This is a genomic window from Pseudomonas sp. Tn43 (assembly GCF_014192635.1).
Classification (GTDB): Bacteria; Pseudomonadota; Gammaproteobacteria; order Pseudomonadales; family Pseudomonadaceae; genus Aquipseudomonas.
This window is the reverse complement of the sequence record NZ_JACHYG010000001.1, coordinates 114634-229976: the sequence shown is the minus strand read 5'-3', so window position 1 is coordinate 229976 and position 115343 is coordinate 114634. Positions and strand designations below refer to the sequence as shown.

Genomic DNA, 115343 nt, shown 5'->3' with positions numbered 1-115343 from the left:
GGGGAACGATACCCAGTGCTGCACGCTCTTCGATATGTTTGCGGTAGGCTTCAAGCACAGTTATTACCCTCATCAGTGGTCCCAAATGGGTGTCCGGGACGCTCATCCCGAAATTGCCGTACTCATGCGCTGCGTGGCGTTGTGGGCCGCTTAGCCAGAATTACCGACAATTCCTTACAGAAGCTGCTTTCAAAGTTTTACGCCTGCAGAACGGGGAGCTGATGAGGGTTGGCGTCAGGTTTTTCACCGCTGAAAAACCCTTCGCCAACACCGCTCTGAAGGAACGACTGTGCTCGTGACGCTTTGAAAACAGCTTCTAACGGACATTGGCGCCTTAAAAGGCTGGCTGATTCTACGGCAAAAAAAAATTAAAGGTAAGTCAGGGTTCTATTGAACTTTGGTGGCGAGCCGAGTTGCCGGGCCAACGTGTGCGAGGCAAGGCGCGGGCATCCGTTGCGGTCCTCACCAACGTCCAGTAGACCCTGGGGCCCTGAATTTTGAGGGGTGATGAATGTTGGACAAAGGGCTAACATGCCGATCTGTTCTGCTTTCCCGTGTTTTGCCTACCTATGCCCAATCAGACCATCAAGACCCCCTGCATCGGCCTCTGCTCCACTGTTTACGGTGATCTGGTGTGCCGTGGCTGCAAGCGTTTCCACCATGAAGTGATTCACTGGAATGGTTACAACGAGCAAGAAAAACGCGCGGTGTGGCTGCGTCTTGAGCAACTGTTGTCGCAGGTGATGGCCAGCAAGGTAGAAATTTTCGATCCCGCGTTGCTGCGTTTGCAGCTGGAGCAGCGCAAGATCCGCTTTGTGCCCCATCAGTCGGAATATTGCTGGGCTTATCAGCTGATCGCCCGGGGCGCGCGGGTCATCAACAATCTGGAAGCCTACGGGATGGTGCTGCTGCCGGAGTTCCGCGACTGGAACCTGCCGGAATTGCGCGATGCCATTGATCGGGAATTTTTCCTGCTGTCCGAGGCGCATTACCAGCGCTACATTGCGCCTGGTTTCCTCAAAGACGCTTTCGGCGCCTAAAAGCATCGCGGGCAAGCCCGCTCCCACAGGTTCTTCATCGACCTTGTGGGAGCGGGCTTGCCCGCGATGGCGATCTACTTGACACCACAAATCTCAATGCTGGGTCACGATCTCTTCCAGATGATCCATGATCGTATCCGGCTTGAGCACCAGCACATCGCTCTCCAGCGCATCCAGCACCACTTCCGCCGTATTGCCGATCAACGCCCCGGACAACCCGGTCCGCGCCACGGTGCCGATCACTGTCACCGATGCCCCCAGTTTATGGGCCGTGTACGGAATCAATACATCCGCCGGGCCTTCCTCGATATGCAGGTGTGCATCATCGATATCGAACTCGGCCTGGAACGCCTTGCATTGCTCACGGTAACGGGCCTCGATGGTTTCCTTGAGCTGGAACGTCGGGTCGGCCGCCGACAGCATCGGCGAGGGGTGAGCGCTGATCACGTGTAAATGGGCCTTGGCCAGGCTGGCGATGTCGTAGCCATGATCAATGATGCTGGCGTGCAAGGTGCGATGTTCGCCGTCGATGTTGCCGACGTCGATGGCCGCCAGGATCACGCCGCCGGTCCAGGGTTTGGCGGTTTTCACCAGCAACACGGGAGTAGGGCTGCGGCGCAACAGTTTCCAGTCCGCCGGGGTCAGCAGGGCTTTTTTCAGCGGGCTGTCCGGGAAATGCTGCTTGATCACCAGCCCGCAGCCTTCGGCTTGCTGCACATCGACGATGGTTTCATGCAGGCTTTCGTTCCAGGCCTGTTCGGTGGTGACGCTGTAGCCGTCCGCTATCAGCGCAGCCTTGAGCACGCCAAGCATGCCAGCGTGATCATGCTTTTTATCGCAAATCAGCAGGTGCAGATGGGCCTGGGTCACACCCGCGATCAGCTTGGCCCGTTTAAGCGCCAGGCTTTCCGAGTGTTCGGGTTCGATGACCACCAGGATGCTGCGAATGGCTTGCATGAGCGGATCTCCATGAAGAAAAAAAGCACGGCGTTGGACAACTATAGTTGCTGGCCGGCATTCAGCGACTTGATGCATATCAACGGTTGGCGTCTGGTGGTCTGTCGGCAGGCCGGTATAATCGGCGCCTTTCGTTCTGTACCTTTTATCCGTGAGCCCCATGATCCTTCCCGAAATTCACGAGTTCCTCGGCTGCCGCACGCCGGATGGCTGGATCCAGGCCGCGCTGGCCGATCAGGAAACCTTGCTGATCGACCACAAAAACTGCGAATTCAAGGCGGCCAGCACGGCATTGAGCCTGATCGCCAAATATCACTCCCACGTCGATCTGATCAACCTGATGTCGCGTCTGGCCCGGGAAGAGCTGGTGCACCACGAACAGGTCATGCGCCTGATGAAAAAGCGCAAGATCGAGCTGCGTCAGCTGTCCGCCGGGCGTTACGCCTCGGGGCTGCGCAAAGTGGTGCGCAGCCACGAACCGGTGAAGCTGGTGGACACGCTGGTGGTCGGCGCCTTCATTGAAGCCCGTAGTTGCGAGCGTTTCGAGGCGCTGGTGCCGCATCTGGATGACGAACTGGGCAAGTTCTATTTCGGTCTGTTGAAAAGCGAGGCCCGGCATTTCCAGGGTTACCTGAAACTGGCCTATCAGTACGGTGACGCCAAGGATATTGCCCAGGTGATCGACAAGGTTCGTGACGCCGAGCAGGCGCTGATCGAGTCGCCGGATGTGGAGTTTCGCTTTCACAGTGGCGTGCCAGTCGCGGCATGAGATCAAAAGATCGCAGCCTGCGGCAGCTCCTACAGAACCGGGGTATCTACACGGTCGGCGTAGGAGCTGCCGCAGGCTGCGATCTTTTGATCCGGCGTTAGCGGCTCAAACCCAGGCGCTCATGCCACTGGGCGATGGACTCTTCAGGCCACCTGTCGCATCGTCGATCAGCGGGCTGCATCTGGACTTCTACCCATGATGCTTTCGAACCGAGCATCACGTGCGTGTTCTCAGGTGGCACTGGCAGTGCTGTATCGATGGCCGAGGCGAATGGGTGCACAAGGTCCGGCCATTCAGGACTGAACACCCATAATCCCGAGCCGCAAACGGAACAGAAATGCCGCTCGGCGGTGCTGCGGTGGGCGCGTTTGTCACCTTTTTCCTTGAGCCGCGCATGGTAAATCGAGATGTGTTTGCGACCGCGTACTTTCAGGCTGGCGGCATCGCCAGCGATGTTGATCGCATAACCGCCGCCGCCCTGGGTCTTGCGACAGATCGAGCAATAGCAGCGTTGATAAGGGTAGGGGTGGGCGCTGGTCAGGCTGAACGATACCGCGCCGCAATGGCAAGAGCCTTCGAGTTGCATGGGAACCTCCGACGGGTCTAGACAGCCTGGACTGTCCGTATTCCTGGGCCTGGATTTATGCTGGATGTGCCGGCGCTATCGCGAGCAGGCTCGCGATGAACGACAACCCGGTCTAACGGTTGGGCACCCGCCACAAGTACCAAGCCGCCACTGTCCGATATGGGCTCCACGCCAACCCGATCTCAATCATCTGCTTGCGAGTCGGCTGCACCTCCAGCCCCTTCAACCGCCGATAACCCTCGCGTACGCCAAAGTCGTCCGCCGGCAAGATGTCCGGCCGCTCCAGGCTGTAGATCAGCAGCATTTCCACCGTCCAGCGACCGACTCCGCGCAACGTGGTCAAGCGCTCGATCAAGGCCTCATCGTCCATGGCCAGGGCTGTGGCGTAATCCGGCACCACGCCGTCCAGAGCCGCCTGAGCGATACCCTGAATGGTCGCGATCTTGCTGGCGGAAAACCCGCAACCGCGCATCTGCTCGAAGTCTGTCGCCAGAATCTGCTCAGGCCTTGGGAAGGTGTTCGCCGGAAACAACGCCAGCAGCCGGCCGACAATCGCATCGCCGGCCTTGGCGTGCAGTTGCTGATAGGCGATCGCCCGCACCAGCGATTCGTAAGGATCGCGGGCCGCATGGGGTTGATGCAGGCAGGGGCCGATGGCGCTGATGTGGCGTTGCCAGTCGGCATCGAGGGTTGAGAGAAATTCGCTGGCCAGTGGGTAGGTATCGAGCATGGAGCATCCTGAAGAAATGGCGGCGTGATCAGAACGCGAGTTGTTCGGTGATTTGCACCGCTGCACTTTCCAGCCTGAGCAGAAACGCCTTGCGCGGTTGTCCTCCACCATAGCCGGTCAACGAGCCGTCTGCACCGATCACGCGGTGACAGGGCAGGATAATCGCCAAACGGTTTTGGCCGTTGGCCAGGCCCACGGCGCGACTGGCGCCGGGATTGCCCAGTTGCGCGGCGATGGCGCCATAAGTTGTGGTCTGGCCATACGGAATCTTCATCAGCTCGGCCCACACTTGCCGGGCGAAAGCGCTGCCGGGCAGGTGCAATGGCACATTGAATTCGGTCCGTTTACCAGCGAAGTATTGCACCAGTTCTTCTTCGATTTGTTGCAAATGTCCGTTGTGACCGGGCGCCACGGCGTAGCCGTAACGGTTCTGCAGTTCTTCGATTTCCTTGGTCAGTGCCGGTCGATCAAGAAACTCCAGCAGCACCAGCCCACGCTGTTCGGCCATGGCGATCATCGGCCCCAGTGGCGTGGTCAGTCGGGTGAACAGCAGTGGCTCGCTGTGGGCGGCGCGGCCGGGGGTGATGTGGAACGACTTTTGAAACGCATCGCGAAAACCGCTCAGGGATTCGTAGCCGGAGTCGAAGGCAGCGTTGTCAATGGATTCGCCCTGTTTGATGCCACCGAGGGCGATGCCCAGGCGCCGGCTGCGTAGCCAGGCGTGAAAGGTCATGCCGAAATGCTGCTTGAACCAGCGGCGCAATTTCAGCGGTTCGATGCCCTCGGCCAGCAACTGGGCGTCGGTCCAGCGCAGGTCAGGGTCGGCGTCCACGGACTTGAGCAGTCGCTGCACCCAGTCCGGCGCGATGGCGGCGGCGTCCAGTGGCTTGCAACGCAGACAGGCCCGATAGCCCGCCGACATCGCCTCATCGGCATGGGCGAAAAACTCGACGTTTTCCGGCTTCGGTTTGCGCGCCGTACAGCCGGGGCGGCAGAAAATGCCAGTGGTTTTGACCGCGGTAAAGAACACCCCTTCGTAGGCGGTATCGCGTTCGAGCATGGCGCGAACCATCTCGGCGTGGGGCGGAAGCACAGCGTTTTGTAGGTTCATGGACTGAGCATATGCGGTGTCGCCGGGGGGCTCCACCGGAGAATCGACAATGAATTTTTATGGTTGTGAGCTACAGTCATCGGGTCGGAGGTAATGCTGTAAACGATATTTTCAGGAATCATCCTATGCAACCGTTCACGATCAAACATATCGATCACATCGTCCTGCGCGTCAAGGATCTCGAACGAAGCATCACTTTTTACGGCGAAGTCTTTGGCGCCGAACTGATCAAGCGCCGCGACGATCTGGGCATGGTGCATTTGCGTGCGGGCACTTCGATGATCGACCTCGTCGACATCCAGGGCGAACTCGGCCGCAAGGGCGGTGCCGCCGCCGGCCACGAACGGCGCAATGTCGATCATTTCTGCCTGCGCATCGAACCGTTCGATGAGGAAGCGCTGGTCAGTCACTTGCAGTCCTTCGGCCTGACACCCGAGAAAGCCGCCGTGCGTTTCGGCGCCGAAGGCCACGGGCTGTCGATCTATTGCTTCGATCCGGACGGCAACCAGGTCGAACTGAAAGGGCCGTCCCAAGGGTAATGTTCAGGCCCGTTTCGCCATCAACAACACCGAGGCCGCTGCCGACAACAATCCCGCGCAGCAACGGTTGAATATCCGCTTGCCCCGTGGTTCGGCGAACCAGCGGCGCATGTGCAGGCCCATGTAGGCGTAGGCGCTGATAGCGATCCATTCCAGCAGCAGGAACAATGCGCCGAGCACGACGAATTGCGCGGCAATCGGCCGAGTCGGGTCGACGAATTGCGGCAGGAATGCGGTGAACAGCAAAATCGCCTTGGGATTGCCCGCGGCCACCAGAAACTCCTGCCGCGCCAGAGCGACAATGCCAATTGGCGCGCCGGTCTCAAGCTGTTCGGCCTCGGGATTGGCGCGCCACAATTGCCAGGCCAGGTACAACAAGTAAGCGGCGCCAATGATTTTGATCGCGTAGAACAGCCATTCCGAGGTTTGCAGCACCACCGACAAACCGGCGGCGGCCAGGGCGATCATTCCGGCAAACGCCAACAAGCGACCGACGCCAGCCACACAGGCGCGACGATACCCATAGCGGGTGGCGTTGCTGACCGACAGCAGATTGTTCGGGCCCGGGGCCATGTTCAGGGCGAAGCAGGCCGGGAGAAACAGCGTGAGGGTGGCGAGGTCCATGACGACGGCTCCAGTAACGAGAACCGTATTTTTATCATGAGTGACAAGTGGCCTTGCCCATACAGCGGTGAACGTAAATCGCCATACACTTGTGCCGGCTTGGTTAAGGCATGCGCAATCCATGTAGGCGCCAGGCTTGCCGGCGAAGGCGTCCTTAAGAGCACCTTCGCCAGCAAACCTGGCTCCACCTAACGTAAGATCAACTGGAATGGCGCGCTACTTGATCTGCACAATGACCGGACCTTCCGTCACGATCGGCGGGTTTGCGTTAATGTTCGAGGCATTTTTTTGAATCCAGTCGCGGGCGACTTTCAAGCTCGCATCGCTGCCGGCCTTGTCCGTGCAAACAGTCACCGACGTACCGCCATCACCCGTATTCAGCAAGGTGTAACTTACCAGGCCAGGCACTGTGCGCAGCGTCGCTTCGACGTCGGCCTTGCGCTCCTCTAAAAGCTCGAAAAGCTGCTTTGCTCCAGTACCCAGGTAGGTTCTTATAACCGCATACATGGTCGTCTCCTTTGGGAGTTACCGTCTTGATGCCAATCCAGATCCATTGATGGCTGTCCAATTAACTCAGCTTAGCCAAAGGCTGGCGAGGAGCGAAGCGCAACGACCATCGGCCACTTTTCTGTGGGCTGACGGGGCGGGCAATCTGGACTGAAAAACAGGGACAGACCACGATTTCAAGGCATGCCTTAAAGGGTGGCTTGTCCCTTTCATGCTGTTTTTAAGCGGGACGCGGTGCTTCAACAGGCGGAGTACCGTCGTGAAACATCGTCTTCAGTTGCGCACGCAGTTCTGGTGAGTCGGTGTGTTTGTGAACGCTGACCGCATGCTGGGCGGCGGCCTCGAGCAATTCGTTTTCAGAATCTGCGCACAGGGCAACCGAGCATTTGGAATCGCTTGGAAACTCACGACAGTCGATGTATTTACGGGCCATGATTGTTCTTCCTCCCTACGATAAAGGCAGGTTGTGGCCTGCGTGAACGATCACTCGATGCGATACCCCTACATCAAACACGATTGCAGGTCGCATCGCGTGTGCCAACTCTTAGAGTATAGGCCTCGCTACACGGCGTATCGTGGCAGGCGTGCAATGACGCAGAGGGGAGTTTTCTTCAATACGGCGTTCAGGCTGCTCATTACCTTGAAGCCTGGTTCAACTGAATTGAAGAAGGTATGCAATGAGTCTGATTCTTTCCATGGCCGCGTTTGCGCTGGCAGCTTCGATTACGCCAGGACCGGTGAACATTGTGGCATTGAGTTCCGGAGCGCGGTTCGGTTTCCGGGCCAGTCAGCGCCATGTGGCCGGAGCGACCTTGGGGTTCGTGCTGTTGTTGGTGTTGATGGGGTTGGGTTTGCATGAGGTGCTGAAACTGTGGCCGTTCATGACCCGGATCGTGCAAGGGGCCGGCGTGGCATTCCTGTTATTCATGGCTTACAAACTGGCCACCGACGACGGACGTCTGAATGCGCAAGAGCCGGGGCGGGCCCCGTCGATGCTGTATGGCGCGGTGATGCAATGGCTCAATCCGAAAGCCTGGCTGGCTTGCGTGGCGGGGATGGGGGCGTTTGTCGCCGACGGCGAGGCGCGGCTGGTTTGGCAGTTTGCGGCGGTGTATCTGGTGATCTGCTACTTGTCGGTCGGTTGCTGGGCGTATGCCGGGACGTTTTTGCGCGGCTACCTGAGCAATCCGGCGGGAATGCGCCTGTTCAATCGGGTCATGGCATTGTTGCTGGCGGTGAGTGCGGGGTATTTGCTGTTGCCATAGACACAAACCAGCCCGGTTTTTGTGGCGAGGGGGCTTGCCCCCATTGGGTCGCGAAGCGGCCCTGCTTTTTTCTCAGTTACACCGCATCCAATAGATTACGACGGCTTCGCCGTCGAACGGGGGCAAGCCCCCTCGTCACAGGGGATTTTGTGTTGGCATCAACCGCGATACTGCCCCGGTGTCGCGGCCAGATGCTGTTTGAATGCGCGCTGAAAGTGCGCCTGGTCGGCAAACCCGGCTTCCAGCGCCACATCGGCGATCAACTTGCCGCTGCGCAGTCGATCCCGGGCGAACTGAATGCGCCGATTGACCAGAAACGCATGGGGCGTCATGCCGTAATGCTGCTTGAAGGCGCGGATCAGGTAGGACGGTGACAATTGCGCCGCCTCGCAAATATCCTCGAGCTTGAGCATCTGTGTGCAGTTGTCGCGAATAAAGTCGGCGGCCCGCTCCAGTTTGAAATTGAGGTCGCGCAGCGGTTGCTCGACGGGGTTGAGCCGCTGTTGTACGTCGGTGAAAAACTCCACCGCCGCGCTGTGCTTGCACAGCACGTCTTGCTGCGGATCGACCAACACCTCGTACAAATTGTTCAGGCCGGCGAACAGTTCAATGTCACGATTGTGGGTGATGGAAAACCGGCGAAACATCGAGTCCTGACTGAAGCCGAGTTGATGTTGCAAATCGGTCAGCCAAGGCGTTTCGACGTACAGCATCAGGTATGACCACGGCTGGTCGTCGATCGGATTGCAGGCATGCACATCGCCAGGATTCATCAGCACCACGGTGCCAGCACTGACCTGAAACTCCGATTGCTCGTGAATATAAATGCTCTGCCCGGCGGTGATCGCGCCGATGGAAAAGTGCGCGTGAGAATGCCGGCTGTAGCAGACCTCGCGACCGTCGGCGATGGAGCGGGCTTCGATGAAGGGCAGGGCGTCATCACGCCAGAAGCGCGGGGCTTTGTCTGCATCTTTGGTGACGGTGTGCTTCATCTCGGTGTCCTCGGCAGGCCAGAGCCCGAGTGTATTAGCTCTGGCCGGCAAAGGCTCGTTCCAGTTCAGCAATATCGAGCTTTTTCATCTGCAACATCGCTTGCATGGCACGCTGGGATTTTGCCGTGTCGGGGTCTTGCATCATGTGCATCAGCGCCACCGGAATGATCTGCCACGACACACCGAATTTATCCTTGAGCCAGCCGCATTGCTGCGCTTGCACCGGGCCACCGGCCGACAGGTTGCCCCAGAAGTGGTCGACCTCTTCCTGGTTCTGGCAGTTGACCTGGAACGACACTGCTTCGTTGAAGGTGAACACCGGTCCGCCATTGAGCCCGGTGAAGGTCTGGCCATCGAGCTCGAAACTGACGGTCATCACCGAACCTTCCGGGCGCCCATGGATTTCCTGACCGGCCTTGCCGTAATGAGTGATGGCGGTGATTTTCGAGTGATCGAAGATCGAGCAATAAAACTTCGCCGCCGTTTCAGCCTGATCGTCGAACCACAGGCAGGGGGTGAGTTTGGGAAAGCGTTGCATGGCGGTTGTCCTCGGCAGGTTGAACACGCTGGATTATCAGCGTAGTCAGTCCGCGACCGACCGGTGACGCCGTAGATCGACAAGTCCGTAGCAGCTGCCGAGCTGCGCGAGGCTGCGTTCGGCTGTGAAATCAGCAAATGCGGTGTGTCAGGTGAACTTGCAGGTAGGGTTTGCGACGGCTGCGCCGCCGAACGCAGCCTCGCGCAGCTCGGCAGCTGCTATGGGACGGGAGTGACCGGTGGTCGATGAAGGTGGCTTGCGGAGCAAATTGCGCTTAGCTGTAGGGATAACCCAAGGCGCGCGTAACGCCGACCTTGTAAGAGCGAAGCTTGTGGCGAGGGGGCTTGCCCCCGTTGGACTGCGAAGCTGTCCTGAAACCTGCAATCTCGTTCTGCCAAGCACACCGGTATGCACTGGATTTGCGACTGCTTCGCAGCCGAACGGGGGCAAGCCCCCTCGCCACGAGGCGCCCCTTCAGAGCACCGTGAGTCTGAGGAAATCCGCAATGCTGACTCTTAATATCAATGGCAAGGACCAGGAACTGGATGTCCCCGCGGACATGCCGTTGCTCTGGGTACTGCGTGATGTCGCGCATCTGACGGGCACCAAATTCGGTTGCGGCATGGCCCAGTGTGGCGCATGCACCGTACACGTCGACGGCGCGCCGCTGCGCTCTTGCATTACGCCCGCCACGGCGGTGGCCCACGGGCAGAAAATTCTCACCATCGAAGGCTTGTCCGCTGATGGCTCGCACCCGGTCCAGCAAGCCTGGGCCGAGCTCGACGTGGTTCAGTGCGGTTATTGCCAGTCGGGGCAGATCATGTCGGCGGCAGCGCTGCTGGCGAAGATCCCCAAGCCCTCCGACAGCGACATCGACCAGGCGCTGTCGGGCAATATTTGCCGCTGTGGCACTTACCCAAGAATCCGTGCCGCGGTCAAACGCGCCGCCGAAATCGGTTGATGCCACGTCGAAAGGAGCCTGAGTCATGGACCACCTCAATCCTGTCTCGCGTCGCGGTTTTCTCAAGGGCAGCGCAGTGCTGGGCGGCGGCCTGGTGGTGGCGTTTGTCATCCCGGGTGCCAATCGCTTTGCCCTCGGCGCCGAGAATCAAGGAAACGTCTTCGCGCCCAATGCCTTTTTACGCATTGGCAACGACAACAGCATCACCGTGCTGCTCGGTCATTCGGAAATGGGCCAGGGCATCTGGACCGGCCTGACCATGTTGATCGCCGAAGAACTGGATGCCGACTGGTCGAAAATCCGTGTCGAGCATGCGCCGGCCTCGGCGGCCGATTATGGCCTGCCGGGATTCGGCGGGATGCAGATTACCGGCGGTTCGACGTCGACCTGGATGGAATTCGACCGCTATCGCCAGGCCGGGGCGGCGGCGCGTTTGATGCTGATCGAGGCGGCAGCCAAGCGATTTGACGTGGCGCCTTCGCAGATTCGCACCGAGTCGGGCGTGGTCATGGCCGGCGACAAACGGGCCACTTACGGCGAATTGGCAGATGACGCTGGCAAGTTACCGGTGCCTGACCCGGCCACGATCAAGCTCAAAGAGGCCAAAGACTGGACGATCATCGGCAAACCCACCCAGCGCCTCGACACCCCGGAGAAAATCACCGGTCAGGCAAAGTTCGGTATGGACGTGCAATTTGATGGGCTGATGACCGCGATGGTCGCACGCCCACCGGTGTTCGGTGGCAGCGTCAAATCCTTTGAAGGCGCCGAGGCGCTGGCGGTGCCGGGCGTGCATAAAGTGGTGCAGGTGCCCACGGGAGTCGCAGTAATTGCCGATCATTATTGGGCGGCGAAGCTGGGACGCGATGCGCTGAGGGTCGAATGGGACCTTGGGCCGAACGCCGGGCTCGACAGTCAGCAACTGCTGGAAAGCTTCCGTAAACTCGCCGCCACCCCCGGCGCTTCCGCCAGTCAGGCCGGGGATGCGACGGCGACGCTAGGCAAAGCGGCGAAGACGATTGAAGCAGAATACAGCGTGCCGTACCTGGCCCACGCGCCAATGGAACCACTCAATTGCACGGTGAAACTCTCCAAGGACAAATGCGAAATCTGGACCGGCACGCAGTTCCAGACGCTGGATCAAATGATTGCGGGGAAAATCACCGGGCTTAAACCCGAACAGGTCGAGATCCATACCCAATTCCTCGGCGGCGGCTTCGGGCGTCGAGCCAATCCGACCTCGGATTTTGTCAGCGAAGCCGTGTACGTCGCCAAAGCGGCGGGCGCGCCGGTGAAAACCGTCTGGGCTCGAGAAGATGACATTCGCGGCGGTTATTACCGCTCGGCGTTCCTGCATCAAGCGCGCATCGGCCTGGGTACCGACGGCATGCCAGTGGCCTGGAAGCATGTGCTGGTCGGGCAATCGATTCTGACGGGCACCTCGTTCGCGGCGACCATGGTCAAGAATGGCGTCGACAAAACCTCCGTCGAAGGCGTGGCCGACAGTCCTTATCTTGTGGGACTGGCCAACCATCAGGTCGAACTGCATTCACCGCAAACCGGCATCAGTGTGCTGTGGCTGCGTTCGGTGGGGCATACCCATACGGCCTTCGTCATGGAGTCGTTGATCGATGAGTTGGCAGACGCAGCCGGCAAAGATCCGGTGGAATACCGACGCACCTTGCTCAAGGCGCATCCGCGGCATCTGGGCGTGCTGAATCTGGCGGTGGAAAAAGCCAACTGGAAAGCCCCCTTGCCGGATGGTCACGCATTGGGCGTGGCGGTGCATGAGTCTTTCGGCAGCTACGTCGCCCAAGTGGCGGAGGTGTCGCAGGAGAATCTGGCGATTCGTGTGCATCGGGTGGTGTGCGCGGTGGACTGCGGCATTGCGGTCAACCCGCAGGGTATCGCCGCGCAGATGGAATCGGGCATTACCTTCGGCCTCGGATTTACCTTGCACAGCAAACTGACGTTCAAGCACGGTCAGGTGGAGCAGTCCAATTATCACGATTATCAGGTGTTGCGCCTGAACGAGATGCCGGTGGTCGAGGTGCATATCGTCCCCAGCAGCGACAAACCGGGCGGTATCGGCGAAGTGGGTGTGCCTCCGGTGGCGCCGGCCGTGGCGAACGCGGTGTTTGCCCTGACCGGACAGCGTCTGCGGGAACTGCCGCTGCAACTGTCGGGGGTGTGAGATGAGACGACATGCATTGGTTGGCGCGATCATGCTGATCGGCCTGGCGGGTTATGCCTCAGACCTGTTCGCTGATGATACCGAGGCGGTAAAGGCGTTCGATACGGTGCAGAAAGTGTTTCAGAGCCCCCGTTGTCAGAACTGTCATATTCCGGGCGATTCACCGTTGCAGTTCGACGCCGGTGTTCCTCACGCAATGAATGTGGTTCGCGGCCTGGATGGCAAGGGCGCGGCCGGTTTGCCTTGCGCTACCTGTCATGCCGAAAGCAATCCGCCGGCCAGTTATGGCCCCAACACGCCACCCGGTGCACCGCATTGGAGCCTGCCGCCGGCCGCGCACAAAATGGCCTGGATTGGCCTGCCGGCCGACAAATTGTGCGCGATGATCAAAGACCGTTCCAGCAATGGCGATCGTGATTTTGCGGCGCTGATCAAGCACGTCAGTGACGACAAGCTGGTGCTTTGGGGCTGGAATCCAGGTGAGGGGCGGGCGCCGGTGCCGGTGCCCCACGATACCTTCGTCACCCGGTTCAAACTCTGGGCCGATGCCGGTGGGCCGTGTCCGGTGGCAGGTAGCTGACCAGCGGCACGTTTATTGGGAGTCATACCGGGGGTGAGCGACTCTAACGTTTATACCCCCTCAAAGGAGTGAATGATGTTAACCCCGGGCAAACCGTTCAAAGGCGCTGGCGCAGATGCTTTGCGCACGCCGAATATTCTCGACAGCGCCGCGCAGGATCGCGATGTGTTACGCGACCTGGCGCGACAGGCCGAGCAAGAGCTGACGGGCGTGCAGATGGCGAGCATGGACGAATTGACGCTGCTCTCCAATCGTCATGGCTTCGAGGCTTTGGCCCGGTTAGGGCTGGAGGCCTGCCAGGAATTGGGCATACCCGCGACGCTATTGTTCTTCGACCTTGATGACTTTAAACACATCAATCAGCTCTACGGCCGCGCCGAGGGCGACAACGCCCTGAAAACCTTTGCCGATGTGCTGCGCATAGCCTTTCGTGAAAGCGATGTGATTGGCCGGCTGGGCAGCGATGAATTCGCCGCCTTGTTGACCGGCGCCAGCTCGGTGGAGATTGGCGCGGTCAGAGCGCGACTTGAAGAAATACTCGATGAGCGCAATGCCACGGTGCATCGTGGCTACGACATTCGTTTCAGTGTCGCGCAAATCGAATTCGATCCCGACTATCACAAGACAGTCGATGGCCTGATGCTGGCGCTCGATGAGGTTCGGCATCAAGGCCAGGCCGAATTTTGAGGGCTTCCCTGCAGATCTGCTGCAACCCGGGATGCCGCTCGCAGTAATTCGCCGTCGCGCCTGAACCGCCCGATCATCTGTAGTCCAATCGGTAATTGCGCGTCAGCGCGAGGCAGCGGGATATTCACTTGCGGCCAGCCGAACGCCCCCCAGAATTTGATGAAGTCCGACGGTCCGGTGCTTTCCAGGCCCACCGGCGCGACCATCCCGCAGGAGGCGCCGAGCATGGCGTCGAAGGGTTGGCAACGCTCGTTCAGTTGCGGAGCGAGGACTGCCAGCCGGTGTTTGGCGGCGGACTCCTGTTCCCAGGTTGTCGCCGCCGCTCGTTCAAACATTGCCAATGTCGAAGGGCTCAATTGTGTGCGGTGTTGTTGAAATTCCTTCATCAGCGAGCGGGCTCCTTCGCAATCGTTGATCAATTGATGATCATCGAACACGCCAGAAAACTCATCCGGCAACTGCACTTCGCTGACGTGATGGCCGGTGCTGCGCAACTGATCCAGCGCCTGCTCCAGCGCGTTAGCCACCTCGGGTTCAACCTGATCCCAACGTGAGGTGCGGCACAAACCCAGGTGCAGCGGACGCCGTTCCACGCCAGTGGCCACGAACCCGGGAATCAACACACTTGCCACGAGCTGCAGGTCGCGCACCGATCGTCCATACCAACCCACGGTGTCGAAGCTGGGTGCCAGCGGCTTTACGCCTTCCAGCGACACCAGCCCCAATGACGGCTTGAAGGCGAAGAGACCGCAGTAGGATGCTGGCTTGAGCAGCGAGCCAGCGGTCTGGGTGCCCAGCGCCAAGGCAAAGAAGCCCGCGGCCATGCCGGCCGCTGAGCCTGCACTGGAGCTGCCCGGCGTGCGGGCGAGATTGTGGGGGTTGCGGGTGGGACCGGTGTGCATGTACGCAAACTCGGTGGTGTGAGTCTTGCCCATGATCAGTGCGCCGGCCTGGCGCAGCAGTGTCACCACATGAGCGTCCCGGGACGGCTGATGGCCGGCGTAAATGGGTGAAAAAAACTGGGTGGGATGGTCGGCGCTGTCGAAGATGTCCTTGATGCCTACCGGCACTCCGGCCAGCACGCCTTGGCCGGGGCATTGTGCGGCGGCGGCACGTACTTGGTGGGCATCGAACGAGACGAAGGCCTGGATGTCCGGCTCCAGCGTTTGAATGCACTCAAGAAAGTGTTCGGCGATGGTGGCAGTGCTCGTCTCGCCACTGGCCACCGCCTCGCTGAGTGCGGTGGCGTCAGGGACTCGGCCGATCATTTGGCGAACAACTGGTCGATGTTCTTGAATGCCTTGAACTCCAGCGCATTACCGCAGGGGTCGAAGAGAAACATCGTGGCCTGTTCGCCAACCAGCCCCTGGAAGCGAATCCCCGGTTCGATCACAAATCGCGTGCCCCGAGACTTCAAGCGCTCGGCCAGGTTTTCCCATTCCTCCACTCCCAACACGACGCCAAAGTGCGGAACCGGTACGTCATGCCCATCCACGGCATTGGTGTGGGCAGCTTCCTGAGACGCGTTTTTCGGCGCGAGGTGTATGACCAGTTGATGACCGAAGAAATTGAAGTCCACCCAATGATCGCTGGAGCGACCTTCTGCCAGGCCAAACACTTCACCATAGAAGCGCCGGGCCGCGGTCAAGTCGTAAACCGGGATAGCCAAATGAAAAGGAGATAGTTGCATGGGATGTAACCTCGACGAATTGGGTATTGAGGAGTTTAGCCCTGTGCTTTTTGATTGAAAGACGATAGTTTTTGCAGCGAGATCAAATTATTTCGATCAATTGGGGCGCCAGATGCTGCGGGAACTGAAAACCTTCATTGCCGTGACACGTCACGGCACGTTCGCTGCCGCAGGCATGCACATCGGCCTGACCCAGTCAGCGGTCAGCGCGCAGATCCGCAATCTCGAACAGACGTTGGGCATTCGCTTGTTCGATCGCACCGGACGTCAGGCGATTCTCAACGCGGCGGGGCAGCGGGCGTTGCCGATGGCTCGGGACATTCTTGAGACCTTCAGCCGCATGGCCGTCAGTGAGAGTGTCGGCGAGTTTCGTGGCGAATTGAAGATCGGCGCGGTGGCCACCGTGCAGACCGGGTTATTGCCGCGCGCGCTGTTGCGACTCCGGCAGCAGGCGCCATTGCTGGAGGCGAAACTGGTGCCGGGCGTATCGCTGAATCTCTTGAGTCAGGTGGACACCGGCGAAGTGGACCTGGCGATTCTGATCAAGCCGCCGTTCGAATTACCCAAGGAATTGTCGGTGCAAGTCATTCGCCGCGAGCCGTTTGTGCTGATCGTGCCGGCGGAGCTTGAGGGCGACGACCCGTTGCAAATTCTCGCCAACCATCCCCACGTACGCTACGACCGCAATTCGTTCGGTGGGCGCTTGATCACGCGATTTTTACGCGAGCAGCGGATCGACGTGCAGGTCGCGCTGGAACTGGATGAACTGGAAGCCATCGTGAAAATGGTTGAGTGCGGATTGGGGGTATCGCTGCTGCCCAAGGCCGGACTGTGGCTTGAACACGGCGCCAGGGTGAGGGTGATCGAATTGGGCGAACTGACGTTCTATCGGGAGATCGTGTTGCTGCAGCGTTACAGCCAGCGTATGCAGCCGATCCAGCAGTTGTTTGCGCGGTGCCTCACACAGATCCCTGACTAAACTCAAACCCTGTGGGAGCGGGCTTGCCCGCGATAGCGGTGTATCAGTCAACATCCATTTTGAATGTTAATCCGTCATCGCGGGCAAGCCCGCTCCCACAGGGAATTATGTCTGGCCTTGAATTCCGAGCATTAAAAACCCGCCTGAAGAGGCGGGTTTTTAATGGCTAACCGAGGATCACTCTTCGATGTTGCCCATGGCGGTGGTGTTGAAGCCGCCGTCTACGTACATGATTTCACCGCTGATGCCGGATGCCAAGTCCGAACACAGGAAGGCGCCGGCGTTGCCGACTTCTTCGATGGTGACGTTACGACGCAGCGGAGTTTGCGCTTCGTTGGCCGCCAGCATTTTGCGGAAGTTCTTGATGCCGGAAGCGGCGAGGGTACGGATCGGGCCGGCCGATACGCAGTTGACGCGAGTACCGTCCGGGCCCAGGGAGCCAGCCAGGTAACGTACGCCAGCTTCCAGGGAAGCCTTGGCCATGCCCATCACGTTGTAGTTCGGCATGGTGCGCTCGGCGCCCAGGTACGACAGGGTCAGCAGGCTGCCATTGCGGCCTTTCATCATTTCGCGGCCAGCCTTGGCCAGGGCCACGAAGCTGTAGGCGCTGATGTCGTGAGCGATGCGGAAACCTTCACGGGTGGTGGCTTCGGTGAAGTCGCCGTCCAGTTGGTCGCCCGGGGCGAAGCCGACGGAGTGCACGATGCAATCCAGGCCGTCCCACTTCTTGCTCAACTCTTCGAAGACCTTGGCGATTTCTTCATCGCTGGCCACGTCGCACGGGAAGCACAGCTCAGGGCTCGAGCCCCAGCCTTGTGCGAATTCTTCGACACGACCCTTGAGTTTGTCGTTCTGATAAGTGAAGGCAAGCTCAGCGCCCTCGCGATGCATGGCGGCAGCGATGCCGGATGCGATGGACAGCTTGCTGGCGACACCGACGATCAGTACGCGCTTACCGGCGAGAAAACCCATGTGTTGCTCCTCTTTTCAGGTTTATTGCGCAGTGGCTGGTGCCAGAAAAGCGGCTTCCAGCAACTGCTGTGTATACGGATGTTGGGGGGCGGCAAAGATACTTTGCGCGTCTCCCTGTTCGACCACTTGGCCATGCTTGACCACCATCAGCTGGTGGCTCAGCGCTTTGACGACAGCCAGGTCATGGCTGATAAACAAATACGTCAGGTTGTACCTGGTTTGCAGTGAACGTAGCAGCTCCACCACTTGGCGTTGCACGGTGCGGTCGAGGGCCGAAGTGGGCTCGTCCAGCAAAATCAACGCCGGTTTTAGCACTAATGCCCGGGCAATAGCGATTCTCTGCCGTTGCCCACCGGAAAATTCATGGGGGTAGCGGTGCCGGGATTCCGGGTCCAGGCCTACCTCCTTGAGTGCTGCAATAATCGCTTGTTCCTGTTCTGCCTCGGTGCCCATCTTGTGGATCCGCAGGCCTTCGCCGACGATCTGGCTCACGCACATCCGTGGGCTCAGGCTGCCGAAAGGGTCCTGAAACACCACCTGCATCTGCCGTCGTAGCGGTCGAACTTCGCTCTGCGTCAGGCAGTCTAGCTGCTTGCCTTCAAAACGGATGACGCCTTTGCTACCGATCAGCCGCAAAATCGCCAGGCCGAGCGTCGATTTGCCAGAACCGCTTTCTCCCACAATCCCCAGGGTCTGGCCCTGGGGCAGGCTGAAATTGATGCCGTCGACCGCTTTGATATGGTCCACGGTCTTTTTCAGCAAGCCTTTCTTGATCGGGAACCAGACTTTCAGGTCCTCGACCGCCAGCAATGGCGGGCCAATCACATTGCTCGCCGGTTTGCCGCTGGGCTCCGCTGCCAGCAGTTCCCGTGTGTACGGATGCTGCGGCGCGCGGAACAATTCTTCGCACGATGCCTGTTCGACGATGCAACCGCGCTGCATGACACATACCCGATGCGCAATTCTTCGCACAAGGTTCAAATCGTGACTGATCAGTAACAACGCCATGCCCAGCCGAGCCTGTAATTCCTTGAGCAGTTCGAGGATTTTCAGTTGAACGGTCACGTCCAGGGCCGTGGTCGGTTCGTCGGCAATCAGCAACTCCGGCTCATTGGCCAGGGCCATGGCGATCATCACCCGCTGGCGCTGGCCGCCGGACAATTCGTGGGGCAGGGCCTTGAGACGCTTCTGCGGTTCGGGGATGCCGACCATTTCCAGCAGTTCCAGCGTGCGCTTGGTCGCGACTTTACCGGTCAGGCCTTTGTGGATGCCCAGGATTTCATTGATCTGTTTTTCGATCGAATGCAGCGGATTGAGCGAGGTCATCGGCTCCTGGAAGATCATCGCGATCCGGTTGCCGCGGATGTGACGGATGGTTTTCTCCTGCAGATCCAGCAGATTGCGGTCGGAATAGGTGATGGTGCCGGACGGATGTCGGGCCAGCGGGTAGGGCAGCAGTCGCAGGATCGAGTGAGCGGTCACCGATTTGCCGGAGCCGCTTTCGCCCACCAGCGCCAGGGTTTCGCCGCGCTTGATGTCGAAGCTGACGCCCTCGACCACGCGCTGCACGCGTTCACCGACGACAAATTCGACGGCCAGGTCGCGCACTTCGATCAGATTGTCCTGATTCATTTCACTTCCTCGGGTCGAAGGCATCGCGAGCAGACTCGCCGATGAACACCAGCAGACTCAACATCAGCGCCAGCACCGCAAACGCACTCATGCCCAGCCACGGCGCTTGCAGATTGGATTTGCCCTGGGCCACCAGTTCACCCAGGGACGGCGCACCCGGCGGCAGGCCGAAGCCAAGGAAGTCCAGGGCGGTCAGCGTGCCGATGGCGCCGGTCAGGATGAACGGCATGAAGGTCATGGTCGAGACCATGGCGTTGGGCAGGATATGGCGGAACATAATCGCCCCATTCTGCATGCCCAGCGCACGGGCCGCGCGCACGTACTCCAGATTCCGGCCGCGCAGGAACTCGGCGCGCACCACATCCACCAGGCTCATCCACGAGAACAGCAGCATGATCCCCAGCAGCCACCAGAAATTCGGTTGCACGAAACTGGCGAGAATGATCAGCAGGTACAGCACCGGCAACCCGGACCAGATTTCCAGAAAGCGCTGGCCGGCCAGATCCACCCAGCCGCCATAAAAACCCTGCAAGGCCCCGGCGATCACGCCGATGATCGAGCTGAGAATGGTCAGTGTCAAAGCGAACAGCACCGAAATCCGGAAGCCATAAATCACTCGGGCCAGCACATCGCGGCCCTGATCGTCGGTGCCCAGCAGGTTATCGGCCGAAGGCGGCGCGGGGGCCGGGACTTTCAGGTCGTAGTTGATGCTCTGGTAGCTGTAGGGGATCGGCGCCCACAAGACCCAGGCGTTCTTGGCCTTGAGCAGTTCGCGGATGTAGGGGCTCTTGTAGTTGGCTTCCAGCGGGAACTCGCCGCCGAACGCGGTTTCGGGGTAGCGCTTGAGGGCCGGGAAATACCAGGTATTGTCGTAGTGCACCACCAGTGGTTTGTCGTTGGCGATCAGTTCGGCGCCCAGGCTTGCGCCGAACAGAATCAGGAACAGCCACAGCGACCACCAGCCACGCTTGTTGGCCTTGAACAGCTCGAAACGTCGGCGATTGAGAGGGGACAGGTTCATCTCAATGCTCCCGGCTTTCGAAGTCGATGCGCGGATCGACAAAGGTGTAAGTGAGGTCACCGATCAGCTTCACCACTAACCCCAGCAGGGTAAAGATGAACAGCGTGCCGAAAACCACCGGGTAATCGCGGTTGATTGCTGCTTCAAAACTCATCAAACCGAGGCCGTCGAGGGAGAAAATCACTTCCACCAGCAACGAGCCGGTGAAAAAGATCCCGATGAACGCCGAAGGGAAACCGGCGATCACCAGCAGCATGGCGTTGCGAAACACATGGCCGTACAACACGCGGTGACGGGTCAGGCCCTTGGCCTTGGCGGTGATGACGTATTGCTTGTTGATTTCATCGAGGAAGCTGTTTTTGGTCAGCAGGGTCATGGTCGCGAAGTTGCCGATCACCAAGGCGGTCACCGGCAGCGCCAGGTGCCAGAAGTAATCGAGGATCTTGCCACCTGTACTGAGCTCGTCAAAGTTGTTCGAGGTCAGGCCCCGTAGCGGAAACCAGTCGAAATAGCTGCCGCCGGCGAACACCACAATCAGCAGGATGGCGAACAGGAACGCCGGGATCGCGTAACCGACGATGATCGCCGAACTGGTCCAGACATCGAAATGGCTGCCGTGTCGCGTCGCCTTGGCGATCCCCAGCGGAATCGACACCAGGTACATGATCAGCGTGCTCCACAGCCCCAGTGAGATCGACACCGGCAGCTTTTCCTTGATCAGGTCGATGACCTTGGCGTCACGGAAGAAGCTGTCGCCAAAATCCAGGGTGGCGTAGTTCTTGATCATGATCCACAAACGTTCCGGCGCCGATTTATCGAAGCCGTACATGTGCTCGATTTCCTTGACCAGCGCCGGGTCCAGGCCTTGTGCCCCACGATAGGCCGAACCTGCCACCGACACTTCGGCACCGCCGCCGGCGATGCGGCTGGTGGCACCTTCGAAGCCTTCGAGCTTGGCGATCATCTGTTCCACCGGCCCGCCGGGGGCGGCCTGGATGATCACGAAGTTGATCAGCAAAATGCCGAACAGCGTCGGGATGATCAGCAGCAGTCGCCGAAAAATATACGCCAGCATCTGATTACTCCGTGCCCGCAGGGTCGGCTTGCAGTTTGGTTTCGACTTCTATCGGCAATGTCGCGTCGGGCTTGACCCACCAGGTGTTAATGCCGATGTCATATTTGGGCGAAACCTTCGGGTGACCGATATGGTTCCAGTACGCCACGCGCCAGGTCTTGATGTGCCAGTTGGGGATCACGTAATAACCCCATTGCAGCACCCGGTCCAGGGCCCTGGCGTGAGCCACCAGGCTTTGGCGCGAATCAGCATTGATCAGTTGCTCGACCAGTTGGTCCACCACCGGGTCTTTCAGGCCCATGGAGTTGCGACTGCCGGGTTTGTCGGCGGCGGCCGACATCCAGAACTCACGCTGTTCGTTACCCGGCGAGTTGGACTGCGGGAAGCTGCCGACGATCATGTCGAAGTCCCGGGAGCGCACGCGGTTGATGTATTGCGAGACGTCGACCCGACGGATCACCAGGTCGATGCCCAGGTCGCTGAGGTTGCGCTTGAACGGCAACAGCACCCGCTCGAACTCGGTCTGGGCCAGCAGGAATTCGATGGTCACCGGCTTGCCGGTGGCGTCGACCATTTTGTCGTCGACGATTCGCCAGCCGGCTTCTTGCAGCAGTTGATAGGCTTTGCGCTGCTGGGTGCGGATCATGCCGCTGGCGTCGGTCACCGGGTTCTGGAACGCCTCGCTGAATACCTGTTCGGGGACCTTGCCGCGCAACGGATTCAAAATTTCCAGCTCGTCGGCGTCCGGCAGGCCAGTGGCGGCCATTTCCGAGTTTTCAAAGTAACTGCGGGTGCGCGCGTAGGCGCCGTTGAACAGTTGCTTGTTAGTCCATTCGAAATCCAGTAGCAGTGTCAGCGCCTGACGCACGCGCACATCCTGAAACACCGGGCGGCGCAGGTTGAACACGAAGCCTTGCATGCCAGTGGGGTTGCCGTTGGGGATTTCTTCCTTGATCAGCCGACCTTCGGCCACCGCCGGAATGTTGTAGGCCTTGGCCCAGTTTTTCGCGGCCGATTCCAGCCAGAAGTCGAACTGACCGGCCTTGAGCGCTTCCAGCGCGACGGTGTTGTCGCGGTAGTAGTCAGTGGTCATCACGTCGAAGTTGTAGAACCCGCGATTGACCGGCAGGTCCTTGCCCCAATAATCCTTGACCCGCTCATAACGCACCGAGCGCCCGGCCTTCACTTGGCTGACTTTGTAAGGGCCGCTGCCCAGCGGCAGTTCCAGATTGCCTTTGTTGAAGTCGCGGGTAGCCCACCAATGCTTGGGCAGCACCGGCAGCTGGCCGAGGATCAGCGGCAACTCACGGTTGTTTTTGTGCTTGAACTTGAACAGCACTTTGAGCGGGTCTTCGGCGACCACGTCCTCCACGTCGCTGTAATAACCGCGAAAGAGCGGGGCGCCATCCTTGATCAGCGTCTGGAAGCTGAACACCACGTCTTCGGCACGTACCGGATGACCGTCGTGGAAGCGTGCTTCGGGACGCAGGTAGAAGCGTACCCAGCTGTTGTCCGGGGCTTTTTCGATTTTGCCGGCGATCAGGCCGTATTCGGTAAACGGCTCATCCAGGCCCTGCTTGGCCAGGGTGTCGTAGATCATGCTGATGTCGTCGGCCGGCACGCCTTTGTTGATGAACGGATTGAGGCTGTCGAAGCCACCGAATCCGGCCTGGCGGAAGATCCCGCCCTTGGGGGCGTCGGGGTTCACGTAATCGAAATGTTTGAAATCGGCCGGGTATTTCGGCGGCTCGTTGTACAGGGTCAAGGCATGTTGCGGGGCGGCAAAGGCCAGCCCGGCGACCAACAGACCGCTGGCCTGCAAGAGCAGGGCGCGTAGGGGTTTCATCGATCTTTCTCCGAAGATTTCAGCCACCACGCGCTCAGGCCCAGGGTATAGGGCGGCGTGGTGACGAAGGCGAACCGGTTGCGGTAGGCCAGGCGGTGATAATTGAGGTACCAGTTGGGAATGATGTAGTGCTGCCACAGCAGCACCCGGTCGAGCGCCTTGCCGGCGGCGACTTGTGCATCACGGGTCTGGGCGGCGAGCAGTTGTTCAAGCAAATGGTCGACCACCGGGTTGGCGATACCTGCGTAATTCTTGCTGCCCTTGACCCCGACCTGGCTGGAATGGAAGTACTGCCATTGTTCCAGGCCCGGGCTGAGGGTCTGGTTGAGGGTCATCAGGATCATGTCGAAATCGAACTGATCGAGGCGCTGTTTGTACTGGGCGCGATCGACCGTGCGCAGCCGAGCATCGATGCCGATGCTGGCCAGGTTCTCGACGTAAGGCTGAAGGATGCGTTCCAGGTTCGGGTTGACCAGCAGGATCTCGAAGCGCAACGGTTGGCCGATGCTGTTCTGTAGCCGCTGACCGTGGAGCTTCCAGCCGGCCTCGGCGAGCAGCTCCAGGGCCTTGCGCATGGTTTCTCGCGGAATGCCGCGGCCTTCGGTCTGCGGCAGGCTGAACGGCTCGGTGAGCAGCTTGGCGGGCAGTTGATCGCGATAGGGCTTGAGCAACAGCCACTCATGACCGACCGGTAGCCCGGTGGCGGAAAACTCACTGTTGGGGTAATAACTCAAGGCTCGCGTATAGGCGCCACTGAACAGCGTGCGGTTGGTCCATTCGAAGTCGAACATCAGCCCCAGCGCTTCGCGGACCTTGGCCTCGGCGAAAGTTGGCCGCCGGCTGTTCATGAACAGGCCCTGGCTCTGGGTCGGGATCTGGTGCGGTATCTGTGCCTTGATCACATCGCCACGGCGCACGGCCGGGAAGTTGTAGCCGCTGGCCCAGTTCTTCGCCTGGTGTTCGATATAGATGTCGAACTCACCGGCCTTGAACGCTTCGAAAGCCACATCGCTGTCGCGGTAGAACTCGACTTCCATGCGATCGACGTTGTATTTGCCGCGATTGACCGGCAGGTCCTTGCCCCAGTAATCCTTGACCCGTTCGAAGACGATCTGCCGCCCGGGCGTTACCGAGGTAATGCGATACGGTCCGCTGCCCAATGGCGGCTCGAACGTGGTGGCCTTGAAATCGCGACCTTCCCAGTAATGCTGGGGCAACACCGGCAACTCGCCCAGGCGCAGGATCAGCAGCGGATTGCCGGCGCGCTTGAAGACGAAACGGATACGCCGTGGGTTGAGAATATCCACCCGTGATACTTCCTGAAGGTTGGTGCGGTATTGCGGGTGACCGTCCTTGAGCAGCAAACGGTACGAGAACGCCACGTCGTAAGCGGTGATCGGCGTGCCATCCTGGAAACGCGCTTCGGGGCGCAGGTTGAACACCACCCAGCTGCGGTCCTCGCTGTATTCCACCGATTGGGCAATCAGGCCATAACTGGAGGTCGGCTCATCGCCCGACGGCGCGTATTGGCCGGTGCCGACCATCAGCGGTTCATTGAGTTCGTTGATACCGTATTGCAGGAAGTTGGCGGTGGAAACCGGGCTCGAGCCCTTGAATGTGTAAGGGTTGAGCGTATCGAAGGTGCCAAACGCCATCACCCGCAATGTACCGCCCTTGGGCGCTTGCGGGTTGACCCAGTCGAAGTGGGTAAATCTGGCCGGGTACTTGAGCGTGCCGAACTGCGCATAACCATGGCTTTCGCTGATCGTCGCGCTTGCGGGGGAGCTCAAGGCCAGGCTGATCAGGAGCAGGAGGAGGGGACGCTTCAAGTCAGAGATCCGATCCAGGCGGCTTGGGCTTTGTGGGCCGTACAGTAACAGCTTGTATCGACAGGAAAAAGACGGGGGGTTAATGCGTTGTTAATTGTCGGGGGGATTAGCCTGCAAGCGCAAAATCTGTGGCGAGGGGGCTTGCCTGTGGCGAGGGGGCTTGCCCCCGTTCGGCTGCGCAGCAGTCGTAAATCCTACGAATGCTGTGGACTTGAAAAAATGCTGGGGCCGCTTCGCGACCCAACGGGGGCAAGCCCCCTCGCCACAACAGCCCTCAAACCACAACAGCCCTCTCACCACAAATGCCCCTCGACAGGGCGTGCTGCTTAATGCGGTGAAGCAACCGTCAGCATCTGCCCCGGTTTCAGCGCCTGGCCCACCCGAGGGTTCCAGCGCTTGAGGTGCTGCATTTCAACATTGAAGCGCTTGGCGACCATGTACAGGGAGTCACCTTGCTTGACCTTGTATTGGGTCTGTTGCGTCTTGTTGGTGACCTTGCCGTTGGTCTTGCTGTTCGCCGCGACTACCGTGTCGACGCGTCCGGATTTCCGCTTGGCGGTGTCTTGCATTACCAGGGTCTGGCCGACCTTGAGGTTTTTGCCGGTCAGTTTGTTCCAGCGTTGCAAGTCCTTGACGTCGACCTTGTTGGCCTTGGCGATGGTGCCCAGGTTGTCGCCACGTTTGACTCGATAGGCGCGCTTGAGGCTGGCGATTTCGCTGTCGTCCGCCCCTTCGAATACCGGCTTGAGCGATCGCTGGCTGATCAACTCGTCAGGGCGCATGGTCGACAGGCTGGCGGTCAGCAGTTGTGCCTTGGACGTTGGCACCAGCAGATGCTGGGGGCCGTCGATGGTGGTGCGCTGCTTGAAGGCGGGGTTGAGCTGGAACAGTTCGTCTTCGTCGATATTGGCCACCGCGGCAACCTTGGACAGGTCCATGCGCTGGTTGATTTCGACGACCTGGAAGTACGGTTCGTTGGCGATCGGGTTGAGGTTCACGCCATAGGCGTCGGGCGCCAGGACCACTTGCGACAATGCCAGCAGTTTCGGCACATAGGCCTGGGTTTCCGCTGGCAGCGGCAGGTTCCAGTAGTCGGTCGGCAGGCCGAGTCGTTCGTTGCGCTCGATGGCCCGGCTGACCGTGCCTTCGCCGGCGTTGTAGGCCGCCAGGGCCAGCAACCAGTCACCGTTGAACATATCGTGCAGGCGGGTCAGGTAATCCATGGCCGCGGTGGTCGAAGCGGTGATGTCGCGACGGCCATCGTAGAAGCGGGTCTGACGCAGGTTGAAGTAACGCCCGGTGGATGGAATGAATTGCCAAAGACCCACCGCGTTGGCCCGGGAATAGGCCATCGGGTTGTAGGCACTTTCAATCACCGGCAACAGCGCCAGTTCCAGCGGCATGTTGCGTTCTTCAAGGCGTTCGACGATGTAGTGAATGTAGAGACTGCCGCGTTCGCCGGCGTTTTCGAGGAAGGACGGGTTACTGGCGAACCACAGGCGCTGTTGCTCGATGCGCGGGTTGATGCCCAGGTTGTCCTGTAACTGGAAACCCTGGCGCATGCGTTCCCAGACGTCCTGTGGAATTTGCGGTGTCGGTTTTTCGCTGAGCCAGACAGGTTTTTGCTTGGCTCGAGCGGCGATGTTCGGAGTGTGTGTCGCTTCGGTCTGCGGCACATGGCTGGAACAGCCCGCCAACGTGGCGGACACAGCCACCGCGATGGCTTGAGCCAAGCGGGTCAATGCGTCTGAATTGATGGCTTTACGAATAGGTGACGACATTGGCTGGAAGTAAGTTCCGGGCAAAAATGTCGGGCGATTCTAGAAAGCGCACCCCCTTCGGTCAACCATTCAGAATTTTTGTACCAACGTGATGGCTACTTAGAACTTATCTTTCCAAGCGCGCAGAGCAGCAAAAACCGCACTCGGAGCCCGGTTTTGGGTTCCGTTCCGTTCGTCCACTTTTTCTTTAACGGATGTTTCGTCAACACGCAAAAACGGATTGGTAAGCTTTTCAAGCGCCAGCGTAGAGGGCAGCGTCATGATTCCGGCTTCACGTTGCGCGGTAACTTTTTCCAGACGTGCGGCGGTATCCGGATTGCCCGGTTCCACCGCTGCGGCAAACTTGAGATTACTCAGGGTGTATTCGTGGGTGCAGTACACCAGCGTGTCTGCGGGCAGTGCCGCGAGGCGGCTCAGCGAGTGATGCATTTGCTCCGGCGTGCCTTCGAACAGGCGCCCGCAACCGGCGGCGAACAGGGTGTCGCCGCAAAACAAATGGCCCTGATGATAAAAGGCGATGTGGCCGAGGGTATGGCCTGGCACCTGGATAACATCGAATTCCCAGCCCAGTACGCTGATGCGGTCATGATCCTTGAGCGCCACATCCCGCCCCGGGATGCTTTCGCTGGCCGGGCCATAGACGGTCGCGTCTGTCGCTTTTTTCAGCCGCTCGACGCCGCCGACATGGTCATGATGGTGATGAGTGATCAGAATATCGCTTAATACCCAACCCGGGTGCGCGGCGAGCCAGGCTTGTACTGGCGCGGCATCGCCCGGATCGACCACGGCGCAGCGCTGGGTGCTGTGGTCTTGTAACAACCAGATGTAGTTGTCGGTGAAGGCGGGCAGGGCAGTGATCTGTATCATCGTCGGATTCGCCAAGCGGAAAACATTGGCGCATCTTAGAACTTCCTGGCGCGTTGGAGAATGCAATGACCGATAAAGCGTTCGCTCAGGCCGATCCTGAGTGGCTGACATTGATCAGCGCGGCCCGTGAATGGCTGTCCGGGCCCATCGGGCAATTTCTGCTGGACGAAGAACGACGCATGCTCGAAGACGAGTTGGGGCGCTTCTTCGGCGGCTACCTGGTGCATTACGGCCCTTCGGCGCAAACGCCGCCGTCGGCGCCGCAGGTCCAGCGCAACGTGCGACTCGGCGCGCCGTTGCCGGGCGTGGAGATCGTCTGCGAAGAGCAAGCCTGGCCTTTGAGCGAGCACGCCGCCGATGTGGTGGTGTTGCAGCATGGGCTGGATTTCTGCCTCTCGCCCCACGGTTTGCTGCGCGAAGCGGCGAGCAGTGTCCGGCCTGGCGGGCATCTGCTGATTATCGGGATCAACCCCTGGAGCAGCTGGGGCCTGCGTCATGTGTTCGCCCATGACGCCTTGCGCAAGGCCCGTTGCATTTCGCCGTCGCGGGTTGGCGACTGGCTGAATCTACTGGGCTTCGCGCTGGAGAAACGCCGCTTCGGGTGCTATCGTCCGCCGCTTGCATCGCCTGCCTGGCAAGCCCGCCTGGCCGGTTGGGAGCGCAAGGCCGGTGACTGGCAATTGTCGGGTGGTGGCTTCTATTTATTGGTCGCCCGCAAGATCGTGGTAGGCCTGCGGCCGGTGCGCCAGGAACGGCGCGAACCAATGGGCAAGCTGATTCCGTTACCGATGGCCAAGGTCAACCGTCGTCACCTCGAACCGTAATACACATTTTATTTTGCCGGTCGGATTCATCCGGCCTCGGGCATCGTCGGTCATCGATCGGCGAGCCACCGCATTTTCTGGATAGATTGGCATGAGCGATAGCGTAGAACTCTTCACCGATGGCGCCTGTAAGGGCAACCCTGGCCCGGGCGGCTGGGGTGCATTGCTGGTGTACAAGGGCGTTGAAAAAGAACTCTGGGGCGGCGAAGCCAACACCACCAATAACCGTATGGAGTTGATGGGCGCGATCCGTGGTCTGGAAGAGCTCAAGCGTTCTTGTGACGTGCTGCTGGTGACCGACTCCCAGTACGTGATGAAAGGCATCAATGAATGGATGGCCAACTGGAAAAAACGCGGCTGGAAGACCGCAGCCAAGGAACCGGTAAAAAACGCCGATCTGTGGAAATTGCTCGACGAGCAGGTCAACCGCCACAACGTCACCTGGAAATGGGTGCGCGGTCACGTCGGCCATCACGGCAACGAACGGGCCGACCAATTGGCCAACCGTGGCGTGGATGAAGTGCGTGGGTACAAGCAGGCCTAGACCCTGATCGTTCCCACGCTCCGCGTGGGAATGCAGCCCGGGACGCTCTGCGTCCCATTGGAACGCGGAGCGTCCCTTGAGGCATTCCCACGCAGAGCGTGGGAACGATCAATCGCAGCCTTCGGCAGCTCCTACAGGGGCCGTGTTGCGTGTTAACATCGCCGCTTTTGCACGATTGACCCGTTGAGAGCTGAGCACTGATGGCCACCAGATCCGTTGTACTCGATACCGAAACCACCGGCATGCCGGTGACCGACGGCCACCGGATTATCGAAATCGGTTGTGTCGAGTTGATCGGTCGGCGCCTGACCGGCCGGCATTTCCACGTTTACCTGCAACCGGATCGCGAGAGTGATGAAGGCGCCATCGGCGTTCACGGCATCACGAACGAATTCCTGGTGGGCAAGCCGCGTTTCAATGAAGTGGCCGATGAGTTCTTCGAGTTCATCAAGGGCGCGCAGCTGATCATCCATAACGCGGCGTTCGACGTTGGCTTCATCAACAACGAATTCGCCCTCATGGGGCATCACGATCGGGCGGACATCACGCAACACTGCTCGATCCTCGACACCCTGATGATGGCCCGGGAACGTCACCCGGGGCAGCGCAACAGCCTCGACGCCTTGTGCAAACGCTATGGCGTCGACAACTCTGGCCGCGAGCTGCACGGCGCCTTGCTCGACTCCGAGATTCTCGCCGACGTCTACCTGACCATGACCGGCGGCCAGACCAGTCTCTCGCTGGCCGGTAATGCATCCGATGGCAATGGTTCAGGTGAAGGCGCGGACAACTCCGCCACCGCAATCCGTCGTCTGCCCGCCGATCGTCAGCCGATCCGGATCATCCGTGCGAGTGAAGAAGACCTGGCCCAGCACGTTGCGCGCCTGGAAGCCATCGCCAAATCCGCGGGTGCTCCGTCGCTGTGGCAACAATTGGCGCAGGCCAAGGCTCAGGCCTGATTTCCTTCGAGCTGAAGGGCTTTTGTGGCGAGGGAGCTTGCCTGTGGCGACGGGATTTGCCTGTGGCGAGGGGGCTTGCCCCCGTTGGGCCGCGAAGCGACCCCGGATTTTGTCAGATTCACCGCATTGGAGGTTTTACGACTGCTGCGCAGCCGAACGGGGGCAAGCCCTCTCGCCACAAAAAACCTGCCCTCAAAAAAACTCCATTACGGAAATCCTCCCTCATTCGGGTTGTCAGGCCACTTGCTGGTGCGCCCGCCGACCCACTTCAGGGCAAGCCCCCTCGCCACATGCGCTCCAACCCTCTACCCTGAGGTGATTGGCAGGCTACGGTCTGCCGCCTCAGGACACCGAGCCCCATGTATAAAGATTTGAAATTCCCGGTGTTGATCGTCCACCGCGACATCAAGGCCGACACCGTTGCCGGTGATCGTGTGCGCGGCATCGCCCGGGAACTGGAGCAGGAAGGCTTCAGCATCGTCTCGGCGGTCGATTACAACGAAGGACGTCTGGTCGCCTCGACCCATCATGGCCTCTCTTGCATGTTGATTGCCGCCGAAGACGCCAGCAGCAATGCTCATCTTCTGCATAATATGGCCGAGCTGATCCGCCTGGCACGGGTTCGGGCGCCGGACCTGCCGATCTTTGCCCTGGGCGAGCAGGTGACGCTGGAAAATGCCCCGGCCGATGCCATGGCCGAGCTCAATCAACTGCGCGGCATTCTTTATTTGTTCGAAGACACCGTGCCCTTCCTCGCCCGCCAGGTTGCCCGCGCGGCGCGTAAATATCTCGACGGTCTGTTGCCGCCGTTTTTCAAGGCGCTGGTGCAGCACACCGCCGATTCCAATTATTCCTGGCACACCCCCGGCCATGGCGGCGGCGTGGCGTATCACAAGAGCCCGGTGGGGCAGGCATTCCATCAGTTTTTTGGGGAAAACACCCTGCGTTCGGATTTGTCAGTGTCGGTACCGGAACTCGGTTCGCTGCTCGATCACACCGGCCCACTGGCCGAGGCGGAAGCGAGAGCGGCGCGTAATTTTGGCGCCGATCACACTTTTTTCGTGATCAATGGCACCTCGACCGCCAACAAAATCGTCTGGCATTCCATGGTGGCCCGCGATGACCTGGTGCTGGTGGATCGCAACTGCCACAAGTCGGTGCTGCACTCGATCATCATGACTGGCGCGATTCCGCTGTACCTGTGTCCGGAGCGCAATGAGCTGGGGATTATCGGCCCGATTCCGTTGAGTGAATTCAGCCCTGAATCGATCCAGGCCAAAATCGACGCCAGCCCGCTGACCCAGGGTCGCGAGCCAAAGGTCAAGTTGGCGGTGGTGACCAACTCGACTTACGACGGCCTCTGTTACAACGCCGAGCTGATCAAGCAGAGCCTGGGCAACAGCGTCGAGGTGCTGCATTTCGACGAGGCCTGGTACGCCTACGCGGCGTTTCACGAGTTTTTTGCCGGCCGTTACGGCATGGGCACTTCCCGCAGCGAAGACAGCCCGCTGGTGTTCACTACGCACTCCACGCACAAATTGCTGGCGGCGTTCAGTCAGGCTTCGATGATTCATGTTCAGGACGGTGGGGCGCGGCAGTTGGATCGCGACCGGTTCAACGAAGCGTTCATGATGCACATCTCGACCTCGCCGCAGTACAGCATCATCGCCTCGCTAGACGTGGCATCGGCGATGATGGAGGGGCCGGCCGGACGTTCGCTGTTGCAGGAAATGTTCGACGAGGCCCTGAGTTTTCGCCGGGCCCTGGCCAATTTGCGTCAGCACATCGCCGCCGATGACTGGTGGTTTTCCATCTGGCAACCACCCTCGGCTGAGGGGATCGAACAGGTGGTCACCAAAGACTGGTTGCTGCAACCCGACGCCGATTGGCACGGCTTTGGCGATGTGACCGATGACTATGTGCTGCTCGATCCGATCAAGGTCACGCTGGTGATGCCGGGTTTGACGGCGGGTGGCGCGCTGAGCGCGCGCGGGATTCCGGCGGCGGTGGTCAGTAAATTCCTCTGGGAGCGTGGGCTGGTCGTGGAAAAGACCGGGCTGTATTCGTTCCTGGTGCTGTTCTCCATGGGCATCACCAAGGGCAAATGGAGCACGCTGCTGACGGAATTGCTGGAGTTCAAGCGCAGTTACGACGCCAACATCAGCCTGGCCACTTGCCTGCCGTGTGTGGCGCAACACAATATTGCCCGTTATCAAGGCATGGGCTTGCGCGATCTGTGTGATCAATTGCACGCCTGTTATCGCAGCAACGCCACGGCCAAACACCTCAAACGCATGTACACGGTTTTGCCGGAAGTCGCGATGAAGCCGGCGGACGCCTATGATCAATTGGTGCGCGGAGAAGTTGAGGCTGTTTCGATCGATGCTCTGGACGGGCGGATTGCCGCGGTGATGCTGGTACCCTATCCGCCGGGGATCCCATTGATCATGCCCGGTGAGCGGTTCACAGAATCGACCCGTTCGATCATCGATTACCTGAAGTTTGCCCGTACGTTCGACAGTAGCTTCCCCGGATTTGTCGCCGATGTGCATGGCTTGCAACACGAAGACGAGGGCAATGGACGGCATTACACCGTCGATTGCATCAAGGAATGAGGACCTTTGCGACTATGCAACCCGTCATGAATCCCAAATACCCGGGCCTCTCGGTGCGTGTCGCCGATGAGGGTTTTGCGGCTTATATCTGGGGCAGCGATTTCAGTTTTGAAGTCGCCGCCTATGGTGCCGCACAAATCGGCAAACCGGTGGCGCAGTGGCCGGTGACGCCAATCACCCCCTATCGAAAGTGTTACGGCATCGATCCCGAGGAATTCAGCAGTTTTCGCGATGCCGCCGACAGCGAGATTTTCATGGCCTATCTGGATGACGAGCCGGTGGGGCATTTGGTGGTCAGCACCAACTGGAACGGCTTCGCCCATATCGATGAATTGGCGGTGCATGCGCCGGCGCGCCGTCATGGCGTGGCCAAGGCATTGTTGGATGTGGCGCAGTTCTGGAGTCGCAAGAAAAAATTGCCGGGGATCATGCTGGAAACCCAGAACAACAACCTGGGCGCCTGTCGGCTTTATGAGCGCTGTGGCTATGTGGTCGGCGGTATCGATCACCTGCGTTACCGTGGAATCGATCCGAATACCGCTGAAATGGCGCTGTTCTGGTATCGATTATTCGATAATCCGCTGGAAAACCCGCTTAGCTCGCCAGCATTGCCACGGCTTGTTCCGTGATGATCTCCAGCAGCGTCTGAACGGCCGAAGAGCGTTCGGCGCTCTTCAGGCTCAAGGCATACACGCTGATCGGTACGGCAGGCGCCAGCGGGCAGGCATCGAGCCCGGCGGATTTGGCGCCGAGGGCGGTAAACGGGTCGACAATCGCCAAACCTTCACCGGCCTCGACCATGCTGCGCATCATCTGATGAGTCTGGACCCGGGTCTGAATAACCGGAGCAGGGCGCAGTGCATGCAGCTTGTTGTCCAGCGCCGGGCTTAACGGGTCGTGACCTTCCAGGCCGACCATCGACTGGCCGGCCAGGTCCTGCAGCGAGATGTACTTCTGTTTCGGCTGCAGCCAGCCATGGGGCGCCAGCAGCTGGAGCTTGCCTTGAGCGATGACCTGGCAATGGATATCGGCGTGGTCCGGGTCATGCAGGCTCAGGCCCAGATCGCTTTCACGCAGCAGCAGGCTTCTGATAATCGCGCCGGTCGGCTCGCTCAGGAGGGTGCAAGGGGCATCGGGCAGGCGTCGGCGCAGGGCCGCGATGCTGTGTGGCAACAGCTGTTGCGCCAGCGGTGGGGTGCAGATGATGCGCAGGGGCGGGGCCAGATACTGCTTGAGGCTGCTGGCCAGTCGTTGCACCGGCTCGAGGGCCTCGTAGACGTGGGCGATCCCGACTTTCAGTTCCGCTGCTTCGCGGGTGGCTTGCAGGCGACCACGCACGCTGGCAAACAGCATGAACCCCAACTGGTCCTCGGCATCACGCAGGGTGCGTTCAACCTCGGTCACTGGCAGCTGCAGCCATTCGGCGGCGGTGCCCAGGTGACCGGTCTGCAGGAGCGCCTGGATCACTTCGATATGACGTAAACGCATGCGTGAAGTCCATGTTCAGCAAGTGAGGGAGTCAGTCACTGAATCCTAACCCAAGTGCGCGCCTATGACTTCTGCTCATAACAGCGGGTTATGAGGCCACGTTCGTTTCAGGTTCACGAGTGAGGGTAACGCCCGACTGCACTAGCACAAATTCGTTGTCGTCGAGTTTGTTGAGGCGGTCGCCAATGGCCAGCTTATAAGTGGTGACAGGCACCGAGCCGGCAAGGCCGTCGTGTGACTGGGTGGATTCCTGGAACTCATGCACGGAATAAACGCGGCCTTCCGCGTCTCTTGCATGGAACTGACCGACGAGTACTGCTGCCATCTGCTTAGAACCTCTGGAGATAAATCACTCAATTTGCGGTTCTGTAGACCGTGGTTGGGCGAGGTAAGTTTTCCTACAGGAAAAAAATAGTCAGGGGCGGCGTTTTTCCGTCGTCCGCTGGTTGAATCGTCATTTGATCATCTATAACTAGTAGCTCTTTCCATCGGACAGTCGAGAATTCTCCATGAACAACGTCTACGAGATCGCCGTTCTGGTCGGCAGCCTGAGAAAAGCGTCGATCAACCGCAAGATCGCGCTGGCGCTGGCCGAGCTGGCCCCTGCCAATCTGAAGCTGAACATCGTCGAGATCGGCGATTTGCCGCTCTACAACGAAGACATCGATGGCGAATCCCCGCCGGCAGCCTACAGCACTTTCCGACAACAAGTGAGTTCATCCGACGCGGTGCTGTTCGTGACCCCGGAATATAACCGTTCGGTACCGGCGCCATTGAAGAATGCGATCGACGTGGGGTCGCGCCCTTATGGCAAGAGTGCCTGGAACGGCAAGCCGGGCGCAGTGATCAGCGCTTCACCGGGTGCCGTCGGCGGATTCGGCGCCAACCACAATATTCGCCAGTCCATGGTGTTTCTCAATGTGCCGTGCATGCAGCAGCCGGAAGCCTACCTGGGCGGCGCCGGTTCAGCGTTTGACGAGGCGGGCAAGTTGTCGGAGTCGGTCAGGCCGTTTCTGCAGAAGTTCATCGATGCGTATGCGCTTTGGGTTGAGCAGCATAAAAAGCAGTGACCGTTCCCATCCAGACCGCGTCGGGCCCATTCGCGGGCAAGCCTCGCTCCTACAGATAAGCGTCGTAACCAACACAAAACCTGTAGGAGGCTTGCCCGCGAAGAGGCCAGTCCATTCACCACATAAATTCAACCATTACCCGGCACATTCGGCCAAAGGTCGGACACCAGAAACAGCCGCTCGGCTTCTTCCCAATCGCCTTTGCCATTCTCTGTCAGCCGCACCATCAATTGCGCCGGTGCCAGCGGGTCCAGATCGCTCAGCCAGGCGCTCAGCTGTTCAGTGTTCCAGGTTTGCTCTTCGGGATAGTGCGCCGGCGCCAGCCAGGCATGGCGGGGCAGGGGTTGCCAGCGGCCGAACGGGCGTTGCACGACAAAGTCCGCCCAGTCCTTCTGATGCAACCAGCTACCGCGCAAATGTTGAGGATGCGCGCCGCTCGGTGACGCGGCCTGCCCCGGCCACGGATAGAGCAGATAGCCGCCAAGCCACAGGTGCGCGCTGAACTGCTGGATATCCAGCGACGCCAGCACTGCACGGCTTTCCGCCCGCGCGGAAATCGGTAATTGATGCTGGCTCAGGTGCTTCAGTTTGCGGTCGAGCCGGTCATGACAACCCGGTCCCAGCCACTGGGCGGTGTCGTGGCCGTCACCGTTCTGTGGCCCCAGATATAGCTTGATCGCCAGTTCCAGGTGATGCACGCCATCGCGATCGCGCAGCAGCATGTCCAGCTCACCCAGGGTGTGGCCTTCACGGCGGATCGGCATGTTGGCGGCAATCAGTTCGATGCCAGGCGCGTGCCGTACGGCGTATTGCCACAGCCGCTCATAGTACAGGCCCAGTCGCCGGGTCCTGGCCTGGGCCAGCCAGTGCAACAAGTCGTAACTGTCGCGATCCAGTTGCCGGAGCCAGTGTTCCAGGCGCTCCGGTGCCTGCACCCAGTCGCTGCCGACCAGTGGATGACGTTGCGGCCAAGGCGTGACGGCCAGCATCGGCGGCGTGAGGATGACCCAGGCCAGGTCGCGCACTTCAGGGTGGCGCAACTGGTGAGGTAACTGGAGCAAATCTGGAAATAGGATCATCTTGCGAGCATAGCCCGAAACGTAAGCGCACCGTCGTGGCTGAAAGGGTTTTGTCTACGCCGTGCTTTCGCCCATAATCGGGTTTTTCGCCGTCGCAGGCCCCCGCATCCTAATAGGAGCCCCATGGAGCAATTTCGTAATATCGGCATCATCGGTCGCCTGGGCAGTTCTCAGGTGCTGGATACCGTCCGCCGACTGAAACGGTTTCTGCTCGATCGTCACCTGCACGTGATCCTCGAAGACACCATCGCCGAAGTCCTGCCCGGTCATGGCCTGCAAACTTCGTCGCGCAAGATGCTCGGTGAAGTCTGTGACATGGTGATTGTGGTCGGTGGCGACGGCAGCCTGCTGGGCGCCGCACGGGCGCTGGCCCGACACAATATCCCGGTGCTCGGCATCAACCGTGGCAGCCTGGGGTTCCTCACCGATATCCGCCCCGATGAGCTCGAAGTCAAAGTCGCCGAAGTGCTCGACGGCCACTATCTGGTGGAAAACCGTTTCCTGCTGCAAGCCGAAGTGCGGCGCCACGCCGAGGCCATCGGCCAGGGCGATGCGCTGAACGATGTGGTGCTGCACCCCGGCAAATCGACGCGGATGATCGAGTTCGAGTTGTACATCGACGGCCAGTTCGTGTGCAGCCAGAAGGCCGACGGCCTGATCGTCGCCACGCCGACCGGTTCGACCGCCTACGCACTGTCGGCGGGTGGCCCGATCATGCATCCCAAGCTCGACGCTATTGTGATTGTGCCGATGTACCCCCATACCTTGTCAGGTAGACCGATCGTGGTCGATGGCAACAGTGAGCTGAAAATCGTCGTGTCCAAAGATATGCAGATTTACCCGCAAGTTTCCTGTGACGGGCAGAACCACTTCACCTGCGCGCCCGGTGACACCATTACCGTTAGCAAGAAAGCGCAGAAGCTGCGGCTGATTCACCCGCTCGACCACAACTACTATGAAGTCTGCCGGACGAAGCTCGGCTGGGGCAGCAAGTTGGGTGGCGGAGGCGACTGATGCTCGATCCCGCGCGTAGCTACGACCTGATCGGTGACGTGCACGGTTGCGCTCTGACCCTTGAGCACTTGCTCGACCGGCTCGGTTACCACAAGCAGGCTGGCGTCTGGCGGCATCCGTCGCGCATGGCGGTGTTCCTGGGCGACATCATCGACCGCGGCCCGCGGATTCGCGAGGCGCTGCACATCGTCCGCGACATGGTCGAAGCGGGCCAGGCGCTGTGCATCATGGGCAACCATGAATTCAATGCTCTTGGCTGGAGCACGCCAGCGCCGCCGGGCAGTGGCCAGCAGTTCGTGCGTGAACATACGCCGCGCCACGCGCGCCTGCTCAAGGAAACCCTGACCCAGTTCGAAGATCATCCCGCAGAGTGGCATGACTTTCTGCAATGGTTCTATGAATTGCCTCTGTTCGTCGATGCCGGGCGTTTCCGGGTGGTGCATGCCTGTTGGGATGCCGGCCTGATCGAGCCGTTGCGCGGATTGTTTCCCGACGGTTGCATCGATGAGCATTTCCTCCAGGCCTCCGCGGTGCCGGGCAGTTTTGCCTGCACTGTGTTCGATCGCCTGTTGCGCGGTACTGACATGCGCTTGCCCCACGGGTTGACCATGACCAGCGGCGACGGCCTGACGCGCTCGTTTTTCCGCACCAAGTTCTGGGAAGACGACCCGCAAACCTACGGAGATATCGTGTTTCAGCCTGACGCCTTGCCTGAACCGGTGGCCCGCACGCCGTTGTCATCCACCGAAAAAGACAACTTGCTGCGCTACGGCGTCGATGAGCCGCTGTTGTTCGTCGGCCACTACTGGCGCAGCGGTAAACCGGCACCGATCCGTCCGAACCTGGCGTGCCTGGATTACAGCGCGGTGCTTTACGGCAAACTGGTCGCTTATCGTCTGGATCAGGAAACCCGTCTCGACCCGCACAAATTTGTCTGGGTCGATGTCGAACGGCCGGAGGTGCTGCAATGACGGCGGTGGCGGTATTGCGTCTGCCCCTGGCGGTGGATTTGAGCGGGTTCGTCAAACTGCTGCAGCGCATGCAAGTGCCCCATCGGGTCAGCGAAGAGGCGGGCGAGCAAGTGCTGTGGGTGCCGGCCAGCATCAGCGAAGACGTGCGCTCGTTGTACGAACGCTTTCCGGCGGGCGACCCCGATCAGCAACTGGATATTTCGATGGCTCAGACCCAGCCGCGTCCGGGCTTCGTCGAGCAGTTGCGCCACAGCAAGGCTACCGCGTTCGTGCTGCTGCTGACCCTGATTGTCGCCATGGTGACGTTGCTGGGCGATAACCTCGAAACGATACGCTGGCTGACCTTCCTCGATTTCCGCGTGGTCGGTGAGTACATCCATTTCACGCCACTGGCCGACAGCCTGGCGGCGGGGCAGTGGTGGCGTCTGGTCACGCCGATGCTGATCCACTTCGGCATCCTGCACCTGGCCATGAATGCCATGTGGTACTGGGAATTGGGGCGGCGCATCGAATCGCGGCAGGGCAGCATCAACCTGATCGGCCTGACATTGCTGTTCAGCCTGGTGTCCAATTATGTCCAGTTCCTTTTCAGCGGCCCGAGCCTGTTTGGCGGGTTGTCCGGGGTGCTGTACGGTCTGCTCGGGCATTGCTGGATCTTCCAGCTTCTGGCGCCAAACCCGACGTATCGCCTGCCCCGAGGGGTGTTGGTGATGATGCTGGTGTGGTTGCTGGTGTGCCTGTCCGGGCTGATCTCGATGATCGGCTTCGGCCAGATTGCCAACGCGGCCCACGTCAGCGGGTTACTCATCGGATGCTTCACCGGATTGTTGGGCGGTTTGTACAACCGCCGTAAACTGACTTCCAGATAAATTATGTGAATTAAAGAGCGCGGAGCCCTTGATGTCCTCTTTTAATGAAATGATCAAAAACATAACCCCGGATATCTACCAGAGCCTGAAACTGGCGGTGGAAATCGGCAAATGGTCCGACGGTGGCAAACTCACCGCTGAGCAGCGCGAACTGTCCCTGCAAGCGATGATCGCCTGGGAAATCCAGAACCTGCCCGAAGAAGAGCGCACCGGCTACATGGGCCCGCAGGAATGCCAGTCGAAGTCGATTGAAGTGCCAAACATTCTGTTCAAATCGGATGCCGTCCATTGATCGAGATTGGCCGCGGTGCAATCAGCAAAATGTCGGCGCGCCTTGACGGGCCGAACGTTCAGTACGCTTTTCGTCTGGGCGACGCCGAGGTACCGGTCAATCCGTTGATCGGCACCACGGTGCGCCTGGAATACCTGGGGGCGATCCACTGCACCCATTGCGGACGCAAGACCAAAACCAGTTTCAGCCAGGGTTATTGCTACCCGTGCATGACCAAACTGGCCCAGTGCGATATTTGCATCATGAGCCCGGAACGCTGCCACTACGACGCCGGCACCTGCCGTGAGCCTGCGTGGGGCGAAAAGTTCTGCATGACCGATCATGTGGTGTATCTGGCCAATTCGTCGGGGATCAAGGTCGGCATAACCCGCGCCACGCAGTTGCCTACCCGTTGGCTCGATCAGGGCGCCAGCCAGGCCCTGCCGATCATGCGCGTCGCAACCCGTCAGCAGTCAGGTTTCGTCGAAGACCTGTTCCGCAGTCAGGTAGCCGACAAGACCAACTGGCGTGCTTTACTCAAGGGCGATGCGGTATCGGTGGACCTGGCACAGGTTCGCGATCAGCTGTTTGAAAGTTGTGCGCCAGGTTTGCAAGGTTTGCAGGAACGATTTGGCCTGCAAGCAATCCAGACCATTACCGATGTCGAGCCGCTCGAAATCCGCTACCCGGTCGAGCAATACCCGGCCAAGATTGTCAGCTTCAACCTGGACAAGAATCCGGTTGCCGAAGGCACGCTGTTGGGGATCAAGGGTCAGTACCTGATTTTCGACACCGGCGTGATCAATATTCGTAAATACACGGCTTACCAGCTCGCCGTGCATCAGTAAGGATTCCAGTATGCGCACCGAACAACCGAAGATGATTTACCTGAAGGACTATCAGGCACCTGAGTACCTGATCGACGAGACGCACCTGACCTTCGAGTTGTTCGAGGACCACAGCCTGGTCCATGCGCAACTGGTGATGCGCCGTAATCCTGAGCGTGGCCCGGGCCTGCCGCCGCTGGTGCTGGACGGCCAGCAACTCGAGCTGCTGTCGGTGACATTGGCCGATCGTGAGCTGAGCGCTGCCGATTACCAACTGACCGAGAACCATCTGACCCTGCAACCGACCGAGACACGCTTCACGGTCGACACCAGCGTGCGGATCCACCCGGAAACCAACACCGCCCTGGAAGGCCTGTACAAATCCGGCACCCTGTTCTGCACCCAGTGTGAAGCCGAAGGTTTCCGCAAAATCACCTATTACCTCGACCGCCCGGACGTGATGAGCACGTTCACCACCACGGTGGTCGCCGAACAGCATAGCTACCCGGTGCTGCTGTCCAACGGCAACCCGATTGCCTCGGGGCCCGGCGAAGACGGCCGGCACTGGGCGACCTGGGAAGACCCGTTCAAGAAGCCTGCCTACCTGTTCGCGCTGGTGGCCGGTGACCTGTGGTGCGTCGAAGATACGTTCACCACCATGACCGAGCGCTCCGTGGCACTGCGCATTTACGTCGAGCCAGAAAACATCGACAAGTGCCAGCACGCCATGAACAGCTTGAAAAAGTCCATGCGCTGGGACGAAGAGGTTTACGGTCGCGAGTACGACCTGGACATCTTCATGATCGTCGCGGTCAACGACTTCAACATGGGCGCCATGGAAAACAAGGGCCTCAACATCTTCAACTCCAGCGCCGTGCTTGCCCGCGCCGAAACCGCTACCGACGCCGCGCACCAGCGTGTAGAAGCAATCGTTGCCCACGAATACTTCCACAACTGGTCGGGCAACCGTGTGACCTGCCGTGACTGGTTCCAGCTGTCGCTCAAGGAAGGCTTCACCGTGTTCCGGGATTCGGAATTCTCCGCCGACATGAACTCGGCCACGGTCAAGCGCATCCAGGACGTGGCGTACCTGCGCACCCACCAGTTCGCCGAAGACGCCGGCCCCATGGCCCACGCCGTGCGCCCGGACAGCTTCATCGAGATTTCCAACTTCTACACCCTGACCGTGTACGAAAAAGGTTCGGAAGTGGTTGGCATGATCCACACCTTGCTGGGCGCCGAAGGGTTCCGCAAAGGCAGTGACCTTTACTTCGAACGCCATGACGGCCAGGCCGTGACCTGCGACGACTTCATCAAGGCCATGGAAGATGCCAACGGTGTTGACCTGACCCAATTCAAACGCTGGTACAGCCAGGCCGGCACACCGCGTCTGGTGGTGAGCGAGTCCTACGACGGCGCAGCAAAAACCTACAGCCTGACCTTCCGCCAGAGCTGCCCGCAAACCCCGGACAAGGTGGAAAAGCTGCCGTTCGTGATTCCGGTGGAACTGGGCCTGCTGGACAGCAAGGGCGCCGAGATTGCCCTGCGTCTTGCTGGCGAAGCCAGTGCTCAAGGCACATCGCGGGTCATTTCGGTTACGGAAGCCGAGCAGACCTTCACCTTCGTCGACATTGCGCAAAAACCGTTGCCTTCGTTGCTGCGCGGCTTCTCGGCGCCAGTGAAGCTGAGCTTCCCGTACGATCGCGATCAGCTGATGTTCCTGATGCAGCATGACAGCGACGGTTTCAACCGCTGGGATGCCGGCCAGCAATTGTCGGTGCAGGTGCTGCAAGAGTTGATCGAACAGCAGCAGAAGGGTGAAGCGCTGGTGCTGGATCAGCGTCTGGTTTCAGCACTGCGTACTGTGCTGTCCGATGAGACGCTGGATCAGGCGATGGTCGCCGAAATGCTTTCGCTGCCGGGCGAGGCGTATCTGACCGAGATCAGTGAAGTGGCTGACGTAGACGCCATCCACACAGCTCGCGAGTTTGCCCGCAAGCAATTGGCTGAAGGTTTGTTCGAAGCATTGTGGCTGCGTTATCAGGCCAATCGCGATCTCTCGAAGAAAACACCGTATGTGGCCGAAGCCGAGCATTTCGCCCGCCGCGCACTGCAAAACATTGCGCTGTCGTACCTGATGCTCAGTGGCAAGCCGGAAGTCTTGGCGGCAACCCTTGAACAGTTCGACACCAGTGACAATATGACTGAGCGTCTGACGGCGTTGGCGGTGTTGGTCAACTCGCCGTTCGAAGAGCAGAAAGCCACGGCGCTGGCGACCTTCGCCGAACACTTCAAGGACAATCCGCTGGTGATGGATCAGTGGTTCAGCGTTCAGGCCGGCAGCCCGTTGCCGGGCGGGCTGGAGCGGGTCAAAGCCCTGATGCAACACCCGGCGTTCACCATCAAGAACCCGAACAAAGTGCGGGCACTGATCGGTGCGTTTGCCGGACAGAACCTGATCAACTTCCACGCGGCCGATGGTTCGGGGTATCGGTTCCTGGCGGATCTGGTGATCGAGTTGAACGGGTTCAACCCGCAGATCGCTTCTCGCCAACTGGCGCCGCTGACTCGCTGGCGCAAATACGACAGCGCCCGTCAGGCGTTGATGAAAGGCGAGCTGGAGCGCATTCGCGCTTCGGGGCAATTGTCCAGCGATGTGTTTGAAGTGGTCAGCAAGAGTCTGGCTTGAGTTTGGCCTTGCTCCCTCAGGGTTCACTCGAGCCCCTGTGGGAGCGGGCTTGCTCGCGAAGGCGGCCTGATAGCCGACCTGTACGCCGATCAAATTGTGGGAGCTGGCTTGCCTGCGATGGCGGCCTTTGGGCCGACCATGCTTTGGTTGGTGGTGTACATATCCGTTGTTGCGGTAACGGCTACTTATGGTTTCGCCCTTACGGCGAGTCCCTTTTGGCAAACGCCCCAAAAGGAACCAAAAGGTCTCGCCCCAAGCGTACGGCCCCTCGCTAAGGCTCGGCGTTCCTTCGCTCCGGTATCCATCTGGGGGCATCGCCCTACGGTCTGCTTCGCTACGACCTACATGCGATGGGTTCGACTGCGTCGAACGGCGCTGCGCGCCAATCCCCAGATGAACACCTCCGCTCTGCCTCCCGAAGGGGCGGGTAGATCAAGATCAAAAGCCAAGCAAAGCAAATGCAAGATCAAAAGATCGCAGCCTCGCTTCGCTCGACAGCTCCTACAGGGAAATGCGTTCGCTTGAGATCAGGCCGGCCGGTAGGCCGCCTTGCTTTTGATTTTGACGCACCGCCCCCTCGAGAGGCCGAGAGGAGGTTCTGCGCAGTGGGCAACCCGGCATGGATGCCGGGTTAGCCGCCCCCGGCCATGGATGGCCGATGGCGGCGGGCCCACGGAGCAGGGCCGGAGCGAGGGTATGCCGAGCCTGGGCGAGGCACCGAACGAAAGGGGCAAAAGCGTTTTGGTTACTTTGGCGCTTTTCCAAAGTGACCCGCTGTAAGAGCGGAACCAATAGCCGCCGTGACCACAGAAACGGATATGTACCCCAAACCCCAAACCCCAAACCCCAATCACCCCTCCGAATGCCTCCCCATTCACCCACAACCCATATCCCCTCCAGTTAACAAAACATAACGTGGCGTCGATTGTCAGACCTTTCCAAACCCCGATAGGATAAGGCCAGCTTCCGAAGGGGCTCTGGATTGCGGGTTTCAGGACTATGCTCTTGAATAGGTCAATCCCGATGCGCATCCCTTACGGCGCCCTGAAGGGTTGAACGACCTAACAATAATAATGTGAGGGAAGGTCTATGAGTGAGCCTGTCATGGGTGTGAGTATTGGCCGCCCGCCGGCGTTACGCAGGTTCGCGTTGCTGGCTACAGCGCTCTCGCTGTTGGGCTGTACCGTGCTGTCGGCGCCTGCGCTGGCCGCTGCCGCGTCGGCCACCGAACTGGTTTATTCCGTTGAATCCGCCAAGGCCAGCAAAGGCCTGATGCTCGATGTCGTACACGCGGGCAAACGCCTGGTGGCGGTCGGCGATCGCGGGCACATTCTGTATTCCGATGACCAGGGCGCAACCTGGACCCAGGCCAAGGTGCCGACCCGGCAACTGCTGACGGCGGTGTTTTTTGTCGATGACAAACACGGTTGGGCTGTTGGCCATGACGCGCAGATCCTCGCCAGTGAAGACGGCGGCGTCACCTGGAGCAAACAATTCGAAGACCTTGCACGCGAATCGCCGCTGCTCGACGTCTGGTTCAAGGACGTTAACAGCGGCTTTGCCGTGGGCGCTTACGGTGCCTTGCTGGAAACCACCGATGGCGGTAAAAACTGGGAAGACGTCAGCGATCGCCTGGACAACGAAGACCAGTACCACCTCAACGCCATTGCAGCGGTCAAGGATTCCGGCATTTTCATTGTTGGCGAGCAGGGCAGCATGTTCCGTTCCGCCGATGACGGGCAGACCTGGGAAAAACTTGAAGGCCCTTACGAAGGCTCGCTGTTCGGTGTGATCGGCACCGCGCAACCGGCCACGCTGCTGGCTTACGGGTTGCGCGGCAATCTCTACCGCTCCACGGATTTCGGCAGCACCTGGGAGCAGATCGAGCTCAAGGCGGACCGTGGCACACTGGAATTTGGCCTCTCTGGCGCCACACTGCTTGACGACGGTTCCATCGTGATCGTCGGCAATGGAGGCAGCGTGATTCGCAGCACCGATGACGGCGAAACCTTCAGCGTGTTCAACCGTCCGGATCGCATCTCCGTCTCGGCGGTCACTGCGTCAGGCAACGGCAATCTGATTCTGGCAGGACAGGGAGGCGTTCGCGTCACTTCGCCCACCGGCGCAGAGAATGGAAAAAACGGGTCGTCCCAATGAGCCGGGAAAATAACAAGAAGGCGGGTCTATGACATCCTTAAGCACTCCTCATCAGGATAAGGCGACGTTTCTGGAGCGCCTGATTTTCAATAACCGCCCGGCAGTTATCGTCATCTGCCTGCTGGTCAGTATTTTCCTGTTCTGGCAGGCGACGTTGATCCGGCCGTCCACCAGTTTCGAAAAAATGATCCCGCTCGAGCATCCGTTCATTGAAAAAATGATGGAGCACCGCAACGATCTGGCGAACCTGGGCAACACGGTGCGGATCTCGGTGGAGGCCACCGACGGCGACATCTTCTCCAAGGACTACATGGAGACCCTGCGTCAGATCCACGACGAGGTGTTCTACATTTCCGGCGTCGACCGTTCCGGTCTCAAGTCGCTGTGGAGCCCGAGCGTGCGCTGGACCGAAGTGACGGAGGAGGGCTTCGCTGGTGGTGAAGTGATTCCCCAGAGCTATAACGGCTCCCAGCAAAGTCTCGACCTGCTGCGCAACAACGTGCTCAAGTCCGGGCAAGTCGGACGTCTGGTGGCCAACGACTTCAAGTCGAGCATCATCGACATCCCGCTGCTGGAGTCCTACCCGGACCCACAGGACCAGGGCAAGTTGCTGGCGCTGGACTACCGCAAGTTCTCCCATGAGCTTGAAGACAAGATCCGCAACAAGTTCGAAGCCCAGAACCCCAACGTGAAGATCCATATTGTCGGGTTCGCCAAGAAAGTCGGGGACCTGATCGATGGGTTGGTCATGGTGGTGATGTTCTTCGGCGTCGCTTTTGTCATTACCCTGATCCTGCTGTACTGGTTCACCCACTGCATGCGCAGCACCATTGCGGTATTGAGCACGACGCTGGTGGCGGTGATCTGGCAACTGGGCTTGATGCACTTCTTCGGCTTCGGGCTTGATCCGTACTCGATGCTGGTGCCGTTCCTGATTTTTGCCATCGGGATTTCCCACGGTGTGCAGAAAATCAACGGTATCGCCTTGCAGTCCAGCGAAGCGGAGAACGCGCTGACCGCAGCGCGGCGCACTTTCCGTCAGCTGTTTCTGCCGGGAATGATCGCGATCCTCGCGGATGCGGTGGGCTTCATCACGCTATTGATCATCGACATTGGCGTAATCCGTGAGCTGGCCATCGGCGCCTCCATCGGCGTGGCGGTGATCGTGTTCACCAACCTGATCCTGTTGCCGGTAGCCATTTCCTACGTCGGCATCAGTAAACGCGCGGTCGAACGCAGCAAGAAAGACGCGCACCGCGAGCATCCGTTCTGGCGCCTGCTGTCGAACTTTGCCAGCCCCAAAGTCGCCCCGATTTCCATTGCCCTGGCGCTGATCGCTTTCGGTGGTGGCCTCTGGTACAGCCAGAACCTGAAGATCGGCGATCTCGACCAAGGCGCACCGGAACTGCGTCCGGACTCGCGTTACAACAAGGACAACAGCTTCATCATCAATAACTATTCCACCAGTTCCGACGTGTTGGTGGTGATGGTCAAGACCAAGTCCGAAGGTTGCTCGCGTTATGAGGCCATGGCGCCGATCGACGAGCTGATGTGGAAAATGCAGAACACCGAGGGCGTGCAATCGGCGATCTCGCTGGTGACCGTGTCCAAGCAGATGATCAAGGGCATGAACGAGGGCAACCTGAAATGGGAAACCCTGTCGCGCAACCCGGACGTGCTGAACAACTCCATCGCCCGTGCCGATGGCCTGTACAACAACAATTGTTCCCTGGCGCCGGTGCTGGTGTTCCTCAACGACCACAAGGCCGAAACCCTGGACCGCGCCGTGCATGCGGTGCAGGAGTTCGCCAAGGAAAACAACAAGGAAGGCCTGGAATTCATCCTCGCCGCCGGTAATGCCGGGATCGAAGCGGCCACCAACGAGGTGATCAAACGCTCCGAACTGACCATTCTGATCCTGGTGTACATCTGTGTCGCAACCATGTGCATGATCACCTTCCGTTCCTGGGCGGCGACCTTGTGCATCGTGCTGCCGCTGGTACTGACCTCGGTCCTGGGCAACGCGCTGATGGCGTTCATGGGCATCGGCGTGAAAGTGGCGACTTTGCCGGTCGTGGCGCTCGGGGTGGGGATAGGCGTGGATTACGGGATCTACATCTACAGCCGCCTGGAAAGCTTCCTGCGTGCCGGTCTGCCGTTGCAAGAGGCGTACTACCAGACGCTGAAGTCCACCGGTAAAGCCGTGCTGTTCACCGGTTTGTGCCTGGCGATCGGCGTATGCACCTGGATCTTCTCGGCGATCAAGTTCCAGGCCGACATGGGCTTGATGCTGACCTTCATGCTGCTCTGGAACATGTTCGGTGCGCTGTGGCTGCTGCCAGCGCTGGCGCGGTTCCTGATCAAACCGGAGAAACTGGCAGGGCAGAAGGGCAACTCGCTGTTCGCTCACTGATCCCTGGCAGAAACAGAAAAGCCGCAACCTTGGTTGCGGCTTTTTTATAGGTACATGAAGATCAAAAGATCGCAGCCTTCGGCAGCTCCTACATTGATTGAGTACATCCGCAATTCAACGGTATACACGGTCCCTGTAGGAGCTGCCGAAGGCTGCGATCTTTTGACTTTGCTTTACGACAAATCGGTGCCAAGCACCACATTCAACGCACTACGCGCATCATCCAGCTGCACCAGCGTCGCATGACGCGCGCCCAGCGCATCACGATTCTCGATAGCGGTGAGGATCGCCTTGTGCCGTGGCATCGCCAGTTCATGCAGATTCGGCCGTTGGTTGGAATGTTTCAAGGCTTCGGCAATCGCCACCGACAGCATGTTGCACAGGTTCGCCAGCAGATCGTTATGCGTCGCGTCGGCGATGCGGCTGTGGAAATCCAGGTCCGGCTGCAGCAAGGCTTCAGGCGTCGGTGCCGCTTCCATGCGTTGGTAGGCTTCACCGATGGAGGCGATGTCTTCGTCGGTGGCGAATTGCGCGGCCAACGCAGCGGCGGCCGGCTCGATGATGCTGCGCACGCTGGTGAGCAGGTCAAAGAATTCATTTTGCGGACTGCTTTGCATCAGCCAGTGCAGCACATCCGGGTCGAGCATGTGCCATTCCTTGCGCGGCTTGACCACCGTGCCGACCCGCGGACGCGAATACACCAGGCCCTTGGCCACCAAGACGCGAGTGGCTTCGCGCAGCACCGGTCGGCTGACCGCGTATTCCTCGCACAGCAGGGCTTCGGCGGGCAGTTTGTCGTCCGGCTTGAACCGTCCCGAGACGATCTGCATGCCCAATTCCTGGACAATGCGCGAATGCATGCTTTTGCGGTCGGAGGGTTTGCGGTAATCCATGGGGAACGGCGCGATCCTGTGCGATGGGGTGCCGCGCATGATAGCAGGCGCGGCGCAGACTTTGAGGCGGATACAAAGCAAATGTGGGAGCTAGCCTGCTAGCGATTGCGGTGTGCCAGTCAATATGAACGTCAACTGACAGACCGTAATCGCTAGCAGGCTAGCTCCCACAAAAGATGTTTGCTGTCAGTGAGAGTGACGCGGCACCTCGGCCCCGCGGCAACCGACCAGGAAGTCGAAGTCGCAACCTTGATCCGCCTGCAGTACATGGTCGATGTACAGCTGACGATAACCGCCCACGATCAACTGTTGCGGTGGTTGCAGATCCGCCATGCGCGCCGCCAGTTCCGCATCCGGAATGTCCAGATGCAAACGCCCGTTAGCGCAATCAAGCTCGATCCAGTCGCCTTCCTTCACCGTCGCCAATGGTCCGCCGGCCGCCGCTTCCGGTGCCACATGCAGAACGACAGTGCCGTAAGCGGTGCCGCTCATGCGTGCGTCGGAAATCCGCACCATGTCGGTCACGCCCTGGGCCAGCAGCTTGGCCGGTAATCCCATGTTGCCGACTTCGGCCATGCCCGGATAACCCTTCGGCCCGCAGTTCTTCATCACCAGAATCGAATGGGCATCCACGTCCAGTTCCGGATCGTTGATCCGTGCTTTGTACATGTCGAAGTTCTCGAACACCACCGCACGGCCACGGTGTTGCATCAGTTCGGCGCTCGCGGCGGAGGGCTTGAGCACCGCACCGAGTGGCGCCAGGTTGCCGCGCAACACGCAGATGCCGCCGTCGGCGCGGATCGGGTTGTCGAGGGTACGGATCACTTCGTCCTGGCCGTAAATCGGCGCGTCTTTGGTGTTCTCGCTAATGGTTTTACCGTTGACGGTGAGGGCGTTCGGGTTCGGGATCAGGTTGGCCTCGCCGAGACGACGCAGCACCGCGGGCAAGCCGCCGGCGTAGTAGAACTCTTCCATCAGGAAGCGCCCGGACGGTTGCAGGTCGACGATGGTCGGCATACCGCGACCGATGCGGGTCCAGTCGTCCAGGTCCAGCTCGACACCGATGCGCCCGGCGATGGCTTTCAAGTGGATCACCGCGTTAGTCGAACCGCCGATGGCGGCGTTCACCCGAATGGCGTTTTCGAAGGCTTCCTTGGTGAGGATTTTCGACAGCTTCAAGTCTTCGCGCACCATCTCCACCGCGCGCATGCCCGACATGTGCGCCAATACATAACGGCGCGCATCGACCGCCGGAATCGCCGCGTTGTGGGGCAGGGAAGTGCCAAGGGCTTCGGCCATGCAGGCCATGGTCGAGGCCGTGCCCATGGTGTTACAGGTACCGGCCGAGCGCGACATACCGCCCTCGGCCGCGAGGAAATCATCGAGGCTGATGGTGCCTGCCTTGACCTGTTCGCTGAGCTGCCAGACCACCGTGCCCGAGCCAATGTCCTGGCCCTTGTGCTTGCCGTTGAGCATCGGCCCCCCGGTGACGACGATTGCCGGCACGTCGCAACTGGCCGCGCCCATCAACAGCGCCGGCGTGGTTTTGTCGCAACCGGTGAGCAGCACCACGCCATCGATCGGGTTTCCGCGAATCGCTTCCTCGACGTCCATGCTCGCCAGGTTGCGGGTCAGCATGGCGGTGGGGCGCAGGTTCGATTCACCGTTGGAGAACACCGGAAATTCCACCGGAAAGCCGCCGGCTTCGATCACCCCGCGTTTGACGTGGTCCGCGATCTGGCGGAAATGCGCGTTGCACGGGGTCAGTTCCGACCAGGTGTTGCAGATGCCGATGATCGGCTTGCCGTGGAACTGATGGTCGGCGATGCCCTGATTCTTCATCCAGCTGCGGTACATGAAGCCGTTCTTGTCGGCGGTGCCAAACCATTGGGCGGAGCGCAGGGTGGGTTTCTTATCAGACATGATCGGTTCTCTTATTGTATGACTATATTGTTCGAGCTACGGCGTAACATAAGCTCAATTTCGCCTGTTTGGAAGGGTTGTTGGTTAAATAGTATTACTATATAGTCATTCTCAACGGAGGGATGGCCCTGGTGGTTTTCTGCCAGAGGTGTCCCCCGAGGTTCTATAACAACAACAATCGGAGACCGAACTCATGAGCCAGGAATTGCGGCTTATTCGTCGCATCACGCTGAAACTGATTCCCTTCCTGATCCTGCTGTACCTGATCGCCTATGTGGACCGCTCCGCGGTAGGTTTCGCCAAGTTGCACATGGGCGCTGACATCGGTCTGGGTGATGCGGCTTACGGCTTGGGTGCCGGGCTGTTCTTCATTGGCTACTTCCTGCTGGAAATCCCCAGCAACCTGATGCTCGACCGCTTCGGTGCCCGGCGCTGGTTCGCGCGGATCATGGTCACCTGGGGCGCCATCACCGTCGGCATGGCGTTCGTCCAGGGGCCGAACAGCTTCTACGTGATGCGTTTTCTGCTCGGTGCGGCCGAAGCGGGATTCTTCCCGGGTGTTCTGTACTACATCACCCAATGGTTCCCGATCCGCCATCGCGGCAAGATTCTGGGCTTGTTCATCCTTTCCCAACCCATCGCGATGATGATCACCGGCCCGGTCTCCGGCGGCTTGTTGGGCATGGACGGCATTCTTGGCCTGCACGGCTGGCAGTGGCTGTTTATCGTCATCGGCATGCCCGCAATCCTGCTGACCTGGCCGGTACTGCGTTACCTGCCGGACGGTCCACAACAGGTGAAATGGATGGACCAGTCTGAGAAAGACTGGCTGACCGGCGAGCTGAAAAAAGACCTGGAACAATACGGCCAGACCCGCCACGGCAATCCGCTGCACGCATTGAAGGACAAACGCGTGTTGCTGCTGGCGCTGTTCTATCTGCCGGTGACCCTGAGCATCTACGGTCTGGGATTGTGGCTGCCGACGTTGATCAAGCAGTTCGGCGGCACTGACCTGGTGACCGGATTCGTGTCCTCGGTGCCGTACATCTTCGGGATCATCGGTTTGCTGATCATCCCGCGCAGTTCCGATCGCTTGAATGATCGCTACGGCCATCTGGCGGTGCTGTATGTGTTGGGCGCCATCGGTCTGTTCCTCAGCGCCTGGCTGTCGGTGCCGGTGCTGCAATTGGCGGCGCTGTGCCTGGTGGCGTTCGCGCTGTTTTCCTGCACTGCGGTGTTCTGGACCTTACCGGGTCGGTTCTTCGCCGGCGCCAGCGCGGCGGCGGGGATCGCGTTGATCAACTCGGTGGGCAACCTCGGCGGCTACATCGGGCCATTCGTGATCGGTGCGCTGAAGGAATACACCGGCAACCTGGCGTCAGGGTTGTATTTCCTGTCCTGCGTGATGGTGTTCGGCCTGGTCCTGACAGGTGTGGTTTATCGCTTGCTGGAGCGTAAGCACGTGCTGCCGGCCGATGAATTTGCGGCCAGTGCGCGTGGGGCTAGCCGTACCTGACACGAAATAGGCCAACACCACCGACCCTGTGGGAGCGGGCTTGCCCGCGATAGCAATCTACCTGACGCATCAATGGTGAATGTGCCGGCGTCATCGCGGGCAAGACCGCTCCCACAGGTTTTTTCGGTGTTTTGAAGAATTGTTTTACAGGAGAAAATCATGCGTTTGGTTCAGTTCGAATTGAATAATGGCGAACGCCGTGTCGGCGTGGTCGAGGATGGCCTGGTGCGCGAAGTGCAGGACGCACGCTCGGTGCGGGATCTGGCGCTGGCGGCGATTGAGGCAGGGGTCAATCTTGAGCAACAGATTCAAACCCTGGGGTTGGGCATCAGCCATGACTATTCAGCGCTGCTGGCCAATCTGCAAATCCTGCCGCCGCTGGATCACCCGGACCCTGCGCATATGCTGGTCAGCGGCACCGGCCTGACCCATCTGGGCAGCGCTTCGGCCCGGGACAAAATGCATCAGCAGGTCGGCGACGAAACCGCCATGACCGACACCATGCGCATCTTCAAATGGGGCGTGGAGGGCGGTAAACCTGCCTCCGGCCAGGCCGGCGTGCAACCGGAGTGGTTCTACAAGGGCGATGGCAGCATCGTTGTGCGTCCGGGCAAACCATTTCCGCTGCCGCCGTTTGCCGAAGATGCCGGGGAGGAGCCCGAGCTCAGCGGCCTCTATGTGATCGGCCACGACGGTAAACCGTATCGCCTCGGTTTCGCGGTGGGTAATGAGTTCTCCGATCACGTAATGGAACGCAAGAATTACCTGTATCTGGCTCACTCGAAACTGCGCAGTTGCAGCTATGGCCCGGAGCTTCGGGTTGGCGAGTTGCCCCGGCATCTGGCCGGCACCAGCCGTATCCTGCGCAATGGTGAAGTGTTGTGGCAGAACGAGTTTCTCAGTGGTGAAGCGAACATGTGCCACAGCCTGGCAAACCTCGAGTATCACCATTTCAAGTACAGCCAGTTCCTGCGCCCCGGCGATGTGCACATTCATTTCTTCGGCACCGCGACCCTGTCTTTCGCTGACGGCATCCGCACCCAACCAGGTGACGTGTTCGAGATCAGTCAGGCCGAGTTCGGCGCGCCCTTGATCAACGGCATTGAGCCCGTTGAAGCGGCGTTCGAACCCGGCACCGTCGGCACACTTTAAGGAGACACCCATGACCCGGATTCTTGGTCACAACTACATTGGCGGGCAGCGCAGCGCCGCTGGCGCGGTCAAACTCCAGAGCATCGACGCCAGCACCGGCGAGGCTTTGCCCCATGATTTCTATCAGGCCACCCTTGAAGAAGTCGACGCCGCCGCGAAGGCCGCCGCCACTGCTTACCCGGCCTATCGCAGCCTGAGCGCCGAACGACGTGCGCAATTTCTCGATGTGATTGCCGATGAACTGGACGCGTTGGGCGATGACTTTGTCGCGGTGGTCTGTCGCGAAACCGCGTTGCCGGCCGGTCGTATTCAAGGTGAGCGGGGGCGCACCAGCGGCCAGATGCGCCTGTTCGCCAAGGTGCTGCGGCGTGGTGATTTTTATGGGGCGCGGATTGATCGTGCGCTGCCCGAACGTACGCCATTGCCGCGTCCGGATTTGCGTCAGTACCGCATCGGCCTCGGACCGGTCGCGGTGTTTGGCGCGAGCAACTTCCCGCTGGCGTTTTCCACGGCAGGCGGCGACACCGCTTCAGCTTTGGCCGCCGGTTGCCCGGTGGTGTTCAAGGCCCACAGCGGTCACATGGCCACTGCCGAGTGGGTGGCCGAGGCCGTGATCCGCGCGGCCGAAAAAACCGCCATGCCGGCTGGCGTGTTCAACATGATCTACGGCGGCGGAGTGGGTGAAGCGCTGGTCAAGCACCCGGCCATTCAGGCAGTCGGTTTTACCGGTTCGCTCAAAGGTGGCCGAGCGCTGTGCGACATGGCCGCAGCCCGTGCGCAGCCGATTCCGGTGTTCGCCGAGATGTCGAGCATCAACCCGGTGATCGTGCTGCCGCAAGCGCTGGAAGTTCGTGCCGAAGGTATCGCCCGTGACCTCACGGCATCGGTGGTGCAGGGCTGTGGGCAGTTCTGTACCAATCCGGGGTTGGTGATCGGCATTCGTTCGCCGCAGTTCAGCGGGTTCGTGCAGCAAGTGGCGGGGCTGATGGGCGATCAACCGGCGCAAACCATGCTCAATGCCGGCACGTTGAGCAGCTATGGCAAGGGCCTGCAGAAGCTTCTGGCACACCCGCAAATCGAGCATTTGGCCGGCAACCCGCAGCAAGGCAATCAGGCGCAACCGCAACTGTTCAAGGCCGATGTCAGCCTGCTGCTCGATGGCGATGAAGTGCTGCAAGAGGAGGTATTCGGCCCGACCACGGTGTTCGTCGAAGTGGCAGATCAGGCGCAACTCAGTGCCGCATTGAACGGTCTGCATGGGCAGCTGACGGCAACGATCATCGGTGAGCCGGCGGACTTCGAACAATTCGGCGAACTGACGCCATTGCTGGAGCAGAAAGTCGGACGAATCCTGCTCAACGGTTATCCGACCGGTGTGGAAGTCTGCGACTCGATGGTTCATGGCGGGCCGTATCCGGCGACGTCCGATGCACGCGGCACCTCGGTGGGCACCCTGGCCATCGACCGTTTCCTGCGCCCGGTGTGCTTCCAGAACTACCCCGACAGCCTGCTGCCGGACGCGCTGAAGAACGGCAATCCGCTGCGCATCCAGCGCCTGGTCGATGGCGCGCCATCGCGTGATGCGCTCTAGCCGCCCATAGCTGATTGGCTCGGTCCGCTGGAACTGATCGTTCCCACGCTCTGCGTGGGAATGCCTCAACGGACGCTCTGCGTTCGGCTGTTGATGTGACGCAGAGCGTCACTGGCTGCATTCCCACGCGGAGCGGGGGAACGATCATTGCGGTGTGATGAGTTATTATTGCGTCTTTCCCATTCAAAGATTGACTGCCATGACTGCCGTATCCAACACCTTGCTCAGCGCCCTCGAAGTCTGCGACATGCTTGAAATCGACGGGCTGCACGCGTTCGACTTTTCCCTCGATGAAGACGACAACCTGCACATCGAATGCATGGACGGTCGGGCGCTCAAGCGCTGGGAGTTCAGCATGGCGCAGATCGCGGCGGCGACGTTCGATCCCGACTTGAAGAGCTGGATCATCACCGGCGATTCCGGTGAGCACCGGTTGGTGCCTATGGAAGCATTCGGTGGTCAGGATGACGAGGACGAAACGAATGAGGATGCGTAACTTCTGGCCACTGTTGATCGCCGGCAGTGTCGGCGCGATGGGCGCCCAAGCGACCCCGGTCGACAGTCACGAATTGCTGGTAGGTTCCTACACCGCCGGCCAGAGCCAGGGGATTTATCGTCTGAGCTTCGACAGCCGTACCGGGCAGATCGACGCCAAACCCCTGCAGGTGGTGAAGAGCGCCAACCCGTCCTGGCTCGCCGTATCCAAGGATCAACAGCGCCTGTTTGCGGTCAACGAAAACGGCCCGGGGCAGGCGGATCCGGTAGGGCGTATCAGCAGTTATGCAATTGACCCGAAGACCAATGAATTGAACCTGATCAGTCAGGTGCAAACCCTGGGCAATGAGCCGACGCACTCAAGCGTCAGCGGCGATGCCAGTCACGTGTTTGTCAGCAACTACTCGGTGGCTGAAGACCCGGGCGGCACCCTGGCGGTGTTACCGGTGGGCAGCAACGGCAAACTGGAACCTGTCGTGCAGATGAGCAGTCATCCGTCCAGCCGGGTCAACCCCGAGCGGCAGAAGTCAGCGCACGTGCATTCGGTGGTTTCTTCGCCCGATGGCCACTACGTGTTTTCCAATGACTTGGGGGCGGACAAGATTTTCGTCTATCGCTTCGATCCCAAGGCCAATCCGGAACGACCGTTGACCGCCGCCAAACCTGCGTCCGTCCAGTTGCCACCTGGTAGCGGGCCGCGACACTTGCTGTTCAGTGCCGATGGCAAGCACGCCTGGCTGACCCTGGAAATGAGCGCGCAGGTCGCCGTGTTCGATTACCGCGACGGCACGCTTGAGCAAACGCAGTTGGTCGATCTGGCGGCGGGTCTGCCGACGTCGGGCAAGGCTGCGGCTGCGCTTCACGCTTCGGCCGACGGCAAGTTTCTTTACGTCAGCAACCGGGGCACCACCAATCAGTTGCTGGTGTTCGCCATTGACCCGGCGACCGGCCATCTCAAGGAGCTTCAGCGCCGCTCCGTGGACGGAGATCACCCGCGCGAGTTCAGCCTCGACCCGAGTGGCAAGTTCGTGCTGATTGCCAACCAGAAGAGCAACCAGATTGTCGTCGTCGAGCGCGATGCCAAGACTGGGCTGTTGGGTAAAACCGTGCAGAAATTGCCGATGGATGCCCCAAGCGATCTCAAGTTCCTGGTGCGTCAATAGACCGCAGGCCCCGGTTGATGGGGCCTGCAACCTTCTATTAATGAGACTGATATCGGCTAATGTTGCAAAGCATTTCAAGATGCCGACCCTCGGGAGTTAAGTTTGCTTCACGGCCCTACCGGGCATGAAGCCAACTGAATCGAGGAACACCGCCATGAATTTCAATCTCTTCTCTGTCATCGCCGCTTCCGCTATTTCCGCCACTGTTGCATTACCCGCCAATGCCAACGTTGAAATCAGCGACAAAAAATCCCACACCCAAAGCTACACCCCGAAATACCTGCAACAGAGCGCCAATTTCTACGCCGCACTGGATCACAAATCCCAACACTGAAACGTAAACCCTGCACTTTTATGCAGGAGCGAACTCACTTGCCGATCGAGCTGCCCAGGCGTCGAAAAGCATCGAAGTGATGTCGCTCCTGCATAACGCGATTACGACAGCATCATATTGCTATCAATGTCTTGCTTGATATCACATGGCCATGAGTTTAAATTTGACGCTGATTTTTTGACTCCTTCTCTAAAAGGATCGGCAGCATGGCGATGCGTCTGGCAATGGTTCTCCTGTTTCTCTATTCCACACCGATTCTGTCGGCTGCCCAGCCCGTTCCTGACGAGCCGGATGCGGCCCGTGAGCGCTTGATGAGTTTTATCGAAGACTGAAACATGCGGGTGAATGATCAATAAAACTGATAGCCACTATGCATAAAGCTCGCTGGTTATCTTTGGTTTTTTGATCGATTCTGTGGGCACTGAAACATGCCCACGGAGAACACCATGGCCAGTGCAATCATCACTTCTGCCAAACACGGCGCCTACCTGGCCATCGGTCTTTACGTGGCCATGGTGTTGGTCGTCAGCCTTTCGGCCCAATCGCAACACAATATTCAAGCACCGATCCAGGTCGCTTATCCCGCCATTCAATTGGAACACCGCGCGCCAAACGTAGTGGTCGATCATGCGGACGTGGCGGGAGTGGTGGGGGCATGAAAGGACGCAAATTGTGGGTCGTCGCCTTCCTGGCATTCATGACCAATGGCGCTTCTTTGCTTGGGATCGGGCAGGGTTCGGCGGGGTCGGTGGCGCGGGCTATCGAATGCAACCACAACATCGCCCACAACATTCAGACCGCCAAGGCTCTGGAGCAGTTGGTGGGCAATCCGCCGATCAAACCCAATGGCGAATTCTTCGGGCCGTTCCAGGTGGATTGCTCGGTGTTGGGGATGTGCGCGGTATTCACATGAATCCCCCCGTAGGAGCTGCCGAAGGCTGCGATCTTTTGACCTTAAAAATCAAAATCAAAAGATCGCAGCCTTCGGCAGCTCCTACGGGGACCGAGTTTTCGCCATGACTGATGTGAACAGATCTGACTCGATGAAGCACTGCAACCACGCCTGCAACCGCACATAAGGCGTCTGCCCGAACCACTCGCGGTCCACGTGGGCGAATTGCCGCACGAACGGCATCACGGCGACGTCCGCCAGGCTCGGGTGGTCGGCCAGCAAGTAGTCGCGCCCCTCCAACAATCCATCCAGTTTGCGCAAAAACACTTCGCCCTCCGACCGGTAAAACGCCATCGGGCGTTCGGGATAACGCTCGGCGTACTTGTAACGATTCAGATGCACCTTGAACACTTGATCGTTCTCTTCGATCAACGCCGCGCTGTGTTGCTGTGCTTGTGGGTCATCCTTGAGCAACCAGTCCTGCGGATCGTTCTGCGCCAGTGCCCAGCGCATGATGTCCAGGCTTTCATCGATCACCCGCCCATCCACACTCAGCACCGGCACCGTGCCTTTGCTCGACAGTGCGAGCATTTCGTCAGGTTTGGCCTTGAGGCTGACCTCGACGATATTCACCGCAATGCCCGAATAGCGCAGCGCCATGCGGGCGCGCATGGCGTAGGGGCAGCGGCGGAACGAATACAGCGTATTCATTTCACCTCCAGCGTACTCAGGCCGTTGCCTTGACGGTGAACCTGGATTTGCACCGGAATCCGTTCATGCATTTCCTGCACATGGGAAATCACCGCGACCTTGCGTCCCTGCGCCTGCAAGCCGTCGAGAGCGTCCATGGCCAGTTGCAGGGATTCAGGATCGAGGCTGCCAAAGCCTTCGTCGATGAACAGCGATTCGATTTTCAGCGTGCTCGACGCCATCGACGCCAAACCGAGCGCCAGGGCCAGCGACACCAGGAATGTCTCGCCGCCGGACAGCGAATGCACCGAGCGCAATTCGTCGCCCATCTCGGTGTCCATCACCAATAACCCGAGCATGCTGCCGCCGCGTTTCAAACGATAGCGCCGCACCAGTTGCCGCAGCTGGGCGTTGGCATGATGCACCAGCAAATCGAGGTTGTAGGCCTGGGCGATCTTGCGGAAGGTGTCGCCGGTGGCGGAACCGATCAGCGCACTCAAACGTGCCCAACGCTGGTACTCGGCGTAGGCGTCGGCAATCTGCTGCGCCAGCGCCTGATTGGCATTCTGTCGACGCTGATCGTCGGCCTGTTCGGCGCGCAATTCGGCACAGCGGTGCTCGCTGGCGGCGAACAGGTTTTGCAGCTCGGCCAGCGTCGTGGCCAGTTGTTCGGCATCGAGATTGCCGTTGTGCTGCGCCTGATGATCGAGCAAGCGTTGATCGCGTTCCTGCAACAGCACCCTGGCTTGCTCGATGGCTTTTTCGCTCTGCTGCAATCGCTGACGCAGATCGCTGACGTATTGGTCATCGACGCTCAACAGATCTTCCAGTCCACCGTCGTCCAGTTCTGCATGTTGTGCGCGCCAGTCGGCGATCTTGGCGCTCAGTTCGCGATCTTCGGTTTCCAGCGCTAGCAGTCGTTCCTGGCGAGCCTTCAGCTCAGCGGCCAGTTGCACCAAGCGCGTGCGTACGGTTTGCAGTTCCTGATTGGCCGTCGCTTCGGCAGTGCGCGCCTGGTCGACGGCCTGATCCAGTTGCTGCTGCCATTGTTCGGCGCTGGCATGTTCGCCCAGCAGTTCAGTCAGTTTTCCCTGGCAAGCCTGTTGCTGCCCGGCCAGCGCCGTGAATTGCTGCCGGGCAGTTTCCAATTGCTCAAGGCGGGTCTGCTGTTGGTATTGTTCTTTCTCCAGCGTCTGCTGGCGCTGTTGCTGTTCGCCGAGTTCTTCGCGCTGCTGGTCGAGTTGTTCCAGACGCTGGGCGATCTGCCGATCGAGCTGCATGAAGGTCGCGGCAGGTTCGTTGCGCAAGGCCTCCAGCGTGTCGGCCGGGAGCAGGGTGCTGAACGCCTTCAGTTCTTCGTCCAGACGATGGCGATCAGTGCTCAATTCACGTTGTTGGTTGGTCAGGTGTAGGGTGGCTTGCTGACTCGCCGCTTCCGCGCTGCGCAGTTGTTGCGCCAGGCGCGCGGCATCCTGTTGCAGGGTGAGCAGGGCGCTTTGTCGTTGTTCATCCTGCGTGATGCTCTGGTTCAACTGGCGGCTTTGTTGGATCAGCCAAGCCTCACGTTTACTGGCGTCCTGGGCCAACAATTGCGCGGACAGCGGGTGTGCTTCCAGGCTCGGCGTCAGGCCTTGTTGCTGAGTCGCGAGTTGTTCCTGCTGTTGCAGCAATTCCTTTTGCTGAGCAATCAAACCGCCGACTTCGGCACGCAGGTCGGTGAGTTTTTCCTTGAGCAGGTCGACGGCTTTCTGGGCGTTGGCCTGTTCGCTTTCATCATGCCGGCCGAGGCTTTGCAGCAGGGCTTCGGGCTGATGATAAGGATGGTCCGGGCTGCCACAAACCGGGCACGGCTGATCGTCCTGCAACTGTGCGCGCAGTTCTTCGACACTGGCACTGCGCGCCAGACGCTGACGTTCCAGCAGTTCGCGGGTGACGGTCAGGGTCTGTTCGGCGACGGTCAGCTCGGCCTTGGCCTTCACGCCGTCCTGGGTCAGACGATCGCGCTCTTGTTGAGCGGCGAGTTGCCGCTGCTGAAGCTCGGCGCCCCGTTTGTCCAGTTCCTGCTGGCTGGCCCACAGTCGCGTCAGCTCTTCAACGGCCCGCAGTTGTTTGCGATTGTCCTGTAGCAAACTGCCGAGGATCTGAATCTGCTCGGCCACCGCTTCAGGCTCGGCGCCGGCCTCTTTGTACAGCACCTCAAGGCTCTGGTGCTGGGTGGCCAGTTCCTCGGCGGCGCGGGCGGCGCTTCGCTCCAGCGCAGCCAGTTCAGCCTGGCCCTTGTTCAGGCGATTGCCGATCAGCATCAGTTGTTGCAGGCGATCGCGGTAGGCGTTCCAGGCATCGCTCAATGGCGCCAGATGGGTGCTCTGCTCAAGCTCCCCGGCAATCCGCTGCAACCGTTCGGCGACCTGTTTCTGTTGCTCGAGCAAACCCTGAATCGTGCCCTGACCCTGAGTGCAGGCCTGTTCCGCCTGCTGCTTGAGGTCGGCACTGAGGCTGGCGTCCTTGGCCAGGCGGGCGAGGGTGCTTTGCTCCTCGAAGGCCTGACGCAGCAGGGGCGTGCTGGAGGTGTGTTGGCTTTGCGCCTGGGTCAGCGCCGTTTGCGCAGCGCTCAGGCTCTGTTCGAGTTGAGTCTGTCGCTCGGTCAGCTCGCTTTGCTCCCGCGTGTGCTGCTGCACCTGCGCCGCCAGTGGCGTGAGCTGGGTGGTCAGTTCGGTCTTGCGCGCGAACTGATGCCGTTGCGGGGCCAGTTGCTCCAGGCGGGTCAGCTTCAAGCGTTCGCCGGCCAGGCTGTTCCAGTGTTGCTGGGCAGATTGCAGTTGCTCGGTGGCGCTGTGTTGCGAGTCTTGCAACTGGCGCAGGTCCTTGAGCCAGGTGTGTTGCAACTCCAACTGTTTAAGCTGTGCCTGCTGGGTCTTGAGTTGCTGCTGAGCGTCGTTGAAGCGCTCATCGAGTTCGGCCCGGGCTTCCGGCGACAGTGGCGTGACCCCGGTGGCCTGATCCTGCAACAGCTTGTGGGCTTCGCGAGCCTCTTTGGTCTTGTCGAAGGCGCGGCGACCGAGACGGGTGTAAAGCGCGGTATCGGTGAGCTTTTCCAGCAGTTCGCTGCGGTCGTTGTCGTCAGCCTTGAGGAAGGCGCTGAACTCGCTCTGGGCCAGCATCACGGCGCGGGTGAACTGTTCGAAGTTCAGGCCCAGCGCGGCTTCGAGTTGCGCTTTGTATTCGCCTTTCTGGCTGGCCAGCAGTTGATCCTGATCGATGTCACGCAGGCTCTGGCGACTGGCTTGCAGCTTGCCGCCGGCCTTTTCCCTGGCGCGATTGGCCTCCCAGCGAGCGCGATAGCGGCGACCGTCGATGCCGACGAAATCCACTTCGGCATAGCCTTCTCCGGTGCCACGCCGCAGCAGCGTGCGCGGGTCGCCGGTGCCGATTTCGCCATCGGCATCCGGGACCTTGGCGTCGCGACCGGTATTGTTCAGGCGCGGCACAGCGCCAAACAGCGCCAGGCACAGCGCGTCGAGCAGCGTGCTTTTGCCGGCACCGGTCGGGCCGGTGATCGCGAACAGACCGGCACTGGCCAAAGGCTCCGCCGTGAAGTCGATCTCAAACGGCCCGGCCAGGGAGGCGAGGTTTTTCAGGCGGATCGCGAGAATCTTCATGGTTGTTCGCTCTCCATTTGCACGTCTTGCAACAGCTCGGCGAAGTCCTTGAGTGTTTGCTCGTCGACCTCGCTGCCGTAATTGTCCTGCCACGCGCGGCTGAACAGTTCCTGGGGCGAAAGCTGATCCAGTTCGATCAAGGTTGTGCCGTCATCGACGCCGTCGCGGCTGCCGTTGCCGGCGTACTCGGCGGCAATTCGCACCAGCCGCACGGCTTTGCCTTGCAGGGCGGTTTCCACTTGATGGCGCAGGTCCGGTTGCGGTTCGTCGAGACGGACCCGCACTTCCAGCCATGGCTGGCGCTGGATGTCGGCGAGCAGGTCGATGTTGGGCAGGTCGGCCAGTTGCAACAGGATCTCCGCCAATGGCGCGCAGCCCAGGCGTTGCAAGTGGACGGAACGCGGAATCAGGCGCGGTTCGACGCTGACCAATGTTTCGCCATCGAGCTGAATGTCGAGGATCTGATGCGGGTAATTGATCTCGGAGAACGACAACGGAATCGGTGAGCCGCAGTAGCGGATGCGCTCTTCACCGTTGACCTTCTGCGGCTTGTGCAAATGCCCGAGGGCGACGTAACTGATGCTCGGCCCGAACAGGCTGGCGGGCAGGGCTTCGGCGTTGCCGATGATCAGGCTGCGCTCCGAATCTTCCGAGACCGAGCCACCGGCCATGTGCGCATGGCTGATGGCGATCAGCGCCTGGCCCGGCTTGCGCTTGGCATGGGCTGCTTCGATCAGCCATTCGTGAACCTGGCCGATGCCGCGCAAGTAGTTATCACCCAAATGCGCGCCGGTCACTTCGGCCGGGCGCAGGAAGGGCAACGCCAGGCACCAGGCGGCAATTTCGCCGCTGGCATCAGGCAACGGCAACAACAGGCGTTCGGCATCCAGTTGACCGTCATCGAGCCACAGCACACGACCGAGGGCGTGAGTGCGCAAGCGCCGCATCAACGGCGCGGGCAGTTCGATGCGCGAGCCGGAGTCGTGGTTGCCGGCGATCATCACGATGGTCAGCAACGGCTGCTGCTCGTGGGCGCTGACGATGAAGTCGTAGAGGCGCTCCTGGGCTTTGACCGGCGGGTTGACCGTGTCAAAGATATCGCCGGCGATCAGCAGCACATCGGGCTGATCCAGCTGCAGCTGACGCAGCAACCAATCGAGAAAGCAGGCGTGCTCGAAATCGCGTTCCTGGCCGTGCAGGTTCTGCCCAAGGTGCCAGTCGGAGGTATGAAACAGACGCAAGGCGTACTCCGTAGGAAATAAGGTAATGGCCGCGAAGAAAATGACAGCGACTAAAGGGAGGAGAGTTTACTGGCAAATGTGCAAAGGAACACGGGTTTGGGGGATGTCGAAGCTTGGAGTGGAACACGTTCCCTGTAGGAGCGAGGCTTGCCCGCGAAGAACGATGACTCGATGCATCTGTCAGACCGCGTCATCGTTCTTCGCGGGCAAGCCTCGCTCCTACAGGGGATTGGTGTGCCTCGGCAGGAGGCTGCGATCTTTTGATCTATTTGGGATAAAGCGGCGGCAACCCGGTATCGCCAACCAGATCCTGAACCCCTTCGGCCGTGGGGATTGCCCGAATCGCGCGCCACAGATCTTCGCCTTGCCAATATTGCCCGGTTTCGCTGTACAGCGCGCCGTTCAGGCCGTCCAGGGCATCGGACAGCGGCACAAAACGCGCGGCCATGTCGGCCAAGGTTTCCGGTTGTTGTCGGGCCCAGGCGTCGAGGGCCTGGCGGGTGGCGTGGGAGTCGTTGGCCTGGCAGGCGCGTTTGAGGTCGTCGAGCAGGGTGCGTGGGCTCGGGCCGGTTTGCGCGGCACGCTGGATTGCCGGCTGCGAACGGGCGCGCCACCAGAGACCGAAGCCCAGCAGGGTGGTGCAGGCCAACATCACGGTGCTGAGTTTCCACCACAAGGCTTCGTTGTTGGCACCGGACGTCGCCTGCGGGCTGCCCGCCGGGGTATCGACGATCAGGCTCGGGTTGCTCGCCACTTGCAGCGTGCGGGCCGGCAGGCTGCTGTGTTCCAGGTGATCTTCGAAGGTGTTCCACCAGACCACTTCAACGCTGGGCAACTCGATGTTGCCGGTGCGGGTCGGCACCAGAGCTTCACGGTCTTCACGACTGCCAATCAAACCGCGTTCGCTGCTCTGGTTGTCCAGCACCGGTTGATCCGGATAGCGCCGCAGGCCGTTGATCTCGGTGGCGGGCAGCGGTGGCAGTTGCGAACTGGCGAGGCCTTCGGCGTTCAGGGTCAGGCTGCGGGTCAGCGATTCGCCGACCTGCAAATGATCCGGCTCCGGGCTCCAGCTTTCGCTCAGGCTCAGGCTGCGGGCCGGCAGCCAGGGCACATCGGCCGGATACGTGCCGGGTTTGGCCTTGACCGTCAACGGGATCTCGGCGGATTTGACGCGCATCTGCTTGCCCGGTTTCGGCCCTTGTGGCGTTGCGTCCTGGGACGGTCGGGTATCGACGGGCGTGGCACTGAACATCTGCGCCGGAATAATCAATTCACCGCTGTGCTGCGGATAAATCGCGTAGCGCATCTCGATCACGCCATGGCGCAGGCCGTTGATGACTTTCTCGTAGGTGCGCGAGTCACCCAGTTGCTCGATGCGCGCATCGGGAATCTGCAACGGGGTCAGGCTGCTGTCGTCGTACAGCGACACCGAATGGTAAATGCGCAAGGTCAGGATCGCCTGAGCCTGCACATAGACGCTGTTCTGGTCGAGGCTGGCCTCAATGAACACCGGCGCCAGTGCGTTGCTGCTGTCCTGGGTTTCGCTCTCGATCACTTGCACGGTAATCGGCTGGCTCTGGACATCGCCCAGTTGCAGCGATGGAATCACCACGCTGCCGTTTTGCCGGGGCAGCAGAGTGATGATCCAGCGAGTGGTTGCCTGAGTGTCGCCGTTGAGGGTGTTCAATTGGTTGACCTGGCGGGTGCCGCGCACTTCGAACAGCGGCTCCAGCGGGGTCAGGTCGGGTTTACCGAACTGAGTCACGTCGCTGGACTCCAGGGTCAGCTCGACCGTCTCGCCGGAATTCAGGCGGCTGCGATCGACGCTGGCGACCAACCCCACGGCCTGGGCCTGAGCGGTGCTGAGCAACAGGGCGGGCAACAGTGCGAGCAATAAGGCGGTGAAGCGGGTCATCGAGTTTTTTCCTGATCCTGATGTTGTTGCTGTTCGTACCAGAATTTGCGTCTGAGCAATTCGCCGGGGTCATCCGGAATCTTGCGCAGCCATTGCTCCAGCGCCTGGAGCTGCTCGCCTTCAAGCATGTCGCTGGCCGGGCGTCGCGGTGGCGTGGTGCTTTGCTCATCGCCCAACTCGCTGCCCGGGACTTCATTGGCGCCCGGTTGCGGTGGCGTCGTGGGCGGCTGCCCGGTCTCTGGCGGGGTTTGCCCGGCATCGGTTTTCGGCTCGCCATTGCTGGGTTGGGTGGCGCTGCCGGGCGGCGGTTCCTGGGTGATGCTTTCGGTTTTGCCATCGGCGGTTTTGTCCGGCTCGACGGGCGGCGCAGAGGTTTTCTGCTTGAGCAGGCTTTCCACCAATGCCTTGTTGGTCAGGGCCGGGCGCAGATCCGGTTGACGTTCCAGCGCTTGATCGTAGGCATCCAGCGCCGCTTCCAGCTCACCGCTTTTGGCCAGGGCATTACCCCGATTGTAGTGGGCGTGGGCGTCATTGCCTTGGGCAAACCGCTGGGCGGCGCCACCGTAGTCGCCGGCTTGATAGAGCGCCACGCCTTGCCACTGCGGATCGTCGAAACGCCGGGCGGCCTCGGCCGGGCGCTTTTGCTTGAGTAAATGCAGGCCTTGCTGATCGGGACGCAGCCACAAGTCCTCGAAATCGAAGGCGTAGCTCGGTTGCGGCAGCACGAACAACAGCGGCAGGCAGAACAGCCACCCCCGGCGCCCGGCACAGGCGGCCAGCAATAACAGGGGCAGCAGCAGCCAATAGCCCTGATCGGCCCAGGTGTCGAGGCGCAACGTCTGACCGTCGTTACGCAGATCCCGTGGGCCGTCGAGAAGGCCCAGGCCACGCAGGTCGGTATCGTCCAGGCGCGCCTGCCGATAACGTCCGCCAAGGCCGTTGGCAAAGGCTTTCAGGCTGGGGCCGTCCAGGCGGGGCACCAGAATTGCGCCTGCATCATCCTTGAGAAAACTGCCGTCATCCTGCGCGACCGGCGCCCCTTCGGCGGTGCCGATCCCGAGCATCAGAAATGGTGTGGGCTTGTCGTCCAGCGCCTGACGAATCCCTTGGCGCTCCTGTTCCGTCAGCGACGAACCGATCAGCAGGATCCGCCCCTGGCCGAGGGCGCCCTGATCCAGCAGCGCAAGGGCCTTGGTCACCGCCAGATCGGCACGATGACCGGCCAGGGGCATCAGCGACGGCTTGAGTGCATCCACCAGGTTGCGACTGGTCGACAGGTCATCCGACAGCGGCACCAAGGTGTGGGCGCTGCCGGCATAGACGATGATTGCGGTCTGCGCGTCGCTGCGGTTTTGCAGCAGGTCGAACAGCTTGCGCCGTGCTTGTTCCAGCCTGTTCGGCGCACTGTCGGTGGCGAGCATTTCCGGGGTCAGCTCAAGCAACACCACCAGTGGGTCGGCGGGTTTCTGACTGGTCTGTTCGACGCGCTGCCAGCTCGGCCCCAGCAGCGCCAGCACCGTCAGCACCCACGCCAGGCCCAGGGCGATCCATGGCAGTTTGCTTTCGCGACCGCTGCCACCGCTGAGCAACGCGGCATGGAAGGCCGGTGGCAGAATCATTTGCCAGCGCCCGGCGCGTTTCTGCCGGTGCCAGAGTTGCCAGAGCAACCAGCCCAGCAGCGGCAGCAACAGCAGCCACAAGGGGCGGAACCAGTGCGGCCAGAGCGAAATCATCGGCGCCTCCGCAGACGCAGGCGTTTAAGCCGCTGCCGCCAGTCGGGCAGTTGGGTTTGCAGAAACCGCTCTTTGCTAAACAGCTTTTCGGTAAACAGCCGTTGCAACGGGTTGTCGGGCCAGCGCTCGCGGATCACCAGCAGCATGCTCAACAGCAGGGCCATCGCCAGAGGCCAGTGATACAACGCTTGGGCGGGGCGGGCCTGAGTGGGTTGTTGCGTCACCGGTTCCAGTTTGTCGAGGGTGCGCTTGATCGCCTGCAATTCCTCACCGTCGTGGGCGCGGAAGTACTGGCCGCCAGTGGCCTGGGCGATGGCTTTCAAGGCCGGTTCGTCGAGGTCCAGGCTGGGGTTGATGCCAAGAAAACCCAGGGTGCCGCTTTGCTCCGGGTCGGCGCCGATACCGATCGGGTAGATTTTCACGCCTTCGTTGGCTGCCAGTCGCGCGGCGGTCAGCGGGTCGATCTCGCCGCCGTTGTTGGCACCGTCGGTGACCAGAATCAGCACACGGCTTTGTGCCGGACGTTGCCGCAGGCGTTTGAGGGCCAGGCCGATGGCATCGCCGATGGCGGTGTTCTTGCCGGCGATGCCGATCCGCGCTTCGTCGAGCCAGACGCGCACGGTGTGCCGGTCGAAAGTCAATGGCGCTTGCAGATACGCCTGGCTGCCGAACAGGATCAAGCCGACCCGGTCGCCGTCGCGGCTTTCCAGAAAATCACCGAGCAGATGTTTCACCAATGTCAGTCGGCTGACCTCTTCGTCCTGCCACCGCATGTCGGGGAAATCCATCGAGCCGGATACGTCCACCGCCACCAGCAAGTCGCGGCCGCTGGCGGCAATCGGCAAGGGCTCGCCGAGCCATTGCGGACGTGCGGCCGCGATCAGCAAAAACAGCCATAGCAGAATGAAGGGTGCTTGCTGGCGCCATGTTGGCAGATTCGCCCGGGCGCGGCGGCGAGCGAGGCCTTCCAGTTCGTTGAGGAAGCTGACCTTGAGCGCCGGTTCGCCACTGTCGGCCACCGGCAGCAACAGCCGCATCAGCCAGGGCAATGGCAGCAGGGCGAAGATCCATGGCCAGGCGAATTCAAACATGTTTGCGAATCCAGGTATCGACAGCTTGAGTCAGGCCTGCGATGGCCTTGTCGTCGAGTTTGCACTCGGGTTTGTAGGCGCCTTCCACCAGCACCATCCAGCGCGTCAGGCCGGCGGCCGGGCAGCGGTTATCAAGGAACGCCAGCCACTTGCGCCCGTTAAGGGTGTGGCTCTGGCTGTAGGGGTAATGGTTGCGGCACAGGCGTTTGAGCAAGCCATTGAGTTGCTGCAGCCAGGCGCCGGCCGGGGCGCCGTCGTAGGGTTTGGGCATCAGGGCGAGTTCGGCCAGGGCTGCCAGGCGCACCGGGTCCAGGGGTTGTTCGGCGCGGACGACAGGGCGTTTGTTCGCAATGAAACGGTGCAATTGCCACACGCCGAAACCGATCAATGGCAGCAATAACAGCAGCAGCCACCAGCCCGGTGCCGGCGGCCAGAAGCCGATCGGTGGCGGGGCAATCAGCGGTTGCAGTTGATCGAGGCTGCTCATCGACTTTTCCCCGGCCGCTGCGGGTTCAGGTATTCGCGCAGTTGCTCGATCATTTCGCTCTGGGTGCTCAACGGCATCAGCAATACCCGCAGTTTCTGCGCCAGCAGCTCCCAACGGGCGATACGCGCTTCCGCTTGTGCGCGATAGGCCTGGCGCAAGTCGAAATTCAATGTGTCGAGTTCCAGTTGCGCCCCCCGTTCCGCGAAGCGTAAAAGCCCGGCCGCGGGCAGGGCGTGATCCAGCGGATCGGACACGGGCAGCAGCAACAGGTCGCAATGGCGTGACAACAGGCTCAACTGTTGCTCGGCCCCGTCGGACAAGGCGCGTTCATCGCATATCACAACCACCAGGCTGCCAGGACGCAATACCTCCCGGGCGCGGCGCAGGGCAATGCCGAAGGCGTCGCGATCCGGCTCGCGCTCAGTGTGCAACGACTGATTGACCCGCACCAGTCGGTTGAGCAATTGCAGCAGGCTCTGTTTGCTGCGTCGCGGCTTGATTTCGTAGTGTTCGTCGTCGCCGAACACCAGCCCGCCGACCCGGTCGTTATGGCCCAGTGCGGCCCAGCCAATCAGGCTCGCCGCTTGGGCGGCCAGCACCGATTTGAACATCATCCCGGAGCCAAAGAAAAGCCGGCGGCTTTGTTCGACCATGATGAAAATCGGTCGCTCGCGTTCCTCATGGAACAACTTGGTGTGGGGCTCCTGGGTCCGGGCGGTGACGCGCCAGTCGATGCTTCGCACGTCATCGCCGGCCTGATACACCCGCACTTGATCGAAATCCACTCCGCGCCCGCGCAATTTGGAATGGTGCAGGCCGATCAGCGGGCTGCGCTGGCTCGGCGTGGAAAATAATTGCACTTCGCGCACGCGATGACGCATCTGGATCAGCTCGGAAAGGCTGACACGGATGCCCGGCTCGGGCGGCAGAAGGACGTTCATCGGGGTCAAGCGACGGCTACGACGTCGAGAATCCGCTGGACCACCCGGTCCTGGTCGATGCCAGCGGCTTCGGCTTCAAAGGAAAGAATGATGCGGTGGCGCAATACATCGAACAGCACCGCCTGAATGTCTTCCGGGCTGACGAAGTCGCGACCGGCCAGCCAGGCGTGGGCCCGGGCGCAACGGTCCAGGGCGATGGAACCCCGCGGGCTGGCGCCGTAGGCGATCCATTCGGCCATTTCCGGGTCGAACTTGGCCGGGATGCGTGTGGCCATGACCAGTTGCACCAGGTATTCCTCCACGGCATCGGCCATGTACAACCCGAGGATTTCCTTGCGTGCGGCGAAGATCGCCTGCTGGCTGACCCGGCGCTCGGGCTTGGTTTCGCCGTGCAGCGCTTCGCCGCGAGCCTGTTGCAGGATCCGCCGTTCGACGGCGGCATCAGGGAAGCCGATTTTCACGTGCATCAGGAAACGGTCGAGCTGGGCTTCGGGCAGCGGGTAGGTGCCTTCCTGCTCGATGGGGTTTTGCGTGGCCATGACCAGAAACAGCGGCGACAAGTCGTAGGTGCTGCGCCCCACGCTGACCTGGCGTTCGCCCATGGCTTCGAGCAGGGCTGACTGAACTTTGGCTGGGGCACGGTTGATTTCGTCCGCCAGCACCAGGTTGTGGAAGATCGGGCCTTGCTGGAATACGAAACTGCCGGTTTCCGGGCGATAGATTTCCGTGCCGGTGATGTCGGCTGGCAGCAGGTCGGGGGTGAACTGGATGCGATGGAACTGTGCTTCGATGCCTTCGGCGAGCTCTTTGATGGCCTTGGTCTTGGCCAGGCCCGGAGCGCCCTCGACCAGCATGTGGCCGTCGGCGAGCAAGGCGATGAGCAAGCGCTCAATGAGTTTTTCCTGGCCGAGAATCTGCGTTGAAAGAAAGGTTCGCAGCGCGAGCAGCGCTTCACGATGTTCCATCGATGACTGTTCCTGGAAAGGGTGACCGAAGACGTTCGAATAACGCCAGGGCTGGGGGCGTTACTTTAATCCATCGCAGGGTGCGCCGACTAACGGCATTTTGTGCAAAGTGCGGGAATTGATGGGTGAAACTGTTGGAATTTTGTAGGGGGTGGGTGTTGCGGTGTTCTTTTGGACGCCTTCGCGGGCAAGCCTCGCTCCTGCAGGAACCGAGGCGCCGCGTCTTACGCAAAACCTGTAGGAGCGAGGCTTGCCCGCGAAGGCGCCACAGTTCAAACACCATCAGAGCTTGCTGATGTAAGTACCCGTCCCCTTGAGGATGTTCTGCAAGGTCTCTTGCACTTCAGCCAGATCCTGCGCATCGGTGCTGTGCAGAATTTCCAGCGAATCTTCGCCACCCAGCACATCGGCGTCCGCGGCGGCAATTTCGATCAGCAGGCGGTCAGGACTGAGGGTGACTTTCACGCCGTTAAGGGCCGAAGGCTTGTCGTGGAAGATGATCTCCAGCTCATCCTCGTCCGGAAAGCGGCTCATCAGGAACATTTCGCCGTCAGCGCTGGTGCAGCAGAGCATGGCCAAGTTGTCTTCTTCTTCGTCGCACGGGTTGGCGATCAAGAGGTCGGTTGTCATTTGCATGGGGAAAATCCTGGCTCGGCGAGCGTGGTGAACGCAATAAAAGACGATTCTGCCAGCCCTCGGGAATTTCTGCTCGGCTGAGTGTCAGAAGATGTGTCGTGAACATTCGGGGTGTTGCTGGTCACTTCTGGCACGCAGGTGCCGTAAAACCGGGCATAAAGTGCCCGATTTTCTACACGGCTGCTAATGTTGTTCGAGGCGCCTGCCGCGCGCTGCGTACCGTTGACCGAATATGTCGCAGCGCTGCAAGCATGGCCCTTGCCGCAGTCGTTAAGCTGCGCAACGGATGAGCACCCGTAAAGGCATTGCGCCGCTACCCGGGCCAGTCGTTTTTGCAGATGCCCATTCAATGGAAGGTGAATGTGACCTGAGTGTCTCGTCCAGCTTCACCCACCTGTCATCCTGTTTCCTCTGCCCGAGAATCAGGAACAGGGTGACGGATTGCCCCGAAAGGGGTTTGCACGCGACGCTTCCATCAATAACAAGCCCAAGCGGAGTACCACAGATGGCGTTCTTCACCGCAGCCAGCAAAGCCGACTTCCAGCACCAACTGCAAGCGGCACTGGCGCAGCACATCAGTGAACAGGCACTGCCACAAGTGGCGCTGTTCGCTGAACAATTCTTCGGCATTATTTCCCTGGACGAGCTGACCCAGCGTCGGTTGTCCGACCTCGCCGGCTGCACTCTTTCTGCGTGGCGCCTGCTTGAGCGCTTCGATCACGCGCATCCGCAAGTGCGCGTCTACAACCCCGATTATGAACGCCACGGCTGGCAGTCGACCCACACCGCGGTCGAAGTGCTGCACCACGATCTGCCGTTTCTGGTGGACTCGGTGCGCACCGAGCTGAACCGTCGCGGCTACAGCATTCATACCCTGCAAACCACTGTGCTGAGCGTGCGTCGCGGCAGCAAGGGCGAGCTGCTGGAAATCCTGCCCAAAGGCACCCAGGGCGAAGGCATTCTGCAAGAATCGCTGATGTACCTGGAAATCGACCGTTGCGCCAACACGGCCGAACTGAACGTCCTGACCAAAGAGCTGGAGCAGGTTCTCGGTGAAGTCCGCGTCGCGGTCGCCGATTTCGAACCGATGAAAGCCAAGGTCCAGGAGCTGATCGAAGGCATCGACAACAGCCAGTTCATCATCAACGCCGACGAAAAGTCCGAGATCAAGAGCTTCCTGGAATGGCTGGTGGGCAACCACTTCACTTTCCTGGGCTACGAAGAATTCGTGGTGGGCGAGGATCAGAACGGCGGTCACATCGAATATGACCAGAACTCGTTCCTCGGCCTGACCAAGCTGCTGCGCGCCGGCCTCACCGTCGACGACCTGCGCATCGAAGACTACGCCGTGAACTACCTGCGCGAACCGACGCCGCTGTCGTTCGCCAAGGCTGCACACCCAAGCCGTGTTCACCGTCCGGCTTACCCGGATTACGTGTCGATCCGCCAGATCGATGCCGATGGCAACGTCGTTAAAGAATGCCGCTTCATGGGCCTGTACACCTCCTCGGTGTACGGCGAAAGCGTGCGGGTCATTCCTTACATCCGTCGCAAGGTCGAGATCATCGAACAGCGTTCGGGCTTCCAGGCCAAGGCTCACTTGGGCAAGGAACTGGCCCAGGTGCTTGAAGTGCTGCCGCGTGACGACTTGTTCCAGACTCCGGTGGATGAGCTGTTCACCACCGTGATGTCGATCGTACAGATCCAGGAGCGCAACAAGATCCGCGTGTTCCTGCGCAAAGACCCGTACGGCCGTTTCTGCTATTGCCTGGCCTACGTGCCGCGTGACATTTACTCCACCGAAGTGCGCCAGAAGATCCAGCAAGTGCTGATGGATCGCCTGAAAGCCTCGGACTGCGAATTCTGGACATTCTTCTCCGAGTCCGTGCTGGCCCGTGTACAACTGATTCTGCGGGTCGATCCGAAGAACCGTCTGGACATCGACCCGGTTCTGCTGGAAAAAGAAGTGGTGCAAGCCTGCCGCAGCTGGCAGGACGACTACGCGAGCCTGGTAATCGAAAGCTTCGGCGAAGCCCAGGGCACCAACGTGCTGGCCGACTTCCCGAAAGGCTTCCCGGCCGGTTACCGTGAGCGTTTCGCCGCCCACTCGGCGGTGGTCGATATGCAGCACCTGCTGAGCCTGAGCGAAAAAAATCCGCTGGTCATGAGCTTCTATCAGCCGCTGGCCCAGGTCTCTGGTCAGCGCATGCTGCACTGCAAGCTGTATCACGCCGACACCCCGCTGGCGTTGTCCGACGTGTTGCCGATCCTGGAAAACCTCGGCCTGCGCGTACTGGGTGAGTTCCCGTATCGCCTGCGTCATAACAATGGCCGCGAATTCTGGATCCACGACTTCGCGTTCACCGCCGCCGAAGGCCTGGAACTCGACATCCAGCAACTCAACGACACCTTGCAGGATGCCTTCGTCCACATCGTGCGTGGCGATGCCGAGAACGATGCTTTCAACCGCCTGGTGCTGACCGCCGGCCTGCCATGGCGCGATGTGGCGCTGCTGCGTGCCTACGCCCGTTACATGAAGCAGATCCGTCTGGGCTTCGACCTGGGTTACATCGCCAGCACCCTGAACAACCACACCGACATCGCTCGCGAGTTGACCCGGTTGTTCAAGACCCGTTTCTATCTGGCGCGCAAGCTGGCCAGCGATGACCTGGAAGACAAGCAACAACGCCTGGAACACGCGATTCTGACAGCACTGGACGATGTCCAGGTGCTCAACGAAGACCGCATCCTGCGTCGTTACCTGGACCTGATCAAAGCGACCCTGCGGACCAACTTCTACCAGACCGATGCCCAAGGTCAGAACAAGTCCTACTTCAGCTTCAAGTTCAACCCGCACCTGATTCCGGAGCTGCCCAAGCCGGTACCGAAGTTCGAAATCTTCGTTTACTCGCCTCGTGTCGAGGGCGTGCACCTGCGCTTCGGCAACGTTGCTCGTGGTGGTCTGCGCTGGTCTGACCGGGAAGAAGACTTCCGTACCGAAGTCCTGGGCCTGGTAAAAGCCCAGCAAGTGAAGAACTCGGTCATCGTACCGGTGGGTGCGAAGGGCGGCTTCCTGCCGCGTCGCCTGCCACTGGGCGGCAGCCGTGACGAGATCGCAGCCGAGGGCATCGCCTGCTACCGCATCTTCATTTCGGGCCTGTTGGACATCACCGACAACCTGAAAGACGGCGCACTGGTACCGCCGGCCAACGTCGTGCGTCATGACGATGATGACCCTTACCTGGTAGTGGCGGCGGACAAGGGCACCGCGACGTTCTCCGACATCGCCAACGGCATCGCCATCGACTACGGCTTCTGGCTCGGTGATGCGTTTGCATCCGGTGGCTCGGCCGGTTACGACCACAAGAAAATGGGCATCACCGCCAAGGGCGCGTGGGTCGGCGTACAACGTCACTTCCGCGAGCGCGGCATCAATGTCCAGGAAGACAGCATCACCGTGGTGGGCGTCGGCGACATGGCCGGTGACGTGTTCGGTAACGGCTTGCTGATGTCCGACAAGCTGCAACTGGTCGCTGCGTTCAACCACTTGCACATCTTCATCGACCCGAACCCGGAGCCAGCCAACAGCTTCGCCGAGCGTCAGCGTCTGTTCGATCTGCCGCGTTCGGCGTGGTCGGACTACGACACCAGCATCATGTCCGAAGGCGGCGGGATCTTCTCGCGCAGCGCAAAAAGCATCGCGATTTCCCCGCAGATGAAAGAGCGCTTCGATATTCAGGCTGACAAGCTGACCCCGACCGAACTGCTCAATGCCTTGCTCAAGGCACCGGTGGACCTGTTGTGGAACGGCGGTATCGGTACCTACGTGAAAGCCAGCACCGAAAGCCACGCCGATGTCGGCGACAAGGCCAACGATGCACTGCGCGTGAACGGCAACGAACTGCGCTGCAAAGTCGTGGGCGAGGGCGGTAACCTCGGTATGACGCAGCTGGGTCGTGTCGAATTCGGCCTCAATGGCGGCGGTTCCAACACCGACTTCATCGACAACGCCGGTGGTGTGGACTGCTCCGACCACGAAGTGAACATCAAGATCCTGCTCAACGAAGTGGTTCATGCCGGTGACATGACCGACAAGCAACGTAACCAGTTGCTGGCGAGCATGACTGACGAAGTCGGTAACCTGGTGCTCGGCAACAACTACAAGCAGACTCAGGCACTGTCCCTGGCGGCCCGCCGTGCTTATGCGCGGATCGCTGAATACAAGCGTCTGATGAACGATCTGGAAGGCCGCGGCAAGCTGGACCGCGCCATTGAGTTCCTGCCGTCCGAAGAGGCGATCAACGAGCGCGTCGCGGCGGGCCATGGCCTGACCCGTGCCGAGCTGTCGGTGCTGATTTCCTACAGCAAGATCGACCTCAAGGAAGCGCTGCTCAACTCCTTGGTGCCGGACGACGACTACCTGACCCGCGACATGGAAACCGCTTTCCCGCCGACGCTGGTCAGCAAGTTCTCCGCCGCCATGCGCCGTCACCGTCTGAAGCGCGAAATCGTCAGCACCCAGATCGCCAACGATCTGGTGAACCACATGGGCATCACCTTCGTTCAACGACTCAAAGAGTCCACCGGCATGAGCCCGGCGAACGTGGCCGGCGCTTACGTGATCGTGCGTGACATCTTCCATCTCCCGCACTGGTTCCGGCAGATTGAAGGCCTGGACTACCAGGTCTCCGCTGATGTGCAACTGGAGCTGATGGACGAACTGATGCGTCTGGGCCGCCGCGCCACCCGCTGGTTCCTGCGTGCCCGCCGCAACGAGCAGAACGCTGCCCGTGACGTCGCGCATTTCGGTCCGCACCTGAAGGAGTTGGGCCTCAAGCTTGACGAACTGCTCAGTGGCGAGATTCGCGAAACCTGGCAGGGCCGCTATCAGGCGTACGTCGAAGCCGGTGTGCCGGAGTTGCTGGCACGCATGGTGGCTGGCACCACGCACCTGTACACCCTGCTGCCGATCATCGAAGCTTCCGACGTGACCGGCCAGGACCCGGCGGACGTGGCCAAGGCCTACTTCGCCGTGGGCAGTGCGCTGGACATCACCTGGTACCTGCAACAGATCAGCGCCCTGCCGGTTGAGAACAACTGGCAGGCCCTGGCCCGTGAAGCGTTCCGTGATGACGTCGACTGGCAACAACGTGCGATCACCATCTCGGTCCTGCAACAGGGCGACGGCACCCAGGACGTGGAAACACGCCTGGCGCTGTGGATGGAAGAGCACGAAGGCATGATCGAACGCTGGCGCGCCATGCTGGTGGAAATCCGTGCCGCCAGCGGCACCGACTACGCCATGTACGCGGTGGCCAACCGTGAATTGCTGGATGTGGCGTTGAGTGGTCAAGCGGTGGTGCCTGCCACTGCACCTGCCGCTGTCAGCACCGAGCTGGAACCGGCTGCCTGATAGGCGTTGAATGAAAAAGCCCCGTCTCGAAAGAGATGGGGCTTTTTTTTGTCTGATGGTTTTGGAGTGTCTGGTCGGCCTCTTCGCGGGCAAGCCTCGCTCCTACAGGGATTGCGGGTGTCCACAAAATCGGCGTTCAACACAAAAAACTGTAGGAGCGAGGCTTGCCCGCGAAGAGGTCATCAATCGCGCCGAGACTTTTTTATGTGCAGCGATCAGTTCTCCAAAGGAATCAACACTTGCTCATCCGGGGCCAACACCATGAATACCAACAGCTTGGCGGGTTGGGTAGCGCTGGCGTTTTTCGAAACCAGATGTTCCGAGCCGGCCGGTTCATACCAGTACTCGCCGGCCTTGTAGTTGATGGCTTTTTCGCCTTTGACTTGCGAAATGATCTCCCCCGACAGCACATAGGCCATCGCCGTGCCCTGGTGTTTATGGGCGATGGACGATTGGCCCGGTTGGTAATCGACTTCGATCATCAAGGCTTTTTTGCCCGGTGCATTTTTCAGCATCTGGTCCTGCAGGACGGTGACTTTTTCTGACGGGGCCGTCTCATGGGCGAAGGCCGGGGTTGTAACGCTCAGCGTCAAGGCGGCGAGAGGGGCAGCAAAAAAATGAAGCGCATTCATGGTTGATTACCTGAGGTGGTGAGTCGTCAGGAACCACAGTAAGCCGCGCTATCGGGCAATCAAACGGCCAATTTTCGGGAAGGTGAGGGGGCCAATGACCGAAGCTACGTTACCCGTTGATCGTTCCACGCTCTGCGTGGGAACGATCATCACAGCGGTATTCACGACTGCTGCGCAGCCGAACGCAGCCTCGCAGGCTCGGCAGCTGCTACATGGGGGGTTATTGTTTTAAATGATTGGAAAACTATTGAAGTCGACGGCATTGGCCAACCGGCTGTCGATCAGGCCGATAAAGCCTTGCACTTCGGGGCAGTTGAAATGCGATTGCATGGCCGCTTCCGATTGCCAGCGAGCGCTGACTGTCCAGCGGGTGTCGTCCTCAGGGCAGCGATCGACCATATAGGCGTCACAGCCCGGAAGTTCGCGCAGGGTGTCGACAATCTTTTGCAGTTGCTTGCCCAGTTCGTCCGAGCGGCCGGCGGCAGCCTGCACCTTTACGGTGGTCATCACTTCGTTGGACATTGCTCACACTCCTGAATCAGGCCGGACGAATCCTGCTCATTGAGGGATAACGCCCAATCAGGATAGGCCTGCACCTGCGGACCGCCAATAGCCAATCACCGGATAAAGTCGCAGACCAATTCCTCAGCCGAGCTGCTGCAAAATATCCCTTAAGCGGTCCAGGGCAATGTCGATGTCCAAGGTGTCGATCGCGCCGAACCCCAGGAACAGCCCGGCCCGTGGCGCTTGCTGGTAAAAAAAGCCGTCCAGGGCATAGAGTCCCAGTTCGACTTTTTTCGCCAGTTCGATCACCAATGGAATATCGACCGGCACCTTGCACAGTACCGCCATGTGGAACCCGGCCGTGGTGGGCACCGCTTCGAACCACGGCGAAAGATCGCCCGCCATGCGCGCCAGGATCCGTTCACGGCGCCCGGCATAAATCGTGTGGCAGCGCCGGATGTGCTTGAGCAGGCAGCCCTCGGCGATGAACTTGGCGAGCGCCCATTGGGGCAGGGTGGAGGTGTGCAGGTCGGTGAGCTGCTTGGCGCGGATCACCGCTTCGAGAATCGCCGGCGGCAATATCGCATACCCGAGCCGCAGCTCCGGCAACAAGGTCTTCGAGAAGGTGCCGACGTAGGCGACGATGCCGCGCTCATCCAGGCTTTTCAGCGAGTCGGTGGGCCGGCCTTCGTAGCGGAATTCGCTGTCGTAGTCGTCTTCGATGATGATCGCTCCCAGTTCATAGGCCCTTGCGAGCAGGGCTTCGCGCCGGGCCGGGCTCAGGGGCATGCCCAGCGGGAACTGGTGGGACGGGGTAACGTAAATCAGCCGGGTGCCGTCGGGAATGTGTTCCACCTGTATGCCTTGCGCATCCACCGGCACGCCAACCACCGTCGCGCCATGGCTCCCGAACAACAGGCGCGCCGGCGGATAGCCGGGGTCTTCCATGGCGACGAGGCTGCCCGGTTGGGTCAATACCCGGGAAATCAAGTCCAGCGCCTGCTGCGCGCCGTTGCACACCACCACGTCTTCGTCCTGGCAGTTGACCCCGCGTGAAAACGCAATGTGCTGGGCGATGGCATTGCGCAGTGTCGGCAGGCCTTCGGGCAGGCTGTAAAAACCTTTGGAACCGGCGATCTGGCGTAAGGCATGGGCGGTGCAGCGACGCCAATCATCCTGCGGAAACTGGCCTTTGCTGGTGGCGCCACCGATGAACTCATAACGCAACAAACCTTCTAGCGTCGGGTGGCGCAAGAAGGTCGGCAGGTTGCGCCAGCCCTCGATGACGTCGAAGCTGGCGAGCTCCGAATGGCTCTGCTTGCGGATGATTTTTGCCGGCCGGGCATTGACGTAAGTGCCTTTGCCGATCACCCCGGTGAGGAAGTTTTCATAGGTCAGTTGCGCATACGTGTCGGAAATGGTCTTGCGCGAGATCCCCAGTTGTGCGGCCAGCAAGCGGCTGGGCGGCAGTTGCGTCCCGGCTGTCAGGCGACCGGATTCAATGGCATCGCGCAGTTGCCGGTACAACTGGCCTGTCAGGTCCTTGCGGCCGTTGATGACAACATGAAGTTCCATACCGGCGGGGCTCCTGGGGCGATTCAAGCGACTGTGCGTCGCGCCAGATTACCCGCATGAACGGCTGCGCAGAAGTTGCGTGGGCGAAAAACCTGCGATTGGCCTGCTGCCGGGCGGTCCATGGTTTTATCGCCAAATTGGCTCTGTAACCCTTGTGCCCGGGCGCCTACCGTGGAGGCACTGATCAGCGCCATGAGGCACCGTCATGAATGCCCGCCTGGATTACTACAACGCATCGCCCAAAGCGATGAAAGCCATGATCGCAATGGAGGCCTTGACCGGCAACCTGAGCATCGAACCGGCGTTGCTGAACCTGATCAAAATCCGCGCCTCACAGCTCAATGGCTGCGCCTTCTGCACCGACATGCACTCGGTGGATGCGCGCCGCTTTGGTGAGAGCGATCGCCGGCTGTATGCGATCGTGGTCTGGCGCGACAGTAATTTCTTCAACCCTCGGGAGCGGGCGGCTCTGGCCTGGACCGAAGCGGTGACCCTGCTTGCGCAAAGCCATGTGCCGGATGACGTGTACGCCCTGGCCCGGGAGCAGTTCAGCGAAGGCGAACTGGTCGACCTGACCATGGCCGTCAGCGCCATTAACAGTTGGAATCGGCTGGCGGTGAGCTTTCGGCAAACGCCCAGTGATTGAGTCGCAGAACCTGTAGGAGCGAGGCTTGCCCGCGAATAGGACATTCCATTCAGCATCCATATTGACTGATACACCACCTTCGCGGGCAGCCTCGCTCCTACAGACATGTTTGATCGGTTTTTGCCCGGTAGTCACATCAGGTTCATAAACAGCCAGCAGGATAAAAACACTCAAGGAAAGATCGACAGGAGTCATCAATGTCATTCATGGAACCCACTGATCGTCAGGGTGTGGCCGAGTACCGTTGGCCCGTAGAACAAAACCAATCCTTACACTCACTGGCCGGAATCGATCCGGTGCTGGTGCAGTCTTTCCGGGTCTGCGCCCGCTGCGGTTGTTTCATGCAAGCGGCCCGCAGCCTCAACATCAAATCAACCCAATTGCGTAAACGACTGGCACAACTTGAAGCGCAACTGCGGTGTTCGCTGTTCAGCCACTCGGCCAATGGCTTTGCACTTAGTCGTGACGGCTTGCACCTTCAGGCGCAGTTGATTGCGCTGGTGCACGAGCGCAAGTTGCCGGTGATCGAACAGCCGTTGATTCGTCTGGCCGTGGCCGAGTCGATCCTGCACGACATCCTCGGCCGTGATCTGATCTCACTGTTGCGGCGCAACGCCAGTGTGCGACTGGACATCATTTCCCTGGACAGCGAACTGTCGCTGCGAGCGATCAGCGCCGATGTGGTGGTGTGGCTGGGGGGCACCGATTCGCCGTTGCCAGGTCCCAGTTTCGCCATCAGCGAACCCCAGCGCCTGGCACGGCTGGACTATCTGCCACACATCGCCAAACGGTATTCACGGGTCGCGGCGCGGCCGGACAGCCTGGGTGACCTGGCCGATTTCATGCTGGTGCAATGGCAGCACGACCGCCACGTCAGCGCTTTAGGCCCGTGGAACAGTCTGGTGGAGCAGCGTCTGGCGGGGGTGGTGCAACTGCATGCCTATGATCTGATGCTGGAGATGATCCGCTGCAGCGCCTGCATCGGTCTGCTGCCGCATTACATGAGCCAATTCGACCGGGGGCTGGTGGCGTTGCCCGGGCTCTTCAAGCAACCGATGCAGCGCCAGGTATGGATGGCGGTCAATGCCGAGTCCCGGGATGAGGCCGAGGTGCAGCGCATCGTCGAACTGATCCACAACACCTTCAACGAGCGGCGGGAGTGGTTTGAATAGATCCTTGGAACACATCGCTTCTCGTCACAAAGGTTTGCACCGTTATAGAGTAGGCAGCCATGCACGCATCAAGGACGAAAATTCATGCCTGTCGATTCCGTTATTACCCTCGAACGCTTCAGCGAATCCCACATCGAGAGCATCACCGCGCTCTACAACGATCCCGCCGTGGCCCGGCAGGTGCTGCAAATGCCGTTTCAGTCCACCGAGGTCTGGCGCCAACGCCTGATGGCGGACAACGAGCGCGCGGTGAAACTGGTGGCGCTGCACCAGGGATCGGTCATCGGCCACATTGGGCTGGAGCAGTTTTCGCGAATCCGCCGCAGCCACGCCGGCAGCTTTGGCATGGGTGTTGCTGTGGCTTGGCAGGGCAAGGGTGTCGGCTCGAAACTGCTGGCGGCGGCGCTGGACGTCGCCGACAACTGGATGAACCTGCAACGGGTCGAACTTTCGGTGTACGCCGACAACGAAGCGGCCATCGGCCTGTACCGCAAATTCGGTTTCGAGACCGAAGGCCTGTTTCGCGATTACGCCGTGCGTGACGGTCGGCTGGTCGATACCCTGAGCATGGCGCGCCTGCGTCGCACCCCCGAGGCCCAGTGTCGGTAAGTCAAGGCGCAGAACCTGTGGGAGCGTGGCTTGCCCGCGAAGAATTCATCGCGGTTTTTCAGGTATTACGCGTTATCGTTCTTCGCGGGCAAGCCACGCTCCCACAGGATATTCGTCGCTCAAATTTCTTGACTTACTGGCATTAGGCCAAAGCCGATTGAGTCAGTCACCCAACGCAAACGCCACCGCCGCCTGCGCATGCAGTTCGGTGGTGTCGAGCAAGGGCAGGGCGCTGTGCTGGGGTTTGATCAGCAGGCCGATTTCGGTGCAGCCGAGAATGATCGCCTGCGCGCCACGCTCGGTCAGCGACTCGATCACCCGTTGATAGACCTGGCGTGACGCCTCGCTGATCACCCCGACGCACAACTCGTCATAGATGATCCGGTGCACGGCCAGACGTTCATCAGCCTCCGGTACCAGCACCGTCAGGCCCTTGGCCGTCAGACGTGCCTTGAGAAAGTCTTGCTCCATGGTGAACGCAGTGCCCAGCAAACCCACGCGCAGCGCACCGGTGTCCAGTGCTGCCTGACCCGCCGGGTCGGCAATGTGCAGGAACGGAATATCGATCGCGGCCTGAATCTGCCCGGCCACCTTGTGCATGGTGTTGGTACACAGCACCACGCACTCGGCGCCACCCGCCTCCAGACGCTGGGCCGCATCCACCAGAATCGCCGCCGCGTCGTCCCAGCGCCCGGCATGCTGGGCCTGTTCGACCGGGCCAAAGTCGACGCTGTACATCAGCAGCTTCGCCGAACGCAACGGCCCGAGGCGGTCACGTACCTGCTGGTTGATGAGACGGTAATACTCGGCGCTGGACTCCCAGCTCATGCCGCCGATAAGGCCGATGGTGCGCATGTTGTACTCCTGTGAATGGCAAACCCTTGCGAGAGCGGTCTTGGTTCGAGAATATCCCGTGAGCTTCTTGGCAATCTATCAGGAAATTTCATGTCCACCCGGGCATGACCCTCAATACCGTTCACGCTTTTAGTCGTACGCCTGTGGCGCGCATCTGCCATGCTCAAAGTCCGCAGCAACGCTTCAACCAAAGGAACACCGCAATGGACGACGTACAGCAACTGGGTGAGATGCTTCGCCACTATGCAGAAAGCGAAGCGCACAAGAAGCAACTGTTTGAGTCGCAATCGGCCGTGTGGGCGACGCGCATTGGTGAGTTGTTCGATCAGATCCAGCAGTGGCTGGCACCGGTGCTGGCGCCGAATCTGCTGGAGGTGAGTCGCGAGGCGTATGTGGCGTCCGGGCCGAGCGTGCCACTTGAAACATCGCCGTTCAAGACCGAGAAGCTGAGCGTGGTGATCGCCGGTAAACCGGTGGAGTTCGTGCCGGACGTGATGGGCCCGGGTGGGCAGATTTCCCTGGCCGTGATGGGCTTGACCGCCGCGCGTTATGGCAGCATTTCGCTGGTGTGCCTGCCGCCTTCCAGCAATTGGCAGTGGCGCAAGACCAATGGCTTGAAAGACCCGGACACCTTTGCCTTCGATGCGAACTTCCTGGCGCAGCAACTGCAGAGCCTGATTCCCCGCGAGCGCGGCTGAATTCGCTGAGCATGATCGTTCCCACGCTCTGCGTGGGAATGCCTCAAGGGACGCTCCGCGTTCCAATGGGACGCAGAGCGTCCCGGGCTGCATTCCCACGCAGAGCGTGGGAACGATCATTGAGGGTGCCTCAGATTTCGAGATTGCCCCAACCCGGCTTCACCTCTTGCGGCGCGACCGCCTTCACGGTCTTGCCCGTCGCCAATTCCACCCGCCGCGCCACCTGCGGGTCATCGGCGAATGGAATCAGGCTGGCATCGTCCAGGCTCTCCGCCGTTTGCTGTTTCAGGCTGTACTCGACCGTCAGCCAAAACCCCAGGACACCCAATAGATTCAACGCCATCTCGATCATGTCAGGCTCCTTGCCTCAGGCAATCTGCGCTTGAAGTTCAGCCATTTTCACGTCCGCCACCCGCACCGTGCGCCAGGTGTTGTAGGCCATCAGGAACATGCCGCTGAGGAAAAACACCCCGCCGACAAAACGCACCACAAACCCCGGATGACTGGCCTGCAAGGCTTCGACGAAGGAGTAGGTCAGGGTGCCGTCGTCATTGATCGCGCGCCACATCAACCCCTGGGTGATGCCGTTGACCCACATGGACGCGATGTACAGCACAGTGCCGATGGTCGCGAGCCAGAAGTGTGCGTTGATCAGGCCGATGCTGTGCATCTGCGGGCGGCCGAAGACTTTCGGGACCATGTGGTAGACGGCGCCGAAGGTGATCATCGCCACCCAGCCCAAAGCCCCGGCATGCACGTGGCCGATGGTCCAGTCGGTGTAGTGGGAGAGGGCATTCACCGTCTTGATCGCCATCATCGGCCCTTCAAAGGTCGACATGCCGTAGAAGGCCAGTGACAGCACCAGAAAGCGCAGGATCGGATCGGTGCGCAACTTATGCCAGGCGCCCGAGAGCGTCATCATGCCGTTGATCATTCCGCCCCAGCTGGGTGCCAACAGGATCAGCGACATCGCCATGCCCAGCGACTGTGCCCAGTCTGGCAAGGCGGTGTAGTGCAAATGGTGTGGGCCGGCCCAGATGTACAGGGTAATCAGCGCCCAGAAATGCACGATCGACAAGCGATAGGAATACACCGGCCGATTGACCTGTTTCGGCACGAAGTAATACATCATTCCAAGGAAGCCGGTGGTCAGGAAGAACCCCACCGCGTTGTGCCCGTACCACCACTGAACCATGGCGTCGGTGGCCCCGGAATACACCGGATACGATTTGAACCAGTCCACCGGGATCGACAGGTGATTGACCACGTGCAGCATGGCGATCACCACGATGAATGCGCCGAAAAACCAGTTGCCGACGTAGATGTGTCTGGTCTTGCGTTGCACCACCGTGGTGAAGAACACGATGGCGTAAGCGACCCAGACCAGCGTCATCCATACCGCGCCGCTGAATTCGATCTCGGCGTATTCCTTGGTGGTGGTGTAGCCCAGCGGCAGGCTGATCAGCATTACCACGATCACCGATTGCCAGCCCCAGAAGGTGAACGCGGCGAGCTTGTCGGAATACAGCCGCACCTGGCAGGTGCGTTGCACTGCGTAGTAACTGGCGGCGAATTGCGCGCTGCCGGCAAAGCCGAAAATCACCAGGCTGGTGTGCAGCGGACGCAAGCGGCCGAAGGTGGTCCACGGCAGGTCGAGGTTCATCTGCGGCCACACCAGTTGCGAGGCGATCCACACCCCCATCGCCATCCCGACGACGCCCCAGACGATGGTTGCCACGACGAATTGGCGAACGACCTTGTAGTTATAGGCCTGTCCGATTATTGCTGTGCTCATGGTCAGTTCTTCCACGGTTGCAAAGACTTGCCAGGCCACCCGGTCTGGCATGCCATGAACTGTAGAAACCCTGTCGCCAACAAAACAGGCTCAGAAAAACCGAGTTTATGCGGATCAGATACGAGGCCAGCCTGCGGCTATAGGCCGCGCCCCTGATACGGTTTCCTGGTGTTTGGCTGAATCTGTAACGTGCGGCGCGGCCCGTGGCGGGGGGCTTGCCCCGTTGGGCGGCGAAGCAGCCCCAGAATCTCTGGTGTGCCAAAGATTTTGTGAGTGCTGCGCACTCAAACGGGGGCAAGCCCCCTCGCCACAAGGTTCTTCCTGGCTGGTTTTTTCTGCTTGGGCCACTGATGGCATTTTGGTAGAGTCCGCGCCTCTTAGGGAGTCAGCAAAGAAAGGAGTCTGGTGTGAGCGTGGGCAAGAAGGTTCTAGGGCTTTTCGCGTTGCTACTGATGGCGGCCCTGTGGGGCAGTTACTTTTATGTGTTCAAAGAGAACCGCAACGGCCAGCTCGGGGAGACGTTCAGCAGCTACGCCTGGTGCGGCACGCCGCCGGCCAGCGATGCCACCGGCTCGGGCAAGGATCGACTGTCGCTGCACATCACCAACAACGTTCATGGCCAGTTCATGCTCTCGGGCGCGGTGATCGTCTCCGAGCGAACCTTTGATCGTTATGACCTGGGCCGCAACGAACTGCGGCTGCGCATGGAACCCCTGCAGTGGTCTTATGGCATTGCGCCGATCCTCGTGGAACAGGTCAAGATCAAACCCCTGAGCCGTAATTTGTCTTCGACCAACAAAAGTGCCTACGCCGAACTTGAATCCCGGCCCATCGGGGTCTTGGGGCGGTCGACGGACTTTCCGTTCGACACCTATCGCTACGGCTACAAACCGGTGCTGTACATCCTCAAAGGCAATGAACGCATTGACCTGAAGTTCAGGCACATCACCACGGGCATGGAGATGTCGAACACCTTTACGCCGATCCAGAAGTACAACCGGGTCGAATACATCAACGAGAAAAATTCATTGATTCGCGAAGAGGATTACAAGCCCTACGGCGCCAACGAATGCGCGTTCAGTGTCGAGCGCAAGGGCTCGTTCAAAGTGATTGTGCTGCTGTTGCTGCTGGTGATGTGCCTGCCGCTGCTGCACGTGTTTTATCGCGATGAGCCGGGCATCGATTTTCTCGCCACGCTGGTGAGTATTGGTGCGATCCGGGTGTTTCTGGTGGGGCCGTTGAACGACTTTCAGCTGTACAGCATCGACTTCCTGTTCGCGGCGGTGATCATCCTCGTGGGCACGGTGTCGTTGATCAAGGCGATGCGGGCCAATAGTCGGCGGGAACTGGCGGCGAGAAGCGGATCTTCGTGGTGATTGACCAGGTTTTTTCCAGATGAGGTTTTGCGTTGTTTTAGCTGATGTCTTCGCGGGCGAGCCTCGCTCCTGCGGGCTGCGGGTTGTATGCATTCCTGCCAACCACCCCAATCTTGCAGGAGCGAGGCTTGCCCGCGAAGGGGCCTTTGAATATTGCCGCAATCACTTCAACGGCCGTAACAATGGATGAATATTGTATGTTTCGATAACAAAACGCCCAGTATTGGCTATACCTTTAATTCCCATATGCCATATTGTTGCCGGCCTTCTGACAGGAGTTACAAGCATGAAGCTTGCGTTAATGATGAGCACCCTGTGCATCGCCTCTATCGGAGTGGTGGGTTGCTCCAGCAAAGTCGTCGAGCCAGACCAGTATTCCGGCTTTCTCAAGGACTACAGTCAGCTGAAGGAGGCCAAGTCGCCATCGGGCGCCGTGGTGATGCGCTGGATGGACCCCAAACTCGATATCAACAAATTCTCCAGTGTCTACATCGAGCCAACTCAGCTCTACCCCAAACCGCAACCGACGGTGAAAATCCCTCAGACCACCCTGAACGGCATCACCAGCTACTACGATCAAGCACTTAAACGCGAAATAGGCAGATCCCTGCCACTGGCCAGTGGCCCCGGCCCTGGCGTGATGGTCGTGCGTGCAGCGATCACCGCCGTCAGCAGCAAGACCGAAGGCCTCAAGCCTTATGAGGTCATCCCGATTGCCCTCGTGGCAGCGGCAGTCAGCACGGCCACCGGTATTCGAGACCAGGAAACCGATCTGGCTACCGAAGCCGTGTTTCTCGACGGCGGCAACAACAAAGTTCTTGCCCAGGTCGTACGCAAGGGCACCGGCAAACCGCTGGAAAACTCAGACCAGGTGATGAAGCCCAATGACGTGAAAAACGTGATCGATGGTTGGGCGTCGGACCTGCATCAGTCGTATCTGAAACTCAAGTCCACGTCCAAATAATGCGGCGGGGCTGAGGGCCTCTTCGCGAGCAGGCTCGCTCCCACACTGGATCTGCTGTGAGCACATTATTTGTGAACACCAGCGATCAAATGCGGGAGCGAGCCTGCTCGCGATAGCCGTCTCCCGGTAACGCCAAATCCCTCAGCAATTCCGATACTCCGCGTAGGTGTGTCAGATTCAGTGCTTCTTCGCCTGCGCACGTACTCGTTCTTCCTGCTCGCGCAACTGCGGTGTGAATTCGGCCCCGAAGTCTTCGGCCTCGTACACCTGGCGAATCTCGATCTCGGCCTCTGTGCCCGGCATCGGGTTGGGGCAGCGCTTGACCCACTCGATCGCTTCCTCTTTCGACTTCACCTGCCACAACCAGTAGCCAGCGATCAGCTCCTTGGTTTCGGCGAACGGGCCGTCGATCACTGTACGCTCGTCACCCGAAAAACGGACGCGGGCACCTTTGCTACTGGGCTGCAGGCCGTCGCAATCGATGAGGATCCCGGCCTTGGCCAGTTCCTCGTTGAAGTTGCCCATCGCGGTCATCAGTTCTTCGCTGGGCATCACACCCGCCTCGGAATCCGGGCTGGCTTTCACAATGATCATGAATCGCATGGTTTTGTCTCCGCTGGATGTGAGTGACTCACGGTCTAGTCGAATGGTAGTCGCCCGAATCGACACTACTTCCAACGAAAGACCGCAAAAGAATCGGATTTGTTACCTGTGAGGGTGATTGATTCCCTCAAATAGCACCTTGATTTAAATCCACACCGATAACTATGTACCGCACCTGACTGCGGTTGCATCGACAGGCTGTGCCCTACAGACAAGGAGAGACTGTATGGCACAAAACACATTAAACGATGAATCGACAGGGGAAGTTGTTATCAAGCCGGGACCCTCATCCTCGGGCAGCGTTTTTAGCGTAGGCGGAGGGGTTTCAGGCGGATTCGGCGGTACGAGCAGCAGGAAGAGAAAAAGGGCCCGCAAACGGGCTATGGAAGCGCATCGCCAAGCACAAGAAAAAGCGCGTGTGCAGGCTCAAGCCGAGGCCGCACGAGCGCAAGCTGCTGCCGCACAAGCTCAGGAAGAGGCCCGCGTCCAGGCTCTTCACCAGTTTCTGGCGGGGCTGGCGCAGCGTCATGACGCCATCCGAGCCGAAGTGGATCGACGCTTCGCCGAGACGGCCGCACAACTCAAGCCATCCCTTGAGCGCGAAATCTCGGCGGCGCGACGGGCGCCCAACAGCGACTCGAGCGAGCGCTGGCAGCTTTATCTGATCACCAAGGAAAAAAACGAAATCGACGGGCTCATCGCCCGCAAGACCGCTGAGCTCAATGCAAAAAACGCGGTTGCCCGGTCCTTCGATGGGCACGATCCATTTACCCGCACCTCGGATGATTACCTGACGCGATTGGGGGCGTTCGGTCAGGCGCTCAATGACGGTCACCAAATTTGGGAAAACGCCTACAACGCGGCCCATGAAGCGCGGTTGCTGACATCGCAAATCAATGCGCTTACGGATAAATCCAATGCGCTGGCCAAGTATCACGCCGAGCAGACGGTTGTCTGGCGCGAGAGGGAAGCCGTATGGGAGGCCCAGCGTCAGTACGTCGAGCAGCGTGAAGCGCGTATTCGCTTCAAGCAGCAGGCCGATGAAGATGCGCGCATAGAACGGGTCCGGCAGGCCAATACGCTGACGGCTCCTGTTACTTCGGTTACCGCTGGCGGGATGGTTTTGACGCGTGACGGCGCATTCGTGGCGCGGCAAGCGGCGGCAGCGCTTGAGGCGGCGGTCCAGTCTGCCGTCAACACCCTCATCGATTTCGGACGCATTGCTGCAAAAACGGGGCCGGTGTTCGTCACCGCGATGGTGTATTCGCCCACCCTCGGTCATGGCGAGTTGAGCCCTGAGCAACGTCGGCGTTTGTTCCAGGCTGTCGCCATTCCTGCGCAAGCGCTGGGGCTTTCCGATGGTCGAGCACTGCAATCGATTGCTGATTCCGGTGGCTCGGTGGAGGCGGCATACCGGCTCAAACCCGAAGCCGTGCCGGAGGGCACCGCCATCATTGCTGTCACTACGGGCGATGAGATTGATGCTGATGTGCCGGTCATCAATGCGGTACTTGACCCGCTGACCGGGTTCTACAACGCACAGATCCCCGGATTCCCGACCAGGCACCTTCAATTCGCGCCGAACGCTGCCGCTCAGGCTGCCACGACGAGCCAGGCGGGGCTGGCGATGTTGACGCCGCAGATCCAGGACATCCCGGCGGGTGTCGACCTGCGCATTCAGGACTGCATTGTTTGCGTACCGGGCCTGCCGCCGACGTACCTGTCCTTCAATCTGCCACCCATGGGCTCGGGCATCGTCACCGGAAACGGTCAACCGGCCACGGCTGACTGGTGGAAAACGGCGAGCAAGGAGACGGGCGCAGCGATTCCGACGCAAGTCGGCGATCAGTTTCGAGGTCGCGAAATCAACTCGTTCGAGGCGTTTGATCAAGCGCTGTGGCGAACGCTGGGCGAGCACCCGGCGCTCGTTAGCCGTTTTGATGGGGTGAACAAAAAACGCATCGAACAAGGCTTCGCGCCGTACGCGCCGAAAAGTACCTGGGTTGGTGAGCGACGCGAGTTCGAACTGCGCTATCAGGAGCGGGCAGAGTTCGGCGCCAATCCTTTCAACCTCGACAAAATCAGCATTACCACGCCGCAAAGCATCCAGGGACGGCTGGGGATCACTCCTGCGGTCCTGCCTTGGCCGATTCGTCCGGTCGGCGGCGGAACCTGGACACCCCTGGTTCCGCCGGGTATCGAACACCTCGGTCCTACAACCTTACCGGTGAAACCGTCGATTCCAGCGGTTTATCCCGGCAGACCGATCATCCCGGTCCTACCGCAAAACGAGACGTTTCCGGCTGTTGACGAAGGGCTGATGGGTGCCAATATTCCTGGGTACCCGGCGGATATGGAGTTGCCTTCGTCGGATGTCCTGTTTCTGGATCGGCGTGATGATCCTGGTGTGGCGATGGGGGTTGGGCAGTCGGTTTCAGGAATATGGTTGGGGGATGCGGCACGAGCGGAGGGGGCACCGATTCCCGAGCAGATCGCGGATAAGTTGCGGTCGATGGAGTTTCGTAATTTCCATGGATTCAGGCGGGCGTTTTGGAGGGCTGTTGCGGCGGATGTGGAATTGAGTCAGCAGTTTAGTAAATCTAATTTGGACAGAATGCGAGATGGGTCTGCACCTTTTTCGGTCCTTGTGGATCAAGTTGGGGGGCGTAAGGCTTTCGAACTCCATCATCAGGTAGAAATTTCGAAAGGTGGGGATGTTTACGGTTTGGATAATATTTCGGTAATGACTCCGAAACGTCATATTCATCTGCACAAGGAGAATAATCAATGATTCTAAAAGGGCGGTTGGAGGACTACACCGAGGAAGAGTTTTTAAATTTTCTAGGGGAGTTTTTCCATCAAACAAGCGGTTTGAAGGGGATAGCCTTGGAAGTCTATCGGGAAAAGCTCCTGGATCATTTTGAGGCGATTACCGAACACCCCGGCCGCTCAGACGTCATCTTCTACCCCAAGGAAGGCCAAGAAGACAGTCCCGAAGGTATCCTGAAGGAAGTCAAAGAGTGGCGCGCAGCCAATAATAAACCTGGCTTCAAATCCGAGTAATTCAGCTCGGTGGCTAACTGGCATCTGTTCATAGCGAAATGGGCAGGTGCCATTGTTTTCGGAAGTTTGTCCAAGCTACACAAGGAAGCAATAAAGATGGAACTTAAAACAACACTCAAGGATTACACCGAATCGGAATTCCAGGCCCTGGTGAACAGAATCTGGGCCGTCGATCTGCCGAAACAGGACCACGACCGACTGATCAATCATTTCGACAGCATCGTCGGTGATCCCAAAGGGGCCGACCTGCTGTTTTATCCGCCAGAGGACGATACGAACACTTATTCATCGGGCTCGGTCGTGTACTACGTCAAAGACTGGCACCACAAACAGGGGCGTGCCGCATTAAAAGGGGAGGGCGTTCCTGTTCCTCGTCCGGTTGCTGCAAGACCGGGAGCACCGTTGACCCCGGCGCAGATGACACAGCAACGTATCGCCTGGAACCTGGCTGATGTACAGAAAGTCGCTGTAGATCTGGCGGACTCAGAACGGGCGGCAGAAACGGCACTCAGTGTATTCGAGCAACAGATCAAATACATGCGTCAGCGACAGAACGCCCAAATGGACGTCCATGGGCGCGAGGCGGACATCCGTGCTCTGGAGGCTTCTGAGTTTCAAGCGCGCCTGGCAGCCCGCCGATACGAATTCTGGAAAATGAGCATCGGGTTCAAAAGAGACAGCGCCCGGCGCGAGCTATCCTACGCCCGGTCCGAACTCGCGCAGTGGCAAAGTATCGCCCAGCAGATCAATGCCACTCACGACCGTTATCTGGCGAAGTTGAATGAAATCAATCAACGTCTCCATCGTTTTCAAGTGGATGCCGAAGCGCTGCTGGCGGTTGCGCAAACACAACTCGTTGATCAGCGTTATCAGCAGGGAGCAGGGCCGACCCAGGCGGGCGATTTGCTTTTTGCGCCACATGCCTTTGCCAATGCGCGACCGGGTATTTTCCTTGATGGCGGCCTTTCGCAACCCTTGGAGACCCATCGGGTAGCACTGCAAAAAGCCATACGCTCGGCGGTGGCGGAGTTTACCTGGCAGATCACCTCGGGAGCCCAAGACCATCAAGGTCAATACGCAGCCGTGCTGCAATTTGAATTCGCCAGCCGGGCCGAAGTGGAAAGGTATGGGCTCACCGTTCCACTGCTCGAGTTGCTGCCGATCGAGAGCCAGGACTGGCAAGGCCTGGCCGCGACGGGGGCCGAAGTCGATCTTCCTTTCAGGATGAGCAGCGGCACGCACGCCGTTCCACCAGGAACGATGTCCCGAGGGCTGAGAGAAATAAACACGTTGCGACAGGTGGCCATTACGCCGACTAATGGCAACGTATTGTCGTCCAGGGTGAGGGTGCGAGCGGCTGTCTGGAATGAGCAGATGAAGACTTATTGTTTTACCGCTGACGGGCCCGCCCCGGCAATGGTGAGCTGGAGCGCGCCAGCTAACCTTGAAACCATCTCGACCCTGACGCCAGCCCCCGAGTATCGACTGGGATTCCTTCGCTCATCGCCTGTGCCTGTGTTGGAATCCTTCAGTGACATGGCTGCGATTCGTTTCGATGACTATGTAGTGGTGTTCCCGCTGGAATCTGGCCTGGACCCGCTTTACATCATGTTCAGAGACCGGAACGAATACCCTAAAATAACCATTGCTCAAGCAAAGTCCTAGTGCTGTCGCTTTCAGCCACCCCGCCAAACAAAGGAAATGTTACGGCTTATGCCTGTACTGGAACTCACCACCCTGATCCCCAATCGTACCCCCGAGCAAGTCCTCGACTTCTGTCTGGAAGGCATGAACTTCCCGAAGATCTTTCCAGAGCGAGTCACGCTGTTGAGCGAGATCGATTTGAGTAACCTGCGCATCGAAGCCGGTCGCCAGTTTCGCTTTCGGCACTGGATGTTCAACCTGATCCCGTCGAGCTGGACGGTGGTGATCCGCGAGGTCGGTGAGACGCATTTCGTCGATGAAATGCTCGAGGGGCCGTTGCGTGCCTTTCGTCATGAACACCGTGTGGCGGCGGGCAAGGGCGGTACGCTGTACACCGACCGGGTGACCTATGCGGCGATTGGCGGCGCGCCATTGGAATGGCTGGTGGTCAATGGGTACATGCGGCGGATTTTCGAAGCGCGGCATCGCAATATGCTTGGATTGCTGGGCTGACATTTATCTGTAGGAGCGAGGCTTGCCCGCGAAGGCGGTGTGTCAGGCAACATTGATGCGACTGACTGTCCCTCTTCGCGGGCAAGCCTCGCTCCTACCGGGGGTTGTGTTGTTTGTGAGGTTCTGCAACACATTTTGCTTTGTATTTGGGCATAGGTCGCCAGACCATTTCGTGGTTAACTTCCGCCTCGTCAAAATTCTCTACACTCACGTTCAGAAGGACTCCGTTCATGGCTCAAGTCACTCTTAAAGGCAACCCGGTTCAAGTCAACGGCCAATTGCCACAAGCCGGTTCCCAGGCGCCAGCCTTTACCCTGGTTGCCGGCAATCTGTCGGATGTTTCCCTGAAGGATTTCGCCGGCAAGCGCAAAGTGCTGAACATCTTCCCAAGTATCGACACCCCGACCTGCGCCACTTCGGTTCGCAAGTTCAACGCCCAGGCCAATGACATCGCCAACACCGTCGTGCTGTGCATCTCCGCTGACCTGCCGTTCGCCCAGGCTCGTTTTTGCGGTGCCGAAGGTCTGGAAAACGTCCAGAACCTGTCGACCCTGCGCGGTGCCGAGTTCATCGAGAACTACGGCGTGGCGATTGCCGATGGCCCACTCAAAGGCCTGACCGCCCGTGCCGTCGTGGTACTGGACGAAAACGACAAGGTCCTGCACAGCGAACTGGTCAAGGAAATCGCTGAGGAACCTAACTACGACGCAGCGCTCGCAGTGCTGAAATAAGTCTGCTTTTACAATTGTTAACGGCCTGGCCCTGTCCAGGCCGTTTTCATTTGTGCTTCAGTGTTTTAGATAAATCTCCTGTTACGTAAGCCAAAGGTAAATTGCCGGTAAAGGCGCTTTGCTTAATACCCGCCAGTGCTTATCGTTCAGCCTCATGTAGAAAAGAAGCTTCACGCGCCCAATGGTTGATCATTCCATGCAATCCTCCGCTTCCCGCAATCCTCGTCGCTGGCTGTTCGGCCTGTTTGTCCTGTTGGTCATCGCCGCTCTGTGCTGGAAATTCTGGCCCGGCGGCGCGGCGCCGAAAGAAGGTGCAGGGCAGAAAGCCGTTGCCGGGCAAACCGGCAGGTCGGGAGGGATGCGTCCAGGGTTCGGCGGGGCGTCCGGTCCGGTACCGGTGCGCGTGGCGCCGGCGGTCCAAGGCGACTTCCCGCTGTATTACAAGGCGCTGGGCACGGTGACCGCGCTGAACACCATCAATGTGCGTAGCCGGGTGGGCGGCGAACTGGTCAAGATCTGGTTCGAAGAAGGGCAGATGGTCAAGGCAGGCGACCTGCTGGCCGAGATCGATCCGCGTCCTTACCAGAACGCCTTGCTCCAGGCTGAAGGCACCTTGCTGCAGAATCAGGCGCAACTGAAAAACGCGCAGGTTGATGTCGAGCGCTATCGCGGCCTGTACCGCGAAGACAGTATCGCCAAGCAAACCTTGGACACCGCCGAAGCACTGGTCGCCCAGTACCAGGGCACGGTCAAGACCAATCAGGCGGCGGTCAACGACGCCAAACTCAATCTGGAATTCACTAAAATTCGCGCCCCGATCACCGGGCGCGTGGGCCTGCGTCAGCTGGACGTCGGCAACCTCGTGGCGGCCAACGACACCACGGCGCTGGTGATCATCACCCAGACCCAGCCGATCAGCGTGGCGTTCACCTTGCCGGAAAACAGCCTGGACACCGTGCTGGCCCGCTATCGCACCGGTGCCAAGCTGCCCGCCGAAGCCTGGGACCGGGGTGATACCAAATTGCAGGCCACTGGCGTGTTGCAGAGCCTGGACAACCAGATCGACGTCACCACCGGCACCCTGAAATTCAAGGCCCGCTACGAGAACCGCGATCAAGCGCTGTTCCCCAACCAGTTCGTCAACGTCCACTTGCTGGCCGATACCCTCAAAGGCGTGGTGCTTGCGCCCTCGGCGGCGATCCAGTTCGGCACCAACGGCACGTTCGTCTATGCCATGGACGGTGAGAAGAAAGTCACTATCCGCCAGTTGAAAGTCGGCGCCAGTGACGGTGACAACACGGTGATCACCGAAGGCCTGGCCGTTGGCGATCGGGTGGTGCTGGAAGGCACTGACCGCCTGAAAGAAGGCAGCGAAGTGGAAGTCGTCAACGACAGCAAGGATGTGCCGACGACTCCGACCGAGCACCTGCAAGGCAAATCGGCGGCCGAGGCGACTGAACCCGCGACCACCGACAAGGCGAAAAAGGGCGGCGCATGAACATCTCGCGGCTGTTCATCCTTCGCCCGGTCGCCACGACCCTGAGCATGCTGGCGATTATTCTGGCCGGTGTGATCGCTTATCGGCTGCTGCCGGTGTCGGCATTGCCCCAGGTCGATTACCCGACCATTCGCGTCATGACGCTCTATCCCGGCGCCAGCCCGGATGTCATGACCAGCGCCGTGACTGCGCCGCTGGAGCGTCAGTTCGGGCAAATGCCCGGGCTGACCCAAATGGCATCCACCAGTTCTGGCGGCGCCTCGGTGCTGACCCTGCGGTTCAGCCTCGACATCAACATGGACGTCGCCGAGCAGCAGGTGCAGGCCGCGATCAACGCCGCGACCAATTTGCTGCCCAAGGATCTGCCGGCACCGCCGGTGTACAACAAGGTCAACCCGGCGGACACCCCGGTGCTGACCCTGGCCATTACGTCCAAAACCATGCTGTTGCCCAAGCTCAATGATCTGGTCGACACGCGCATGGCGCAGAAAATTGCCCAGATCAGCGGTGTCGGCATGGTCAGCATTGCCGGTGGCCAGCGTCAGGCGGTGCGCATCAAGGTCAACCCCGAGGCCCTGGCGGCCAACGGCCTGAACCTGTCGGACGTGCGCACGTTGATCGGCGCCTCCAACGTCAACCAGCCCAAAGGCAACTTCGACGGCCCGACCCGCGTGTCGATGCTCGACGCCAATGACCAACTGACATCACCCAAGGACTACGCCAACCTGATCCTCGCCTACAGCAACGGCGCGCCGTTGCGGCTCAAGGACGTGGCAGAAATCGTCGACGGTGCGGAGAACGAGCGGCTGGCGGCATGGGCCAATGAAAACCAGGCCGTGCTGCTGAACATCCAGCGTCAGCCCGGCGCCAACGTCATCGAAGTGGTCGACCGGATCAAGGCCTTGTTGCCGAGCATCACCGACAACCTGCCGGCTGGCCTTGACGTCACAGTGCTCACCGACCGCACCCAGACCATCCGCGCCTCGGTCACCGACGTGCAACATGAATTGCTGATCGCCATCGCGCTGGTGGTGATGGTCACGTTCCTGTTCCTGCGACGGGCCAGCGCCACGATCATTCCGTCGGTGGCCGTGCCACTGTCGTTGATCGGCACCTTCGGTGTGATGTACCTGGCGGGGTTCTCGGTCAATAACCTGACCCTGATGGCGCTGACCATCGCCACCGGTTTTGTGGTGGACGATGCGATCGTCATGCTGGAGAACATTTCCCGATACATCGAAGAGGGCGACAGCCCGCTGCAAGCGGCCCTCAAGGGCGCCAAGCAGATTGGCTTTACCCTCATTTCCCTGACACTGTCGCTGATCGCGGTGCTGATTCCACTGCTGTTCATGGCCGACGTGGTGGGGCGCTTGTTCCGTGAGTTCGCGATCACGTTGGCAGTGGCGATCCTGATTTCACTTGTGGTGTCCCTGACCCTGACGCCAATGATGTGCGCGCGACTGCTCAAGCGTGAGCCCAAGGCGGCGGAGCAGGGTCGGTTTTACCGCTCCAGCGGCGCCGCAATTGATTGGATGATCGAGGCTTACGGGCGCAAGTTAAAGTGGGTTCTCAAGCACCAGCCGCTGACCCTGATGGTGGCCATCGGCACGCTGGCATTGACCGTCTTCCTGTACATGGTGGTGCCCAAGGGCTTCTTCCCGGTGCAGGACACCGGGGTGATCCAGGGTATCTCCGAGGCGCCACAGTCGATTTCCTTCGCGGCGATGAGCGAGCGCCAGCAGGAACTGGCCAAGGTGATCCTGGCGGATCCGGCGGTGGAGAGCCTGTCGTCCTACATCGGGGTCGATGGCGACAACTCGACGCTGAACAGTGGCCGGCTGCTGATCAACCTCAAATCCCACAGCGAGCGCGACCTGAGTGCCACCGAAGTGATCGCGCGTCTGCAACCGGAGCTGAACAAACTGATTGGCATTCGCCTGTTCATGCAGCCGGTACAGGACCTGACCATCGAAGACCGGGTCAGCCGCACGCAGTACCAGTTCAGCATGTCGTCGCCGGATTCCGAGTTGCTCAGCCTGTGGAGCGGGCGTCTGGTGGAAGCCCTGGCGCAACGGCCGGAGCTGACCGACGTCGCCAGCGATTTGCAGGACAAGGGCTTGCAGGTGTATCTGGTGATCGACCGTGATGCGGCGTCGCGGGTCGGCGTATCGGTGTCGAACATCACCGACGCACTGTACGACGCCTTCGGCCAGCGGCAGATTTCCACCATTTACACCCAGGCCAGCCAATACCGCGTGGTGCTGCAATCGCAGTCCGGCGAGAAAATCGGCCCGGATGCGCTGAACCAGATTCACGTCAAGACCACCGATGGCGGGCAGGTGCGCCTGTCCAGTCTGGCGCATGTCGAGGAACGTCAGGCGCAACTGGCGATCACTCACATCGGCCAGTTCCCGGCGGTGATGATGTCCTTCAACCTGGCACCCGGCGTGGCGTTGGGGCATGCGGTCGAGATCATCGATCAGGTGCAGAAAGACATCGGCATGCCGATTGGCGTGCAGACCCAGTTCCAGGGCGCGGCCGAAGCGTTCCAGGCATCGCTGTCGAGTACCTTGCTGCTGATCCTGGCGGCGGTGGTGACCATGTACATCGTGCTTGGCGTGCTTTACGAGAGCTACATTCACCCGATCACCATTCTCTCGACCTTGCCCTCGGCGGCGGTTGGCGCGTTGCTGGCGTTGCTGTTGAGCGGCAATGACCTGGGGATGATCGCAATCATCGGCATTATTTTGCTGATCGGTATCGTGAAAAAGAACGCGATCATGATGATCGACTTCGCGCTTGAGGCGGAACGCAATCAGGGCATCGACCCGGAAACGGCGATCTATCAGGCCGCGCTGCTGCGCTTCCGGCCGATTCTGATGACCACCCTGGCGGCATTGTTCGGCGCGGTGCCGCTGATGCTGGCCACCGGTTCCGGCGCGGAATTGCGTCAGCCGTTGGGTCTGGTGATGGTCGGTGGCTTGCTGGTGAGTCAGATTTTGACGCTTTTCACAACACCGGTTATTTACCTGGCTTTCGATCGGTTGGGGCGGCGTTGGACGAAATCCGGCGCGGGAGAGGCCGTGTGAGGTGCGTCGTGAACGCAGTTACAAGCTTCAAGCTTCAAGCTGCAAGAGAACAGCGGGGACGCCGCACAGCTTTAACTTGCAGCTTGCAGCTTGCAGCTAGTGGTTGCCACCTATGAATCTATCAGGTCCTTTCATCAAACGTCCCGTGGCAACCATGCTGCTTTCCCTGGCGATCATGCTGCTGGGCGGCGTGAGCTTCGGCCTGTTACCGGTATCGCCGCTGCCGCAGATGGACTTCCCGGTGATCGTGGTCCAGGCCAGCTTGCCCGGTGCGAGCCCGGAGGTCATGGCCTCGACTGTGGCCACGCCACTGGAGCGTTCCTTCGGCGCCATCGCCGGGGTCAACACCATGAGCAGCCGGTCCAGCCAGGGTTCGACGCGGGTGATTCTGCAGTTTGACCTGGACCGCGACATCAACGGCGCGGCGCGGGAAGTGCAGGCGGCGATCAACGCTTCGCGCAACTTGCTGCCCAGCGGGATGCGCAGCATGCCGACCTACAAGAAGGTCAACCCGTCCCAGGCGCCGATCATGGTGTTGTCGCTGACCTCGGATGTGCTGGAAAAAGGCCAGCTCTACGACCTCGCCTCGACGATCCTGTCCCAGAGCCTGTCCCAGGTGCAGGGCGTGGGGGAAGTGCAGATCGGCGGCAGTTCGTTGCCGGCGGTGCGCATCGAACTCGAACCCCAGGCACTGAACCAATACGGCGTGGCGCTGGACGACGTGCGCAACACCATCGCCAACGCCAACGTGCGCCGGCCCAAGGGCTCGGTCGAAGACAGCCAGCGGCTGTGGCAGGTGCAGGCCAACGATCAGCTGGAAAAGGCCCAGGATTACGAGTCGCTGATCATTCACTACGCCGATGGCGCCGCCTTGCGCCTGAAGGATGTGGCCAAGGTCAGCGACGGCGTCGAAGACCGCTACAACAGCGGCTTTTTCAATGACGACGCGGCGGTGTTGCTGGTGATCAACCGCCAGGCCGGCGCCAACATCATCGAGACGGTCAACGAGATCAAGGCGCAGTTGCCGGCGTTACAGGCGGTGCTGCCGGCCAGCGTCAAGTTGAATCTGGCAATGGACCGTTCGCCGGTGATCAAGGCTACCCTGCATGAAGCGGAAATGACGTTGCTGATTGCCGTGGCGCTGGTGATTCTGGTGGTGTTCCTGTTCCTCGGTAACTTGCGCGCCTCGCTGATTCCGACCCTGGCGGTGCCGGTGTCGCTGGTGGGCACGTTTGCGGTGATGTACGTCTACGGGTTCTCCCTGAACAACCTGTCGCTGATGGCGCTGATTCTGGCCACCGGGCTGGTGGTGGACGACGCCATTGTGGTGCTGGAGAACATCTCCCGGCACATCGACAAGGGCGTGCCGCCGATGAAGGCGGCCTACCTCGGGGCCCGGGAAGTCGGCTTCACGCTGCTGTCGATGAACGTCTCGCTGGTGGCGGTGTTCCTGTCGATCCTGTTCATGGGCGGGATCGTCGAAAGCCTGTTCCGCGAGTTTTCCATCACCCTGGCGGCGGCCATCGTAGTGTCATTGCTGGTGTCGCTGACACTGACGCCAATGCTCTGCGCGCGCTGGCTCAAGCCGCACACGCCAGGGCAGGAAAACCGCCTGCAGCGCTGGAGCCAGCGGACCAACGAGTGGATGGTCGGCAAATACGCCACCAGCCTTGACTGGGTATTGCGTCACCGTCGGCTGACCTTGCTCAGTCTGATCGTGACGATTGGCGTGAACATCGCGCTGTATGTCGTTGTTCCTAAAACATTTTTGCCTCAGCAAGACACTGGCCAATTGATCGGTTTCGTGCGCGGCGACGATGGGCTGTCATTCAGCGTGATGCAACCGAAGATGGAAATTTTCCGCCGCGCCGTGCTCAAGGACGAGGCGGTGGAAAGCGTCGCCGGGTTCATCGGTGGCAGCAACGGCATCAACAACGCCTTCATGCTGGTGCGCCTCAAGCCGATCAAGGAACGCAGCCTGTCCGCGCAAAAAGTCATCGAGCGCCTGCGCAAGGAAATGCCCAAGGTGCCCGGTGCGCAATTGATGCTGATGGCGGATCAGGACCTGCAATTTGGCGGTGGCCGCGAGCAGACCTCTTCGCAATATTCCTACATCCTGCAAAGCGGCGATCTCGGCGCGTTGCGCCAGTGGTATCCGAAAGTCGTCACCGCCCTCAAGGCGCTGCCGGAATTGACGGCAATTGATGCGCGCGAAGGCCGTGGCGCCCAGCAAGTGACCCTGATCGTCGATCGCGATCAGGCCAAGCGTCTGGGCGTGGACATGGACATGGTCACCGCGGTGTTGAACAACGCCTACAGCCAGCGGCAGATTTCAACGATCTATGACAGCCTCAACCAATACCAGGTGGTGATGGAGGTCAACCCGAAATACGCTCAGGATCCGATCACCCTCAATCAGGTCAAAGTGATCACTGCTGACGGTGCGCGGATTCCGTTGTCGACCATCGCGCATTATGAAAACAGCCTGGAAGACGACCGGGTCAGCCACGAAGGCCAGTTCGCTTCGGAGAGCATTGCCTTCGACATGGCCGAAGGCGTGACGGTGGAGCAGGGCTCGGCGGCCATTGAACGGGCAATTGCCAGGGTCGGTTTGCCGGAAGACGTCATCGCGAAAATGGCCGGTACCGCCAATGCGTTTGCCGCGACCCAGAAAAGCCAGCCGTGGATGATTCTCGGCGCGCTGGTGGCGGTGTATCTGGTGCTGGGCGTGCTTTATGAAAGCTACATTCACCCGCTGACCATTCTCTCGACCTTGCCGTCGGCCGGGGTTGGGGCGTTGCTGTCGATCTATGTGCTCGGTGGTGAGTTCAGTCTGATTTCCTTGCTCGGGCTGTTCCTGCTGATCGGCGTGGTGAAGAAAAACGCGATTCTGATGATCGACCTGGCGCTGCAACTGGAACGGCACCAGGGTCTGGAGCCGCTGGAGTCGATCCGCAGCGCTTGCCTGCAACGGCTGCGACCGATTCTGATGACCACGCTGGCGGCAATCCTCGGCGCCTTGCCGCTGTTGCTGAGCCATGCCGAAGGGGCGGAAATGCGTCAGCCATTGGGCCTGACCATCATCGGCGGGCTGGTCTTCAGCCAGGTGCTGACGCTTTACACCACCCCGGTGGTTTACCTCTATCTCGACAATCTGCGCCATCGGTTCAACCGCTGGCGTGGAGTGCGTACCGATGCCGCTTTGGAAACTCCGCTATGACTGACCGTTCGCTTATCAACCTGGCTGCACCGCTGATCACGGCGCAGCGCTCGCGTTTGCTGGGTCTGTCGCTGTGCGTGGCGATGCTCAGTGCCTGCGCCATCGGCCCGGATTACCAGCGCCCGCAAGCCGCCGCGCCAGCCCAGTACAAGGAAGCGGCTGGCTGGCGTCAGGCCAATCCCAGCGATTCTCTGGCCCGTGGTGCCTGGTGGGAGCTGTATGGCGATCAGCAGCTCAATGGCCTGATCGAAAAACTCAACAGCGCCAACCAGACTGTCGCCCAGTCCGAAGCCCAGTACCGCCAGGCCCAGGCCTTGGTGCGCAGCGCCCGGGGGGCGTTTTTCCCGACGGTGGACCTGACCGTCGGGAAAACCCGTTCCAGCCAGGGCACCGGTAGCAGCAGTTCGAGCCTGAGCAGTTCCTCCAGCGGTATTCGCGACACCTACACCGCGCAGGCCGGGGTCAGTTGGGAAGCGGATGTCTGGGGCAAATTGCGCCGAGGCCTGGAAGCTGACACCGCCAACGCCGAGGCGAGTTTTGCCGACCTGGCGGCGATGCGCCTGAGCCAACAATCGGAACTGGTGCAGAACTACCTGCAACTGCGGGTGATCGATCAGCAGAAACGCCTGCTGGAAGCGACGGTCGAGGCCTATCAGCGCTCGCTGACCATGACCGAAAACCAGTACCGCGCCGGTGTCTCCGGCAAGGACGCCGTGGCGCAGGCCACCACGCAGCTCAAAAGCACTCAGGCAGAGATGGTGGACCTGATCTGGCAGCGCGCGCAGTTCGAGAACGCCATTGCTGTATTGATTGGTCTGCCGCCGGCCGAATTCAGCCTGGCTGAAACCCAAGACATCCCGGCTTTGCCGCAGGTGCCGCTGAGCCTGCCTTCGCAGTTGCTGGAACGCCGTCCGGACATCGCCGCCGCCGAGCGCTCGGTGATGGCCGCCAACGCCAATATTGGCGTGGCCAAAGCCGCCTATTACCCGGATCTGACCCTGAGCCTGAACGGCGGTTATAGCAGCAGCACCTCTAACAACTGGATCAGCGTGCCCAACCGCTTCTGGTCGGTCGGCCCGCAACTGGCCATGACCTTGTTCGATGGTGGGCAGCGCTCGGCGGAAGTCGATCGCAGCGAAGCGGCCTATGACGAAACCGTCGCTAAATACCGCCAGACCGTGCTCGACGGCTTCCGTGAAGTGGAAAACTATCTGGTGCAGCTCAAGGTGCTGGAAGACGAAGCCAAGGTGCGTCAGGAAGCCCTGGAGGCGGCGCGCGAGTCCTTGCGTTTGACCCGCAATCAGTACCGGGCCGGGCTGATTGCCTATCTGGATGTGGTGGTGGTTCAGGCCACGGCGTTGAGCAACGAGCGCAACGTGCTGAGCTTGCTGCAGAGCCGCTTGATCGCCAGCGTGCAATTGATCGCCGCACTGGGCGGCGGGTGGGACGGGCAGCTTCAGGTGAGCGACAAGCCATAGCGCATGATCGTTCCCACGCTCTGCGTGGGAACGCCTCACCGGACGCTCCGCGTCCGCTTCTGCATGGGACGCGGAGCGTCCCTGGCTGCATTCCCACGCAGAGCGTGGGAACGATCAATAGCGAACGGTAGCCCGTAGCAGCTGCCGAGCCTGCGAGGCTGCGTTCGGCGGCGCAGCCGTCGTGAAATCAGCATCGCGGTGTGTCAGGAAAACCTTGCATATAGGGTTTGCGACGGCTGCGCCGCCGAACGCAGCCTCGCAGGCTCGGCAGCTGCTACAGGAGGCTTGTGCAGCAGTCACACAAATGCTTCATCACCTTGATGGCCTTTTGATGACTTTGTGAGTGCGTTCGTCCACGGAATCAGTACAATCGCCGACTTTGCTCCCCGACAACGAACACAGCACGGCGGGGGCGGTCGCGAGAAGTCCCATGCTCATTGGTAGTTATTCCCTTACGCTGGTTTTCATATCGCTTTGTGTGGCGATACTTGCCTCTTATACCGCGCTCGACCTCACCGGTCGCATCGCCACGGCCACAGGCCGGGCAGTGCATCTGTGGACGGCGGGCGGCGCTTTTGCGATGGGGATTGGCGTGTGGTCGATGCATTTCATCGGCATGCTCGCGTTCACATTGCCGATCGACCTGGGCTACGACGTTACCCTCACGGCGCTGTCGTTATTGATCGCGGTCCTGTCCTGCGGTTTTGCCTTGTGGCTGGTGAGCCAGCCACAACTGCCGGCCTGGCAACTGGCGTTCGGTGCGCTGGTGATGGGCGCAGGCATCAGTGCGATGCATTACACCGGCATGGCCGCCATGCGTATGCAGCCGGGCATCGATTACGACCCTGCACTGTTCAGCGCCTCATTGCTGATTGCCGTCGGCGCGTCGGGCGCGGCATTGTGGATCGCTTTCCGCCTGCGTCGGCAGGCGCCTTATGTTCGCCTGATCCGCGGCGGTGCGGCGGTGATCATGGGCATCGCCATCGTCGGCATGCACTACACCGGCATGGCCGCGGCACGTTTTGCCGACGGCAGCTTCTGTGGCGCGGCAGCCGATGGCCTGAACGGCGAGGGCCTGGACAACCTGATTCTGATCACCACCCTTGCCGTATTGAGCATTGCCTTGCTGACCTCGATCCTCGATGCACGCCTGGAGGCTCGCACCGCCGACCTGGCCCACTCGCTGACCGAGGCCAATCGCGAGCTCACCCAATTGGCGCTGCACGATACCCTGACCGGGCTGCCGAACCGGGTATTGCTGGCCGACCGTATCGATCAGGCGATGTCGAGGGTGCAGGAGCAGGGTGGCTGTTTTGCGTTGATGTTCATTGATCTGGATGGCTTCAAACCGGTCAACGATGCTTTTGGGCACCACATGGGCGACCAGTTGCTGCGTGAGGTCGGCCTGCGCTTGCGTGAAGATTTGCGTAGCCAGGACACCCTGGCGCGGATCGGCGGCGATGAATTTGTATTGCTGGTGCAACTCGCCGAGCCGAATGACGCGCTGAACCTGGCGGAGCGCCAGGTGGGGCTGATCGCGCGCTCGTTCCGGGTTGCGGAGCATGACTTGCAGATTTCCGCCAGCGTCGGCATCGCACTCTATCCCGGCAACGGTCAGACCGCCGAGGAGTTGCTGATGAATGCCGACGCTGCGATGTACCATGCCAAGGGCGCCGGGAAAAACGGTCATCGTTTCTTCGATGCCTCGATGAACAGCAACGCGCGCAAACAACTGCAATTGCTGCAAGACCTGCGCAACGCCCTCGATCAGCAACAGTTCAGTCTCTATTACCAACCCAAGTTCGACGCTGGCAATGGCCGCGCGGTGGGCGCCGAGGCGTTGCTGCGCTGGATGCACCCGACCCAAGGCATACTGCAGCCGGACAGCTTCATCGATCTTGCGGAGAAGACCGGGCTGATCATTCCGATTGGCGAGTGGGTGCTCAACGAAGCCTGCCGTCAGATGCGCGAGTGGTACATGCTCGGTTACACCGACTGGCGCATCGCGGTGAACCTCTCGGCCTTGCAGTTCTGCCATGCCGGCTTGGTCCAGAGCGTGGCCAAGGCGCTGGCCACTCATCATCTTCCGGCCAATAGCCTGACCCTGGAAATCACCGAAACCACCGCCATGAGCGACGCCGACGCGAGCATGACGGTGCTGCAGGACCTCTCGGAAATGGGCGTCGACCTGTCCATTGATGACTTTGGTACCGGCTATTCGAGCTTGATGTACCTCAAGCGCCTGCCGGCCAATGAGCTGAAGATCGACCGGGGTTTCGTCCGCGATCTGGAACACGACAGCGACGACGCGGCCATCGTCTCGGCCATCGTCGCCCTCGGCCAGGCCCTGGGCTTGCGGATTGTCGCCGAAGGGGTGGAAACCGGTGTCCAGCAAGACTTCCTGACCCAGTTGGGTTGCGATTCCTTGCAGGGTTACCTGCTGGGGCATCCGCTGCCGGCCGATCGCTTCATGGCCGATATTCACCGTGGGGAGCAATTGGCGGCTGGCTGAAACCTGGCAGCTTATTGGGGGCAGACCTGTGGCGAGGGAGCTCTGTGGCGAGGGGGCTTGCCCCCGTTCGGCTGCGAAGCAGTCGTAAATTCAGGCAACTCGGTCAGGATGAAAAATCGAAGGGGGCCGCTTCGCAGCCCAACGGGGGCAAGCCCCCTCGCCACGGAGCCCCCTCGCCACAGGTTGTCGTCATTGGAATTGACGCAGGTTCATGCAAAACCCGCCGATGGCGGTTATTCTTGGCCCCGACTGCATACGCTTGAAACGGGGGAATGCCAGCATGGACAAAGTCATCGTCATCACCGGCGGCAGCCGCGGAATCGGTGCCGCCACGGCCCTGTTGGCCGCAGAACAGGGCTATCGGATCTGTATCAACTATCAGTCCGACGAACAGGCGGCGCACGCAGTGCTGGAGCAAGTGCGCGCACTCGGCGCCCAAGCCATTGCGGTGCGCGCCGATGTCAGCATCGAAGACGAAGTGATCGGCCTGTTCCACCGCGTAGACACCGAACTGGGGCGGGTCACGGCGCTGGTGAACAACGCCGGCACGGTCGGGCAAAAGTCGCGGATCGACGAAATGTCCGAATTCCGTATTCTGAAAATCCTCAAGACCAACGTCCTGGCGCCGATCCTTTGCGCCAAACACGCGATCTTGCGCATGTCGCCCAAACATGGCGGGCAGGGCGGCAGCATCGTCAATGTGTCGTCGGTTGCGGCCCGCTTGGGTGCCCCCAGCGAATATGTCGACTATGCAGCGTCCAAAGGCGCACTGGACACGTTCACCATCGGTCTGTCCAAGGAAGTGGCGGGCGAGGGTATTCGCGTCAACGCTGTGCGCCCTGGCTACATCTACACCGATTTCCATGCATTGAGCGGCGATCCGGACCGGGTCAGCAAGCTGGAGTCGGCAATCCCGATGGCCCGGGGCGGGCGGCCGGATGAAGTGGCGGAAGCGATTGTGTGGTTGTTGTCGGATAAGGCGTCTTATGCGACGGGGACTTTCGTTGACCTTGGTGGTGGGCGGTAAGAGTCAGGAGCAAGATCAAAAGATCGCAGCCTTCGGCAGCTCCTACAGGTGTACGCTAATTCCCTGTAGGAGCTGCCGAAGGCTGCGATCTTTTGATTTTAGAAGGATCTGACAATCCGCCCCAACGTCTCCATCGCCTTCTCCGAATCCTCGGTCCAAGGGCTGCCATAGTTCAGCCGAATACAATTCCTGAACCGCTGGGTTGGCGAGAAAATCGGCCCCGGCGCGATGCTGATCCCTTGCGCCAGCGCCATCTGAAACAACTTCAACGAATCCATCTGCGGCGGCAGTTCCAGCCACAAAAAGTACCCTCCCGCCGGCTGGCTGACGCGGGTCTGGGCGGGGAAGTAGCGGGCGATGGCGGCGAGCATGGCACTTTGCTGTTCTTCCAGGGCATAGCGCAGTTTGCGCAGGTGCCGGTCGTAGCCGCCGTGTTGCAGGTAATCGGCGATGGCGGCCTGGGCCGGCATCGAGGCGCAGAGTGAGGTCATCAGTTTCAGGCGCTCAATCTTCTGCGCATAACGCCCGGCCGCGACCCAGCCGATGCGGTACCCGGGGGCCAGGCTCTTGGCGAACGAACCGCAGTGCATCACCAGGCCCTCGGTATCGAAGGCCTTGGCCGGTTTTGGCGCCTGCTGCCCGTAATAAAGCTCGGCGTAGACGTCGTCCTCGATCAGCGGCACCTGGTGACTGCGCAACAACTCCACCAGCTCCTGCTTCTTCGCCTCGGGCATGGTCGCGCCCATCGGATTCTGGAAACTGGTCATGCACCAGCAAGCCTTGATCGGATGCCGTTCCAGGGTTTGGGCCAGCACACCAAGGTCAATGCCGTCGCGCGGGTGCACGGGAATTTCCACCGCTTTGAGCTTCAACCGTTCCAGCACTTGCAGGCTGGCGTAGAACGCCGGGGCTTCGATGGCCACCAGATCGCCGGGTTCGGTGACCGCTTGCAAGCACAGGTTCAGCGCTTCCAGCGCGCCGTTAGTGATCAGCAATTCTTCCATGGGCAGCATCAGCCCGCCGACCATGTAGCGCAGGGCGATTTGCCGACGCAGTTGCGGGTTGCCCGGCGACATGTCGGTGACCACCATGCGCGGGTCCATCTCCCGGGCGGCGCTGGCCAGTGAGCGGGACAGGCGTTGCAGCGGAAACAGCGTGGGGCTGGGAAACGCCGAGCCGAAGGGCACGGTGTTCGGGTCCTTGATCGAGTCCAGTACCGAGAACACCAGTTCGCTGACGTCGACTTCGGTGGACTCGTTGACCTGGCTGCTGATCACCGGCTCCGAAAACGGGCTCGGTGCATGCGCATTGACGAAGTAGCCGGAGCGTGGCCGGGCACGGATCAGGCCGCGGCGCTCAAGCAGGTAATAGGCCTGGAACACCGTGGATGGGCTGACCCCGTAAGTCTGGCTGGCGTAGCGCACCGAAGGCACCCGCTGGCCAGGACCGAGGACGCCGGAGCGGATCAGTTCAGCGATGTCGTCGGCGAATTTTTCGTAGCGTTTCATCGAGTGCCCGGTTAGTGAATTGTGCATTTTGTGGCGAGGGGGCTTGCCCCCGTTGGGTCGCGAAGCGGCCCCTCTACATTTTTCAGACAGACCGAGTCGTCTGGTTTTGCGACTGCTTCGCAGCCGAACGGGGGCGAGCCCCCTCGCCACAGAAGATCGCATCTGACAAAGGACTGCATCTTAAAGGCTCAACGGTTCATCGGTGCAACAAACCGGCTCTTGGCCACGCTGTAGATAGCCGGTTCATCACTGTCGACAATCTTGAAGCTGATGGTCTGCGAGCTGCTGCTCGGTCGTTCCGTGGTCATCGCCACTGACACCGGCACATCCACAATCTCGCCCGGTGCCAGGCTCAGTTCGGTCTTGCCATGCAGCTGGAAGCCGTCGCCTTCAACCAGTGTCAATCGATAATCCTGACGTTGCTGGGTCTTGTTGATGACCTTCAAGCTGTAGATGTTTTCGATCTGGCCTTCACTGTTCTCGCGGAACAGGCCACGGTCCTTGCTCACGTCCAGCGACACCATCGGCCGTTCCACCAACGCCAGGGCGAGGGCGCCGATCATCACCAGCAGCACGGCGCTGTAGCCGATCAGTCGCGGCCGTAGCAGGTGCGTCTTGCCACCTTGCAGTTCATGCTCCGAGGTGTAGCTGATCAGCCCACGGGCGTAGCCCATTTTGTCCATGATCGAATCACAGGCGTCGATGCACGCGGCGCATCCGATGCATTCCATCTGCAAGCCGTCGCGAATGTCGATGCCGGTCGGGCAGACCTGCACGCACAATTGGCAATCGATGCAATCACCCAGTCCGACCTCGGCGGGTTTTACCTCACGTTTGCGCGGGCCACGCTTTTCGCCGCGGGCCACGTCATAGGAAATGGTCAGGGTGTCCTTGTCGAACATCACGCTCTGGAACCGCGCATACGGGCACATGTGCATGCACACTGCTTCGCGCAACCACCCGGCATTGATGTAAGTGGCCCCGGTAAAAAACAGGACCCAAAACAGGCTGATACCGCCGATTTGCAAGGTCAGCAGTTCTTCGGCCAGCGGACGGATCGGCGTGAAGTAGCCGACAAAGGTCAGGCCGGTGAGCAAGCTGATCGCCAGCCACAAGGTGTGTTTGGCCGAGCGGCGGACCAGTTTGTTCAGGCCCCAGGGTGCGGCTTGCAGTTTGATCCGCTGGTTGCGCTCGCCTTCGGTGAGCTTCTCGCACCACATGAAGATCCAGGTCCAGGAACTCTGCGGGCAGGTATAGCCGCACCAGACCCGGCCAGCGAATACGGTAATTGCAAACAGGCCGAACGCGGCAATGATCAGCAGCGCCGAAAGCAGGATGAAATCCTGTGGCCAGAAGGTCGCGCCGAAGATGTGGAATTTGCTTTCGGAAAGATCCCAGAGCACCGCCTGGCGACCGCCCCAATTCAGCCATACCGTACCGAAGAACAGCAGAAACAGAACACCCGCGCCACTGATGCGCAAGGTGCGGAATACGCCCTTGAAGCTGCGGGTGTGGATCAGGTTGTCGCTGGATTTGGCCTTTATCTTTGATGGCAAAGGCTCATTGTTTTTTATGAATGCGGCAGGTTCTATGGTTCGGACGGGGATTCTATCGCTCATGGTCTTTCGCTCATCAGCCTCCATCAGGCCTGAGCACTATGACCAGCGATCTGTTTGCATAACAGACTCAGCTAAAGCAATAAAAAGCGGATCAGATGGGTTGTACGCGCTTGCCTGCGACAACTTGATGCACCGGTAATGGCTGGCCGCCAACACCTGTGCCCTTTGTTGGCGGGGTGTATTGATGCGGGTCAGTCAAATCACCGAATCACTGTCCGTGGCCTTCAAATGCCGGCGTTCATCCACTGCGCCTGCTACGGTTAATGCATCGGCTTCTGCTTCGGTGATGTAGATGCGCTGGCCGTCGAGATCGACCGCCGACATGGATTTTTCCCCGTCGGTGATGATTGTCACGTCAGGGCAAAGACGGATTTCTTCGCCGTTTGGGGTGATGAAGAAGCAGGTCTGGTTTTCGATGCGCACGGTCATGGAGGCGTCCTTTTTTCGGCGGAGTCTGAAGTGTTAGGGCGCATCCGCCGGTCATCGTTCGGTGCAACCGATTAATGGTGGGTGCGGTCCATCCTCTATCGAGTCATTGAATCTTCACAAGGGCTGCGCCATGGACGCTTGGTGGCACGAGGTTTGGGAGACGTTGCAAGCGGAGTTCACCGACATTGGCGATGCGTCGCAATTGACGCGCATTACCGTGCGCTTGCTGATGGCCGCCTTGCTGGGCGGCATTCTCGGTTTTGAACGCGAGCAAAAGGGCAAGGCTGCCGGGGTTCGCACCCACATGCTGGTGGCGCTTGGCGCGGCATTGTTTGTGCTGGTGCCGCAGATGTCAGGATCCCAGGCCGATGCCATGAGCCGGGTGGTGCAGGGCGTGATCGCCGGCATCGGCTTTCTCGGCGCCGGGACTATCCTGAAAAACAGCGATGGCGATGAAGGCCATGTCAAAGGCCTGACCACCGCCGCCGGTTTGTGGATGACCGCAGCCATTGGTGTTTCGGCGGGAATGGGCCGCGAGGCGACGGCGGTGCTCAGTACGCTGTTGGCGTTGGTGATTCTCGGTGTGATGCCGATCGTGGTGCGCCAGTTGGAAAAGGAACGCCCCCCACGCGAATGATCATTCCGGGGTGACGATTTCCGGTGGCTGCACAGTCGGTGGCTCTTCGCGCGGTGGCGGGTTGGTGCCTGGCGGTTCCTGTTCAGGGACGGGGGCGGGCTCGGTCGGCGGTGTGGGTTGTGGCGGCGGTACCGTTGGCTCATCGAGGTTCGGATCGGGTGTTTCAGGCGGGGTGGGAATGCTCATTGATACCGTCTCCGGTGGCAGGTGGCGTGAGTCGTGCTTAAGTTGATTGACCCGTAAACAGGGAACTTGATTCCCCGAAAAACTTGGCAAATCCCTCTGAACTTTTACCGACGCCTGCTGTTCGGAACTTAAGTGAGTTCATGCCGGGGCAGATCGCTTCGTGTGAACGACGACCAGGCACAAGAGCGTCCTTGGGGCGTTAAGGAGAGATGCTCGATGACCGCTGAGAAACCCACAGAATTTAGCTACAACCCGCATATACCGCTGTCGCAGGCGTTGCTGCTACCGCGGATCGTGATCGAAAACACCATGCCGACCCTCGATGGCGGGCAATTCGCCGTTAAAGCCGTGATTGATCAGGACGTGGTGGTGACCAGCAAAGTGTTTGCCGACGGCCACGACAAACTGGCCGTGCGCATCCGCTGGCGTGCCGACGGCGACGAAACCTGGCAGAGCGAGGTGATGGCCGAGCTGGGCAATAACGGCTGGCAGGGCCAGTTTCGTGTCAAGAAGCAGGGGCGTTATGTGTTCTGCCTCGAAGCCTGGATCGATCAGTTCGCCAGCTTCTGTTATGAGCTGAAAAAAAAGCACGACGCTGGCGTTTCGGTCAGCCTGGAACTGCAGGAAGGACGCAATCACGTCCAACAGGCCGCCGAACGCTCTGAAGGCCATCTCAGCGAACAATTGACGACGTTGCACCACAAATTGTGCGGTCTGCTCGAAACCGAGCAGGTCGCCTTGTTTCTGCACCAACGCAGCGCGGATTTGATGGCCCAGGCCGATCATCGTCCCTTCCTGAGCCTGAGCCCGGAATACCCGGTGGACGTGGAGCGAGAGCTGGCGGAGTTCGCCAGTTGGTATGAATTGTTTCCGCGCTCGATCACCGATGACCCGGCCCGTCATGGCACCTTCAACGACGTGCATTCGCGGCTGCCGATGATCCAGGACATGGGCTTCGACGTGCTGTATTTCACGCCCATCCACCCGATCGGCCGCAGCTACCGCAAAGGCCCGAACAACTCGTTGATCGCCGGCCCGGACGATCCGGGCAGCCCGTACGCCATTGGCAGTGAAGAGGGCGGGCATGAGGCGATTCACTCGGAATTGGGCACTCGCGAGGATTTCCGCCGGCTCGTCGCGGCAGCATCCCGGCATGGGCTGGAAATTGCTCTCGATTTTGCGATTCAGTGTTCCCAGGACCATCCGTGGCTCAAACAGCACCCGGGCTGGTTCAACTGGCGGCCGGACGGCACGATCAAATACGCCGAGAACCCGCCGAAGAAATACCAGGACATCGTCAACGTCGATTTCTATGCCGTGGACGCGATCCCCAGCCTGTGGATCGAGTTGCGCGACATTGTGGTGGGTTGGGTCGAGGAGGGCGTGAAACTGTTTCGCGTCGACAACCCTCACACCAAGCCGTTGCCGTTCTGGCAATGGATGATTGCCGATGTCCGGGCGCTGTACCCCGAGGTGATTTTCCTGGCCGAAGCCTTTACGACGCCAGCGATGATGGCGCGCCTGGGCAAGGTCGGTTACTCCCAGAGCTACACCTATTTCACCTGGCGCAATACCAAGCACGAGCTGGCGACCTATTTCACCGAACTCAATGAATCGCCGTGGCGTGAATGCTACCGGCCGAATTTCTTCGTCAACACGCCGGACATCAACCCGACGTTCCTGCATGAGTCCGGGCGCGCCGGCTTTCTGATTCGCGCCGCGCTGGCAACCATGGGCTCCGGCCTGTGGGGCATGTATTCGGGTTTTGAGTTATGTGAAGCGGCGCCGGTACCGGGCCGGGAGGAATACCTCAATTCCGAGAAGTACGAAATCCGCCCCCGAGACTTCAACGCGCCGGGCAACATCATTGCCGAAATCGCCCAGCTCAACCGCATCCGCCGACAGAACCCGGCCTTGCACACGCACTTGGGCCTGAAGGTCTACAACGCCTGGAACGACAACATTCTGTACTTCGGTAAACGCAGCGTCGACGGCAGCAATTTCATTCTGGTGGCGGTCAACCTCGATCCGCACCACGCCCAAGAGGCGAACTTCGAATTGCCGCTGTGGGAAATGGGCCTGCCCGATGATGCCGTCACTCAAGGCGAAGACTTGATGAACGGCCACCGCTGGACCTGGCACGGCAAGTACCAGTTCATGCGGCTCGAACCGTGGCATCTGCCGTTCGGGATCTGGAGGATTACTACTTCTTGACCGTCATGATCGTTCCCACGCTCTGCGTGGGAATGCCGCCCTGGACGCTCCGCGTCCGCCGCTGTGACGCAGAGCGTCACTGGATGCATTTCCACGCAGAGCGTGGGAACGATCTAGGCCAAGGCGTTCTCTAGTATCAACAGGAGTTACAAATGGCGAAGAAACCCAGGTCAGCCACCTTTATCAAGGACCCGCTCTGGTACAAGGATGCGGTGATTTACCAAGTTCATGTTAAGTCTTTTTTCGACTCCAACAACGACGGGATCGGCGACTTTCCCGGCCTTATCGCCAAACTCGATTACATTGCCGATCTGGGCGTCAACACCATTTGGCTGTTGCCGTTCTACCCCTCGCCACGACGCGACGATGGTTATGACATCGCCGAATACCGTGGTGTACACCCGGACTACGGCACCCTGGCCGATGCCAAACGCTTTATTGCCGAAGCCCACAAACGTGGCCTGCGGGTGATTACCGAACTGGTCATCAATCACACCTCGGACCAGCACGCCTGGTTCCAGCGCGCACGCAAGGCCAAGCCCGGTTCGGCGGCCCGCGAGTTCTATGTCTGGTCCGATAACGATCAGAAATACGACGGCACCCGCATCATTTTTCTCGACACTGAAAAGTCCAACTGGACCTGGGACCCGGTCGCCGGTCAGTACTTCTGGCACCGTTTCTATTCTCACCAGCCGGACCTGAATTTCGACAACCCGCAAGTCATGAAAGCGGTGCTGTCGGTGATGCGCTACTGGCTCGACATGGGCATCGACGGTCTGCGGCTGGACGCGATCCCGTACCTGATCGAGCGCGACGGCACCAACAACGAAAACCTGCCCGAGACCCACGACGTTCTCAAGCAGATCCGCGCCGAAATCGACGCCAACTACCCCGATCGCATGCTGCTGGCCGAGGCCAATCAGTGGCCGGAAGACACTCAACTGTACTTTGGCAACACCACTGCCGATGGCCAGAACGGCGATGAATGCCACATGGCCTTTCACTTCCCGTTGATGCCGCGCATGTACATGGCGCTGGCCCAGGAAGATCGTTTCCCGATCACCGATATTCTGCGCCAGACCCCGGAAATCCCCGCCAACTGCCAGTGGGCTATTTTCCTGCGCAACCACGATGAGCTGACCCTGGAAATGGTCACCGACCGGGAGCGCGATTACCTGTGGAATTACTACGCCGCCGACCGCCGGGCGCGAATCAATCTGGGGATCCGTCGGCGTCTGGCGCCGTTGATGGAACGTGACCGTCGCCGCGTGGAATTGCTCAACAGTTTGCTGCTGTCGATGCCGGGCACGCCGACCCTGTATTACGGCGATGAAATCGGCATGGGCGACAACATCTACCTCGGCGATCGCGACGGTGTGCGCACGCCAATGCAATGGTCGATCGACCGTAATGGCGGTTTCTCCCGCGCCGACCCGGCCAGCCTGGTGTTGCCGCCGATCATGGACCCGCTTTACGGCTACTTGTCGGTCAACGTCGAAACCCAGGCCGGTGACCCTCATTCGTTGTTGAACTGGAACCGGCGCCTGCTCGCGGTGCGCAAGCAATCCAAGGCGTTCGGGCGCGGGACGCTGAAAATGCTCTCGCCGAGCAATCGCCGGATCCTGGCGTATACCCGCGAATTCACCGGCCCGGATGGCAAGCACGAGATCATTCTGTGCGTGGCCAACGTATCCCGAAGCGCGCAAGCGGCGGAGCTGGACCTTTCGGCCTATGTCGGCATGGTTCCGGTGGAGATGCTCGGCGGCAATGCGTTCCCGCCCATCGGCCAGTTGAATTTCCTGCTGACGCTGGCGCCTTACGGTTTCTATTGGTTTGGGCTGGCGGCGGAAAACCAGATGCCGAGCTGGCACGTGGAGCCGGCGCACAGCCTGCCGGACTTCACCACCCTGGTGCTGAAGAAACGCATGGAAGAGCTGCTCGAAGCGCCGTCCCGACAAACCCTGGAGCAGAGCATTCTGCCGAGCTGGTTGCAGAATCGCCGCTGGTTCGCCGGCAAGGACGGCGTCATCGACAGCGTCAACCTGGCGTACGGCGTGCGTTTCGGCGACCCGCAGCATCCAGTGTTGCTGGGGGAAATCGACGTCACCAGCGGTGGGCAGACAAGCCGCTATCAACTGCCGTTCGGCTTTATCTCCGAGGAACAGGTCGGCGCGGCGTTGCCGCAGCAATTGGCGCTGGCCCGGGTCCGGCGTGGGCGTCAGGTCGGTTTGATCACCGACGCGTTCAGCCTCGA

At 60.1% G+C, this 115343-nt stretch carries 99 protein-coding genes (2 of these 99 only partly in view); 53 read left to right on the top strand and 46 right to left on the bottom strand.

Going from position 1 to position 115343, the window contains the following annotated elements:
* Positions 1-58, bottom strand: the start of a protein-coding gene (acnB, locus tag FHW68_RS00970) for a bifunctional aconitate hydratase 2/2-methylisocitrate dehydratase (RefSeq protein ID WP_095635023.1). 2543 nt of this gene lie to the left of the window's left edge; 58 of the gene's 2601 nt are visible here — the first part of the coding sequence; it begins with the start codon at positions 56-58; the stop codon falls past the left edge of the window.
* 511 nt (positions 59-569) lie between these two features.
* Here acnB and FHW68_RS00965 point away from each other — a divergent pair.
* Positions 570-1040: a DUF1289 domain-containing protein gene (locus FHW68_RS00965; RefSeq protein ID WP_183678184.1), complete on the top strand. Its 471-nt coding sequence runs from the start codon at positions 570-572 to the stop codon at positions 1038-1040.
* Between the two features lie 93 nt (positions 1041-1133).
* Here FHW68_RS00965 and FHW68_RS00960 read toward each other — a convergent pair whose 3' ends face one another.
* Positions 1134-1997, bottom strand: coding sequence for a universal stress protein (locus FHW68_RS00960; RefSeq protein WP_183678182.1), 864 nt, complete (start codon positions 1995-1997; stop codon positions 1134-1136).
* A 160-nt stretch (positions 1998-2157) separates the two neighbouring features.
* Here FHW68_RS00960 and FHW68_RS00955 point away from each other — a divergent pair, with 160 nt between their 5' ends.
* Entirely contained in the window at positions 2158-2766 is a 609-nt protein-coding gene (locus tag FHW68_RS00955; RefSeq protein ID WP_183678179.1) for a tRNA-(ms[2]io[6]A)-hydroxylase, read from the top strand.
* Positions 2767-2863: 97 nt separating this feature from the next.
* Here FHW68_RS00955 and FHW68_RS00950 read toward each other — a convergent pair whose 3' ends face one another.
* The 3 genes from FHW68_RS00950 to FHW68_RS00940 all read right to left on the bottom strand — a co-directional run bounded on the left by FHW68_RS00950 (position 2864) and on the right by FHW68_RS00940 (position 5193).
* On the bottom strand, positions 2864-3352 hold the full coding sequence (locus tag FHW68_RS00950) for a GFA family protein (protein ID WP_183678177.1): 489 nt from the start codon (positions 3350-3352) through the stop codon (positions 2864-2866).
* A gap of 112 nt (positions 3353-3464) precedes the next feature.
* Complete coding sequence (locus FHW68_RS00945) at positions 3465-4082, bottom strand: DNA-3-methyladenine glycosylase (RefSeq protein ID WP_183678176.1); 618 nt, start codon at positions 4080-4082, stop codon at positions 3465-3467.
* 28 nt (positions 4083-4110) lie between these two features.
* Positions 4111-5193 (bottom strand): bifunctional transcriptional activator/DNA repair enzyme AdaA, encoded by a 1083-nt coding sequence (locus tag FHW68_RS00940; protein ID WP_183678175.1) that lies wholly within the window; start codon positions 5191-5193, stop codon positions 4111-4113.
* A gap of 125 nt (positions 5194-5318) precedes the next feature.
* Here FHW68_RS00940 and FHW68_RS00935 point away from each other — a divergent pair, with 125 nt between their 5' ends.
* Positions 5319-5732, top strand: coding sequence for a VOC family protein (locus tag FHW68_RS00935; protein ID WP_095635030.1), 414 nt, complete (start codon positions 5319-5321; stop codon positions 5730-5732).
* 3 nt (positions 5733-5735) lie between these two features.
* Here FHW68_RS00935 and FHW68_RS00930 read toward each other — a convergent pair whose 3' ends face one another.
* The 3 genes from FHW68_RS00930 to FHW68_RS00920 form a co-directional block, all read right to left on the bottom strand.
* Entirely contained in the window at positions 5736-6356 is a 621-nt protein-coding gene (locus tag FHW68_RS00930; RefSeq protein ID WP_095635031.1) for a LysE family translocator, read from the bottom strand.
* A gap of 216 nt (positions 6357-6572) precedes the next feature.
* On the bottom strand, positions 6573-6863 hold the full coding sequence (locus tag FHW68_RS00925; protein WP_095635032.1) for a hypothetical protein: 291 nt from the start codon (positions 6861-6863) through the stop codon (positions 6573-6575).
* Between the two features lie 220 nt (positions 6864-7083).
* The gene (locus FHW68_RS00920) at positions 7084-7296 is read right to left on the bottom strand and encodes a DUF1059 domain-containing protein (RefSeq protein WP_095635033.1); all 213 of its coding nucleotides are present in this window, start codon (positions 7294-7296) and stop codon (positions 7084-7086) included.
* A 244-nt stretch (positions 7297-7540) separates the two neighbouring features.
* Between FHW68_RS00920 and FHW68_RS00915 the strand changes: the two genes are divergently transcribed.
* Positions 7541-8128, top strand: a complete 588-nt coding sequence (locus FHW68_RS00915) for a LysE family translocator (protein WP_095635034.1) — start codon at positions 7541-7543, stop codon at positions 8126-8128.
* Positions 8129-8286: 158 nt separating this feature from the next.
* On the opposite strand, the gene FHW68_RS00910 is transcribed toward FHW68_RS00915, so the two are convergent.
* Both FHW68_RS00910 and FHW68_RS00905 read right to left on the bottom strand, forming a co-directional pair.
* Positions 8287-9120 carry an AraC family transcriptional regulator gene (locus FHW68_RS00910; RefSeq protein ID WP_183678173.1) on the bottom strand — a complete coding sequence of 278 codons (834 nt, stop codon included), beginning with the start codon at positions 9118-9120 and terminating at the stop codon, positions 8287-8289.
* A 34-nt stretch (positions 9121-9154) separates the two neighbouring features.
* Positions 9155-9658: a VOC family protein gene (locus FHW68_RS00905; protein WP_095635036.1), complete on the bottom strand. Its 504-nt coding sequence runs from the start codon at positions 9656-9658 to the stop codon at positions 9155-9157.
* A 505-nt stretch (positions 9659-10163) separates the two neighbouring features.
* Between FHW68_RS00905 and FHW68_RS00900 the strand changes: the two genes are divergently transcribed.
* The 4 genes from FHW68_RS00900 (at position 10164) to FHW68_RS00885 (ending at position 14080) form a co-directional block, all read left to right on the top strand.
* Positions 10164-10619 carry a (2Fe-2S)-binding protein gene (locus FHW68_RS00900; protein WP_183678171.1) on the top strand — a complete coding sequence of 152 codons (456 nt, stop codon included), beginning with the start codon at positions 10164-10166 and terminating at the stop codon, positions 10617-10619.
* 25 nt (positions 10620-10644) lie between these two features.
* On the top strand, positions 10645-12813 hold the full coding sequence (locus FHW68_RS00895) for a xanthine dehydrogenase family protein molybdopterin-binding subunit (RefSeq protein ID WP_183678168.1): 2169 nt from the start codon (positions 10645-10647) through the stop codon (positions 12811-12813).
* Between the two features lies 1 nt (position 12814).
* Entirely contained in the window at positions 12815-13393 is a 579-nt protein-coding gene (locus tag FHW68_RS00890) for a hypothetical protein (RefSeq protein WP_095635038.1), read from the top strand.
* Between the two features lie 75 nt (positions 13394-13468).
* Positions 13469-14080 carry a GGDEF domain-containing protein gene (locus FHW68_RS00885; protein ID WP_183679003.1) on the top strand — a complete coding sequence of 204 codons (612 nt, stop codon included), beginning with the start codon at positions 13469-13471 and terminating at the stop codon, positions 14078-14080.
* On the opposite strand, the gene FHW68_RS00880 is transcribed toward FHW68_RS00885, so the two are convergent.
* Together FHW68_RS00880 and FHW68_RS00875 are read right to left on the bottom strand one after the other, a co-directional pair.
* A complete protein-coding gene (locus tag FHW68_RS00880) occupies positions 14059-15348 on the bottom strand; it encodes an amidase (RefSeq protein ID WP_183678166.1) in 1290 nt (429 codons plus the stop codon). The genes FHW68_RS00885 and FHW68_RS00880 overlap by 22 nt on opposite strands.
* Positions 15345-15770 (bottom strand): VOC family protein, encoded by a 426-nt coding sequence (locus FHW68_RS00875; RefSeq protein ID WP_183678164.1) that lies wholly within the window; start codon positions 15768-15770, stop codon positions 15345-15347. Before FHW68_RS00875 ends, FHW68_RS00880 begins: the two co-directional genes overlap by 4 nt.
* 112 nt (positions 15771-15882) lie before the next feature.
* Between FHW68_RS00875 and FHW68_RS00870 the strand changes: the two genes are divergently transcribed.
* Positions 15883-16749 (top strand): LysR family transcriptional regulator, encoded by an 867-nt coding sequence (locus FHW68_RS00870; RefSeq protein WP_183678162.1) that lies wholly within the window; start codon positions 15883-15885, stop codon positions 16747-16749.
* Positions 16750-16926: 177 nt separating this feature from the next.
* Here FHW68_RS00870 and fabI read toward each other — a convergent pair whose 3' ends face one another.
* The 8 genes from fabI to gloB all read right to left on the bottom strand — a co-directional run bounded on the left by fabI (position 16927) and on the right by gloB (position 27772).
* On the bottom strand, positions 16927-17721 hold the full coding sequence (gene fabI, locus FHW68_RS00865; RefSeq protein ID WP_003202751.1) for an enoyl-ACP reductase FabI: 795 nt from the start codon (positions 17719-17721) through the stop codon (positions 16927-16929).
* 21 nt (positions 17722-17742) lie between these two features.
* Positions 17743-19353, bottom strand: coding sequence for an ABC transporter ATP-binding protein (locus FHW68_RS00860; RefSeq protein ID WP_183678160.1), 1611 nt, complete (start codon positions 19351-19353; stop codon positions 17743-17745).
* 1 nt (position 19354) lies between these two features.
* Complete coding sequence (locus tag FHW68_RS00855) at positions 19355-20374, bottom strand: ABC transporter permease (RefSeq protein WP_183678158.1); 1020 nt, start codon at positions 20372-20374, stop codon at positions 19355-19357.
* A gap of 1 nt (position 20375) precedes the next feature.
* A complete protein-coding gene (locus FHW68_RS00850) occupies positions 20376-21449 on the bottom strand; it encodes a microcin C ABC transporter permease YejB (protein WP_095635045.1) in 1074 nt (357 codons plus the stop codon).
* A 4-nt stretch (positions 21450-21453) separates the two neighbouring features.
* On the bottom strand, positions 21454-23295 hold the full coding sequence (locus tag FHW68_RS00845; protein WP_183678156.1) for an extracellular solute-binding protein: 1842 nt from the start codon (positions 23293-23295) through the stop codon (positions 21454-21456).
* The gene (locus tag FHW68_RS00840; RefSeq protein WP_095635047.1) at positions 23292-25124 is read right to left on the bottom strand and encodes an extracellular solute-binding protein; all 1833 of its coding nucleotides are present in this window, start codon (positions 25122-25124) and stop codon (positions 23292-23294) included. The genes FHW68_RS00845 and FHW68_RS00840 overlap by 4 nt, the downstream gene beginning before the upstream one ends.
* A gap of 326 nt (positions 25125-25450) precedes the next feature.
* A complete protein-coding gene (locus FHW68_RS00835) occupies positions 25451-26905 on the bottom strand; it encodes a transglycosylase SLT domain-containing protein (RefSeq protein WP_183678153.1) in 1455 nt (484 codons plus the stop codon).
* A 99-nt stretch (positions 26906-27004) separates the two neighbouring features.
* A complete protein-coding gene (gene gloB / locus FHW68_RS00830) occupies positions 27005-27772 on the bottom strand; it encodes a hydroxyacylglutathione hydrolase (RefSeq protein WP_095635049.1) in 768 nt (255 codons plus the stop codon).
* Positions 27773-27837: 65 nt separating this feature from the next.
* Here gloB and FHW68_RS00825 point away from each other — a divergent pair, with 65 nt between their 5' ends.
* The 5 genes from FHW68_RS00825 (at position 27838) to FHW68_RS00805 (ending at position 33343) form a co-directional block, all read left to right on the top strand.
* Entirely contained in the window at positions 27838-28596 is a 759-nt protein-coding gene (locus tag FHW68_RS00825; protein WP_095635050.1) for a methyltransferase domain-containing protein, read from the top strand.
* Between the two features lie 91 nt (positions 28597-28687).
* Complete coding sequence (rnhA, locus tag FHW68_RS00820; RefSeq protein WP_095635051.1) at positions 28688-29140, top strand: ribonuclease HI; 453 nt, start codon at positions 28688-28690, stop codon at positions 29138-29140.
* Between the two features lie 200 nt (positions 29141-29340).
* Positions 29341-30099: a DNA polymerase III subunit epsilon gene (gene dnaQ, locus FHW68_RS00815; protein WP_095635052.1), complete on the top strand. Its 759-nt coding sequence runs from the start codon at positions 29341-29343 to the stop codon at positions 30097-30099.
* A 359-nt stretch (positions 30100-30458) separates the two neighbouring features.
* Entirely contained in the window at positions 30459-32714 is a 2256-nt protein-coding gene (locus FHW68_RS00810) for an Orn/Lys/Arg decarboxylase N-terminal domain-containing protein (RefSeq protein WP_183678151.1), read from the top strand.
* A gap of 14 nt (positions 32715-32728) precedes the next feature.
* Positions 32729-33343 (top strand): GNAT family N-acetyltransferase, encoded by a 615-nt coding sequence (locus FHW68_RS00805; RefSeq protein ID WP_095635054.1) that lies wholly within the window; start codon positions 32729-32731, stop codon positions 33341-33343.
* On the opposite strand, the gene FHW68_RS00800 is transcribed toward FHW68_RS00805, so the two are convergent.
* Positions 33309-34202 (bottom strand): LysR family transcriptional regulator, encoded by an 894-nt coding sequence (locus tag FHW68_RS00800; RefSeq protein WP_095635055.1) that lies wholly within the window; start codon positions 34200-34202, stop codon positions 33309-33311. The genes FHW68_RS00805 and FHW68_RS00800 overlap by 35 nt on opposite strands.
* Before the next feature lie 88 nt (positions 34203-34290).
* Positions 34291-34527, bottom strand: a complete 237-nt coding sequence (locus FHW68_RS00795) for a hypothetical protein (protein ID WP_183678149.1) — start codon at positions 34525-34527, stop codon at positions 34291-34293.
* Between the two features lie 184 nt (positions 34528-34711).
* Here FHW68_RS00795 and FHW68_RS00790 point away from each other — a divergent pair, with 184 nt between their 5' ends.
* Complete coding sequence (locus FHW68_RS00790; RefSeq protein ID WP_183678147.1) at positions 34712-35272, top strand: NADPH-dependent FMN reductase; 561 nt, start codon at positions 34712-34714, stop codon at positions 35270-35272.
* Between the two features lie 128 nt (positions 35273-35400).
* Here FHW68_RS00790 and FHW68_RS00785 read toward each other — a convergent pair whose 3' ends face one another.
* Complete coding sequence (locus FHW68_RS00785) at positions 35401-36351, bottom strand: DUF1853 family protein (RefSeq protein WP_183678145.1); 951 nt, start codon at positions 36349-36351, stop codon at positions 35401-35403.
* A gap of 123 nt (positions 36352-36474) precedes the next feature.
* Here FHW68_RS00785 and FHW68_RS00780 point away from each other — a divergent pair, with 123 nt between their 5' ends.
* The 8 genes from FHW68_RS00780 (at position 36475) to FHW68_RS00745 (ending at position 47562) form a co-directional block, all read left to right on the top strand.
* Entirely contained in the window at positions 36475-37365 is an 891-nt protein-coding gene (locus FHW68_RS00780) for an NAD(+) kinase (protein ID WP_007988608.1), read from the top strand.
* Positions 37362-38336 carry a metallophosphoesterase gene (locus FHW68_RS00775; protein ID WP_177409357.1) on the top strand — a complete coding sequence of 325 codons (975 nt, stop codon included), beginning with the start codon at positions 37362-37364 and terminating at the stop codon, positions 38334-38336. Before FHW68_RS00780 ends, FHW68_RS00775 begins: the two co-directional genes overlap by 4 nt.
* The gene (locus FHW68_RS00770; protein WP_095635059.1) at positions 38333-39205 is read left to right on the top strand and encodes a rhomboid family intramembrane serine protease; all 873 of its coding nucleotides are present in this window, start codon (positions 38333-38335) and stop codon (positions 39203-39205) included. The genes FHW68_RS00775 and FHW68_RS00770 overlap by 4 nt, the downstream gene beginning before the upstream one ends.
* A 31-nt stretch (positions 39206-39236) precedes the next feature.
* Complete coding sequence (locus FHW68_RS00765; RefSeq protein ID WP_095635060.1) at positions 39237-39497, top strand: YeaC family protein; 261 nt, start codon at positions 39237-39239, stop codon at positions 39495-39497.
* Positions 39494-40324, top strand: coding sequence for a DUF2797 domain-containing protein (locus FHW68_RS00760; protein WP_095635061.1), 831 nt, complete (start codon positions 39494-39496; stop codon positions 40322-40324). Before FHW68_RS00765 ends, FHW68_RS00760 begins: the two co-directional genes overlap by 4 nt.
* Positions 40325-40334: 10 nt before the next feature.
* Entirely contained in the window at positions 40335-42992 is a 2658-nt protein-coding gene (gene pepN / locus FHW68_RS00755) for an aminopeptidase N (RefSeq protein WP_183678143.1), read from the top strand.
* Between the two features lie 1089 nt (positions 42993-44081).
* Complete coding sequence (locus FHW68_RS00750) at positions 44082-45149, top strand: YCF48-related protein (protein ID WP_183678141.1); 1068 nt, start codon at positions 44082-44084, stop codon at positions 45147-45149.
* A 28-nt stretch (positions 45150-45177) separates the two neighbouring features.
* Complete coding sequence (locus FHW68_RS00745) at positions 45178-47562, top strand: RND family transporter (protein WP_095635065.1); 2385 nt, start codon at positions 45178-45180, stop codon at positions 47560-47562.
* Between the two features lie 173 nt (positions 47563-47735).
* Here the strand turns inward: FHW68_RS00745 and FHW68_RS00740 are convergent, their stop codons facing one another.
* Positions 47736-48455 (bottom strand): FadR/GntR family transcriptional regulator, encoded by a 720-nt coding sequence (locus FHW68_RS00740; RefSeq protein WP_168185149.1) that lies wholly within the window; start codon positions 48453-48455, stop codon positions 47736-47738.
* Between the two features lie 186 nt (positions 48456-48641).
* Positions 48642-50378 carry an IlvD/Edd family dehydratase gene (locus FHW68_RS00735; protein WP_183678139.1) on the bottom strand — a complete coding sequence of 579 codons (1737 nt, stop codon included), beginning with the start codon at positions 50376-50378 and terminating at the stop codon, positions 48642-48644.
* 193 nt (positions 50379-50571) lie between these two features.
* Here FHW68_RS00735 and FHW68_RS00730 point away from each other — a divergent pair, with 193 nt between their 5' ends.
* The 9 genes from FHW68_RS00730 (at position 50572) to FHW68_RS00695 (ending at position 57542) form a co-directional block, all read left to right on the top strand.
* Positions 50572-51894 (top strand): MFS transporter, encoded by a 1323-nt coding sequence (locus FHW68_RS00730; protein ID WP_183678137.1) that lies wholly within the window; start codon positions 50572-50574, stop codon positions 51892-51894.
* A gap of 159 nt (positions 51895-52053) precedes the next feature.
* Positions 52054-53046, top strand: a complete 993-nt coding sequence (gene araD1 / locus FHW68_RS00725; protein ID WP_183678136.1) for an AraD1 family protein — start codon at positions 52054-52056, stop codon at positions 53044-53046.
* A 10-nt stretch (positions 53047-53056) separates the two neighbouring features.
* Positions 53057-54637 carry an aldehyde dehydrogenase (NADP(+)) gene (locus FHW68_RS00720; RefSeq protein WP_183678135.1) on the top strand — a complete coding sequence of 527 codons (1581 nt, stop codon included), beginning with the start codon at positions 53057-53059 and terminating at the stop codon, positions 54635-54637.
* A gap of 199 nt (positions 54638-54836) precedes the next feature.
* Entirely contained in the window at positions 54837-55133 is a 297-nt protein-coding gene (locus tag FHW68_RS00715) for a DUF5629 family protein (protein WP_095635071.1), read from the top strand.
* On the top strand, positions 55126-56295 hold the full coding sequence (locus FHW68_RS00710; protein WP_183679001.1) for a lactonase family protein: 1170 nt from the start codon (positions 55126-55128) through the stop codon (positions 56293-56295). The genes FHW68_RS00715 and FHW68_RS00710 overlap by 8 nt, the downstream gene beginning before the upstream one ends.
* A gap of 154 nt (positions 56296-56449) precedes the next feature.
* Positions 56450-56629 (top strand): hypothetical protein, encoded by a 180-nt coding sequence (locus tag FHW68_RS00705; protein ID WP_095635073.1) that lies wholly within the window; start codon positions 56450-56452, stop codon positions 56627-56629.
* Between the two features lie 206 nt (positions 56630-56835).
* Positions 56836-56961, top strand: a complete 126-nt coding sequence (locus FHW68_RS27105; RefSeq protein ID WP_256582920.1) for a hypothetical protein — start codon at positions 56836-56838, stop codon at positions 56959-56961.
* A 114-nt stretch (positions 56962-57075) separates the two neighbouring features.
* Complete coding sequence (locus FHW68_RS00700) at positions 57076-57288, top strand: hypothetical protein (protein ID WP_095635074.1); 213 nt, start codon at positions 57076-57078, stop codon at positions 57286-57288.
* Positions 57285-57542 (top strand): hypothetical protein, encoded by a 258-nt coding sequence (locus FHW68_RS00695; protein ID WP_183678134.1) that lies wholly within the window; start codon positions 57285-57287, stop codon positions 57540-57542. The genes FHW68_RS00700 and FHW68_RS00695 overlap by 4 nt, the downstream gene beginning before the upstream one ends.
* 81 nt (positions 57543-57623) lie before the next feature.
* Here FHW68_RS00695 and FHW68_RS00690 read toward each other — a convergent pair whose 3' ends face one another.
* From FHW68_RS00690 to FHW68_RS00645, 10 genes are all read right to left on the bottom strand, one after another.
* Positions 57624-58232 (bottom strand): glutathione S-transferase, encoded by a 609-nt coding sequence (locus FHW68_RS00690; protein WP_183678133.1) that lies wholly within the window; start codon positions 58230-58232, stop codon positions 57624-57626.
* Complete coding sequence (locus tag FHW68_RS00685; RefSeq protein WP_183678132.1) at positions 58229-61870, bottom strand: AAA family ATPase; 3642 nt, start codon at positions 61868-61870, stop codon at positions 58229-58231. Before FHW68_RS00685 ends, FHW68_RS00690 begins: the two co-directional genes overlap by 4 nt.
* Complete coding sequence (locus tag FHW68_RS00680) at positions 61867-63111, bottom strand: exonuclease SbcCD subunit D C-terminal domain-containing protein (RefSeq protein ID WP_183678131.1); 1245 nt, start codon at positions 63109-63111, stop codon at positions 61867-61869. The genes FHW68_RS00685 and FHW68_RS00680 overlap by 4 nt, the downstream gene beginning before the upstream one ends.
* A 265-nt stretch (positions 63112-63376) precedes the next feature.
* A complete protein-coding gene (locus tag FHW68_RS00675) occupies positions 63377-65026 on the bottom strand; it encodes a BatD family protein (RefSeq protein ID WP_183678130.1) in 1650 nt (549 codons plus the stop codon).
* Complete coding sequence (locus tag FHW68_RS00670) at positions 65023-66759, bottom strand: VWA domain-containing protein (RefSeq protein ID WP_183678127.1); 1737 nt, start codon at positions 66757-66759, stop codon at positions 65023-65025. Before FHW68_RS00670 ends, FHW68_RS00675 begins: the two co-directional genes overlap by 4 nt.
* Positions 66756-67850, bottom strand: a complete 1095-nt coding sequence (locus FHW68_RS00665) for a VWA domain-containing protein (protein WP_183678125.1) — start codon at positions 67848-67850, stop codon at positions 66756-66758. The genes FHW68_RS00670 and FHW68_RS00665 overlap by 4 nt, the downstream gene beginning before the upstream one ends.
* Positions 67843-68337, bottom strand: a complete 495-nt coding sequence (locus FHW68_RS00660; RefSeq protein WP_095635083.1) for a DUF4381 domain-containing protein — start codon at positions 68335-68337, stop codon at positions 67843-67845. Before FHW68_RS00660 ends, FHW68_RS00665 begins: the two co-directional genes overlap by 8 nt.
* On the bottom strand, positions 68334-69278 hold the full coding sequence (locus tag FHW68_RS00655; RefSeq protein WP_095635084.1) for a DUF58 domain-containing protein: 945 nt from the start codon (positions 69276-69278) through the stop codon (positions 68334-68336). The genes FHW68_RS00660 and FHW68_RS00655 overlap by 4 nt, the downstream gene beginning before the upstream one ends.
* 5 nt (positions 69279-69283) lie before the next feature.
* On the bottom strand, positions 69284-70243 hold the full coding sequence (locus FHW68_RS00650; protein ID WP_095053787.1) for a MoxR family ATPase: 960 nt from the start codon (positions 70241-70243) through the stop codon (positions 69284-69286).
* Positions 70244-70525: 282 nt separating this feature from the next.
* Positions 70526-70879 (bottom strand): hypothetical protein, encoded by a 354-nt coding sequence (locus FHW68_RS00645; protein WP_095635085.1) that lies wholly within the window; start codon positions 70877-70879, stop codon positions 70526-70528.
* A gap of 505 nt (positions 70880-71384) precedes the next feature.
* Between FHW68_RS00645 and FHW68_RS00640 the strand changes: the two genes are divergently transcribed.
* Entirely contained in the window at positions 71385-76292 is a 4908-nt protein-coding gene (locus FHW68_RS00640; RefSeq protein WP_183678123.1) for an NAD-glutamate dehydrogenase, read from the top strand.
* A gap of 215 nt (positions 76293-76507) precedes the next feature.
* Here FHW68_RS00640 and FHW68_RS00635 read toward each other — a convergent pair whose 3' ends face one another.
* From FHW68_RS00635 to FHW68_RS00625, 3 genes are all read right to left on the bottom strand, one after another.
* Positions 76508-76924 (bottom strand): cupin domain-containing protein, encoded by a 417-nt coding sequence (locus FHW68_RS00635; RefSeq protein WP_095635087.1) that lies wholly within the window; start codon positions 76922-76924, stop codon positions 76508-76510.
* 228 nt (positions 76925-77152) lie between these two features.
* Complete coding sequence (locus tag FHW68_RS00630; protein WP_183678121.1) at positions 77153-77446, bottom strand: antibiotic biosynthesis monooxygenase family protein; 294 nt, start codon at positions 77444-77446, stop codon at positions 77153-77155.
* A 123-nt stretch (positions 77447-77569) separates the two neighbouring features.
* The gene (locus FHW68_RS00625) at positions 77570-79003 is read right to left on the bottom strand and encodes a PLP-dependent aminotransferase family protein (protein WP_183678119.1); all 1434 of its coding nucleotides are present in this window, start codon (positions 79001-79003) and stop codon (positions 77570-77572) included.
* A 205-nt stretch (positions 79004-79208) separates the two neighbouring features.
* Between FHW68_RS00625 and FHW68_RS00620 the strand changes: the two genes are divergently transcribed.
* The 3 genes from FHW68_RS00620 (at position 79209) to FHW68_RS00610 (ending at position 81430) form a co-directional block, all read left to right on the top strand.
* On the top strand, positions 79209-79649 hold the full coding sequence (locus FHW68_RS00620; RefSeq protein WP_183678117.1) for a carboxymuconolactone decarboxylase family protein: 441 nt from the start codon (positions 79209-79211) through the stop codon (positions 79647-79649).
* Between the two features lie 197 nt (positions 79650-79846).
* The gene (locus FHW68_RS00615) at positions 79847-80821 is read left to right on the top strand and encodes a LysR family transcriptional regulator (protein WP_183678115.1); all 975 of its coding nucleotides are present in this window, start codon (positions 79847-79849) and stop codon (positions 80819-80821) included.
* A gap of 84 nt (positions 80822-80905) precedes the next feature.
* Positions 80906-81430, top strand: a complete 525-nt coding sequence (locus tag FHW68_RS00610) for a GNAT family N-acetyltransferase (RefSeq protein WP_183678113.1) — start codon at positions 80906-80908, stop codon at positions 81428-81430.
* Between the two features lie 162 nt (positions 81431-81592).
* Here the strand turns inward: FHW68_RS00610 and FHW68_RS00605 are convergent, their stop codons facing one another.
* Positions 81593-82285, bottom strand: a complete 693-nt coding sequence (locus FHW68_RS00605) for an aspartate/glutamate racemase family protein (protein WP_183678111.1) — start codon at positions 82283-82285, stop codon at positions 81593-81595.
* A gap of 203 nt (positions 82286-82488) precedes the next feature.
* On the opposite strand from FHW68_RS00605, the gene FHW68_RS00600 reads away from it, so the two are divergent.
* Positions 82489-82983: a hypothetical protein gene (locus FHW68_RS00600; RefSeq protein WP_095635093.1), complete on the top strand. Its 495-nt coding sequence runs from the start codon at positions 82489-82491 to the stop codon at positions 82981-82983.
* A gap of 130 nt (positions 82984-83113) precedes the next feature.
* Here the strand turns inward: FHW68_RS00600 and FHW68_RS00595 are convergent, their stop codons facing one another.
* Together FHW68_RS00595 and ccoN are read right to left on the bottom strand one after the other, a co-directional pair.
* Entirely contained in the window at positions 83114-83335 is a 222-nt protein-coding gene (locus tag FHW68_RS00595) for a cbb3-type cytochrome c oxidase subunit 3 (RefSeq protein ID WP_183678109.1), read from the bottom strand.
* A gap of 15 nt (positions 83336-83350) precedes the next feature.
* Positions 83351-84778, bottom strand: a complete 1428-nt coding sequence (gene ccoN / locus FHW68_RS00590) for a cytochrome-c oxidase, cbb3-type subunit I (RefSeq protein ID WP_183678106.1) — start codon at positions 84776-84778, stop codon at positions 83351-83353.
* 407 nt (positions 84779-85185) lie between these two features.
* On the opposite strand from ccoN, the gene FHW68_RS00585 reads away from it, so the two are divergent.
* The gene (locus FHW68_RS00585) at positions 85186-86154 is read left to right on the top strand and encodes a hypothetical protein (protein ID WP_183678105.1); all 969 of its coding nucleotides are present in this window, start codon (positions 85186-85188) and stop codon (positions 86152-86154) included.
* Between the two features lie 286 nt (positions 86155-86440).
* On the top strand, positions 86441-87118 hold the full coding sequence (locus FHW68_RS00580; protein ID WP_095635097.1) for a DUF3313 domain-containing protein: 678 nt from the start codon (positions 86441-86443) through the stop codon (positions 87116-87118).
* Between the two features lie 177 nt (positions 87119-87295).
* Here FHW68_RS00580 and FHW68_RS00575 read toward each other — a convergent pair whose 3' ends face one another.
* Positions 87296-87721: a YciI family protein gene (locus FHW68_RS00575; protein WP_095635098.1), complete on the bottom strand. Its 426-nt coding sequence runs from the start codon at positions 87719-87721 to the stop codon at positions 87296-87298.
* Positions 87722-87947: 226 nt separating this feature from the next.
* On the opposite strand from FHW68_RS00575, the gene FHW68_RS00570 reads away from it, so the two are divergent.
* The 11 genes from FHW68_RS00570 to FHW68_RS00520 all read left to right on the top strand — a co-directional run bounded on the left by FHW68_RS00570 (position 87948) and on the right by FHW68_RS00520 (position 106496).
* On the top strand, positions 87948-90512 hold the full coding sequence (locus FHW68_RS00570; protein ID WP_183678103.1) for an S-type pyocin domain-containing protein: 2565 nt from the start codon (positions 87948-87950) through the stop codon (positions 90510-90512).
* The gene (locus tag FHW68_RS00565) at positions 90509-90784 is read left to right on the top strand and encodes a bacteriocin immunity protein (protein WP_183678101.1); all 276 of its coding nucleotides are present in this window, start codon (positions 90509-90511) and stop codon (positions 90782-90784) included. The genes FHW68_RS00570 and FHW68_RS00565 overlap by 4 nt, the downstream gene beginning before the upstream one ends.
* 96 nt (positions 90785-90880) lie before the next feature.
* The gene (locus tag FHW68_RS00560; RefSeq protein WP_183678099.1) at positions 90881-92449 is read left to right on the top strand and encodes an S-type pyocin domain-containing protein; all 1569 of its coding nucleotides are present in this window, start codon (positions 90881-90883) and stop codon (positions 92447-92449) included.
* A gap of 48 nt (positions 92450-92497) precedes the next feature.
* Positions 92498-92941 (top strand): polyketide cyclase, encoded by a 444-nt coding sequence (locus tag FHW68_RS00555; protein ID WP_095635101.1) that lies wholly within the window; start codon positions 92498-92500, stop codon positions 92939-92941.
* A gap of 230 nt (positions 92942-93171) precedes the next feature.
* The gene (tpx, locus tag FHW68_RS00550) at positions 93172-93672 is read left to right on the top strand and encodes a thiol peroxidase (protein ID WP_095631471.1); all 501 of its coding nucleotides are present in this window, start codon (positions 93172-93174) and stop codon (positions 93670-93672) included.
* Between the two features lie 181 nt (positions 93673-93853).
* On the top strand, positions 93854-95170 hold the full coding sequence (locus FHW68_RS00545) for an MdtA/MuxA family multidrug efflux RND transporter periplasmic adaptor subunit (RefSeq protein ID WP_095631470.1): 1317 nt from the start codon (positions 93854-93856) through the stop codon (positions 95168-95170).
* Positions 95167-98259 (top strand): MdtB/MuxB family multidrug efflux RND transporter permease subunit, encoded by a 3093-nt coding sequence (locus tag FHW68_RS00540; RefSeq protein ID WP_183678097.1) that lies wholly within the window; start codon positions 95167-95169, stop codon positions 98257-98259. The genes FHW68_RS00545 and FHW68_RS00540 overlap by 4 nt, the downstream gene beginning before the upstream one ends.
* Before the next feature lie 112 nt (positions 98260-98371).
* Complete coding sequence (locus FHW68_RS00535) at positions 98372-101479, top strand: efflux RND transporter permease subunit (protein WP_183678095.1); 3108 nt, start codon at positions 98372-98374, stop codon at positions 101477-101479.
* Positions 101476-102957 (top strand): efflux transporter outer membrane subunit, encoded by a 1482-nt coding sequence (locus FHW68_RS00530; protein WP_095631467.1) that lies wholly within the window; start codon positions 101476-101478, stop codon positions 102955-102957. The genes FHW68_RS00535 and FHW68_RS00530 overlap by 4 nt, the downstream gene beginning before the upstream one ends.
* Before the next feature lie 430 nt (positions 102958-103387).
* Complete coding sequence (locus tag FHW68_RS00525) at positions 103388-105469, top strand: bifunctional diguanylate cyclase/phosphodiesterase (RefSeq protein WP_183678093.1); 2082 nt, start codon at positions 103388-103390, stop codon at positions 105467-105469.
* Positions 105470-105749: 280 nt separating this feature from the next.
* Positions 105750-106496, top strand: a complete 747-nt coding sequence (locus FHW68_RS00520) for an SDR family oxidoreductase (RefSeq protein WP_095631465.1) — start codon at positions 105750-105752, stop codon at positions 106494-106496.
* A 98-nt stretch (positions 106497-106594) separates the two neighbouring features.
* On the opposite strand, the gene mapR is transcribed toward FHW68_RS00520, so the two are convergent.
* The 3 genes from mapR to FHW68_RS00505 form a co-directional block, all read right to left on the bottom strand.
* Positions 106595-108004: a GntR family transcriptional regulator MpaR gene (gene mapR / locus FHW68_RS00515; protein ID WP_048397653.1), complete on the bottom strand. Its 1410-nt coding sequence runs from the start codon at positions 108002-108004 to the stop codon at positions 106595-106597.
* Positions 108005-108192: 188 nt separating this feature from the next.
* A complete protein-coding gene (gene ccoG / locus FHW68_RS00510) occupies positions 108193-109623 on the bottom strand; it encodes a cytochrome c oxidase accessory protein CcoG (RefSeq protein ID WP_183678089.1) in 1431 nt (476 codons plus the stop codon).
* A gap of 195 nt (positions 109624-109818) precedes the next feature.
* Positions 109819-110052: a DUF3203 family protein gene (locus tag FHW68_RS00505; RefSeq protein WP_095631462.1), complete on the bottom strand. Its 234-nt coding sequence runs from the start codon at positions 110050-110052 to the stop codon at positions 109819-109821.
* A 130-nt stretch (positions 110053-110182) separates the two neighbouring features.
* Between FHW68_RS00505 and FHW68_RS00500 the strand changes: the two genes are divergently transcribed.
* Entirely contained in the window at positions 110183-110689 is a 507-nt protein-coding gene (locus FHW68_RS00500) for an MgtC/SapB family protein (protein WP_095631461.1), read from the top strand.
* Here the strand turns inward: FHW68_RS00500 and FHW68_RS00495 are convergent, their stop codons facing one another.
* Entirely contained in the window at positions 110690-110875 is a 186-nt protein-coding gene (locus FHW68_RS00495; RefSeq protein WP_183678088.1) for a hypothetical protein, read from the bottom strand. It lies immediately after the preceding gene.
* A gap of 216 nt (positions 110876-111091) precedes the next feature.
* On the opposite strand from FHW68_RS00495, the gene FHW68_RS00490 reads away from it, so the two are divergent.
* Complete coding sequence (locus FHW68_RS00490; protein ID WP_183678087.1) at positions 111092-113089, top strand: alpha-1,4-glucan--maltose-1-phosphate maltosyltransferase; 1998 nt, start codon at positions 111092-111094, stop codon at positions 113087-113089.
* Between the two features lie 152 nt (positions 113090-113241).
* On the top strand, positions 113242-115343 hold the 5' portion of the coding sequence (treS, locus tag FHW68_RS00485) for a maltose alpha-D-glucosyltransferase (protein WP_183678086.1). The gene runs 1240 nt beyond the window's last position; only the first 2102 of its 3342 coding nucleotides appear in the window; its start codon is at positions 113242-113244; its stop codon lies beyond the right edge, outside the window.

Excerpts from the sequence above, each read along its gene's own strand:
- FHW68_RS00965 (WP_183678184.1), top strand. The coding sequence starts at position 570 with ATGCCCAATCAGACCATCAAGACCCCCTGCATCGGCCTCTGCTCCACT.
- FHW68_RS00960 (WP_183678182.1), bottom strand. The coding sequence starts at position 1,997 with ATGCAAGCCATTCGCAGCATCCTGGTGGTCATCGAACCCGAACACTCG.
- FHW68_RS00955 (WP_183678179.1), top strand. The coding sequence starts at position 2,158 with ATGATCCTTCCCGAAATTCACGAGTTCCTCGGCTGCCGCACGCCGGAT.
- FHW68_RS00950 (WP_183678177.1), bottom strand. The coding sequence starts at position 3,352 with ATGCAACTCGAAGGCTCTTGCCATTGCGGCGCGGTATCGTTCAGCCTG.
- FHW68_RS00945 (WP_183678176.1), bottom strand. The coding sequence starts at position 4,082 with ATGCTCGATACCTACCCACTGGCCAGCGAATTTCTCTCAACCCTCGAT.
- FHW68_RS00940 (WP_183678175.1), bottom strand. The coding sequence starts at position 5,193 with ATGAACCTACAAAACGCTGTGCTTCCGCCCCACGCCGAGATGGTTCGC.
- FHW68_RS00935 (WP_095635030.1), top strand. The coding sequence starts at position 5,319 with ATGCAACCGTTCACGATCAAACATATCGATCACATCGTCCTGCGCGTC.
- FHW68_RS00930 (WP_095635031.1), bottom strand. The coding sequence starts at position 6,356 with ATGGACCTCGCCACCCTCACGCTGTTTCTCCCGGCCTGCTTCGCCCTG.
- FHW68_RS00925 (WP_095635032.1), bottom strand. The coding sequence starts at position 6,863 with ATGTATGCGGTTATAAGAACCTACCTGGGTACTGGAGCAAAGCAGCTT.
- FHW68_RS00920 (WP_095635033.1), bottom strand. The coding sequence starts at position 7,296 with ATGGCCCGTAAATACATCGACTGTCGTGAGTTTCCAAGCGATTCCAAA.
- FHW68_RS00915 (WP_095635034.1), top strand. The coding sequence starts at position 7,541 with ATGAGTCTGATTCTTTCCATGGCCGCGTTTGCGCTGGCAGCTTCGATT.
- FHW68_RS00910 (WP_183678173.1), bottom strand. The coding sequence starts at position 9,120 with ATGAAGCACACCGTCACCAAAGATGCAGACAAAGCCCCGCGCTTCTGG.
- FHW68_RS00905 (WP_095635036.1), bottom strand. The coding sequence starts at position 9,658 with ATGCAACGCTTTCCCAAACTCACCCCCTGCCTGTGGTTCGACGATCAG.
- FHW68_RS00900 (WP_183678171.1), top strand. The coding sequence starts at position 10,164 with ATGCTGACTCTTAATATCAATGGCAAGGACCAGGAACTGGATGTCCCC.
- FHW68_RS00895 (WP_183678168.1), top strand. The coding sequence starts at position 10,645 with ATGGACCACCTCAATCCTGTCTCGCGTCGCGGTTTTCTCAAGGGCAGC.
- FHW68_RS00890 (WP_095635038.1), top strand. The coding sequence starts at position 12,815 with ATGAGACGACATGCATTGGTTGGCGCGATCATGCTGATCGGCCTGGCG.
- FHW68_RS00885 (WP_183679003.1), top strand. The coding sequence starts at position 13,469 with ATGTTAACCCCGGGCAAACCGTTCAAAGGCGCTGGCGCAGATGCTTTG.
- FHW68_RS00880 (WP_183678166.1), bottom strand. The coding sequence starts at position 15,348 with ATGATCGGCCGAGTCCCTGACGCCACCGCACTCAGCGAGGCGGTGGCC.
- FHW68_RS00875 (WP_183678164.1), bottom strand. The coding sequence starts at position 15,770 with ATGCAACTATCTCCTTTTCATTTGGCTATCCCGGTTTACGACTTGACC.
- FHW68_RS00870 (WP_183678162.1), top strand. The coding sequence starts at position 15,883 with ATGCTGCGGGAACTGAAAACCTTCATTGCCGTGACACGTCACGGCACG.
- fabI (WP_003202751.1), bottom strand. The coding sequence starts at position 17,721 with ATGGGTTTTCTCGCCGGTAAGCGCGTACTGATCGTCGGTGTCGCCAGC.
- FHW68_RS00860 (WP_183678160.1), bottom strand. The coding sequence starts at position 19,353 with ATGAATCAGGACAATCTGATCGAAGTGCGCGACCTGGCCGTCGAATTT.
- FHW68_RS00855 (WP_183678158.1), bottom strand. The coding sequence starts at position 20,374 with ATGAACCTGTCCCCTCTCAATCGCCGACGTTTCGAGCTGTTCAAGGCC.
- FHW68_RS00850 (WP_095635045.1), bottom strand. The coding sequence starts at position 21,449 with ATGCTGGCGTATATTTTTCGGCGACTGCTGCTGATCATCCCGACGCTG.
- FHW68_RS00845 (WP_183678156.1), bottom strand. The coding sequence starts at position 23,295 with ATGAAACCCCTACGCGCCCTGCTCTTGCAGGCCAGCGGTCTGTTGGTC.
- FHW68_RS00835 (WP_183678153.1), bottom strand. The coding sequence starts at position 26,905 with ATGTCGTCACCTATTCGTAAAGCCATCAATTCAGACGCATTGACCCGC.
- gloB (WP_095635049.1), bottom strand. The coding sequence starts at position 27,772 with ATGATACAGATCACTGCCCTGCCCGCCTTCACCGACAACTACATCTGG.
- FHW68_RS00825 (WP_095635050.1), top strand. The coding sequence starts at position 27,838 with ATGACCGATAAAGCGTTCGCTCAGGCCGATCCTGAGTGGCTGACATTG.
- rnhA (WP_095635051.1), top strand. The coding sequence starts at position 28,688 with ATGAGCGATAGCGTAGAACTCTTCACCGATGGCGCCTGTAAGGGCAAC.
- dnaQ (WP_095635052.1), top strand. The coding sequence starts at position 29,341 with ATGGCCACCAGATCCGTTGTACTCGATACCGAAACCACCGGCATGCCG.
- FHW68_RS00810 (WP_183678151.1), top strand. The coding sequence starts at position 30,459 with ATGTATAAAGATTTGAAATTCCCGGTGTTGATCGTCCACCGCGACATC.
- FHW68_RS00805 (WP_095635054.1), top strand. The coding sequence starts at position 32,729 with ATGCAACCCGTCATGAATCCCAAATACCCGGGCCTCTCGGTGCGTGTC.
- FHW68_RS00800 (WP_095635055.1), bottom strand. The coding sequence starts at position 34,202 with ATGCGTTTACGTCATATCGAAGTGATCCAGGCGCTCCTGCAGACCGGT.
- FHW68_RS00795 (WP_183678149.1), bottom strand. The coding sequence starts at position 34,527 with ATGGCAGCAGTACTCGTCGGTCAGTTCCATGCAAGAGACGCGGAAGGC.
- FHW68_RS00790 (WP_183678147.1), top strand. The coding sequence starts at position 34,712 with ATGAACAACGTCTACGAGATCGCCGTTCTGGTCGGCAGCCTGAGAAAA.
- FHW68_RS00785 (WP_183678145.1), bottom strand. The coding sequence starts at position 36,351 with ATGATCCTATTTCCAGATTTGCTCCAGTTACCTCACCAGTTGCGCCAC.
- FHW68_RS00780 (WP_007988608.1), top strand. The coding sequence starts at position 36,475 with ATGGAGCAATTTCGTAATATCGGCATCATCGGTCGCCTGGGCAGTTCT.
- FHW68_RS00770 (WP_095635059.1), top strand. The coding sequence starts at position 38,333 with ATGACGGCGGTGGCGGTATTGCGTCTGCCCCTGGCGGTGGATTTGAGC.
- FHW68_RS00765 (WP_095635060.1), top strand. The coding sequence starts at position 39,237 with ATGTCCTCTTTTAATGAAATGATCAAAAACATAACCCCGGATATCTAC.
- pepN (WP_183678143.1), top strand. The coding sequence starts at position 40,335 with ATGCGCACCGAACAACCGAAGATGATTTACCTGAAGGACTATCAGGCA.
- FHW68_RS00750 (WP_183678141.1), top strand. The coding sequence starts at position 44,082 with ATGAGTGAGCCTGTCATGGGTGTGAGTATTGGCCGCCCGCCGGCGTTA.
- FHW68_RS00745 (WP_095635065.1), top strand. The coding sequence starts at position 45,178 with ATGACATCCTTAAGCACTCCTCATCAGGATAAGGCGACGTTTCTGGAG.
- FHW68_RS00740 (WP_168185149.1), bottom strand. The coding sequence starts at position 48,455 with ATGGATTACCGCAAACCCTCCGACCGCAAAAGCATGCATTCGCGCATT.
- FHW68_RS00735 (WP_183678139.1), bottom strand. The coding sequence starts at position 50,378 with ATGTCTGATAAGAAACCCACCCTGCGCTCCGCCCAATGGTTTGGCACC.
- FHW68_RS00730 (WP_183678137.1), top strand. The coding sequence starts at position 50,572 with ATGAGCCAGGAATTGCGGCTTATTCGTCGCATCACGCTGAAACTGATT.
- araD1 (WP_183678136.1), top strand. The coding sequence starts at position 52,054 with ATGCGTTTGGTTCAGTTCGAATTGAATAATGGCGAACGCCGTGTCGGC.
- FHW68_RS00720 (WP_183678135.1), top strand. The coding sequence starts at position 53,057 with ATGACCCGGATTCTTGGTCACAACTACATTGGCGGGCAGCGCAGCGCC.
- FHW68_RS00715 (WP_095635071.1), top strand. The coding sequence starts at position 54,837 with ATGACTGCCGTATCCAACACCTTGCTCAGCGCCCTCGAAGTCTGCGAC.
- FHW68_RS00710 (WP_183679001.1), top strand. The coding sequence starts at position 55,126 with ATGCGTAACTTCTGGCCACTGTTGATCGCCGGCAGTGTCGGCGCGATG.
- FHW68_RS00705 (WP_095635073.1), top strand. The coding sequence starts at position 56,450 with ATGAATTTCAATCTCTTCTCTGTCATCGCCGCTTCCGCTATTTCCGCC.
- FHW68_RS27105 (WP_256582920.1), top strand. The coding sequence starts at position 56,836 with ATGGCGATGCGTCTGGCAATGGTTCTCCTGTTTCTCTATTCCACACCG.
- FHW68_RS00700 (WP_095635074.1), top strand. The coding sequence starts at position 57,076 with ATGGCCAGTGCAATCATCACTTCTGCCAAACACGGCGCCTACCTGGCC.
- FHW68_RS00695 (WP_183678134.1), top strand. The coding sequence starts at position 57,285 with ATGAAAGGACGCAAATTGTGGGTCGTCGCCTTCCTGGCATTCATGACC.
- FHW68_RS00690 (WP_183678133.1), bottom strand. The coding sequence starts at position 58,232 with ATGAATACGCTGTATTCGTTCCGCCGCTGCCCCTACGCCATGCGCGCC.
- FHW68_RS00685 (WP_183678132.1), bottom strand. The coding sequence starts at position 61,870 with ATGAAGATTCTCGCGATCCGCCTGAAAAACCTCGCCTCCCTGGCCGGG.
- FHW68_RS00675 (WP_183678130.1), bottom strand. The coding sequence starts at position 65,026 with ATGACCCGCTTCACCGCCTTATTGCTCGCACTGTTGCCCGCCCTGTTG.
- FHW68_RS00670 (WP_183678127.1), bottom strand. The coding sequence starts at position 66,759 with ATGATTTCGCTCTGGCCGCACTGGTTCCGCCCCTTGTGGCTGCTGTTG.
- FHW68_RS00665 (WP_183678125.1), bottom strand. The coding sequence starts at position 67,850 with ATGTTTGAATTCGCCTGGCCATGGATCTTCGCCCTGCTGCCATTGCCC.
- FHW68_RS00660 (WP_095635083.1), bottom strand. The coding sequence starts at position 68,337 with ATGAGCAGCCTCGATCAACTGCAACCGCTGATTGCCCCGCCACCGATC.
- FHW68_RS00655 (WP_095635084.1), bottom strand. The coding sequence starts at position 69,278 with ATGAACGTCCTTCTGCCGCCCGAGCCGGGCATCCGTGTCAGCCTTTCC.
- FHW68_RS00650 (WP_095053787.1), bottom strand. The coding sequence starts at position 70,243 with ATGGAACATCGTGAAGCGCTGCTCGCGCTGCGAACCTTTCTTTCAACG.
- FHW68_RS00645 (WP_095635085.1), bottom strand. The coding sequence starts at position 70,879 with ATGCAAATGACAACCGACCTCTTGATCGCCAACCCGTGCGACGAAGAA.
- FHW68_RS00640 (WP_183678123.1), top strand. The coding sequence starts at position 71,385 with ATGGCGTTCTTCACCGCAGCCAGCAAAGCCGACTTCCAGCACCAACTG.
- FHW68_RS00635 (WP_095635087.1), bottom strand. The coding sequence starts at position 76,924 with ATGAATGCGCTTCATTTTTTTGCTGCCCCTCTCGCCGCCTTGACGCTG.
- FHW68_RS00630 (WP_183678121.1), bottom strand. The coding sequence starts at position 77,446 with ATGTCCAACGAAGTGATGACCACCGTAAAGGTGCAGGCTGCCGCCGGC.
- FHW68_RS00625 (WP_183678119.1), bottom strand. The coding sequence starts at position 79,003 with ATGGAACTTCATGTTGTCATCAACGGCCGCAAGGACCTGACAGGCCAG.
- FHW68_RS00620 (WP_183678117.1), top strand. The coding sequence starts at position 79,209 with ATGAATGCCCGCCTGGATTACTACAACGCATCGCCCAAAGCGATGAAA.
- FHW68_RS00615 (WP_183678115.1), top strand. The coding sequence starts at position 79,847 with ATGTCATTCATGGAACCCACTGATCGTCAGGGTGTGGCCGAGTACCGT.
- FHW68_RS00610 (WP_183678113.1), top strand. The coding sequence starts at position 80,906 with ATGCCTGTCGATTCCGTTATTACCCTCGAACGCTTCAGCGAATCCCAC.
- FHW68_RS00605 (WP_183678111.1), bottom strand. The coding sequence starts at position 82,285 with ATGCGCACCATCGGCCTTATCGGCGGCATGAGCTGGGAGTCCAGCGCC.
- FHW68_RS00600 (WP_095635093.1), top strand. The coding sequence starts at position 82,489 with ATGGACGACGTACAGCAACTGGGTGAGATGCTTCGCCACTATGCAGAA.
- FHW68_RS00595 (WP_183678109.1), bottom strand. The coding sequence starts at position 83,335 with ATGATCGAGATGGCGTTGAATCTATTGGGTGTCCTGGGGTTTTGGCTG.
- ccoN (WP_183678106.1), bottom strand. The coding sequence starts at position 84,778 with ATGAGCACAGCAATAATCGGACAGGCCTATAACTACAAGGTCGTTCGC.
- FHW68_RS00580 (WP_095635097.1), top strand. The coding sequence starts at position 86,441 with ATGAAGCTTGCGTTAATGATGAGCACCCTGTGCATCGCCTCTATCGGA.
- FHW68_RS00575 (WP_095635098.1), bottom strand. The coding sequence starts at position 87,721 with ATGCGATTCATGATCATTGTGAAAGCCAGCCCGGATTCCGAGGCGGGT.
- FHW68_RS00570 (WP_183678103.1), top strand. The coding sequence starts at position 87,948 with ATGGCACAAAACACATTAAACGATGAATCGACAGGGGAAGTTGTTATC.
- FHW68_RS00565 (WP_183678101.1), top strand. The coding sequence starts at position 90,509 with ATGATTCTAAAAGGGCGGTTGGAGGACTACACCGAGGAAGAGTTTTTA.
- FHW68_RS00560 (WP_183678099.1), top strand. The coding sequence starts at position 90,881 with ATGGAACTTAAAACAACACTCAAGGATTACACCGAATCGGAATTCCAG.
- FHW68_RS00555 (WP_095635101.1), top strand. The coding sequence starts at position 92,498 with ATGCCTGTACTGGAACTCACCACCCTGATCCCCAATCGTACCCCCGAG.
- tpx (WP_095631471.1), top strand. The coding sequence starts at position 93,172 with ATGGCTCAAGTCACTCTTAAAGGCAACCCGGTTCAAGTCAACGGCCAA.
- FHW68_RS00545 (WP_095631470.1), top strand. The coding sequence starts at position 93,854 with ATGGTTGATCATTCCATGCAATCCTCCGCTTCCCGCAATCCTCGTCGC.
- FHW68_RS00540 (WP_183678097.1), top strand. The coding sequence starts at position 95,167 with ATGAACATCTCGCGGCTGTTCATCCTTCGCCCGGTCGCCACGACCCTG.
- FHW68_RS00535 (WP_183678095.1), top strand. The coding sequence starts at position 98,372 with ATGAATCTATCAGGTCCTTTCATCAAACGTCCCGTGGCAACCATGCTG.
- FHW68_RS00530 (WP_095631467.1), top strand. The coding sequence starts at position 101,476 with ATGACTGACCGTTCGCTTATCAACCTGGCTGCACCGCTGATCACGGCG.
- FHW68_RS00525 (WP_183678093.1), top strand. The coding sequence starts at position 103,388 with ATGCTCATTGGTAGTTATTCCCTTACGCTGGTTTTCATATCGCTTTGT.
- FHW68_RS00520 (WP_095631465.1), top strand. The coding sequence starts at position 105,750 with ATGGACAAAGTCATCGTCATCACCGGCGGCAGCCGCGGAATCGGTGCC.
- mapR (WP_048397653.1), bottom strand. The coding sequence starts at position 108,004 with ATGAAACGCTACGAAAAATTCGCCGACGACATCGCTGAACTGATCCGC.
- ccoG (WP_183678089.1), bottom strand. The coding sequence starts at position 109,623 with ATGAGCGATAGAATCCCCGTCCGAACCATAGAACCTGCCGCATTCATA.
- FHW68_RS00505 (WP_095631462.1), bottom strand. The coding sequence starts at position 110,052 with ATGACCGTGCGCATCGAAAACCAGACCTGCTTCTTCATCACCCCAAAC.
- FHW68_RS00500 (WP_095631461.1), top strand. The coding sequence starts at position 110,183 with ATGGACGCTTGGTGGCACGAGGTTTGGGAGACGTTGCAAGCGGAGTTC.
- FHW68_RS00495 (WP_183678088.1), bottom strand. The coding sequence starts at position 110,875 with ATGAGCATTCCCACCCCGCCTGAAACACCCGATCCGAACCTCGATGAG.
- FHW68_RS00490 (WP_183678087.1), top strand. The coding sequence starts at position 111,092 with ATGACCGCTGAGAAACCCACAGAATTTAGCTACAACCCGCATATACCG.